Below are 109041 nucleotides of genomic sequence, written 5' to 3'. Positions count from 1 at the left end.
CTTCGCAGGATGGCTGGGCGAGGCCCATTCGGCGCGACTGCTGGCCTACGCGCTCGCCTCCGAACCCAGGTTCACGCCGACCCGTCTGGCCCATGAGGGCACCGGCCGACTCGAAACGCTGACCCGCCAATCCTCCGTCCTGACGGATCTGGGTGCCTTCGCCCGGCCGCTGCGCCGCAAGGCACTGGCGCTGCAGTCGGTGCTGGAGATGGAATTCGAGATGGCCCGCACGCCGCCCAACAGCACGCAGCTGGAAGTGGTTGCGCATGGCGACGGCGCCTTCTACCGGCCGCACACCGACACGTTCACCGGCGATCAGTACACGCCGGGCGGGCGTCGGCGGCTCACCATGGTCTACTACTTCCACCGAGAGCCGCGCCGGTTCACGGGCGGGCGTCTCCGGCTCTTCGATCTCGGCGGCGGCCAGACGGTCGATGTCGAGCCGACCCACGACAGCCTGCTCGTCTTCCCCTCGACGGCGCGTCACGAGGTCGAGCGCGTGTGCTGCCCCGAGGGCGCCTTTGGCGATGGCCGCTTCGCCGTGAACATCTGGCTGTGCGGCTGACCGCTACTCCGCCGCCTGCAGCACCGCCGCCTTCTCGGGGCCTTTCGGCTCGATCGCGCGGCCATTGCGCCGGGCGGCGTCCTCGGCTTCCCAGCGGATCGCGATCTCGGCCAGCCGGTCCATGACCTCGTCCAGTTCGCCGCCGCGCTTGGTCAGGGAATAAGTGACCTTGGGCGGGATGGTCGCTTCGTAGTCGCGCTTCACCAGTGCCGCGCCTTCCAGTGTGCGCAGCCGCTCCGTCAGCATCTTGGCCGAAATGCCCGAGACGCGGCGCTTCAGCTCGCCGAAGCGCTGCGGCCCATGGGTACGCAGATTGTAGAGGATGTAGGTCGTCCACGGTCCCATCAGCATGCGCAGGATGAAGTCCATCGGGCAGCTGACGCTTTCCTTGGCCTGGGCGGCGGTGGCGGGGGTCGACGTGCTCATGGAAAAACCTTCAGGTTACGATTCGGTACCTACTGGAGAATATATAGCGGCCATCCCAGATGTTTCCAGTCACTTTATGAAAGCAACTGATCTGAAGAAACGCCTCTGTAGTTTCTTTAGTGAAATCAAAGGATTGGAAGTCATCATGACCAACGTCGCCATCGTCTATCACTCTGGATATGGACACACGCAGGCGCTTGCCGAGGCGGTGGCCACGGGCGCCCGGGCGGTTCGGGGCACCAGCGTCAGCCTGATCCCGGTTGGCGAGGCGGAGGCCCGGGGGGCCGAGCTCGATGCGGCCGACGCCATCGTCTTCGGCAGCCCGACCTACATGGGCGGCGTGTCGGCGGACTTCGCGAAGTTCAAGGACTGGACGTCGAGCCGCTGGATGGAAGGCAAGTGGCGCAACAAGCTCGCCGCCGGCTTCACCGTCTCGGCCTCGTGGAACGGCGACAAGCACAACACGCTGTACCAGCTTCTCACGCTCGCGGTGCAGCACGGCATGGTCTGGGTCGGCCTCGGCCTGCCGCCCGGCAACAACAATTCGAAGGGCTCGAGTGCTGACCTCAACCGGGTCGGCGCCTCGATCGGGGCGATGGCGCAGGCCAACGCCGACCAGGGCGTCGAAGGCATCGGCGCCAGCGACTTCAAGACCTTTGAGGCGCTGGGTCGTCGCGTCGCGCAAGCCACCCAACGGTGGCGGGAAGAGTCGCTGGCCGAGGCGGCCTGAAGGTTCTCGCCGCCTCCTTGCCTTTCACGCGGGCGAGGAGACGGGAGCCTCTCACTCCATCCGGACGCCGGCGGACTTGACGATCGATCCCCACGACTTGAGCTCCTGGCGGAACAGCGCAGCCAGTTCCTGCGGCGTGCTCGTCTCGACGGTCGCGCCCTGCGCGGTGAAGTCGGACAGCACGTCGGGCATGGCCATGACGGTGCACATGGCGGCGTTCAGCCGGTCGACGATCGCGGCCGGCGTCTGTGGCGGCGCCAGCAGGAAGATGCTGGCGGCCGCATTGAATCCCGGCAGGGTCTCGCTGATGGCGGGAACGTCTGGCGCGACTGGTGACCGCTTCGCCGACGTCACGGCGAGAAGGCGGAGCTTGCCGCTCCGTGCCAAGGCGAGCGCGGGCGGCAGGCTGACGAAGCAGATCGGGACCTGGCCACTGATCAGGTCCGCGAGTGCCGGCGTTCCACCCTTGTAGGGAACGTGGACGATCTGTACGCCGGCCGCCTTCTGGAACATCTCCGCGCTCAGATGCGCGATGTTGCCGACGCCGGGCGTGGCATAGCTGTATTTGCCTGGGCTGGCCTTCAGGACATCGATGAGCTCGCGCACGGTGTTGGCGGGAAAGGCTGGGTTGACCACGAGGGAGTAGGGCAGATTGCCCAGCGCGCCGATCGGCGTCAGCGTGAGTGGATCGTAACCGACCTTGTCGTAGATCGTGGTGCCCACGAGGATTCCCGATTCCGCGAAGAACAGCGTGTATCCGTCGGGCGGCGCGCTGGCGAGAGAGGCGGCAGCGATGGTGGAACCGGCGCCCGGCCGGTTCTCGACGACCACCGGCTGGCCGAGCAGCGGGCTGAGCTTGTTGGCGAAGATCCGGGCCAGGATATCGGCGCCGCCGCCCGGCGGATAGCCGACGAGCAGCTTCAGCGCTCGCGACGGATAGGCGCCCGTCTGGGCAAATCCGCGAGGTGCGGCAATCCCCAGCCCGAGGGCGGAGAGCGCGAGTCGGCGGCCCAGCTTCATGTCTTTGATGCTCATGTGATGTGACCTCGTGGCGACGCGCCCTCTCAGGCGGCGTCCGGCGGGAAGTAGCGGAACTGCAGGCTGCGATCCTTCTCGAGCTGCTGGATGAGGTCGATCTCCCAGGTGAGGTAGGCCGTCATCGACTTGCGCAGATCGTTATAGTCGTAGGGGCTGTACCAGACGTCGTCGGTCTCGGAAGTCATGTTCTCGAGGCCGCTGGCCAGCGGCAGGCCCGCCGTCGCCCAGGCGGCCGTGCCGCCGTCGAGGATCGAAACCGGCAGGCCTGTCGCCGCTATCGCATCCGCGGCCGCGAGGGCGGCGAAGGAGCCATCGTCGGACGTGAGCACGATCCGCCCCGCCTGAGGCATACCGGCCGCGACCTGCGCCAGCCCATCCTGCAGCCGCGAGCGCACCGCGAACCACGCACCGGGAATGTGGCGCGACCGGAAGCGAAGACTGTTCGCCAGATCGACCACCACCGCTTCGCCGGTCGCGAGCAGCCGATGGAGTTCGAGGACGGTGATTCGTTCCACGCCGTCAGCGTCGTTGGGCGGCAGGATTTCCACCGGCTCGGGCCCTTTTTCGAGCGCTGCGCCACAGGCACTCAGGCCGCCGGTCAGCACGAACACCTCCGTCCAGCCGAGCTGGTTCAGCCACGACGCCGTCATGCGCGCGCGCACGCCGTTGTCGTCGCACAGGACGATGCGGGCGCCCCGCGTGCCGACATAGTGGTCGGTCGACTGGATGAGCTGGCCGCCGGGCGCGCTGCGGGAACCGGGAATATGCCCCGCCTCGTATTCCTCGGGACTGCGAACGTCGAAGAAGTACAGCGAGCGAGCCGCATCGGCGCGCAGGTTGCGCAGACCGGCGGCGTCGATCTCCCGCACGCCGAAGCGCTTCGACACGCGCATCGCGGCTTCGATGGCGGAGGCGAGGCCCTTGGGCGTAGGCGGCGGCGCGACCGTCCGGCTGCCGCGCGCCATGGTCTCGCCGCTCAGGTGCCAACCGGCTGTGCCGTTGCGCACGCAAACGACAGGATTCCCGATGCCGGCATTGATCAGCGATTGGGCACCGATGATGCCACGCGTCCGGCCGGCGCAGTTCACCACAATAGTGGTCTCCTGCCGTTCGACGAGGTCGAACACCCGATACACCAGCTCGGCGCCCGGGCAATCGATACCGCCGGGCAGGCTGTAGTTGTGAAACTCGGAGTAGGGCCGGCTGTCGAGGATCACCATGTCCTTGCCCTGGTCGATCCAGCGGCGCAGTTCCTCGGCATCGATGGCCGGCGTGTCGTAACGATGCTCGACGAATTCGCCGAACGCCTTGCTCGGCACGTAGATGCCGGCGAACACTTCGAGACCTGCCTTTCGCCAGCCTTCCAGCCCGTCCTTCAGGATCGAGATGTCGATGTAGCCCCAACCGGCGAGGCGCTGCGCCGCGCGCTCGGCCAGTCCGTCGTCGCTCTGGTCCATCAGGACGATGCGGGTCGTCCGACGCGGCACGAGGGCCGCGATGCGCATTTCCAGATGGCTGAACGGCATCGACACGATCGTCAGCGGATGGCCGGTGTTGAACAGACCCTCCTCGCGCACGTCGAGGAACGCGAGTTCGCTGCCTTCGCCCAGCAGGGCGTGGACGCGCATGGCATCGATCCGCGGCCAGGGTCGCGCGGTCTCGGGAGTGGCTTTGACGCTGTTCATCGGATCTTCGGCAAAGGTTGAGGAAAGACGGCGCAAATCCTGCTCGCCGCTGCCGAATAAGGAAAATATAAATATCGTATGTATTGATTAAGGATCGGTATGAATATCACCGTTCGGCAATTGCGCGCTTTCGCGCTCGGCGCAGAGCTGAACTCCTTCTCGGAGGCCGCCGGCCGGATGGGCATGACGCAGCCCGGCTACTCGCTCCTGATCCGTCAGCTGGAGGAGGAGATCGGCATGGCGCTGTTCCGGCGTACCACGCGCCGGGTCGAACTTACCGAGGCGGGCCGCGAGATCCTGCAGAGCGCCCATCACACGCTGCAGCAGCTCGACGAAACCTGCCGCCGCGCCGCGGACTTTCGCGACGCGCGCCAGGGCACCCTCAATCTCGCCTTCGTCCCCTCCGTGGGCTGCAGCGTCCTGCCGCCGATCCTGTCGCGATTCACGGCAGCCCATCCGGGCATCAAGCTGGTGTTCCAGGAAGCGCAGGCCACCGCCTTTGCCGAGCGTGTGCGCAGCGGCCAGGCGGAAATCGGCCTCGGGCTGCTGCTGCAGGCGGACAGCCTGTTCTCCTTCGAGCCGCTGATGCGCGATTGCCTCGTCGCGCTGCTGCAGACGCAGCATCCGCTGGCCGCACGCCCCACCGTGACCTGGAAGGCTCTGGCACGCTTTAACTCGATCCTGGTGACCAACCAGTCGAGCGTGCGGGTCCATGCCGATCGCGCGGCCGCCGCGGCCGGCGTCGAAATCGAGCCGACCTATGTTCTCGATTCGCTCACGACGGCCGTCGGCATGGTGCGCGCCGGGCTTGGATACGCGGTGTTGCCGAGCCTGGCGCTGCGCAGCATGGCGTTGGGTGGGATGGTGGCCCGCATGGTGGAGCAACCTCGCGCGTGGCGCGACATCGGCCTGCTCACACGATCGCGGTTCAAGCTGTCGCCGGCAGCCGCCGCGTTCGCCGCCATCGCGCGCGAGGTCGCGACGGACTATTCGGAAGGAGGGCCGCCCGATCGCTGACCGCTTTCCCCAGATGGAAACGGGGGACCATTGCCTTCCGGCAAGGTCCCCCGTTCGGTAAGAGCCGGACCGGCGGCTCCCGCGAGAGCCGCCGGCGCGTTTCCGGTGCTACTTCTTGGTGATGTTCCACATCACCGGCACGGGGCCGGGCAGCCAGCCGCTGATGCGATCCTTGCGATAGGCGCCGAACGCCTTGTATTGGCCGAGCACGATGTACGTGGCCTGGTCCATCACCCGATCGGAGACGGCCATGGCGATCTCCTTCCGCTTGGCCGGGTCGACCTCCTTGGCGTAGGACGCGCGAAGCTTCTCCATCTCCGGGTCGCATGGCCAGCCGAACCAGGCCTTCTCGCAGCCGCCGCTGGTGAAGGAATTGCCGGCTGGGCTCTCGGTACCGACCGTGACGGTCGTCGTGTAGAAGATGTTCCAGCCGCCCTGCGCCGGCGGATCCTTCTTGGCGCGGCGGGTCACGACCGTCTGCCAGTCCATCGACTGCAGATCGACCTTGAAGCCGACGGCCTCCAGCGCCTGCTTGCCGACCGGCGGCAGCTGATTCGAGGAGAGCAGGTCGGTCGCATGCATCATGACGATCGGCGTGCCGTCATAGCCGCTCTCCTTGAGGAGCTGGCGCGCCTTCTCTAGATCGGGCTTGATCAGCAGGTTGCCGTAGCTCTTCTCATAGGGAGAGCCGCAGACCAGCGGCGCGTTGCAGACCCGGTAGATCTCGGGGTCGCCGACCTGGGCGCGCAGGAAATCCTCCTGGGCAATCGCATACATCGCCGCCTGCCGGGCCTTCAGATTGTTGAACGGCGGGTGGAGATGATTGAAGCGCATGATGATCTGGCTGCCCTGGGCATTCCAGCCGTAGAGCTCGATGTTCTTTTCGGCCTTCAGCAGCGGGAAAAGATCGGGCACCGGGATTTCGATCAGGTCGATCTCGCCCTGGACCAGGGCATTGACCGCCGTACTCGGGTCGGAGATCGCCAGCCATTCGAGGCGATCGATCTTCACCACCTTGCCGCCGGCCAGCATCGAGGGCGGCTCGGCGCGCGGCTTGTACTTGGTATTCTTGACGTAGACCACCTTCTCGCCGGGCTTCCACTCATCCTTCTTGAAGATGAACGGGCCGGAGCCGGTGTAGTCGTCGATCTGCTTGAACGGGTCGGTCTCGGCGACGCGCTTGGGCATCATGAACGGCACGGTCGAGGACGGCTTGCCCAGCGCGTCGAGGACGAGGCCGAACGGCTCCTTGAAGACGATCTGGAAGGTCTTGGCATCGATGGCCTTCATCGTGCCGACCGCCGCCATCATCTGCTGCCCCAGCGAGTCGCGGGCGCCCCAGCGCTTGATCGAGGCGACGCAGTCCTCGGCGGTGACGGGCTGGCCGTCATGCCAGGCCAGGCCGTCACGCAGCGTGAAGGTCCAGGTCAGCTTGTCGGCCGAGGCCTCGTACTTGTCGACCATCTGCGGCTGGATGCGCGCCTCGGCATCCTGGGCAAACAGAGTATCGTAGATCATGTAGCCGTGGTTGCGCGTGATGAAGGCGGTCGTCCAGATCGGGTCCAGGACCTTAAGATCGGAATGGGCGACCATCTTCAGGGTCTGCGCCGAGGCCGGGACCCCGACGGCCGTTACCGCTGTCGACAAGGCCAGACAGGCTGTGACCTGTCGCAATCTCCGCATAATGTGCATTGTTTGTCTTTTCCCTTCTTCAACACCCAACTTCACACAAACTGCCACGAGCCCCACGAGGAATAAAGCAATGTCCGCGCTGGCGGCGGCTCGATCGGCTGCTGTCCTGCACAAGAGAGAAGAGGACCTTCGCCGGTCTGGCGAAGGTCCTCCTTCCCGTGAGGGGCGACGCTATGCGGTCATTTCTTGCTGATGTTCCAGAGTACCGGGACGGGGCCGGAGAGCCAGCCGCTGATCCGGTCCTTGCGGTAGGCGCCGAAAGCCTTGTACTGGCCGACCGGCGCGTAGAAGCCCTGGTCCATCAGGCGGTCGGAGATGGCGATGCCCAACTCCTTGCGCTTGGCCGGATCGCTTTCCTTGATGAAGGCCGCGCGCAGGACCTCGATTTCGGGGTCACATGGCCAGCCGAACCAGGCCTTCTCGCAAGTGCCGGCGGCGTAGGCGTTGACCCCGGGATTGTCGAGGTCGAGCGTGATGTTGGTCGTGAAGAAGATGTTCCACCCGCCCTGCGCCGGCGCTTCCTTGCGGGCGCGGCGGGCCACCACGGTCTGCCAGTCCATTGCCAGGAGGTCGATCTTGAAGCCCGCCTTCTCGAGCTGCTGCTTGGCAACGGCCTGCACCTGGTTCGAGGATTGCAGGTCGGTCTGCTGCAGCATCGCGACGGGGGTGCCGTCATAGCCGCTCTCCTTGAGGAGCCGACGTGCCTTCTCGAGGTCGGGCTTGATCAGCAGGTCGCCATATTCCTTGCCGTAGGTCGTGCCGCAGACGAACGGCGCGTTGCAGACCTTGTAGATTTCGGGATCGCCGACCTGGGCGCGCAGCATGTCTTCCTGCGCGAGAGCCCACATCGCCGCCTGACGCGCTTTCACGTTGTTGAAGGGCGGGTGCAGCGTGTTGAAACGCATCAGGATCTGACTGCCCAGCGCGTTCCAACCGAACAGCGCGATGTTCTTGTCGGCCTTCAGCATCGGGAAGAGGTCGGGCACCGGCGATTCGATCAGGTCGATCTCGCCGGCCAGCAGGGCATTCACCGCCGTGCTCGGATCGGGGATCGCAAGCCATTCAACCCTGTCGACCTTGGCGACCTTGCCGCCTGCCAGCATCGAAGGCGGTTCGTTGCGCGGCTTGTATTTCGTATTTTTTACGTAGACGATCTTCTCGCCGGGCTTCCACTCCTCCTTCTTGAAGATGAAGGGGCCGGAGCCGGTGTAGTCGTCGATCTGCTTGTTGGGATCGGTCTCGGCGACCCGCTTGGGCATCATGAAGGGCACGTTCGACGAAGGCTTGCCGAGGGCGTCGAGCACGAGGCCGAACGGCTCCTTCAGCTCGATGGCAAATGTCTTGGCGTCGACCGCCTTGATGTCCTTGGTGGCCTTCAGCAGCAACTGGCCAAAGCCGTCGCGCGCGCCCCAGCGCTTGATCGAGGCGATGCAGTCCTCGGACGTGACGGGCGTGCCGTCGCTCCATTCGAGGCCGTCCCGCAGGGTAATGGTCCAGGTGAGCTTGTCGTCGGAGACGGTGTACTTCTCCGCCATCTGCGGCTGGATCTTGAGGTCGGCGTCCTTGGCGAACAGGACGTCGTAGATCATGTAACCGTGGTTGCGGGTGATCAGCGCTGTGGTCCAGATCGGATCGAGGATCTTGATGTCCGCATGCGACACCATTCTGAGCGTTGTCTGAGCCGCCGCCGGCACCGACGTTGTGGCCATCACGGCCGCCACTCCGAGGGAGGCCGCCAGCGCCACTCGTCTCCGCAAACTCAACATTCAATAACCTTTCCCATGATAGACTTCAGACAATTGCATAAAGGCTGCCACGCGGCCTGAGAGGAAAAAGACATGTCGATGCCTTCGATCTTTGTGTCGCATGGAGCGCCGACGCTCATCCTGACAGATGCGCCCGCCCGGACGTTCCTGGCGGGCCTTGGCCAGCAAATTCCGCGCCCGACAGCCATCGTCGCCGTCTCTGCCCACTGGGATACCGATGTGCCGGCCGTATCGCTCGTCCGCAGGCCTGACACGATCCACGATTTCTACGGCTTCCCCGAAGCCCTCTACAAGCTGCGCTATGACGCGCCCGGCGCGCCGGCGCTCGCCGAGAAAGTCGCGAAGCTCACAGGCGCCGCGCACGATCATCACCGGGGCCTCGACCATGGCGCCTGGGTGCCGGCGATGCTGGCCTGGCCCGAGGCCGACATCCCCATCTTCCAGCTCTCGGTGCAGCCGGCGCTCGGCCCCGCGCACCACATCGCGCTCGGGCGGAAGCTCGCGTCGCTGCGCGAGGAAGGTGTGCTGGTCATGGGTAGCGGCAGTGCGATCCACAATCTGCGCGCCCTGGTGCGCAACGAGGACGCCTCGGAGCCCGAGCCCTGGGCGCAGGCCTTCGACGACTGGATGGCCGACACGCTGGAGAAGGGCGACGAGCTCGCCCTTGCCGACTATCGCGCCAGCGCCCCCTTTGCGCGGGAGGCCCACCCGACGGACGAGCACCTGCTACCGCTGCACGTCGCCTATGGCGCTGCGGGCGAGGGCGCTCGGGGCCGGGCACTCCATCGCAGCTTCACCTTGGGGAACCTATCGATGGCCGCCTACACGTTCGATTAGGCTCTCAGCCGAAGGAGAATCACCCACCTCGCCATTCAAATGGGGAAGACGACGTCTTACGCCGTCGGAGGGGCATGAGCTTCCGGTGATCGCTCTCCCTGCAGCGCTCCCGGACATCGCAAGGCGATGCCCTGACGCTTGTAGGCCGAGCTTCGCCGGGCTTCACATCATGAGGTCGTAGTCGCGCGCCGCATGCGCGGTATCCAGGGCCGCAGCCCATTCCGCGACGGCGCTGGCGTCCTTCGCGGCGATGTTGGCCAGGGAGAGTTCCGCGAGCGAGACGTCGGTCAGCTTGTACGTCTGATTGTTGCCCTCGACGGTGACGACGGTCGAGCCGTTCGCTTCGGCGATGGAGAAATGGTCCCCGGCCATCCAGCTGAAGTCGAGCGTGTCGAGAGCGGTGTCGAAATTGATCGCCTTGTTGGTGCCCCAGGCCCAGGTGATCGCGAACGTATCGGCCTTTCCATTGCCCACATGGCCCTGGTCCGGCTCGCGATCGTCATTGACGATGGTGCCGATGGCGGTCGCGTCGGCGATGGAGGCGCCGCTGGCATTGGAGAGCGTGATCGCGAAGGTCTCGTTCCCCTCGAACACGGTGTCGCCACTGATATCCACATGGACCAGCTTCGAGGTCTCGCCGGCGGCGAAGGTGACGGTGCCGCTGGAGGCCACGTAGTCCGAGCCGGCCGTCGCCGTGCCATTAGAGGTCGAGTAGGCCACCGTCACGGGCCCTGAGGGGGCCTTGTCGAGTGCCACGGTGAACATGAAGTGGGCGTGCTCGCCATTGCCCTCGGCGACCGCGAGGTCGGCGATGGACAGGGCCGGCAAGACCGGGACGCCGTCGTCGTCAATGATGGTGCCGATGGCGGTGCCGTCGGCGATCGTGGCGCCGGACGAGTTGGAGAGGCTGACCGTGAAGGTCTCGTTGCCCTCGGCCAGCACGTCGCCCTTGATGTCCACATGGACCATCTTGGAGGTCTCGCCGGCGGCGAAGGTGACGGCGCCGTTGGTGGCTACATAGTCCGAGCCGGCGGTCGCCGTGCCGTTGGCGGTCGAGTAGGCCACCGTCACCGGCCCGTCTGCGGCCTTGTCGAGCGTCACCATGAACATGAAATGGGCATGGTCGCCATTGCCCTCCGCCACCGAGAGGTCGCCGATGGAGAGCGCGGGAAGTGCGTCGCCCTCATTCCCGGCCACGCCGTCGGTCGCCCCGGACGCGCCTGCCACCGTGCCTCCGCCGGCAATGGGCAGGTTGAAGTCGACGAGCTGGGCGTTCGATGCCTGCCCCATGCCGATCTTGCCGGACAGGTCGTCCTCGCGCACCTGGGTGAAGGTGAACTCGAAATTGACCGGGAAGAGGTCTGCCCGGGTCACGCCGAGCAGGATGAGCTTCTGGCCCGTGCTGAGATCCGCGATGACCACGCCTTCGCTGCTGTCGGTCATCGAGAGGTTCTCGCGGCTGCCATAGAATTTGAAGCTCACCGCGTCGGTGGCGGGATCGAAGGCGACCCGGTCCACCTGGCCGACTTCATGGGAGCGCATATAGACGGTGTCGGCAGCGAGCACCGGTCCGTTCTCCCAGGCCAGCGCTCCGCTCAGCGCCTCGCGCAGATGATTGTTGTCGATGAACTCGAAATTCTCCACCGACAGGTCGGCGAGGCGGACGCCCTGTACGATCACCGTCTCGCCGCTCCAGGGACTCGTGAAGCCGAAGCCCTGGGGCGTGTCGATGATGATGAAGGAATGGATGTTGGCGTTGCCGAGATCGATCCTGTCCACCGCGGGATCGAAGCCGATGATATCGGGGCCACTCACGGAGTTGACCAGCCAGACCTTGCCGGTTCCGTTGCCCGGATCCTGCTGCGTATCGTCGTCGGTGATCTGCCCGATCGCCACGGCGTCGGCGATGGTTGCGCCGGTGGCGCTGGAGAGGGTGAGCGAGAAGGTTTCGTTCGCCTCCACCGCGGTGTCACCGTTGACGACCACATGCACCATCTTCGAGGTCTCGCCGGCCGCGAAGGTCAGCGTTCCGGTGAGCGCGGCATAGTCGGATCCCGCGGACGCGGTGCCGTTGGCGGTGGCGTAGTTGACCGTCACGGGCCCGGTGGCAGCCTTGTCGAGCGTGACGATGAACATCAGCTCGGCGGTGCCTGAATCGCCCTCGCGCAGGGAGACATCGCCCACAGAGAGCGCGGGCAATGTCGGCGCCGTATCGTCATTGGTGAGGGTGCCGGTTGCCGAGCCGTCGGCGATGGTCGCGCCGGCGGCATTGGCGAGGCGGATGACGAAGGCCTCGTTGCCCTCCGCTGCGGTATCGCCCTTGACCGTCACCTGGATGGTCTTCGACGTTTCCCCCGCCGCAAAGGTGAGGGTGCCGTTCGCGGCAACATAGTCGCTACCGGACGTGGCGGTGCCGTCCGCCGTCGAATAGGCGACCGTGACCGCGCCGGCTGCCGCCGCGGACAGGATCACGGTGAAGGTCATGAGCCTGGTGCCGGAGTTGCCCTCCTGCACCGACACGTCGGCGATGGACAGGCTGGGCACCGCCGGCTCCGCCGTGTCGAAGGCCGAGTCCCATTTCTGGATCGCGCTCGCGTCCTTCGCGCGGATATTGTCCATGCTCAGCTCGGCGAGCGTGACGCCGTCGAGCCTGTAGGTCTGGTTGTTCCCGATGATGGTGATGACGACCGAGCCGCCCACCTCGGCGATGGAAAAATTGTCCTTCTGGAGCCAGCCGAAATCGAGCACGTCGAGGTCGGGGTCGAAGGCGAGGATGGTATTGGTGCCCCACATCCAGCTGATGGTGGTCACGGTGGCCGCGCCATCGCCTCCAGTCTGTCCGCTGCCACCCGTCTGTCCGCCGGTGGAGCCGCCGTCCGCCTGGGTGCCGTCCCAGGCTGCATAGTCGGAAACTGTGCCGTCATTGTTGAAATCGTCGTGCCAGAGCTCCTCGGCGAAGGCGAGTGTCTTGGCCGACTCGTGGGCGGCGATGAGGGTCGAATAGCTCGGCGTGTCGTAGGCGCCGAACTGCTGGATGTATTTGAGGATGGAGGTGCCGTATTCGTCGGCCGAGGCGCTGCCATTGTTGAGAAGGTCCAGCGTGCCCCAGGCCCCGCGCAGATGGGCGGCGGCGAGAATGCCGGTGAGGGTGAGCGTCACGGTAACGCTCTGCCCGTTGGTGTCCACGTACGTGCGCTGGGTGCCGATCAGCGCGTCGAGGCTGGTGCCCTTCGCCTCGAGCCCGCTCTGGATGACGTTGAGGTTGTAGCCGAACGCATCGAGGATGATGGCTTCCTGGATGTCGGTCTTGAGCGTGGCGAAGCTGTCGACGCCGTTCTTGCCGGTGAAACGGCCGGTCCAGAGGTTGCCGGTGTTATCCAGATAGTAACCGAGGTCGATGAGCAGCGGCTCGCCGAACTGATAGCCGACGAAGCCCAGCGAATTCACGGAGGTGTACTGCATGTCGCGCCAGGAGAGATCGCCAGCCTGATAGGCGTTCCAGTTGGCATCGCCCACCCAGCTTCGAATCTGGGCCTCGGTGATCTGTCCCGAGAGATAGCGATCATGGTCGACACCCGATTCGAACGCCCGCAGCGCGTCCAGAAACCCCGTGAACGTCCCGTTCGACATGACTCGCCCCCTCCGGCTTCAACTCGGGACCGACCGCGCGCTGCCGCCGGTACCCATAGGCCGTACGCGAAAACCATAACCGTTCGATGTCGCTTCTGTCGAAGGGCCGCACAGTCGATGCGCGCGCCAACGCAAAACGGGAGCGCTTTCGCGCTCCCGTTTGGGTCGGAAACCAGGAACGTTTGGCTGACTATGCGGCCTCGGCCAAAGCCACGCCCTTTTCCTTGAAGACCTGCTCCAGTTCGCCGGTCTCGAACATCTCACGGACGATGTCGCAGCCGCCGATGAATTCGCCCTTCACGTAGAGCTGGGGGATGGTCGGCCACTGGCTGAAATCCTTGATGCCTTCCCGCAGTTCCGGGTCGACGAGGATGTTGATGCCGTGGAACTTCACGCCGAGCTGGCTCAGCACGTCGACCACCGCGGCCGAGAAGCCGCACTGGGGGAACACGGGCGTTCCCTTCATGAACAGCAGAACGTCGTTCTTGCCGATTTCGTCGCGGATACGCTCGAACACCTGGGGTTCGCTCATGATCGATCTCCGTGGAGCGCCACCGGGGGCGCGGGGGTGTCTGAATATAGGGCGCTCAGGGCCTTTGCGCCATGGTGGTCAGCTTGAGGGCGTGGAGAACGCCCCCCATGCGGCCGCCCAGCGCCCCATAGACCATCTGGTGCTGCTGGATCTTGGATTTGCCGGCAAAAGCGGCCGAAATGACCGTGGCGGCGTAGTGATCACCGTCCCCGGCGAGGTCCTGGATTTCGACCTCGGCACCCGGGATGCCTTCCTCGATGAGGCGAACGATGTCGTCAGCTTGCATAGGCATGAGAAATCCTCAGGCGGTGCTGTTCATGTAACCGGGGAGCCAGTTCTCGTGGGCATCGCGCAGATCCTGCAGCGGCAGGGTGAGCAGCCCGTCGACCGTAATGTCCGGGCCTCCGGAATAGCCCAGCAGCACGGCGGGGACGCCGGCCTGGCGGGCGGCCGCGACGAGCGCGGGGCCATCGTCGGTCGCGATCAGGTAGCGGGCCTGGTCCTCGCCATAGAGATAGGCGTGGGGTGCGACGTCGCTCGCCGGCAGCTTGATGCAGGCGCCGGTGTCGCCCGACAGGCACATTTCGGCGAGCGCCACGAGCAGGCCGCCATCGGAGAGGTCGTGGCAGGCATGGACGCGGCGGCCGACGATCTCGCCACGCACGAAGTCACCGTTGCGCCGCTCGACGGCGAGGTCGACCGGCGGCGGGGCGCCTTCCTCGCGGCCGTGCATCTCGCGCAGGTAGATCGACTGTCCCAGCCAGCCCCTGGTGTCGCCGATCAGCACCAGCGCGAGGCCGGACTGGACGAGGCGTGAACCGGCAGAGGTCGCGATGTCGTCGATCACACCCACCGCGCCGATGGTCGGGGTCGGCAGGATCGGCCGCCCCTCGGTCTCGTTGTAGAGCGAGACGTTGCCCGACACGACGGGGAAGTCGAGCGCGGTGCAGGCTTCCGCCATGCCCATGATGGCGCCGGCGAACTGGCCCATGATCTCGGGCTTCTGCGGATTGCCGAAGTTCATGTTGTCGGTGACGGCGAGCGGCCGGGCACCGACCGCGGTGATGTTGCGCCACGCCTCGGCCACGGCCTGGCGGCCGCCGGTCTCGGGATGGGCCTGCACGTAGCGCGGGGTGCAGTCCGACGTCATGGCGAGGCCCTTGTGGCTCGCCGGCTTGGGCGCGCCCGGCACGCGCACCAGGGCCGCATCGCCGCCCTGCGGGCGGATCGCGGTGTTGCCCATGATCAGATGGTCGTACTGGTGCCAGATCCACGCCTTGCTCGCGAGGTCGGGGCAGCTCATCAGGGTGAGCAGCGAGGCTTTCCAGTCGGTCGGGGCGGGCACCTTCGACGCGTCCAGCTCGGGCGGCAGCGGCGTCAGCGTCCACGGCCGCTCGTACATCGGCGCTTCGGTGACAAGCGGCGGGATCGGGATGTTGCCCACCACGTCGCCATGCCAGGTCAGCACCATGCGCTCGGTGTCGGTCAGGTGGCCGATCACGGCGAAGTCGAGTTCCCACTTCTCGAAGATCGCGCGCGCCTGGTCCTCGCGGCCAGGCTTCAGCACGATCAGCATGCGCTCCTGGCTTTCCGACAGCATGAGCTCGTAGGGATTCATGCCGGTCTCGCGCATCGGCACCTTGTCGAGTTCCATGACGAGGCCCAGCCCGCCCTTGGCCGCCATCTCGAACGAGGAAGAGGTGAGCCCGGCCGCGCCCATGTCCTGGATGGCGATGATGGCGTCGGTCGCCATCAGCTCGAGGCAGGCTTCCAGCAGCAGCTTCTCGACGAACGGATCGCCGACCTGCACCGTCGGGCGCTTGCTCTCGCTGTCCTCGTTGAACTCGGTCGAGGACATGGTGGCGCCGTGGATGCCGTCGCGGCCGGTCTTGGAGCCGACATAGACCATCGGATTGCCGATGCCGGCGGCCGCCGCATAGAAGATCTTGTCGGTCCTGGCGACGCCCACGGTCATGGCGTTGACCAGGATGTTGCCGTTGTACGCGGCATGAAAGTTGGTCTCGCCACCCACGGTGGGAATACCCATGCAGTTGCCGTAGCCCGCGATGCCGGCCACCACGCCCGAGACGAGGTGACGTGTCTTGGCGTGCTTCGGGTCGCCGAAGCGCAGCGCGTTGAGGTTGGCCACCGGCCGCGCACCCATCGTGAAGACGTCGCGCAGGATGCCGCCGACTCCGGTCGCCGCGCCCTGGTAGGGCTCGATGTAGGAGGGGTGGTTGTGGCTCTCCATCTTGAAGATGGCGGCCTGGCCGTCTCCGATGTCGATGACGCCGGCATTCTCGCCCGGCCCCTGGATGACCCACGGCGCCTTGGTCGGCAGCTTCTTCAGCCAGACTTTCGAGGACTTGTAGGAGCAGTGCTCGCTCCACATGGCCGAGAAGATGCCGAGCTCGACCATCGTGGGATCGCGGCCCATGATCTTCAGCAGGCGCTCATACTCGTCCGGCGCCAGCCCGTGCTCGGCCACGATCTGCGGGGTGATCGTGGGTTCGTTCGGCAGCTTGACGGGTGGGTTCTTTTCCTTGGCTACGGTCACGACGCGTCTTTCATGAAAGGGCTTCGACCATGCCCTCGAACAGGGCCTTGCCGTCGGTGCCGCCGAACATCGGCTCCACCGCATTCTCGGGATGGGGCATCAGGCCCAGCACCGTCTTGGTGTCGTTGAAGACGCCGGCGATGTTGCTGCTGGAGCCGTTGGGGTTGCCTCGCCCGTCGACGATCGAGCCGTCGGGGCCGCAGTAGCGGAAGGCGATCTGGCCGCGATCCTCGAGCCGCTTCATCGTGTCGGCGTCGGCGAAATAATTGCCCTCGGCATGGGCCACCGGGACCTTGATCACCTGGCCGGCCTGGTAGCGGTTGGTGAACAGGCTCTGGCTGGTCTCGACCCGGAGGTGGACGTCGGCGCAGACGAATTTGAGGTGCGAGTTGCGCATCAGGGTGCCCGGCAGCAGGCCGGCCTCGGTAACGATCTGGAAGCCGTTGCAGATGCCCAGTACCGGCACGCCCAGCGCGGCGCGCTTCTTGACCTCGGCCATCACCGGCGACTGCGCGGCCATCGCGCCGCAGCGCAGATAGTCGCCGTAGGCGAAGCCACCTGGCACCACGATCAGGTCGACCTTCTCGAAGTTGCCGTCGCCGTGCCACACCATCTGCGGCCGGCGGCCGGTGACCAGCTCGATCGCCTGCGCCACATCGCCTTCGCGATTGGAGCCGGGAAAGACCAACACAGCTGCTTTCATCTCCGTCCGTCCCTACCTGCAAGGCCCTCACCCTGAGGAGCGCGCGCAGCGCGCGTCTCGAAGGGTCGGCAACAAAGGCGGTGCTTGTTCCCATCCTTCGAGACGCAGTCCTGCGGACCGCTCCTCAGGATGAGGTCGTTCGGCTTCATCAGCCCACCAGTTCGATCGAGTAGTTCTCGATCACCGTGTTGGCGAGCAGCTTCCTGCACATTTCCTCGACTCGGGCCTTGGCCTTCGCCTTGTCGGTCTCGGCGAGCTCGAGTTCGATGAACTTGCCCTGGCGCACGTCGCCGACCTCGGGGAAACCCAGCCGGTTCAGGGAATGTCCGATGGCCTTGCCCTGGGGATCGAGCACGCCGTTCTTGAGGGTCACGTGGACTCTGGCTTTCATGTCGCCTCTTTACTGCAGCGTGGTGGGGCCGCGCACGTCGCCCGGTCCCTGGTCGATGAGGATGCCGAGGCGCCGCGCCACTTCCTGGTAGGCTTCCTCGACCTTGCCGAGGTCGCGGCGGAACCGGTCCTTGTCCATTTTCTCGTTGGTCCTGAGATCCCACAGCCGGCACGAATCGGGGCTGATCTCGTCGGCCAGCACGATCCGGACCATGTCGTCCTCGTAGAGTCGGCCGAACTCGATCTTGAAGTCGATCAGCTTGATGCCGCAGCCGAGGAACAGGCCGAACAGGAAATCGTTCACGCGCAGCGTCAGCGCCACGATGTCGTCGAGGTCCTGCGGCGTCGCCCACCCGAAGGCGGTGATGTGCTCCTCGGTGACCATCGGGTCGCCCAGCGTGTCGTTCTTGTAGAAGAACTCCATGATGGAGCGGGGGAGCTGGGTGCCTTCCTCGACGCCGAAGCGCTTGGCGAAGGAGCCGGCGGCGACGTTGCGGACCACGACCTCGAGCGGGATGATCTCGACCTGCCGGATGAGCTGCTCGCGCATGTTCAGCCGGCGGATGAAATGGGTCGGCACGCCGATTTCCCCGAGCTTGGTCATCAGGAACTCGGAAATGCGGTTGTTGATCACCCCCTTGCCGGTGATGACCCCCTTCTTCTGGTTGTTGAACGCGGTGGCGTCGTCCTTGAAGTACTGGACGATCGTCCCGGGTTCGGGCCCCTCGAACAAGGTCTTGGCCTTGCCCTCGTAGATGCGGCGACGGCGGGACATGTCTTACTCCTGCGCGGGCGATGCGGATCGCCCGCCTTTCGGGCGGAATATGGCGGAAACGCCATGCGCCGGTACTGGGGAAAAATCCATTGAAAAAGGTGACGGGGTCGTCATATTAAACTCTAAATGGGAGGCCTCACATGGCCCAGCAAATCACCTACGACAAGGCCTATGACACGGTCGGACGTGAGGATTTTCCGGCAATGCTGGAAGTTCCCCGGTATGGCCGCCGGACCGACGCCTTCGACGGCATCATTTCGGCGACCCACGACCATTTCTGGGACCCGTTCGACAAGAGCTACATCGACTTCGACCAGCCCTTCGACATGGCGAAGACCCCCATCATGCCGCTCGACACGGTGGTCGAGCTGAAAAGTGCCGTGGCGGACCGGCTGGACGAGGGCCAGAAGATCGGCCTGGGCAACGACGTCATGCACTGGTCGATCTCCAACCTGCTGCACGGCGAGCAGGGAGCGCTGTCGCTGTCGGCCAGCCTCTGCCACATCCTGCTCGACCCCGGCGCCCAGGAATACGCCGCCAACCAGGCCCGCGAGGAGGCCCGGCATGTTGCAGGGTTCACGCGCTATATCGGCCGCCGCTGGGGAGCCCCCCTGCCGGTGGGCAAGACCATCGCCACCGTCCTCACCGATCTGGTGACGACGGAGGAGGTCTACAAGAAGATCGTCGGCATGCAGATGCTGATCGAAGGCATCGCCATGGGCTCTTTTGCGACCCTGAACGCCAAGACCAACGACCCGGTGCTGCGCCGGCTGGTCCAGCTGGTGATGAGCGACGAGGCCTTCCACCACCGCTTCGGTCGCATCTGGGCGTCCCGCACCATCCGTCATCTCAGCGAGGACGAACACAGGAAGGTCGAGGACTGGGCGGCGCAGATCTTCCAGACGCTGCTGTTCAATTTGATCAACGCCGAGCAGAAGCAGGTCATCTACGCCAAGTACGGGCTCGACTGGCAGTGGGTGCGCGACGCGATGAAGGAGGTCTTCACCGACGAGGACCGCCGCGCCAACCTGAAGGAAGGCACCAACATCTTCCGTGTCCTGATCAAGACGCTGCTGCACGCCGGCATCATCACCCCGCGCACCGCGCCGCTCTACGGCGTCTGGGTCGACATGAAGGAACTCGAAGCCGAGGGTGACGGCATCCCCGGCGACATCGTCGCCGAGGAAATGATGGTGACGCTCCGCGAGATCAACGCCAAGCGCAAGCGCATCGTCTCGAAGGACGTGGCTGCCGCGGGCTAGACCGCCTCCTCGGACGTGCGCGGCAACTCTGGGTCAGGGCTTGAACACGTAGCCCGGCGTGATGGCCACGTCCGCAGGAATGGGCTGCAGGTCGGAGAACAGCTCCGGGTAGGTCTTCATCACGCTGAGGATGAACTTCGGTTCGATGTGCTTGTTCACATCGAACACCGTCTTGATCACGCCCAGCCGTTGCAGTGTGTCCTGTGCCTTCCACAGCGCACGATAGTTGTGGGCCGAAATGCGCCGGTCCACCTGCTGGATGTTGTACTGCATGGCAGTCTCCGACACGTCCAGCTTCAGCCCGGGAATCCAGCGCGTACCGATGGCGGCTGCTTGCTTGGGATTCTTGCGCATCCACTGATCGGCCTCCGACACCGCCGCCAGGAACTTCTCGATCGTCGGCCCATTTTTCTCCACCCAGGGCCGCAACGCGATGTTGAAACCGAGATAGGAGATGACATCTCCGCCGCGGACCACTTCGATCGCACCGGGTACGTCCTTCATGGCGATCACCGGGACCGGGTCCCAGCACACAAACGCATCCACGCCTTTGGCCAGCAGCGCCACGCTCATTTCCGGCGGCGGCGTATTGACGAGAGTGACGTCGGATGTCGTGAGGCCAGCCTTCTCGAGCAAGCCAAGGATATAGAGATGATTGATGGTGCCGAAAGAAGTGCCGATCTTCTTACCCTTGAGGCTCTTGAGGTCACCCTTGACGATGCCTGAGTCCTTGCCGGCGATCAGCGCGAGCGTCGCATCGGAGCCGAGTTTGGTGGCATTGCCGCTGAAATTGCCGAAGAATACCAGATCCATGCCACGCAGGATGGCGCCGATGGCCGGCACGCCGGCCTGCACCATGTCGGTCTCGCCCGCCTGCAGAGCATTGAGCGCATCGACGCCGGTGGCGTAGGGACGCGCGATGGTCACGTCGAGCCCGTATTTCTCGAAGAAGCCGCGTTCGAGTGCGATCGGCAGCGCCAGCATGTCGACGGCGGCAACCATGCCGACCTTGAGTTTTACCGGATCCTTGGTCTGCGCCATTGCCGCCAACGGCAACAACAACAGGGCAACGCACAGTGTGATGATCCTTGGCATTTTCCTCACCCTCCTGGTTGAAGCGGCTCGACGCGCGTAACCCAGTAAGGGCGGGCGACGGTCGCGAGGTCCGCTCGTTTCACTCCTCGCACTTCAACGGCGTTGTCTTGTGTTCCAGAGACCCTGCCGTAGGTCTGGAACAGCTGAACGTGGAAACGCTCGGGTGGAAACGGCAGGGTAATCAGGATGTTGACCTTCTCGGGGCCATTGGGAAAATCCGCGATCTTGTACGGCGCGGCGATCGTCAACCAGATCTGCCAGGCCAGGTAGCAGACGGCCACGGCCAGCAGGATATGTGTCTTTCGCGATCGGAGGGCGTCGTTCAGCATGCATCAGGCCGAGCGTACGAGTTGAAGAACGCGCGCGGACAGTTCCTTGAATCGCGCGTCGTCATTCAACGCGTCCCAGGAGCGTGGCCGGGGCAAGTCCACGGCAATCTCCTCAAGCACGCGTCCTTTGGACAGCGCCACGACCCGATCGGCGAGAAACACGGCTTCGCCTACGTCGTGAGTGATGAAAATCACGGTAGGACGCTTCTCCTGCCAGATGCGGGTGAGTTCCTCCTGCAGCGTCATGCGTGTCTGCGCGTCGATGCTCGCGAACGGCTCGTCCATCAGCAGCACGTCCGGCTCATTCGCCAGCGCGCGAACCACGCCGACACGCTGCTGCATGCCGCCCGACAGTTCGGCGGGATAGCGCTTGGCTGCCTCGGTCAGTTTGGCGAGGGCCAGATATTCATGCGCGATCTTCTCGCGTTGCGCCTTGCCGACGCCGCGCATCTTCGGACCGAATGCGACGTTTTCGAGCACGGTCCTCCAGGGAAAAAGCGCGAACGACTGGAACACCACGCCACGGTCGGCTCCTGGCCCCTTCACTGGCCGGCCGTCGAGCAGGATCTCGCCGCCTGTGTATGGAAGGAAGCCCGCGATCATGTTCAGGATGGTGGTCTTGCCGCAGCCCGACGGCCCGACGATCGAGACGAACTCGCCCTGCTGCACGTCCAGCGACACATCGTGGACGGCCGTGACGTTGCTGCCGGCATACGGGTCGAAGTAGGTCTTCGACAGATTGCGGATGGTCAGATTCTTCATCGTGTCACCAATCCCCACCGCTGTCCGGTGGCCCGTTCGATCGGCGCCAGAATCCAGCCGTCGACGATGTACCAGAGGATACCGAGGATGATCATGCCGAGCAGGATCTCGACGACCGAGCCGGCGCGGCGCGCGTCGAACATGAGAAATCCGATCCCGCTGGTGCCGACGATGATCTCGGTTGCGATCAGGGCGCGCCATCCGTAGCCGAGCCCATTGCGCAGACCAGTCATGATGCTGGGGAGCGCACCGGGCAGCACCACTTCCCAAAGAATGCGGGTACGCGAGGCACCAAGGCTTTGCGCGGCGCGATACATGGTGATCGGGATCGAACGAACGCCCAGCACCGTGTTCAGGATGACCGGGAAAATCACCGTGTAGACGATGACGACGGTCATGGTGGTAAGGCCGTAGCCGAACCAGATCACCAGGATCGGCAGCCAGGCGATATCGCCAATAGCCTGGAAGAACAGCAGGGGCGGCCAAAGTGCAGTATGCGCCCGGGAGCTGAGACCTACCAACATCCCGAGCGGGATGCCGATCGCGATGCCCCAGAACGCACCGACGGCGAGCCGTACCATGCTGTCCTGCAGATACTCCGGCAGGATGCCGGTATGAACCAGCGACCCGAACGAACGCACGACGTCTACCGGTCCCGGCAGGAACACGCGTGGAAATATCTGCAACTCGGTGACGATCCACCAGACGGCGATCAAGAGAACGAACGGCGCGATCGCACCGATAGACGGCCAGCGCGCCATCAGGCGTACGCAACGGCTCCATATCCCGAGAAGAAAGGACCTCATGCGCGCTGCACCATGCCCCAGCGCTCGATGGTCGCGCGCTCGATCGGTGCCAGCAGCAGCCGATCGAGCAGCAGCCAGAGAACGCCGATCACGATCATGCCGAGCACGATCACTTCGGTCTTGTAGAAATCGCGCGCCACGAAAAGCATGTAACCGAGGCCGACGTTGGTCGCGATCATCTCGGCGGCGATCAGCCCGCGCCAGGCAAAGCCCAACCCGGTGCGTATGCCGGTGACGATGTGGGGGAGGGCGCCCGGCAGGAGCACCTCGGTCAACATCGCCCATCGCCCCGCACCGAGTGATGCGGCCGCGTTGCGCACGTGCAAGGGGATCGTCGAGACGCCGAGCAGCGTGTTGTATGTCACGATGAAGAACACGGCATTGAAGATGACGAAGGTGATGGCGCCGAAGCCGTAGCCGAACCACAGCGTCGCAATGGGGATCCAGGCAATGCCAGCCAGCACCGAGAAAAACCGGAGCGGGGGCGTCAGGAAGCTGGAAAAAACCGGGCTGACGCCCATGGCGATGCCCAGAGGAATGGCGACCACCAGGGCGAGCACTGTGCCGACGGCGACGCGTAGCAGGCTCGCACCGATGTGCTGGATGAGCGTGCCGTCCTGAATCCCCTCGATCCCGGCTCGGACCACGGCGCCAGGCTGAGGAAGCAACCGGGGGCTGACGTCGAAGTACGGGACGAGGATCGCCCAGAGAACGAGCAGTACGGCGAAGGGAGCGCAAAACCAGAGCGCCGAGGTGATGCTGCGCTGCATCACGTTTGACTCGGAGTGCGGCGGCCGCCCGTGCGACCGGCTCGGCGCCGCGCGCCGACTTTGGGTTTGGACAAATGGGCCTGGGTGTAACCAAGGACCTGCTCCATCGCGTTGCGGGCCTTTGTGACGTCCCGTTCTTCAATGGCCCGCGCGATGGCGGCATGGTTGGGAAGATTGCCATCAAACCAGCCATCGACGCTGTCGACGGCGACCACGAACACCGCGCTCAGAATCGTGTCGATCGCGCCGCGAAAGCCCTGCAATACCGGATTGTGCGTGGCATCGAGAATGGCCAGGTGAAACGCCTTGTCTGCGGCCGTTGCGGTGGCCTGACTGTCCGAGGCTTCCATCGCGGCGAGGGCCACGTTGATCCGCAGCAGGTCCGCCTTGGTGGCGCGGGTGGCCGCGAGCGCGGCGGCGGCTGGCTCAATGATCGAGCGGACTTCCTGAACGGCCAGCAGCAGATCGCGGTCGGGATTTTCCTGTCCCACGAGCCAGTTCAACACGTCGCGATCGAGCAGGCTCCATTCGCGCCGCGGCAACACACGGGTTCCGTGGCGCGGCCGGACGCTGACGAGCCCTTTTCCCGACAATGTCTTGATGGCCTCGCGAACCACGCCTCGGCCGACGCCGAGGCGGCTTTCGAGATCGTATTCGGGGGGTAGCATTGCGCCAGCCGGAATGATCCCTTGAGCGATCTCGCGGCCGAGCGTCGTCAGCACGGTGTTGATCCGGCCCGGCTTCGAACGCTTTTCAACGGACTTGACGCGCTTGGTAGACAAGATCGGTTCGCTCCCGGCCGCCGGCTCTTTGGCCGGTTGGCAAGCTCAAACCATACACTGATCTGAAGGGGGTGCAATCATCGGATGTTAAATATCGGATGAACGGAACTCGGCCGTGTAGTGATGGAAACCATGAGCAGGCGACGTCTGACGCTGCGGTGCAACACCGCGTCGCAACAATGGACCTCGGCCGGCAGCTTGAGTTCGCTGCCGCAATCAAATTCAGCCGACAGCGAGGCAAGTATTGTCGTGCGCGATCGATAGTCTCTCAAATGCCGGGAGGGCGAGTTTCTTCAGGATTTGCGCGCGAGCACGAAGCAGGAGAGGCCGGCGAGGCGGTTCAGCGGAAACATGGGAAGTTCGGCGGCGCAGATTGCGGTGAGGAGGGCGTTCGTGAGGGCGCCCTGTTTCTTCAGGCTGCTGCGCGGCTCCGTCGTGTTGCGGTCGGCGAGGCGCACGGCGGCAGCCAGCGGGAAGACCAGGCCGAAATAGTAGCTGCCGCGCACGATCTCGAGGCCGGCGTCGCGCAGCACGGTCTCGATCCCCGGCAGGCGGTAGCGCCTCTTGTGCTCGAGGAACACATCGTGGCCGCTCCACAGGAACTCGAAGGCGGGCACCGTCACGAGGAAATGCGCGCCGCTCGGCACCTTGTCGGCGTAGTGGCGGGCCAGCCCGCGATCGTCGTCGACATGCTCGAGCACGTCCATCATCAGCACGAGGTCGCAGTCGGTCGGGCCGGTGTCGCGGCGGTAGCGCACGGGCTTTCCGGCGACGCTGTCGTCGCGGTCCGCCAGGTAGCCGATGTCGACGCAGAGCGCGCTCCCGGCCGCCGTCCGTTCGAGCAGATGGCGCGAGAAGAAGCCCGAGCCGGCGCCGACGTCGAGCAGGCGCTTCGGCGCCAGTGAGCCCACGGCGCGGCGCAGCGCGGCGGCCTTCGAGCGGTAGTACCAGTGGCTGCCGATGCCGGCGCCCAGAATGTCTTCTTCCTTGAGATCCATCGACGGTCAGGGCTTCGGCGGCTCGGCCGTGCCGTCCTCGTAGACACCCTCGACGATGTAGATCGGCCGGCCCTTCACCTCGACGAACAGGCGGCCGAGATACTCGCCGATGATCCCGAGCGAGAGGAGCTGGATGGCGCCCATCAGCAGGACCGCGATCAGCAGCGAGGCATAGCCCGGCGTGTCGACGCCGAAGATGAGCACGCGGGTGACGATGAACAGGGCGTAGAGCACCGCCACGATGGCGATCGCGAGGCCGACATAGAACCAGGCGCGCAGCGGGGCGGTGGAGAAGCTCACCACGCCGTCGATGGCGAAGTTCCAGAGGCGCCAGAAATTGAATTTGCTGGTGCCGGCCGCGCGCTCGGGGCGCTCGTAGGGCACGCCGACAGCGTTGAAACCCACCCAGGCGAACAGCCCCTTCATGAAGCGGTTGCGTTCGGGCAGCTGGCGCAGCACATCGACCGCGCGCCGGTCGACCAGCCGGAAATCTCCGACATTGGGCGGGATGCGCACCGGCGACATGGAATTGAACACCCGATAGAACCAGCCGGCCGAGACACGCTTGGCCCGCGTGTCGGTGTGCCGGGCCGTGCGGATGCCGTAGACGATGTCGTAGCCCTCGCGCCAGTGCGCGATGAAGGTGGCGATCAGTTCCGGTGGATCCTGGAGGTCGATGTCCATCGGGATGAGCACGTCGCCGCGGGCATGGTCGATGCCGGCGGTGAGGGCGGCCTCCTTCCCGAAGTTGCGCGACAGGTTGACGATTCGGATGCGCCGGTCGGCCCGGCTGCGGTGAAACAGCCGGGCGAAGGTATTGTCGCGCGAACCGTCGTTCACGAATACGATCTCGAACCGGACTCCGTCCCTCTCCAGCAGGGGTAGCGTGGCGGCAAGGAAGACGGCGATCGAATCCTCCTCGTTGAACACGGGCACGACCAGCGACACCAGCGGATCGGCAGGGCGCCGCTTGCGCTGGACGGCGAGCTGGTGCGCCAGCGCCGCATCCTTGTCGAGGCTGCTGTCGGAGGCGAAGGGAAGGGAATCGGGCACGACGGGCGGATCTGCGACAGGATCAGGTGACGGTCTCGACCGTGCCGTTCAGGTCCATGATCCCCAGTTCGACGATGAGCTGCGGCTGGCGCTTGTTGGCCTGGTCGCGGAAGGCGCGCAGCCCCTGGCTCAGCATTTCCGTCTCGAAGGCGCGGTCGGTCTTGATCCGGTTGCCGTAGGCGAGGGCGGCGGCGCCGCAGTCGCGATGGGCCATGCCGATCAGCCGCTTCACGTTATGAAGCTGGACCGAGATGTCGAGATTGGCTTCCCAGGCGGCGCGCCATTCCTGGAAGATCGGAGCCACCGCGGCGATGGGCCCGCCGGCAATGTTGAACTGGCTGTACTGGTTCTCCCAGCTGCGCGAGGACATGTACTTCCAGGCATACGTGGTGAAGCGCGGGTCGATGCACTGCATCAGCATCGCCTCGTAGGTATCGCCGGCGGCAAGCGCCGGGCCGGCGACCGTGATAGCGGCTGCGCCGAGACCAAGGCCGAGCAGGCTACGGCGCGAAAGGGCGGCGAGACAGCCGCAGCCGGAGTGATGCGTGTGGGTCATTGGAAGGTCGCCTTGCCCTGTTGCGCGAGACCGCCGTCGGGATCGGCGATCCATGTCGTGATCGAGCCGTCCTGCTCGCGGCGGCCGTGTACGCCGAGCGCTGCCCCGCCGAACACCGGCGACAGGGCGCGGAACTCGAAACTGCGAACCACCTTATCCGGGTTGGAGCGCCGCGCCAGTTCGATCTGCAGCATGCCCATCAGCGGCCCGTGCACGATCAGCCCGGGATAGCCCTCGACGCCGGTCACATAGGGCTGGTCGTAGTGGATGCGGTGGCCGTTGAAGGTGAGGGCGGAGAAGCGGAACAGCAGCACCGGGTCGGCCAGGATGCCGCGCGTCCAGGTAGCGTCGGCCGGCGCCGGCCGCGGCGGCTTCGGCGCTTCGCCCGGCTTCGCCGCCTCGCGATAGACGATGTCGTGCTCCTCGACGAAGGACACACCGTGCGGACCTGAAATCGTGTGCTTCACGGTCACGAACACCATCGAGCCCGTGGAGCCCGACTTCGGCTCGACCGACTTGATCTCGGACAGGCGATGGATCGTGTCGCCGACGCGGATCGGCTCGCCGTCGAAGGAGAATCGGCTGCCGGCCCACATGCGTCGCGGCAGCGGTACCGGCGGCAGGAAGTCGCCGCGCTCGGCATGGCCGTCTGGGCCGATCTTCGATTGCGGCGCGACCTCGAGAAAGTAGAGCCAGTGCCAGAGGGGCGGCAGGGGATCGCCGTTCTTCGGGTCGGGATCGCCCTTCTCATCGAAGGTCGCGGACAGGGCGCGCACCGGGAAGGGGGCGGCAAGATCCTCCATGGACTGCGTCCGGCCGATCCAGTCCTTCAGTTTTTCCAGCGACATCTCGGGTTTCCTCTCTGCAGGCGTGACACTGCCACTGCGAACGCAGGGTGGAAAGACGGTGTCGCGGTCGCTATATACCGCCCCGACGAGACAAGCCCAACCGGAGCGGCCGATGACCACGTTCGACGATCGCGAGAAAGCCTTCGAAGCCAAGTACGAGCACGACGAGCAGCTGAAATTCAAGGTCAACTCGCGCCGCAACAAGCTGCTGGGCTTGTGGGCCGCCAGCCTGATGGGCAAGACCGGCGCCGATGCCGAGGCCTATGCCAAGGACGTGGTGATGGCCGACTTCGAGAAGCCGGGCGATTCCGACGTGGTCCACAAGCTGATGACCGACCTCGCCGCCGCCGGCAAGCCGACGGACGAGCATGCGATCCGCAAGGAATCGCATCGTCTGGCCGACGAGGCCAAGCAGCAGATCATGTCGGAAGTCCGCTAAGGGACTTCTCTGCTCTCTCGTCTCCCCAACCTGGGGGAGGCGCCAGGCAGGGGGCGGCCCAGGGGCCAGCCCCCTTCCTCCCGACTCCGCGCTTCGAGCGCGGCCGGGGTTAGCCGAACACCCGCTTGAAGATCGTGTCGACGTGTTTGGTGTGATAGCCCATGTCGAACAGCGCGGTGAGTTCGTCGTCCGACATGAACTCGCCGATCTCCTTGTCGGCGCGGCACAGGGCCAGCAGCGAGGCGTTGCCGCGCCAGGCGTCCATCGCGTTGCGCTGGACGGCGGCGTAGGAGGCCTCGCGGCTCATGCCCTTCTGCGTCAGCGCCAGCAGGATGCGCTGGGAGAAGACGAGGCCGCCCAGCGAATCGAGATTGGCCTTCATGCGGTCGGCATAGACCACCAGCTGCTCGATCACGCCGGCCATGCGGTTCAGCGCGAAGTCGAGCGTGCCGGTCGCGTCGGGCGCGATGTAGCGCTCGGTCGAGGAGTGCGAGATGTCGCGCTCGTGCCACAGGGTTACGTTCTCCAGCGCCGGCACGACGGCCGACCGCACGACGCGGGCGAGGCCGGTGATGTTTTCGGTCAGCACCGGATTGCGCTTGTGCGGCATCGAGGACGAGCCCTTCTGGCCCGCCGAGAAGAACTCCTCGGCCTCTCGCACCTCGGTGCGCTGCAGGTGGCGGATTTCGGTGGCGAGGTTCTCGAGCGAGGAGGCGACGACGCCCAGGGCCGCGAAGAAGGCGGCATGGCGGTCGCGCGGGATGACCTGCGTCGACATCGGCTCGGCGGCGAGGCCCAGCTTGCGGGCGACATGCGCCTCGATGCCGGGATCGACGTTGGCGAAGGTGCCGACCGGTCCGGAAATGGCGCAGGTCGCAATCTCGGCGCGCGCCGCCACCAGCCGCCCGCGGTTGCGCAGGAAGGCCGCGTAGTGGCCGGCGAGCTTCACCCCGAAGGTCGTGGGCTCGGCATGGATGCCGTGGCTGCGGCCGATGGTGAGGGTGTCCTTGTGCTCCAGGGCGCGCTTCTTCAGCGCGGCGAGCAGCCGGTCGACGTCGGCCAGCAGCAGGTCGGCCGCCTGAGTGAGTTGCACGGCAAAGCTGGTGTCGAGCACGTCGGACGAGGTCATGCCCTGGTGCACGAAGCGCGATTCGGGGCCGATGAACTCGCCGAGCCAGGTCAGGAAGGCGATCACATCATGCTTGGTCACGCGCTCGATGGCGTCGATCTTCTCGACATTGCCGGCCGGGTCGGTCCTGAGCGCTTCCATCGCCTTGGCGCCGCCGTCCCAGATGGCCTTGGCGGAGGCCTTTGGAATGATGCCGGCGTCGGCCATGGCATCGCAGGCATGCGCCTCGATCTCGAACCAGATGCGGAAGCGATTCTCGGGGGCCCAGATGGCCGCCATTTGCGGCCGTGAATAGCGCGGGATCATGGCGGGGCTTTTAGCGCCGAAGGGCCTCCGGCGCCATGTTAGAAGTGCGGCCCATGGAACCGCTCGAGAACTGTCCCCGCGAGACCCTGGCCGCCGTGCGCGGCGTGCTCACCGACATCGACGACACCGTCTCCAGCGAAGGAACGCTGACCGCCGAGGCCTATGGCGCGCTGCAGGCCCTGAAGAAAGCGGGCCTGCTGGTCGTGCCGGTCACCGGCCGGCCGGCCGGCTGGTGCGACCATATCGCCCGGTTCTGGCCGGTCGATGCCGTGGTCGGCGAGAACGGCGCCTTCTGGATGTGGCACGACCGCAGCCAGAAACGCCTGCGCACCCGCTTCATCCAGTCCGAGGCCGAGCGCGCGGAAGGAAGGCGGCGGCTGGAACGGCTACGGGCCGAGATGCTGCAGGGGGTGCCGGGCGCCGGGATCGCCTCCGACCAGCCCTATCGCCTGGCCGACCTGGCGGTCGATTTCTGCGAGGACGTGCCGCCGCTTCCGGCTGCCGAGGTCCGGCGCATCGTCGCCATCTTCGAGCGCCACGGCGCCCATGCCAAGGTGAGCTCGATCCACGTCAACGGCTGGTTCGGTGACTACGACAAGCTCACGACCAGTCTCACCATGATGCGGGAACTGTTCGGCATCGACCTGGCAGTCGACAAGGCGGCTTACGTGTTCTCCGGCGACTCGCCCAACGACGCGCCGATGTTCGGCTATTTCCCCAACGCGGTGGGCGTGGCCAACGTCGTGGACTTCGCCGACCTGCTGGAGCACCGGCCGCGCTGGGTCACGTCGGGCCGCTCGGGCGCGGGCTTCGTCGAACTGGCGAAGGCGCTGCTGGCGGCGCGTGCCTGATCTCAGCGCGGCGGCGCCGGAGCGGGCGCCGGCGGCGGCGGCGGGCCGATCAGCAGCGAGCCGTAATGGGTCACGCTGTCGCCCTGGCTCCACACGCCCACGGGCCCGGCCTGGACCAGCGTCCGGTCATTGATCCCGAACAGCGGCTTGCCATCGAGCGCCACCTCGATGCGATCGTTGACGGCGATGACGCGTAGGGAGTGCCATTGGCCGAGTGTCACCGGGGCCTCCTTCATGCCGAGCTGGCTGCGCTTGCCCTTGTCCATGCGATAGAGGCGGACCGTGTTGTCGCGCGCGTTGGCGCGCACGACGTAATAGTCGTTGGCGCTCTGGGCGCGGAACATGAACCCCGCCACCTGATCGCGTGAGCCCGAGATAGGCTTGAACCGCAGGGTGGCGTCGAAGTCGCGGCCCGACGCCTGCTCCGCGATGCAGAGTGGGAAACGCTGGTCGGTGGCGTCGGGCTCGCTCTCGACCAGGGCCCAGCCGTCCGGCCCGTCGGGATCGGCGACGGCGCGCCAGTCGGCAGGCCGGCCGATACCGGTCTTGCCCTGGGTGCAGCCGACGCGGCCGTCCGAAGTCGTGAGCGGCACGACGAGCTGGGCCGAGGCGGGCAGGGCGGTGAACAGGAGAGGGACGAGCAAAAGGAGGAAACGCATCGGCGGAGAGTAGCAAAAAATGCGAGCTGCTTGACCGACGAAGCGGGAGGGACGAGTTTATCGAGCGCCGTATTTCAGACGAAATCTTCAAGGGGGAAATTCATGCGTCTTTGCACCATCCTGAGCGGCGGCAAGCCCGTCGTCGGCGTCAAACTGGGCGACGGCAAGATTGTCGATCTCAGCAAGCAGATGCCGCGCGGGCCGAAGTCAGTCGTCGAGATCCTGTCGGGCGGCAAGAAGCTCCAGCAGGCGGTGCTCAAGGCCTGCGCCAAGCCCAAAGCCGGCGCCACGGTGTCGGAGAAGTCGGCCAAGTACCTGACGCCGATCCCGGCGCCCGGCAAGATCCTCTGCATCGGCCTCAACTACCGCAAGCATGCCGAGGAGACCGGCAGCCCGATCCCGCAGTACCCGGTGGTGTTCACGCGCTTCAACAACACGCTTGTGCCGCACAACGGCAAGATGCTGTCGACGACCCACTCCAAGGAATTCGACTGGGAAGCCGAGCTCACCATCGTGATCGGCAAGAAGTGCCGCAACGTGCCGAAGGAAAAGGCGCTCTCGGTGATCGCGGGCTATGCCTGCTTCAACGACGGCTCGATCCGCGACTGGCAGCGCAAGTCGGGCGGTCAGTTCACCCTGGGCAAGAACTTCGACGCCACCGGCGGCTTCGGCCCCGACATCGTGACCCCGGACGAACTGCCCAAGGGCGCCGCGCCGCTGCGCATCATGACCCGCGTCAACGGCGTCACCATGCAGGACAGCAGCACCGACGACCTGATCTTCGACGTGCCGACGCTGGTGCACGAGCTCAGCAAGTGCATGACCCTCGATCCGGGCGACATCATCATCACCGGCACGCCCTCGGGCGTGGCGATGGCCCGCAAGCCGCAGCCCTGGCTGAAGCCGGGTGACGTCTGCGAGGTCGAGATCGAGGGCATCGGTACCCTGCGCAATACGATCGCCCAGGGCGCGTAAGCGCACGGGCCCAGGTTCGGCAACGACGAACGGCGGTTCCGCAAGGGGCCGCCGTTTTTCTTTGCATCAGCGCCGAGGCAGCTTCTCGAGGCCGCCCAGCATCAGGTGCGTCGCGAATTCGGCGGCAGCGGCGGGATCGACCGGGTCGCGGGCGACCATGACCATGGAAATCTCGAAGGCGATGCCGGACATCGAGGCGCCGAGATAGGACACATCGACGTTGGGCAGGATGCCCTGGGCGATGGCGGTGCGGATGTCGTCGTTGAGCGCCTTGGCGAGCGCCCGGACGTCGGGCTTGTCGAGCAGGGTGCGCACCGAGGTGAAGGACGACCGCGCCAGCGCCAGCAGTTCGGGATCCTCGGCGAGGAAGTTGAAGTAGGCGGTATAATGCTCGCGCACGAAGGCCTCGGCGGTGGTGGCCCGGCCGCGGCCCTCGCGGTGGCGCTGCAGCAGCACGCTGGTCAGTTCGCCGACCACCGCCTCGAAGATTTCGTCCTTGTCCTTGAAGTAATTGTAGAACGTGCCCGAGGCGAGGTCGGTGCGCCGCACGATGTCGCGCACGCTGGCCGCACCGTAGCCCATCTCCGCGAACACGGCCCGGGCGGCCTTGAGCAGCGCTATGCGGTTCTCCGCCTTGTTCTGTTCGCGTCGTCCCGCCCGCTCGCTGCGATGGGTGAGGGGGGCTGTTCCGTCGTTCATCTCCGGCGCTCCGTCATCGGCCGAGTTGTGCCAGCTCGTGGCGCAGGCCGGCGACCATGTCGTCCATCGCCCGCGCCGCCGCGTGCAAGGCGCCGCGCATGCCGACGAATCCGTGGATCAGGGTCTCGAATTCGCGGTGGACGACCTTGACACCTGCGGTCTGCAGCTTGTCTGCATAGGCTTGCCCATCGTCGCGCAGGGGATCGAAGCCTGCGGTGAAGATCAGCGCCGGGGCCAACCCGCTCACGTCAGTGGCCTGAAGCGGCGACGCGCGCGGATCATCGATGTCCGCGTCGCCATGGAGATAGTGGGTTCGGAACCACGTCATGTCGGCTTCCGTCAGCAGGAAGCCCTCACCGCAACTCCGGTGCGAGGCGCTGCTGCCCGCCATGTCGGTGGCGGGGTAGATCAGCCATTGCAGGCAGGGCGGGTGCGCCTCGCCTCGCATCGTCTGTGCCACCACAGCGGCCAGGGTTCCACCCGCTGAATCGCCCGCTACGACGATGCGGTCGGGGTCGAGGCCGAGCGTGACCGCCTGGTCGGCCAGCCAGCGGTAGGCGCCCAGGGCATCGTCGACGGCGGCGGGGAATTTGTGTTCGGGCGCCAGCCGGTAATCGACGGCGACGACGGCGCAGCCCGAGCGGGCGCAGAAATAGCGGCAGGCGAGATCGTAGCCTTCGAGGCTGCCGATTACCCAGCCACCGCCGTGAAAATAAAGGATCGTGGGCAGCAGACGGGCCACGGTGCCCGCCGGCCGGTAGATGCGGACGCGCATCGGACCGGCGGGGCCCGGGAGGGCGCGATCGACGATCTCGCTGACCGGGGCGGGCCTGCCGCCCAACAACTGCATGAAGGCGTCGTACTCCTCGCGGGCCTCGACCACGCTCATCGTATGGAGGGGCGGCTGTTTGCCAAGGGCGAGGAGCTTCAGGAACCACTGGGCGCGGCCGTCCAGGGTCCGCCCGTCGACCGCCACCGGTGGCCCGGCCAGGATGTTCACCCAAGAAATCGGCATGCGGAGCGCCAGGTTGGCGATCTTGCCCTGAATCTCCCGCGCGACGTCCTTCATCGACATGGAGTGTACGTAGCATCGCACCGGCCCGTTGTGGAGCCCGGCGGCTCTGGCTAGGTTGCCGGCCGATGACTCCCGCGGTGCCCGACTTCTTCGCAGACGCGCTCCGCCGCGAGATCATCCGCAGCGAGCAGCAGCGCATGCGCGCCCTCGCCATCATCCTGGCAGGCCTGCTTGGCCTTGCATTGGTGGTCGCGAACGTCTTCTCGGACTACTCCTCCCGCATCTTCGAGCGCGATGTGCCCGGTTGGCTGCCGCTGGTCGGCATCGCACCCTTCCTGATCTATGAGTTGGGCTCCCTCACCTTCCTGCGTTACCGGGCGGCGCGCGACCGTGATTTCCCGCAGGTGGCCCGCTTCACGAATGCCCTCATCGAGACGTCGCTGCCGGCCGTCATCATCATCACGCTCAGTCACTACATGGACCCGGTGCTGGTGTTCAGCTACTGGCCGCCGCTGCTCTACTTCGTCTTCATCCTTCTCTCGACCTTGCGGCTCGATTTCTGGCTGTCGGTCTGGACCGGGACGGTCGCCAGCCTTCAGCAGATGGTGCTGGTCATGTGGCTGGTTCCCCTCCAGCCATGGGGCGAGATCCCGGAGGCCGCGCCGCTGTTCCATTTCAGCCGTAGCCTCATCTTCTTCGCCTGCGGCCTGGTGGCCGCCTACGTGGCGACGAGCCTGCGCACCCAGTTCGAGAAGTCGGTGCGCGCCGTGGTGGCCCGCGACCGGGTCACTAACCTGTTCGGCCAGCATGTCTCGCCCGCGGTGGTCGACCGCCTGCTGGCGACGCGCTCCGATCCTCCGAGCGAGATTCGCACCGTCTGCGTGCTGTTCCTCGACATTCGCGGCTTCACCGCCATGACGCGCCGGCGCAGCGCCGAGGAGACGGTGGCGCTGCTCAACTCGTTCTTCGCCGAGATGATCGAGGTGATCGACCGCAACAACGGCATCATCAACAAGTTCCTGGGCGATGGGTTCATGGCCCTGTTCGGGGCGCCGCTCGAGGACCCCTCGGCGGCACGGAACGCGCTGGCGGCGGCGCGCGGCATGATCGAAACGGTCGAGCGGTGGAACGGTACGCATCCGGGCTGGGCGCTCAGGATCGGCATCGGCGTTCATCTCGGTCCGGCGGTGACGGGCACGGTGGGCTCGCCGCAGCGCAAGGAATACACGGTGATCGGCGATACGGTGAACCTCGCCGCCCGCCTCGAGCAGCTCACCAAGGAGGTGGGTGCGCAATTGCTGATCTCGCAGTCGGTGCGCGACGCAACCCCGTGCGAGGGCGCCGTCGATCTCGGTCCTGTCGCGATCCGGGGTTACGATGAGGGGGTACGCGTATGGCGGATGGCCTGACCTGGTACTTCGCATACGGTTCCAACATGGATGCCGCACGCCTGTTCGATCAGCGGCTCGCGCCGCGCGGCGTGCCGCGTGGCGAGCGGATCGCCGGCCGGCTCGACGGCTGGCGGCTTGCCTTCGACAAGCCCGAGCGCGACATGGGCGGCGGTGCGGCCGCCAACATCGTGCTGGCCGAGGGCGCCGTCGTGCACGGCACGCTGAACGCCCTGCCGCCGGAGGGCTTCGCGGTACTCGACATCTACGAAGGCGTCGCGGGCGGCCACTACGAACGCCGCACGATCCGCGTGGTGCGCGGCGATACCGGTGAGGAGGTCGAGGCGATCGTCTATGTCGCGCTGATGCAGGGTGAGGGCCTGAAGCCGCAGCGCGCCTATCTCAGGTGCCTGCTCGCGGGGCGCGATCTGCTCCCCGCGGACTACTGGGAGCAACTGGCCGCCACGCCGACGTTCGATTGACCCTTCGGTCCCGTCGCTGCGCGGGTCAGGCCGGGACCTTCTGCTTCTCGGCGGTGATCTTGTTGCTCATCGGGTCGTAGCCCTGGAGTTCGGCCACATCTTCCTCGTGCCAGAAGTTGAGTTCGATCATCACGCCGTCGGGGTCGTGCACGAAGACCTGCTGCAGCGGGCGCGCCGGCACCTTCTTCACCTCGAAGGGAAGGCCATCCTGCTTGATCTGGTCGAGGGTGCCGCGGATGTCGGCGCAGTTGATGGCGATGTGGTCGATCGCGCCGCTGCCCTGGTCGGTGCGGCCGCTTTCGGAGATGAGATGCAGGATCGCCTTGTCACCCGCGTACATCCAGGCGCCGGGGAAAGGGAAGGGCGGACGGTCGCCGTTGGTCAGGCCGACATAGCGTTCGTAGAAGCGGACGGTCGCCTCGAGGTCGGCGCAGTAGACATTGTAATGGTCGAGCGAGAGAGCAGGCATGCATGCCTCCTTGGGTTCTGGAAGCTCCGGTCGGACCGGGGGAGCTTAGGCCGAATGGGCGAAGGGGGAAACCGCTTCCGGTTGGCCGCGGACGGCATTGAACACGGTGGTCGGCACGGCGATCCGCTGGTCGACGGAGAGGGTTAGTAGCTCCTCCAGGTGCCTGTCGGGCTCGTGCGTCAGGCCCGCCAGCCGGTCGATCAAGGCGAGATCGATCCCGGCATCGTCCCGGGTCATGCCGCCCCAGACGTCCCACGGCAGCATCTCGCGATTGTCGAGGGCCGCCACATCGCGAATGACGTTGCTGGCAATGAACCAGAGGCCCGCCATGTCGAGGACCCCGAAGGTCTGCGGATCGGCCTTGCCGTCACGGCACAGCCGCCAGCCATCGCCCGCCACCAGGAACCGGTCGCGCGGGACATCCAGCGTGTCGAAGTCGATGCCGAACAGGGCGCGCTGCCGGTCGTCGATCTGGGCATCGACCAGGATCCAGCGCCGCTGCGCCGCGTCGAAATACTCCGTCACCCAGTGATCGACGAACCTGTCCTGCACGAAGTAGGCGCCGAAGCCGCAGCGCGCCCGGGCCGGAATCCCCTTGCTCCGGAGCATCGCGACGAGCAGCAGCACGTAGTGGCGGCAGCAGCCCGCGAACCGCGCGCCGGGCGGGCGGGGCTCAGACAGCGGCCGCGCATCATGGACCGCGATTCGTTCCAGAATCTCCCCGGCACCGCGCACATGGGGCTCGTCGTACTGACGTTCCGAACGGGTGACGCCGTAGACGTCGAGCAAGTGTTCGTGCACGAGCAGGCCCTGCAGGACCCGGGCGAGGCCGGCGATATCGTGCGGCAGCGCCGCGAACTGCAGCGCCCAGATGCCGGCGTCGCTCAGGGCGACGGGCGAGCGAAAGTGGCCCAGGGTCACGCGAACAGCTCCTCGAGCTTGTCGAGTGCCCGGCCCCAGCCGCCGCGATGGCCGTCGCGCGCCTTCTCGTCGAAGAACTGCTCGTGGGTGAGGGTGAGGAGGGTGCCATCCTTGTCGGGCTTAAGGCCGATCGTGACCTGCGATTCGCGTTCCGGCGTGCTCTGCCAGGCCCAGGAGAAGACGAGCCTGGTCGGCGGTACGATCTCGCGATAGATGCCGCTCACGCTGTGATGCTCGTCGTCCGGTGTCCAGAACTGGACGCGGAAGCGGCCGCCGACCCGAAGGTCGGTCTCGGCAATGGGGGAGCGGTGGTGGCCCATGACGCCCCACCAGCGGATCATTTTTTCGGGCTGCGTCCAGGCTTCGTAGACTTTCTCGGGCGGGGCGTTGAGGCGGCGCTTGAGGGCGAGGCTGGGCTTGCTGGCCATTTGTCGTCTTCCTCCAGAAAGGCGGCGAGGCGGTCGAGCTGTTGCGACCAGTAACGCTGGTAATGCGCGAGCCAGTTCATCGCCTGCTCCATCGGCTCCGCCTTGAGCTGGCAGGTGACGGTGCGGCCGGACTTGGAACGCACGATCAGACCGGCGTCGGAGAGCACGTCGAGATGCTTCATGATGGCCGGCAGCGAGACCGGAAAGGGCCGGGCCAGCTCGCTGACCGTTACGGCTTCCTCTGCGTCGAGCCGGGCGAGCAGCGCCCTTCGCGTGGGGTCGGCGAGGGCTGAGAAGGTTCGGTCCAGGCCAGCGATTTTATTGTTAACCATAGAGTTAACAATTAGGCGCCGATCTTCTTCGAGTCAAGCGGCGGCGGACGTTACCCGAGCTTCTTGATCAGCGCCTGAGCGGCTGCCGGATTGCGGACCTTGGCGCCGGAGATGAAGTAGACGAAGGCGTCGCCCTTCTTCGCCCACGCCTCGGCGCGCTTGGCCCACTTGTCGATCTCGGCCGGCTTGTAGCCGGTCTTCACCTTTTCCTCGGACTGCATGAGGCGGGCATAGGTGAAGTCGGCGGTCGCTTCGTCGATCTCGGGGAAATCCTTGTCGTGGGCATAGACGATCGCCGCCTTGTATTTGCGTGCGAGATCGTAGAAGCGCTCGTCCTTGAAACTGGCGTGCCGCACTTCCAGCGCGTGTCGCAGCGGCAGCTTACCGACCTCGCGCGGCAGCAGCTTCAGGAAGGCCTCGAAGTCCTCTGGATCGAACTTCTTGGTGCCCATGAACTGCCAGTTGATCGGCCCCAAGCGGTCCTTGAGTTCGACCAGCCCCTGGCTGACGAAGCGCTGCACCGATTCGCCAGCATCCGCCAGCACCTTGCGGTTGGTGCAGTAGCGCGAGGCCTTCACCGCGAAGACGAACCCATCCGGCGTCTCGTCATGCCACTTCGCCCAACTCGCCGGCTTGAAGCTCGAATAGTAGGTGCCGTTGATCTCGATCGAGGTGAGCTGACGGCTGGCATATTCCAGCTCGCGCTTCTGCGTGAGGTCGTCGGGATAGAACACGCCGCGCCACGGCTCGAAGGTCCAACCGCCGATGCCGACAAGGATTTTTCCGATCATGGCCAAGAGTATAGCGCAAAAAATGATCGGCAATTCCGGTTTGCGGCTCCTGCTTGTGAACCGAAACTGGCCAAGCTGCATAGTGGGGGCTCGGCCGTGGGAAGCCGTGCGCATCAGAATTGGGGTGGGTGTTGGTGGACTCAGACGGTGCAGGCACCTCAGGCCTGTCAATTCTTGTTGTTGAAAACGACCCGGTAGCTCGGGACGTCCTCCTGGAACATCTGAGAAGATGCGGATTCAGAATCCTGGAATCGCAACATGGCGGCGCGTCCATACGGGCTGCTTATGATCAGGCTTTCGATTACATCGTAACCGATATCGATTGGTCGGATGTGAGCGACGGCTCGGCCCTCGCGCGCTGGGTTACGGCAAACCAACCCAGGACGCGGGTGATCCTGACCTCAAAGACGCTCACTCACTGGTTCCCGGTCGGCAGCGTGATGGGTGCGCTGCCTCTCATCCGGAAGCCGTTCAAGCCGGAAGACCTGGACCGCCTCCTGGCGCCGGTGGTGGTCGCTTCGATCCCCGGAACCTAGCCTGCCGGTGGACGGGCGTTAGGTCCGAAGGCCCAGGCTCCTGAAGCTCGGGTGCCCCTTGCGGCCGATCACCGGGTGGTCGTGGATCTTAATCCCCAGCGCCTTTGACGCTGCCTTGGTCTCGCGCGTCATCTCGATGGCTGCGACAATGATCTCTACCTTTCATCTCCCGATTTTGCCTCGGACAGGATCCAATCCTTGAACTGCTTCACAGCCGCGCGTCGGAAGGTCTTCGGGGTACCCACGAGGTAGTAGGCAAATTTTGTCGGCCAACTTATGTCCAGGGGCACGATCAACCGGCCGGCTTCGATCTCGGAATTGGCGTACACCGTCGAGACGAGCGCCAGACCTTGGCCCGCGACGGCCGCGCGCACCAGCAGATGGTCATCGGCGTAAGCCGGGCCGGTATCGGTGACGGTGGTCTTGGTTCGAAGAGCCTCGCACAGCAAGCTCCAGTCCCGGCGTTGGATGTCGTGCAGGAGCGGATATCGAAGGCAATCGCGAAGCGTCGCGATCGGAGGGCCTTTCGCCAGTAATTTGGGGCTGGCGACGACGACCAGTTCCGGTGCCATGAGCCAGTGGCTGGCGAGACCATCCCACCGGCCAAGGCCGTGGCGAATGACGAGATCGACGGGATCGGTGGCGAGATCGATGATGCGCGTGTCCGTCTCGATGGAGATCGCGACGTCGGTATGGACAGCCGTGAAGGACCCGAGTCGCGGCACAAGCCACGAAGCCGCGAAGGACGGTGCCGTATTGATCGTGATCCGTTTGCTGTCGTCGCCCCCCCGAAACGGCCGCGTAGCCCGCCGAGACTTTGTCCAAAGGTCCTGCGACGGCGCGAAAGAGCTTGGCGCCAGACCGGGTCAGTTCGAGGCCCGATCTCGAACGATCGAGAAGCCGCCGCTGCAGCCGGACTTCCAACGCCTTGATGCGCTGGCTGATGGCGCCAGGGCTGAGGCCAAGCCTCTCGGCGGCGCGATCCATACGTTTGGCCCGAACCACGACGACGAAGGTGTGAAGCAAATGCAGGGGGACGACCATGGCTCTTACTTTAGTTGATCTAAAGCGTCGACGACCACTGCTGGCTGTCTTTCCCGGGGCGTGAGCTGCAGGTTGGCGGCGTCCACCGGAGGCTGCGCGATGGCAGTGTTGAATGGAGCCCGGCGAAATGAAGCCGGGGTGCTCGCCTGGTGCGTGGTCGGCCTGTGCTTTCTGGCACTTGGGCTCGCCTTCTCCGCACGCGCAGCGCTCGGACTGGTCATGCCGCTGTGGTCGGCCGAACTCGGTTGGACGCGTAGCTTCATATCGGGAACGGGCGCCATGGCACTCATGACCATGGCAATCGTCGCGCCGTTCGCCGGTCGCCTCGTCGACCGTCATGGGCCGAGCGCGGTGCTGGCGATCGGCTTGTGCGCCCTTGTGGCCGGGTGCAGCCTGATTGCGATCACCAGTTCGCCCCTCCTGTTCGTGGTCGGCTTCAGTGGCCTGTCAGCCGTGGGTTTCGGTATCGTCGCGACGCACGTCGTGTCGACTGGCGTGGTGCGCCTGTTCGACGCCAATCGCGGCCTCGCCCTCGGTATCGCGACATCCGGCGCCACTGCCGGCCAGTTCGTCATCGTGCCGTTGATCGCCTGGGTGATGACGGCCATGAGCTGGCGCTGGAGTTACGCTGCGCTTGCGCTCGCGTCCTTGCTGCTCGTCCCGCTGCTGCTGGGGGCCATGAGGCGCGGGAAGGAGGCGACGGTGCGTGGAGGCGCGCCCCAGACAGCGAGGACTCTCGCCGGCGACCTCGGCTACCTGGTGAGCCGCCCGGTCTTCCATGCCCTGTTCTGGAGCTTCCTGCTGTGCGGCTATACGACCACAGGCATCATCGAAACGCATCTCATCCCGTTCGCCGCCTTCTGCGGGTTCCCGCCATTGCCGAGCGCCGCGGCCTATGGCGCGCTTTCCGCTGTCAATCTTGCCGGCATGATAGCCGCCGGCTGGCTTGCCGACCGCGTCAACAGGCCTCTCCTGTTGGGTGCCATATATCTCGTCCGCAGCACGGCCTTCATCATGCTCATGAACGTCGGCGCCAGCTACGATATGCTGCTGGCATTCGCGGTGATGTTCGGTGCTGTCGACTACGCCACGGTGCCCGTGACCGCGAGCCTGGTTGCGAGCCGTCTCGGGATCGGACGGATGGGATTGGCTATGGGATTGATCGCAACCGGACACGCCGTGGGCGGTGCGCTCGGCGCGTTCGTCGGCGGCTTTATTTTCGACAGCACGGCAAGCTACGCCATCGTCTGGTGGAGCGGTGTGTGGCTTGCGATCGCTGCCGGCCTGATCGTACTGCCACTCAGCGACCGCCGCGAAGCGGCTCCTGACTAGCCAGCGCCTACAACAGCCCCAGGCTCCTGAAGCTCGCGTGGCCTTTGCGCCCGATCACCAAATGGTCGTGGATCGAGATGCCCAGCGCCTCGGCTGCCGCCTTAATCTCGCGGGTCATCTCGATGTCGTCACGGCTGGGCTTGGGGTCGCCCGACGGATGGTTGTGCACCAGAATGAGAGCGGCGGCATTCAGCGCCAGCGCGCGCTTCACCACCTCGCGCGGATAGACCGGCGTGTGGTCAATGGTGCCGCGCTGCTGGACCTCGTCGGCGATCAGCACGTTCTTGCGGTCGAGGAAGAGGATACGGAACTGCTCGGTCTTCTCGTGCGCGAGGGCCGTGTGGCAATAGTCGATGAGCTGCTGCCAGTTGGTCAGGACCGGCATGTCCTTGACCTTGCGCTCCGCCAGCCGCCGCCCGACCTCGCGCATTGCCTTGAAATGGACCAGCGTGCGCTGGTCGATCTCGAACTCGCGCAGCTGCGCCGGCTCGGCGGCGAACACGTCGCCCAGGGTGCCGAACCGTTCAAGCAGGGCCTTGGCCAGCGGCTTGGTGTCGATCCGCTCGATCGAATAGAACAGCAGCAGTTCCAGCAGCTCGTAGTCGGCCAGCGGCTCGACGCCGGCCTTCAGCACGCGCTCGCGCACCCGGCCGCGATGGCCGTGATAGTGCGGCTTGGGCGGGGCGGGCTCGCCGCTATTGTGGCCGGTCGTGGCTGCGGGCGCTGCCTCCAGGGCCGCAGCAAGCCGGGTCGTGGGATCCTCGCCGGCGAAGTCCCAGCACTGGTCGAGCCGGTTCCAGGTCCCGCCGGCCTCGCGCAGCAGGATACGGTGGGGCAGGGTATTGCCGCTCACCCGCCACAGGCCGTCGGTCGATTGCAGGCGGAGACCCTGGGCCAGCAGCGTCAACAAAGCCCCATCGTCGGGAGCCGTTGCCGGAGGCGGCGGCTCGATGGGCTTGAGGTGAGGGCGACTCTTTGCCATGCCGCGCAACCTTGCCGGGTGAGCAAGGCAAAATCGCGGCGAGCAGGCCTTGTGATACGATGCCGGCATGTCCGACCCAGAATACCCGGCGACGGTGTTCGCCGAGATCGACGCGGCCTGCGCCGCGTTTGCCCGTCAGGAAGAGATTCCGGGCCTCGCCATGGGCATCGTGCGGGACGGCGGCCTCGTCCATGCGACGACCGTCGGCCTGGCCGACCGGGAGGCCGGCCGGCGCGTGGCGCCGGAGACCGCCTTTCGCATCGCCTCGATGACCAAGAACATGACGGCGCTGGCCATCCTGTCGTTGCGCGACCGCGGATGGCTGCACCTCGATGCGCCGTTGGCGCACTACATTCCGCAGTTCGCGGCGGTGAAGCCGGCCACCCGCGACAGCGCGCCGGTCACGGTGCGGCATCTGCTCACGCACACCGCGGGCTTCGTGACCGACGATCCTTGGGGTGACCGGGTCCTCGGGATGTCGCCGGCCGAACTCGACAGGGTGATCGCCACCGGCCATCTGTTCGCCCGCCCTCCCGGTCTTGCCTTCGAGTACAGCAACCTGGGCTACGCGCTGCTGGGCCGCGTGCTGACCAACGTGAGCGGCGAGCCTTACCAGGCCTATATGCGCCGGACCTTCCTCGAGCCGCTCGGCATGGCGCACACGACATTCGATGCCCCCGCCGCCGCGGAGCGCGGCGACTATGCCTTCGGCTACCGGCGGGACGGCGAGACCTGGTCGCGCGAGCGCATCGAACCGGACGGCGAGGTCGGTGCCATGGGCGGCCTGGCGACCACCGTGCCCGACTATGCGCGCTACGTGTCGTTCCTCCTGAATGCCTGGCCGGCACGCGACGCGCCCGAGGTCGGGCCGATCTGCCGGTCGAGCGTGCGCGAGATGGTGCTGTGGCACGCGCCGCCCTTCGCGGCCGATGCGCCGCCCGGCGCCCGTGCGGGCCAACCCAGTGCCTATGGCTACGGGCTTACCCATTCAACCGACGCGCTGCTCGGCATGCGGATCCATCATGCCGGCGGCCTGCCGGGTTACGGCTCGCATGTGCTGATGCTGCCGGGGCGCGGCTGGGGCGTCTTCGCCTTTGGCAACCGCACCTATGCGCCGATGTCGCGCCTCACGCTGGAGGTCGCGGAGAGGCTGCATGCCGCCGCGCCACCGCCGGCTCTCGCGGATCCATCGTCCGCGCTGGTGCGCGCGGTGAACGCGGTCATGGCGGCCTATGCCTCGGGCCGCATCGAGGGCGGCGACCGGCCGTTCGCGGTGAACTTCCTGCTCGACACGCCGGCAGCCCTGCGCGACGCAGAGCTTGCGTCGTTGAAGCTGCGGCTGGGCGAGGGGCGTCTCGAGCGCATCGAGCCGATCCACGCGTTGGCCGGCCGCTTCGTGCTGGCCTGCGCGAAGGGGCGGCTGAACGGCGTGGTCACGCTGTCGCCCGAAGCGGACAGCGGCATCCAGAAGCTGGTCCTGTCGGCCGTCACCGCCTGACGATGGACCGCGCCTGATTACGCCGTCGTGGCCTGGAGGGGCTTGGTCTCGGCCAGGTCGTACGGCGGCTTGGCGAGTTCCTTCGGCGACAGGGTGAAGAACTCGACGCCGGTCTCGGTGATGCCGACCGAGTGCTCGAATTGGGCGGAGAGCTGCTTGTCGCGGGTCACCGCGGTCCAGCCGTCGCTCAGCACCTTCACCTGCCAGGTCCCGGCATTCACCATCGGCTCGACGGTGAAGAACATGCCGGGCTTCAGCACCGGGCCGGTACCCTTCTTGCCGTAATGCAGGATGTTCGGTGCGTCGTGGAAGATGCGGCCGAGACCGTGGCCGGAGAAGTCGCGCACCACCGAGAAGCGCTGCGCCTCGACATAGGACTGGATGGCGAAGCCAATATCGCCGACATGGCCGCCGGGCTTGGCCGCCGCGATGCCGCGCATCATCGCCTCGTAGGTGACGTCGCACAGGCGCTTGGCCTTCACGCCGACATCGCCCGCGTAATACATGCGGCTGGTGTCGCCGTACCAGCCGTCGAGGATGACGGTGACGTCGATGTTGACGATGTCGCCGTTCTGCAGCCGCTTCTCGCCCGGGATGCCATGGCAGACGACATGGTTGATCGAGGTGCAGATCGACTTCGGGAACCCGCGATAGTTCAGCGGGGCGGGGATCGCCTTGTGGTCGAGGATGAATTCGTGGCAGAGCCGGTCGAGTTCTTCCGTCGTCACACCCGGCTGTACATGGGGGGTGATGAAATCGAGCGTTTCGGCGGCCAGCCGGCCGGCCCGGCGCATGCCGGTGAAGCCTTCGGGTCCGTGCAGCTTGATGGTGCGCTCGTCGCGGCGCCAATAGTCGGCGCTGTCGTCGACGATTTCGCGTGAATTGGTCATGGGCCCTATTTGGCATGCGATACGGGCGGTAACAAGGCCGGCACGACCGCTTGGCCGGCTGCTTTGCCTCCGCTACGGTCCTGAAACCAAACGAAAATTACGCAGGCATTGCATGTCAGACCCGGCAAAAATCGTCACCGCCTGCATCCTCGTGATCGGCAACGAGATTCTGAGCGGCCGCACCCGCGATTCCAACATCCAGTATCTCGCCACCGAGCTCGGCAAGCTCGGCGTCCGGGTCATGGAGGCCCGGGTCGTTCCCGACATCGAGGCGACCGTGGTCGCGACCCTGAACGAGGTGCGGGCCAAGTTCGATTACGTCTTCACCACCGGTGGCATCGGCCCGACCCACGACGACATCACCGCGGACTGCATCGCCAAGGCGTTCGGGGTCGGTATCTCCGAGCATCCCGAGGCGGTGGCTCGCATGACCCGGCATTACGGCGATCCGGCCCTGTTCACGCCGGCGCGGCGGCGCATGGCGCGGGTCCCGCACGGCGGCGTGCTGGTGGACAATCCCGTGTCCGTGGCGCCCGGCTTCCAGATGGAGAACGTCTTCACCTTCGCCGGCATCCCCAAGGTTGCCGAGGCGATGTTCCAGTCGATGAAGCACCGGCTGGTCGGCGGCACACCCGTCCTTTCACGTACCGTGCGGACCAACCTCGCCGAAGGCATCATCGCCGAACCGCTGGGCGCGCTGCAGAAGCGCTACGAGGATCTCGACATCGGCTCGTACCCGGCCTTCCGCAACGGCAAGCCCAGCGTCTCGCTCGTCCTGCGCGGCACGGATGATGCAAGGTTGGTCCTTGCGGTGGCCGAGCTGATGGCGACCATCCGCGCCATGAACGGCGAGGCCGAGGAGTTTCTGACCTGACGCAACCGACCGGACGAGCAAGGTATTCGCTTTCGTCCCAATCACGGCCCGGCGGATGAAAGCCATTGGCCGACACTTCACCTCATGGTCTGCGCTGATCGCGCTGACCATTCCCGTGACGGCGCTCATGCTGTGGCTGCACGCGCCGGCCGCCCTGATGCTGGGACCGTTGCTCGCCGGTGTCGCCTTCGCGTCCTGGGGCGGCAAGGTGACCTATCCCGTGCCGGTCTTCGCGGTGGCGCAGGGCATCGTCGGCGCCATGATCGCCAGAATGGTGCCGCTCACGATCGTCGGCGACATCCTGGGACACTGGGCGCTGTTCACCGTCGGCGTCGTCTCGGTCGTCGCCGCCAGCACCTGGGTGGGCTGGCAGATGACGCGCTGGCAGATGCTGCCCGGCACGACGGCGCTGTGGGGCGTGAGCCCGGGTGCCGCTTCGGTGATGACCTACATGGCGGAGGCCTATGGCGCGGACATGCGCATGGTGGCCTTCATGCAGTATCTGAGGGTCGTCATGGTCGCCGCCGTCGCGGCCGCGGTGGCGCGCTACTTCGGCGGCGCCTCGCAGCACGCGCCGGACGCGATCGTGTGGTTCCCCGAGGTCGCCTGGTTGCCTCTGCTCGAGACCCTGGCGCTGGCCGGCGTGGGCTCCTGGCTGGCGCGGCGACTCAGTATCCCGGCCGGCGCCTTCCTGGTGCCCCTGGTCGGCGGCATCGTGCTCACGCATCTCGGCTGGCTGCGCATCGAACTGCCGACCTGGCTGCTCGCCGGCTGTTACGCGCTGGTCGGCTGGAACGTCGGCCTGCGCTTCACGCGCGCGTTGCTGGTCCACGTGCTGCGCCGGCTTCCCGGTATCCTGCTGTGCATCTTCGTCATGCTGGCGATGTGCGGCGGGGTCGCGGCCTTCATGGTGTTCGCGGCCGGCATCGATCCGCTCACGGCCTATCTCGCCACCAGCCCCGGCGGCGCCGACTCGATCGCCATCATCGCGGCCTCGACCGACGTCGACGTGTCGTTCGTCATGGCCATGCAGACGGTCCGCCTGCTCGTCGTGCTGTTCGCCGCGCCCTACCTCACCAAGATCATCGCCGACCGGATCGGCGGCGTCGGCAAGGGCTGACGCTTCAGTTCTGCCGGGTCCGTCCGACCTCGACGACCCGGCCATCCGGCATCAGGACCACGAGGCTCATCGATTCGATTCCGGGGTCGACCGGCAGCATCGGCCGCCGGGCTTCGCGCAGCGCGTTCCAGGAGGTTCGGTCGAATGGCTCGGCGACGGTCGTCGTGAAGTCGCCCTGGGTGATCTCGCGTTCAGTCAGGCCCTCCGGCCATTCCGGCAGTTTCCCGGTCGTGTCCTCCGTCATCGTCTCGATGCTTGTCAGCGCCTTCTTCATGTCCGCCCGCGTCCTGAGATCGGCATGGTAGATATCGACGATGATGCCCGGTGTCGCGGCGCTGTAGAGCGGCCGTCCGTCCGGCGCCCGGATCACGAGCGCGGTCGCGGCATTGGTGCAGTCGGTGCCATCGGAGAAGACATCGATGAGATAGCCGCGTCCCGCAGCCGTCCAGGGCAGCGTGTCCGCCACGCTGCAGTCGCCCTTTGTTGGTCCCGCCGCGATCAGGGCCGCCCGATTCGTCGGTTTCTGCGGTACCGCCTGCATCCGCAACCACGCGCCGAGTGCGGCGGGCAGAGCCTTCGTCATCGCCGCCCCATCGCCCGCCTTGGCAAGCGCGGGAACTTCCGCGACGGGAACGATCTCCAGGGCAAGAGGGGCATTGCCCGGCAAGGCCTTGTCGGGCGCCTCGTCGAACTTCGGCTCACCTCCGGGACGACGCGCGACGAACAACACGACTGCATTGGCGCAGCTCGCGCCGCGCACGACGGCGTCGCCGGAGTAGCCAGGTCCGGCTGTCTCCCAGGGAAGGCTCAGGCGCGCGTCGCATTCGGCCGCCCGCGCGATGCCCGCAAAGAACAGGGACGACACGAGGACAAGAATGAATCGGTAGATCATCTTCGGATCGACACGATGCGTCACGTATTCACCGCCCGGTGCACCGCCTTCGCGCGGGTTGCCAACAGCTTGTCGATGCGGCGGCCGTCCATGTCGAGGACCTCGAAGCGCCAGCCGCCCACCATGACGGAATCGCCCTCCTTGGGCAGGCGGCGCATTGCGGCCAGCACCATGCCGGCGACGGTGTGGAAGTCGGCGGTGCGTTTGGCGGTGATGCCCAGCAGCTCGGCGAGTTCGTCGGCCGGCATGCTGCCTGCCACCAGCCACGAACCGTCGTCGCGCTCCTTGGCCTCGGGCTCGGCCGGGCCCTCGTCGGTCTGGAAGGCTCCAACGATGGCTTCCAGGATGTCGGCGGTCGTGACGATGCCCAGCAGCTCGCCGTATTCGTCCTGCACCAGGACCATGTGGGCGGGCGAGTTCTTCAGCGTGTCGAGCACGTCAAACCCATCCATGGTGTCGGGGACGATGGGCGCGGGCCTGACGAGGGTGCGCGGATCGGCGGTGCCGTCGCGGATGAAGGCATCGAGCAGGTCGTTCTTGCGGACGACGCCGGCGGCGTGGTTCGCGGCCGGATCCCAGGCGAGCAGCCGGGAGTGGACGCTCGACTGGACGGTCTGCAGCAGCGCCTGCGGTTCGAGTGACAGGTCGACGATGTCGAGATCGTGCCGCGGCGTCATGATGGCGCGCGCCGAGCGGTCGCCGAGCCGCATCAGCGCGCTGATCATGCCACGTTCGCGCGGCTCGATGACGCCCGAGGATTCGCCGTCGGCGATCAGTGCCTTGATCTCCTCGGCCGTCACCGCGGAATCGCCGCCCTGCCGCCCGCCCAGCAGACGCAGGATCGCCTTGCCCGAGACGTCGAGCAGCCACACGAGCGGCGCGGAGATGCGCGCCAGCATCGCCATGCCGGGGGCCACGGTCGACGCGACGGCTTCGGCGTTGCGCAGCGCGATCTGCTTCGGCACGAGTTCGCCCACGATCAGCGACAGATAGGTGATGAGGGCGACCACGCCGCCATAGGCCAACGGCTCGGCGAAGCGCAGCGGCATGCCGCTGTCGACCAGCACCGTCGTGAGGCGCGCGCCCAAGGTGGCGCCGGAAAAGGCGCCGGCCAGGATGCCGACCAGGGTGATGCCGATCTGTACCGTCGAGAGGAAGCGGCCCGGATCGTCGGCCAGGCGGAGTGCTGCGCCAGCGCCGCGCGACCCGCCCTCGGCCATGGCCTTCAGCCGGCCCCGGCGCGCCGAGACGACCGCCAGTTCCGACATTGCGAGGACACCGTTGATGAGGATGAGGACGAGGGCGATCAGCAGCTCGAGATAGACCATCGCTTCAGTCTAACTGCGTTTCCGGTCGGAACGAAGTCGGGACCGGGCGCGGCTTTTGCAAGCGAGCGTGCGGGAAATCGCCCCAAAACCCCTCATTCGAAAATCGTGTACGTTCGCTCCATGACCGCTTTGCATGACATGACCGCCGGCGAGCTGCTCGCCGCCTACAAATCCAAGTCGCTGTCGCCCGTCGAGGCGACCGACGCCGTGATCGCCCGTATCGAGGCCTGGGAGCCCAAGCTGAAGGCGCTCTACGCGCCCGATTTCGAAGGCGCGCGCAAGGCCGCGAAGGCCTCCGAGGCGCGATGGCAGAAGGGGGCGCCGCAGGGCGCGCTCGATGGCGTCCCCATGACCATCAAGGAGAACATCGCCACCAAGGGCGTGCCGATGCCGCTCGGCACGGCGGCGACCGAACTGGTGCCCGCGACCAACGATGCGCCGGCCGCGGCGCGGGTGCGCGAGGCCGGGGCGATCATCCTCTCCAAGACCACCATGCCCGACTACGGCATGCTGTCCTCGGGGCGCAGTTCCTTCCATCCGCTGACGCGCAACCCGTGGAACCTCGCCTGGAACCCCGGCGGCTCCAGCGCCGGCGCCGGGGCTGCCGCCGCGGCCGGCTACGGCCCGCTGCATCTCGGCACCGACATCGGCGGTTCGGTCCGTCTGCCGGCGAGCTGGAACGGCATCTTCACCCTGAAGCCCAGCCTCGGCCGTGTGCCGGTCGATCCGCCGTTCTTCGGGCGCGCGATCGGGCCGATGACGCGCAGCGTGGCCGACGCCTGCCTGCTGATGGCCGAACTTTCCAAGCCCGACTGGCGCGACCACATGAGCCTGCCGCCGGCCGAGATCGATTTTAGCGCCCGGCCGCTCGAACCGAAGGGCCTCAGGATCGGCCTGCACATGGATGCGGGCTGCGGCATGCCGGTCGAGCCGGAAACGAAGGCGGCGATCGAGGCGGCCGCGAAGCTGTTTGCGGCGGCCGGTGCGCATGTCGAACCCGTCGCGCCGTTCATGACCCCCGCCATGCTCGACCTCCAGGACATCTTCTGGCGGGTGCGGAGCTGGGTCGATTTCTCGGCGTTGAGCCACGCACGCCAGGCGAAGGTGCTTCCCTTCATCGCCGACTGGTGCCGCGCCGGCGCCGATGTTTCGGGGCCCATGGTGATCCGCGGCGTGAACAACTACATGGCCACCCGCGCCGCCACCGTGAAGGCGACGCAGCCGTTCGACTACGTGCTGTCGCCGACCTCGCCGGTGCCCACCTTCCCGGCCGAATGGGAGATGCCTTCCAACGACGTGAACCGGGCGATGGACCATATCGGCTTCACCATGCCGTACAACATGAGCGAACAGCCGGCCGCCTCGATCAACTGCGCCTACACGAAGGAAGGCAAGCCGATCGGCCTGCAGATCTCCGGCCGGCGCTTCGACGATTCCGGCGTGATGCGCCTGTCGCGATGGTTCGAAAGCGCGCGCGGCGAGCAGAAGAAGTGGCCCGAGCCGCCGAAATAGGGCGCTCGCATTGATGGAGTACGACGTCATCGTGGTCGGCTCCGGCGCTGCTGGATTGTCGGCGGCGCTGGCGGCTGCGCACGATGGCGCACGCGTGCTCGTGCTCGAGAAGTCCCGTTGGCTCGGCGGCACGACGGCAATGTCGGGCGCGGGCACCTGGGTGCCGGGTAACCATCACATGAAGGCGGCGGGCATCGAGGACTCGCCCGAAGAGACGCTACGCTACATCAAAGGCGCGGCGCCGCCCGGCTGGGAGGAGAGCGAGCAGGAGCTGTGGCAGGTGTTGGCCGAGCAATCGGCGCCGATGCTGCGCTTCCTGGAAGACGAGACGCCGCTCCGCTTCGAGCTGGTCAACCATCCCGATCCCTATGCCGATTTGCCGGGGGGCAGGCCGTTCGGGCGCATGGTCTCGACCACGCCCCTCAGCAAGTTCCTGCTGGGCCGCTGGTGGAACCGGGTGCGGGCTTCGGTGAAGACGCAGCTCTTCACCTATCGCGAGCTGGTCGACGGCGTCCTCAAGAACCCGGTGCGCGGTGCGCTCGGCATGGCGCCGACCCTGCTCTGGCGCCTGCTGACGGCGCGGGTCGGTGCGGGCAATGCGCTGGTGATCGGACTGGTCCGGGGCTGTCTCGACAAGGGGTGCCGCATCGAACTCGACGCACCGGTCCACCGGCTGGTGATGGACGGCGATGCGGTGGCAGGCGTCGAGGCCACGGTCGGCGGCGAACGGCGCACGATCCGGGCCGCGCGTGGTGTCGTGCTGGCGACCGGCGGCTTCGACTGGAACCGCGACCTCATGGCCAGGTACTTCCCCGGCATCGACCTCACCGGCGCGCCCGACACCAACACCGGCGACGGCCAGGTGATGGCGGCCGAGGTCGGCGCCGAACTCGCGCACATGGACCAGGCCCTGATCTCGCCCGCGACCTTCACGGCCTACGAAGGCCGCCGCCATGCCCAGCCGCTGCTCGAGACCTACGCCCCGCACGTCATCCTGGTGAACCGCGACGCACAGCGCTTCGTCAGCGAAGGCAGTCCGGCGCTCGGTGTCGCGATCGACGAGCGCGGGCCCGACGGACGTCACCTGAACCTGCCGGCCTGGAGGATCTTCGACGCGCGTTACGCCAAGGCGATGACGCTCTCCATGCATTTCGGGTCGAAGGAGAAGGGGTTCATCCGCAAGGCCAACACGATCGAGGCGCTGGCTGCGGAAATCGGCCTCGATCCGGCGGCACTGCGCGCCACGGTCGACCGCTTCAACGGCTGGTCGAGAGAAGGCGTCGATCGAGATTTCCATCGCGGCGAGACGGTGTGGGAGCGCTTCTATACCAAGAACCGCGCGCTCGGCACGGTCGAGCGGGCGCCGTTCTACGCCACGCCTTTCCTCTATGTGAGCCTCGGCACCAAGGGGGGCCCGCGCACCGACCGGTACTGCCGCGTGCTGCGGCCCGATGGCAGCGTGATCGGCGGGCTCTATTGCGCGGGGATCGCGATGGCGAGCCCGATCGGCACCAAGTCGGTTGGCGCCGGCACGACGATCGGTCCGTGCCTCACGTTCGGCTACGTCGCCGGCCGCGCGATCGCCAAGCGCAATGTCTGATCGTCCGCCCCCTGGTCCGTTGGGCATCCTGATGCTCGATACGCGGTTTCCGCGGATCTTGGGGGATGTCGGGAATGCGGGGTCGTACGACTTCCCGGTGATCTTGCGGCGCATGGATGGGATCGGACCGGCCGATGCGGTGGTGGCGCATCCCGACCGGCCGCGGGTGCTGGCGGCGCTCAGGGCGAATGCCGAGGCGCTGGCGGCGGATGGGGCGGTCGGGCTTGGGACGAGCTGCGGCTTTCTCGCGCTCTATCAAGAGGACCTCGCCGCGGTGTCGCCGGTGCCGGTGGCGACCTCGGCACTGCTTCACATCGCAAAGCGGCCGCACCGCAGGATCGGCGTCATCACCGCCTCCGCGAAGAACCTGACGCCGGCGCATTTCGAAGCGGTCGGCGCACCCGGCGATACGCCGGTGGTCGGCATGCCCGAGGGCGGCTCCTTTGCCGGCACCTTCCTGGGCAACGGGCTGACGCTCGATCGCGAGGCGGTCGAGCGGGAGGTGGTGGTGGCGGGGCGCGATCTCCTGGAGCGTTATCCCGACGTGGATACAGTGGTGCTCGAATGCACCAACCTGCCGCCCTACAGGCAGGCGCTGGAGCACGCGCTCGGCCGGCCGGTGCTCGACGTGCTCGATCTGCTGAAGGACTTTTATCGCGAGGTCAGCGCGCGGCGTTGACCATCATGTCGGGCAGGAAGCTCACGAGGCCCGGAAAGAAGTAGAGCAGCAGCAGGCACAGCACCATCGACAGGAAGAAGGGCAGCGAGACCTTGCCGATCCAGAAGATCGACTTGCCGGTCATGCCCTGAAGCACGAACAGGTTGAAGCCGACCGGCGGCGTGATCTGCGCCATCTCGACCACGATGGTGATGAAGATGCCGAACCAGATCTTGTCGATGCCGGCCTGCTCGATCATCGGCAGCACGATGGCGGCGGTCAGGACGATCATCGAGATGCCATCGAGGAAGCAGCCCAGGATGATGTAGAGGACGGCCAGCACCAGGATCAGCATGCCGGGCGTCAGGCCCATCGCGGCGATGGTCTCGGCGAGGTGGCGTGGCAGGCCGGTGAAGCCCATGGCGAGCTTCAGGAACGAGGCACCGGCCAGGATCAGCAGGATCATCGAGGTGAGGCGCGTCGCGCCCATCACGCTGTCCCAGAAATTCCGGAGAGTCAGGCGCCGTTGCCAGAAGGCGATGGCGAAGGAGCCCAGCACGCCGAATGCGGCCGATTCGGTCGCGGTGGCGACGCCGGCATAGATCGAGCCCAGCACGAGCAGGATCAGCAGGACGACCGGGATGAGCGAACTCGATTCGCGCAGCTTTTCCGTGAGCGGCATCGCCGGATCGGCCGGCGGGATCTTCGACGGGTTGAGCAGCGACCAGCCGGCGACATAGGACATCATCAGGCCGGCCAGCAGGACGCCCGGGATGATGCCGGCCGCGAAGAGCTTCGCGATCGAGACTTCGGCCTGCACGCCGTACACGATCATGATCAGCGACGGCGGGATCAGCAGGCCAAGCGTGCCGGCGCCGGAGAGGCTGCCGATGGCGATGGCATCGGGATAGCCGCGGCGGCGCAGCTCCGGCACGGTCATCTTGCCGATGGTGGCGCAGGTCGCGGCCGACGAGCCCGAAACGGCGGCGAAGATGGTGCAGCCAATGATGTTGGTATGGACCAGCCGGCCGGGCAGGCGCTGCATCCAGGGCGCGAGTCCGCGGAACATCTCCTCCGAGATGGCCGTTCGGAACAGGACCTCGCCCATCCAGATGAAGAGCGGCAGCGCCGTCAGCGTCCACGACGACAGGTCGGAGAAGACCACGGTCGCCATCGCATCGCCGGCGGGCTTGGCCGGCGCGAACAGCCACATGACGGCGATCGACACGCCGATCATGCTCATGCCGATCCAGATGCCGGTGCCAAACAGGAAGAACAGGGCGCAGATCGCGAGCAGCGCGATCTGGGCGTCGATGCTGCCCATCAGCGCTCCAGGTGGGCGGCTTCCTCGCCCGAAGGTTCTTCCATGAGGGGACCGCCCGTCGCGACCACGACGAGTTGTTCGACGACGGCGATGCACAGGACCACGGCACCCACCGCCATGCCGACCTGCGGCATCCACAGCGGCGTGGCGACCAGGCCGGTCGAGAGGTCGTTGATCTCGTAGCTTTGCCAGCACAGCCTGCCTGAGAACCAGGCAAGGTAGCCGGTCAGCAGGCTGCCGAGCGCCAGGCACCAGATCTCGGCCAGGCGCCGGGGCGTTCCCTGCAGGCGCTGGACGAACAGGGTGACCCGGATGTGTTCGCCGCGGCCGAAGGTCGAGGCAAGCGCCAGGAACGCCGAAGCGAGCATGGCGTAGCCTGCGAACTCGTCGGCCGAGCGCGCCACGTAGGGTGCCGGATTGGGCAGGCCGAAGGTCTGCTCGATCCAGAGGCCGACGCCCGGGCCGACCGAGTAGAGGACGAAGACCAGGAGCAGCACCATGAAGATGCCGCCCAGGACTCCCGTCACCTCGTAGAGTGTCTTGAGCGCGGACCGCACGAGACCAGGCGGCCTAGTTCTTGTTGTAGGCGTCGACCACGGCCTTGCCGTCCGGCCCGGCCTTTTCAAGCCATTCGGCCGTCAGCTTCTTGCCCAGCTCCTTGTATTCGCCGGCGAGCTTGGGCGAGGGCGGCTGCACCTTCATGCCGTTCTTGGCGAGGGTCTCCAGGAAGCCGGCGGAGAGCCTCTCGGCCTCGGCCCAACCCAGCGCTTCAGCCTTCGCGGCTTCGGCCAACACGACCTTCTGGGTCGCGGGATCGAGCTTGTCGAAGGCGGCCTTGTTCATCAGCACGGCGTTCTTGGGCAGCCAGGCCTGGGTGTCGTAGAAATGCGTGAGCTGCTCCCACACCTTGGAATCGACGCCTGTGGCGCCAGACGAAATAAACGAATCGACCTTGCCGGTCGCCAGCGCCTGGCTGAGTTCGGCGGCCTGGATGGTGATGGGTTGTGCGCCGGTCAGCTCGGCGATGCGCGAGGTACCGCGATTATAGGCGCGGAACTTCATGCCCTTCATGTCGGAGAGCTGGTTCACTTCCTTCTTGGCGTAGAGGCCCTGCGGCGGCCACGGCACCGCGAACAGGACCATCATGCCCTGGGCGGCGGCCTTCTTCTCCAGCACCGGCTTCTGTGCCGCCCACAGCTTCTTGGCTTCCGGGAAAGAGCTCGCCAGGAAGGGTACGACATCGACGCCGTAGACCGGATCTTCGTTCTCGAAGTTGGAGACCAGGATCTCGCCGATCGGGGCCTGGCCCGTCTGCACGGCGCGCTTGATCTCGGGGGCCTTGAACAGCGAGGCGCCGGGATGGACGACGATCTCGAGCTTGCCGCCCGAGCTCGCCTTCACGGAATCGGCGAATTTCTGGAGATTGACCGAGTGGTAATTCGTTGCCGGGTAGGCGGCTGGCAGATCCCACTTGGTCTGCGCGAAGGCGGGCGTGGCGAGCAGGGTCGCGGCGGTGGCGAGTAGAAGTCTGCGCTTCATGGTTAAGTCTCCCGAAAAGGTCCCCCGCGCAGATCGTTACAACGGCCTCAACGGGGCAGCAAGCGGCGGTAGAGCGGCTGCAGCAGGGCCGGGATGATGTAGATCGGGAACTGAACGGCGGCGATGAACAGGAAGATGTCGGGATCGGCCGTCGCCGGCAGGACCGCCATGAGGAGTGCATTGTGACGTCCGCCCGAGCAGTAGCCGACGGTGAGGGCGCTTCTGCGGTCCAGGAACGGCCAGGTCGCGGCCACCATCACCAGATTGCACAGGAGCATTCCGGCAAAGGAGCCGGTGATGAAGCCTGCGAGCTTCACTGGCTCGGTGATCGCGCGGGCGACGACGCCATCCATCAGCGGGATGGCGAACACCATCAGTACGACCACCGAGACGCCGTCGAGGGTTGGGCCGGCCGCGACGAGGCGAGGTCCCAGCCAGCGCCGGATGACGAGCGCCCCGACCAGCGCCAGGGCCACAATCGTCGCCAGCCGCATGCTGAGATCGAACAGGCCGATCTTGAGGTCGAAGCCCAGCAGCCACAGCGCCAGCGGCGGCAGGGTGAAGGGCACCAGGAAATTCGTGAAGAGCGAGAGCAGCAGGGCCAACGAGGCATCGAGGCGCAGGAAGGTGGCCGTCGTAGCCGCTGATATGATTCCAGGTGCCATCGCGCTGAGACAGAGTGCGGTGACGAGGCTCGGCCACAAGCCCAGCCCCTGCCAGACCGGCCAGACGACGAGGGGTACCGCAACGAGGTTGAGGATAGCCAGGAGGAGCGCGGCACCGGGACGACGCAGCAGCGCGGAGAGGCGGCCCCAGTCCATCCGCGCCAGGGCCAGCATCAGCAGGATCACGACCAGCGGCAGCAGCAGCGGCCGGGCTGCGGCGGCCAGGTCCTGGAACAGCAGGCCCAGCAGCAGGGAAAAGGGCAGGAGGGTGGTGGCACGACCTCCCATGCGCTGCAGGACCGTCAGGAGCGGGTTCATTGAAGCCAGCGTAGCACGTGCTAGCCTGCCGCCGATGAACACTCTGCCCGGCGTCTGGCTCGACGATCTCACCCGACAGGAAGTCGCTCCCCGGTTCGACGGCAAGGCCGTCGCGCTCATTCCCGTCGTATCGGCCGGACCCCCGGCACCTCATCTGCCGCTCAAGACGGCCGGGCTGATCGCCCGTGCCCTCGGTCAGAAGCTGGTGGAGCGGCTGGCCGTCGTGGTGGCGCCCGTCATCGATGCGGACTCCTTCTCGCGGCAGGACACGCTGCGGCGGGTTGTGGGCGATCGATTCGACGGGCTGAGGGCGCTCGGCGCTGGGCGCATCGCGGTGCTGGAATTATCGGCGTCACCTCTCGGGACGCTGGAGGTTCCCGGGGAAGGGCTGGGGCTGCGGGGCGGCGACCGCTTCGCCGACGACGAGTACATCACCTCGTGCCTTATGGCCCTCGATCCGCGCAGCGTGCACATGTCGCTGTTGCCGGCCGGTTCGCGGTCCCAGGCCTTTGCCGGTGAGCGCGGGATGGCGGCGGAGGTGGACGCCCTGGTCGATGCACTCGTTGCGAAGTGGCCGGACCTCGCTTGAGGGGCGGCGCGGTGAACCGCAATCGGCTATGGTCGCCGGTCACGTGCCCTCAGGAGTATTCATGAAGCTGTTCGGACTGCCGGCCCTCGCCGCCGTCTCGCTCGTCTCGTCGCTGGTTGCCGGTGCCGCCGGGGCGCAGACGGCTATCCAGGCCGGCGAATGGGAGACGACCGAAAAGACCGCGATGGAAGGTATGCAGCCGATGGCGCCGTCGTCGAAGAAGGTGTGCCTTGCCGCCGACGAGGCGCAGCTGGAGCGCCTGCTCTTCCCGACGCCGGACGAGATCAAGCAGCACGGTTGCACGTACGAGGCCGGCGCCAAGAAGGCCGGCACGCTCGTCGCGACGCTGACCTGCCCGCCGAACGATCAGACCCCGGGTGTGACCGCGAAGGCCGAGATCACCTACACCAAGACGAGCTATCAGGGGCTCGGCCAGCTGGAGGCGGCCGACAAATCCGGCACGACCGTGAAAGGCAAGAGCGAGTTGAGCGGCAAGCGTCTCGGTGACTGCCCGAAGTAGCGGCGGGATTCAGGTGCGGTCACGTCCGAACAGACGCGACAGGCGCAGCTCGAGGGTGCTGCGTACGAACGGCTTCATCAGCAGTTCCGTCGCCGGGCCCAGCGGAGTGACGTTGGGCTGCGCGTAGCCCGTCATGAGCACGATCCGCACGTCGGGACGCGCCTTGCGCATGTAGTCGGCGACCTGCCAGCCATCGGTCCCGCCCGGCAGGCCGATATCGGTCATCAGCAGGTCGACCGGATGGCCGGCATCGACATGGCTGCGCGCCACCATGGCGTCTGCCGCCATCGCGACCTCGAAGCCGAGCTGACGCAGCGATTCGGCGACGTGCTCGCGCACGCCCTGCTGGTCCTCGACGACCAGCGCGTGGCGGCCTTTGCCATCGAACAGACCTTCGTCCGGGACGGACTCGCGCACGACAGCGGTGCCTTCCGGCAGACGCGGGAAGGAAAGGCGTACGGTGGTGCCCTTGCCTTCGGCCGAAACCAGGTCGAGCGATCCCTCCGACTGCGCCATGAAGCCCGCCACCTGGGCGAGGCCGAGACCGGTGCCCTCGCCGTGGCGCTTGGTTGTGAAGAAGGGTTCCATGGCGCGCCGCTGCGTCTCCTCCGACATCCCGATGCCGGTGTCGGACACGGTGAGCAGCACGCGATCGCCGCGCGACAGCGTGCGTATGACCAGCTTGCCGCCGCCCGGCATGGCGTCGCGCGCATTCACCGCGAGGTTCAGGAGCGCGTTCTCGAGTTGGTTGGAATCGATGGTCACCAGCGGCAGCTCCTCCTCGAGGTCGATCTCGAGTCGGATGCGCTCGCCGATGGTACGGTGGAGCATGTCGATCAGGCCGCCAACCAGCACGTTCAGGTTGGCCGGCTTGGGGTCGCTGGGTTGACGGCGGGCGAAGGCGAGCAGGCGGTGAGTGAGCGCCGCGGCCTGGGTCGCGGCCTGCATGACCAGGTCGGCCCGGCGATGCTGGGCGTTCTCGGAGGCGGGGAGCGCCTTCTTCAGGGCCTCGGTCGAGCCCAGCACGACCGTCAGCATGTTGTTGAAGTCGTGGGCGATGCCGCCGGTGAGCTGACCGACGGCTTCCATCTTCTGAACCTGGCGCAGGGCGGCTTCGGCCTGTTGGCGCTCCTCGATCTCGGCGCGCAGCCGGCGGTTTGCTTCCGTGAGCGCGCCGGTACGCACCGTGACCTCTCGTTCGAGCCAGGCATTGGCGCGCTCCATGGCGTCCTGCTGCGTCTTCTCGACGGTGAGATCGCGAAGCACCAGGATGAAGCCCTGGCCCGGTCCGCCGCGCGCCCGCAGGGGCGCCATTACGCAGCTTGCCCAGATGGGGCGTCCATCCTTACGGAGGTGCCACCGGTTGGAGGTCACGGTCGCTTCCGATGCCGCGCGCTGGCGCTCCGCGTGTGGCACGTCACCGGCCACGTCCTCGGGCGTGTAGATGCAGTCCGCCGACTGGCCGAGCACCTCGACCTCGGCCCAGCCGAGCACCCGGTGGGCACCCTCGCTCCAGCTCTGGACCACACCGTTCTGGTCGACCGTGATGATTGCGTGGTCGACCACGCTCTGCACGATCATGCGGTAGAGTTCGTTGCTCTGTTCCGCCGCCTGTTCTGCGCGCTTCAGACGCAGCAGCGCCCGGATCGTGGCGAGAAGTTCCGCCGGCTCGACCGGCTGGCTGAGATAGGCGTCGGCGCCGCTGTCGAGGCCGACCGCCCGGTCCTGAGGTGCGACGAAGGACGCCGAGATCTGAAGAACCAGGAGCTGGACGTCCTGCTTCTTGATGAGCCGACACACCTCGAAGCCGTTGATGTCGGGAAGCTTGACGTCGAGCAGCACGAGGTCGGGTTTTTCCCGCCGTGCCACCTCCAGCGCCTCGATGCCGGTGCGTGCCTCGATGACCTCGTAGCCGCCCTGCCGAAGCAACCGGGTCTTGATGTACCGGCCGGACTCGTTGTCGTCGACGTTCAGGATCAGCGACTTCAAGAATCACCGCCCTTCTTCATCGCCTGGACCACATGGCCAGCAAGGATGGCGCGCGACAGGTTGGACTTGGAGAGGATCCCCACGGCACCCCGCAGCCGCTCGTGGTGCTCGGGCCCGAGCAAAGACGAGGTGAGGATGAGCACGGGAATGTGCGCGGTGGCGGGATCGCCCTTCAGCGACCGGAAGACCTCGAACCCGGTGAGGCCGGGCAGATGGAGGTCGAGCAGGATGAAGTCCGGCATCTCCGCCTGCGCCAGCCGCAGCCCCTCGGTTCCGTCCCCCGCTTCGATCAAGGCCCATGGACCCTCGCCGCGCAACATGTGGGTCAACACGTAGCGCGTGCTCTCCTCATCGTCGACGATCAGGATCTTGCCCATGCCCTCGGCTGCGACGGCGCTCTCGAGCGATGCGCCCGGCAGGACGGCGGGTATGTCGAGGGTGAATGTCGAGCCGTTCCCGGTCTCGCTCTCCACGGTGATCACGCCCCCCATGAGGCCGGCGAGCTTGCGCGACAGCGGCAGGCCGAGACCGGAGCCCTTGGTGCGAGTCTGAAGCGGGTTCCGGATTTGGACGAATTCGTCGAAGATCCGCTCGCGCTCCTGGTCGGGAATGCCGATACCGCTGTCGCGCACCGCGAACTCGACGCGCCCCTGGATCGGCGTCGATACGGTCACGCTCACTTCGCCGCGCTCTGTGTACTTGAGGGCGTTGGAGACGAGATTGCGCAGAATCTGCTGGAGCTTGCCTTCGTCGGTATAGAGGAGGAGGCCGCCGGTGAGGTCGCGGAAGACCAGGTCGACATCCGCGCCGGTCTGCAGCGGCTTCATCATGCCGCGCAGGGCAGAGAGCAGCTCGGCCACCTCGATCTTCACCGGATGCAGGTCGATGCGCCCTGCCTCGACCTTGGCAAGGTCGAGCAGGTCATTGACGAGGCGGGTCAGCGTGTCGGCCGACTGGCGGACATAGGAGAGCTGGCGCTGCTGCTCTTCGTTCAGCGGCCCGTCGGTCTGGTCCGCCAGCATGCGGGTCAGCGCGGTGATGGAGTTGAGCGGCGTGCGCAGTTCGTGGCTGACGGCCGAAAGAAACTGGCTTTTGACCTCGCTGGCGCGCTTCAGGTCGTCGGCACGCTGCTCGAGTTCGGCATAGAGCGCCAGGACACCGCGGTTCGTGCTGTCGAGTTCGGTGTTGAGTTCGGCGAGTTCCGCCCGTGCTGTTTCGAGGTCCGCCATGGTGGTGAGCAGGTCGCGGTTCTGTGCCAGCACCTCCTCGACCAAGACCTCGGGGCCGGAGCGTGCGAGGTCCGACGCCACCCGGCCGACCGACATGTCGTTGGCGGCTGCTCCCCGCGGCAGGTACTTGCCGAAGCGCACGAGGGTGCCGGACGGACCGCTGTCGATCTCGAACTCGTCCATCAGGCGTCGCGTGCCGACCAGGCCGATGCCCATGCCGGTCGGCGAGACGTAGGTGCCCCCCAGGATGCTTTCCAGCTCGGCGATCCCGCGCCCCTGGTCGCGGAACGTCATGGTGAGCATCTGCGTGGGAGGATCGCCCTTGAGCGCGAAGGACAGGCCGCCGCCGCCGCCGTAGCTCACGGTGTTGCGCGCCACCTCGGAGACCGCGGTGGCGATCGAGGTCTGTGCCTGCCGGTCGAACCCGACGAGACGCGCGATATGCCGCGCGCGCTGGCGGGCGCGCACGATATCCTGCTCTGTGTCGAGGCGCATGCTGTAGAGCGCGGCCTCGCTCATGGCGCCCGCCTCAGCACCAGCACCGTGGCGTCGTCGCGCCCGCGCGTGCCATCACGGTAGAGAACGGCCGCAATCAGTGCCGGATGGCGCGCCGCCAGCCCGGGATAGCGGTCGAGCGACCAGTTCGTCCCGATGCCATCGGAGTGCAGCACCACCACCAGTCCCGGGCCATCGCACGGATACACGAACTCCCTGATCTGCCCCGCGGTATGGCCCGCGATGCCGTTCATCGAGACGAAACGCCGGACCTGTCCGCCCGCCGCGGTGAGACCTGCAATGTTGCCGATGCCACAGAAAGTGATGGAGGCGGCGGCCAGATCGACGTTGGCGATTCCGATTGCGGCGCCGCGCGTTGCCCGCAGGCCCGCATGGATCTTCTGCGCCGCCGTGATGGTCGAACCGACCAGGCTCTTCTGAAACAGGTCGCACGCGGCGATGGCGGCCTGTTGGGCCGCTACGCCATGGCCGAGCCCGTCAACCACCAGCAGCGAGACCACGCTGCCTGCACGCACTACCGCCACGCCATCTCCGCACACGAGCTCGTCGGGCTTCGGCACGGAGACGGAGCCGACCAGGGCCAGCGTCTCGGACGGCGCCCGCCGACCTGGCCACAGTCGAACGAAGATCGCAGTGCCACGGCCCGGGGCCGGTCCGGTTTGCGAGTGTATGTCGAACTCGTCCGCCTGCCGGCGGATGGCGCCGAGACCCGCCCCGGCCGAGCCGTAGGTCGATACTCCATCGGTCAGGCTGTGCGCCACGTCCGCCATGCCGGGACCGCTGTCGATCGACGTGATCTCGAGCCCCTTGCAATCTCCCGCCGCGACTTCGCGCACCAGGAGATGACCGCCGCCGCCGTGCCGCGCCACGTTCGTGGCCAACTCGAGTGCAACGAGCGCTGCGCGGCCGATATCCGGCTCACTGAAGCCGCAGGACCGCGCCACGCTTTCCACCTCGCGGCGGGCAGAATTGGCGTGGCTGGTATCGGGCACGGGCAGCAGGCGGTTCATCGCTTCCATCGGGCGATGGCCACCGTCGTGCCGGCTCCCACCGTGCTTTCGATGTCGAAATCGTCGACTAGGCGACGCGCGCCGCCCAACCCGTGCCCCAATCCGTTTCCCGAGGTGAAGCCATCGGTCAGGGCCTCCTGGATGTCCGGGATGCCGGGGCCTCGATCGCGGAACACCACGCGCACGCCGCGGCGTTCCGCGATGATGGTCTCGATGTCGGCATGACCGCCTTTGCCGTAGTCGAGCGTGTTGCGGGCAAGTTCGCTCGCCGCAGTGATGAGCTTTGTCTGGTCGACCAGGGACAGGCCGACCTCGGTCGCGCGAACGCGAACCTTCTGACGAACCCGCACGACGTCGTCGCTGGAGGTGATCGGCAGGGTGTCAGTCGTCGTCGGCATCGTCCGCCGCTTCGCCCGCGGCCGACACGCCGCCAATGAGGGCAAGTCCGCGCTCGGCATTGAGCGCGGTCTTCACCCCGGGCAGGCCGAGGCCGAGCTCGACCAGTGTGATCGCGACTTCCGGACGCATGCCGACGACCACCGTGTCCGCATCGAGCAGGCGGGAAACGTTGGCAATGTTCGCCAGCATCCTCCCGATGAAGCTGTCGACGATCTCGAGCGCCGAGATGTCGATCAGAACGCCGCGGGCGCGATGCTGGACGATCTTCTCGGTGAGATCGTCCTGGAGACGCGTCGCGAGCTGGTCGTGCATATCGACCTGGATCGTCACGAGGAGTGCCGACCCGATTTTCAGGATGGGAATGCTGTCCATGACGCCGGGCTCAGCCGCGCGTCTCGGCCGGCTGCTCCTGGGAGGCGCCGGATGATGGCGCCTTCACCTTGGTGACGACGCGCCCCGTCCGCCTCAACGCCAGCGCCAGCGCATCGGCGAGGGTTGCCTTCGAGACGACATTCAGGTCGACGCCGAGCTGGACGATCGTCTGTGCGATCTGCGGGCGGATGCCGCTGATGATGCAGTCCGCGCCCATCAGCCGGGCTGCCGAGACCGTCTTGAGCAGGTGCTGGGCGGTCAGCGTGTCGACCATGGGCACCCCGGTGATGTCGAGGATGGCGATCTCGGCACCGGTCTGGACGATGGTCTCCAGGAGGTTCTGCATGACCACCTGGGTGCGACCGCTGTCCAGAGTGCCGATCAGCGGAAGGGCCACGATGCCTTCCCAGAGTTTCACGACCGGCGTGGAAAGCTCTTCGATCTCCTTGCCCTGGCGGGCGATCAACTCCTCGCGCGTCTTCTGGTAGGTTTCGATGGTGAACATGCCGAGCCGGTCGATCAATTCGCTGACGATCGAGAGCAGGTCGAATGCGTCCTCGGGCCTCGTCGTCTTGCGCACCTGCTCGAACAGAGACCGCTTCAGGGACAGGATGAAGGTGGCCGTTTCGGTCGGGGAGAAACCCTGCAGGGCGCGGCTCCGCGAGAAGGCTTGCAGCACGTCGCGGACATCGGCGAACTCGCCGCCGCGCATGTCGCTCGAATTGCCGTGCGCGACGGCCTTGGCGAGCGCATCCAGCACGGCGCGGCCCTGGCTTTCGGCTTCCTGCCGCGTCATCCGGATTTCCCCTAGATTCAGGGTCGAAACCCAGTTGGCGAGGATGTCGCTTTCACCCTCTGCAAACAGGCTCACCAGGTTCTTCTTGTCGGAAACGGCCAAAATCCCCCCCCACGACTAAAGGCATGACTCCGGCACAGAGCACTGGCCATGTCCGGCAAACGCAGACGCAGGCTTCGGGTTCCGGCCGTGGCGGCAATTAATCGGCAGGGAACCGTCAGGTCGGTACGATGACGCACGCAACTTTCAGTTGGCGGGCGTTCCACGGAATGCGGGCATCACGTGCTCGCCGAAGCGCCGCATGCCAGGTTCTGCGCGTGACTCATGGCACCGAAGCCCGTCTGGCAAAGGAGATGCTGGACGCCGACATCGCGGAGTTCGGAAACCTGGTCGCGTACCCGCGCGGCAGAGCCGTAGAGGCAGCCGGTGCGCAGCAGGAACGGCACCGCTTCCGAGTCCGGCACCTTGGGGTCGGTCCAGGCATTGAGGGTCGCGGGCTCGGGCTCGAAGTCGGCCGGATTGTGCGCCTCGCGCACATGCATCATGTGGGCCCGCGTCTCGATCAGCAGGGCGGACAACGTGTCCTCTGCCTCGGCGTCGGAGTCCCCGACATAGACGTTGCGCCACAAAGCACTCTGGGCGAGCAGCCGCGTCTTCGTGCCGGCATCGTGGCCGCCTTCGTCGATTCCGGCGGCGTAGGTTGCCCAGCGCTCCTTGATACGTTCGACCGGAAGGCGGGCGGTCAGGATCGGCATGCCGAGCCTGCCGCATTCCCGGAACGAGCCCGGGGAGATCACGCTGCGCCACAAGGGCGGACCGGGCTGCTGCACGGGCTTGGGCCGGATCGCCGGCACGTGCAGCTTGTGGAAGCGGCCGTCATAGTCGAGCGGCGATTCCGTCCAGGCGCGCTGGAGGATGTCGACCGTCTCCTCCATTCGCTCGCGGCTGTCGGTGCTGCGCAGGCCGTGGCCGACGAATTCATATTCGTTGTAGGCGGTGCCCTTGCCGATGCCGACGTCGATGCGGCCCTTGCTGAGATTGTCGAGCAGTGCCAGCTGCACTGCCAGGCGCACCGGATGATGGAAGGGTGTCTGCACCACCGCGAAGCCCAGCCGGACCTTGCTGGTCTTCATGGCGAGCGCCGCCGCGAACATCAGCGAGTCGCAATACACGCTCTCGCCGGTGAAATAATGTTCGGTCAGCCAGACGTCGGAAAAACCCAATCGTTCGGCTTCGCAGGCCTGGGCCACGATGTCGTCGATGCGCGCACCATCCTCCTCGGGCGAGGGGGACATCGCGAGGGTAAGCCAGCCGAACTGCATTGCGCTCTCCATGTGACGCCCTCGGTCTATACCATGCCCTGGATGCCGGTCCGTCTGGCTTCGCCCGGTGGGACGTACTAACAACCATGACGTGGCGACCGTCCTGAAGAATGCTCTCTTGATCCTCGTGTCCGTCGTGCTCTGTACGGCGCTCGCCGAGGGAATGGCGCGCTGGCTCGATGCCCAGGAGCCGAGCGCCGCAGTGAGCTATCTCGATGGAATCCCCTTGGCCGAGGGGGTGCAGCGGGCCTGGTTTGGCGACGACCCACCGCCCTTGCCGAACCGGCGGGCGGTTTCGGCCGAAGATACCGAGTTGGTGCGGCGGGTCGAGGCGAGCGGGGTGACCGACGGCACCCGACGCGCCGACATGTTCAAGGTCTGGAACAGCGTCTTCGTCGGGCCTGATCCCTGCGCGCATCCGTATCTCAAGGACGCGCCGGGTCAGATTTACGTCTACGATCCACCCGATGGCAGCCCGTGGCCGCGCTTCCGTTTCCTGCCTGACAAGACGACGCCGATCGGGCTGGTGACCAACGCCTACGGGTTTCGCGGCAGTCCCGTGCCCCTCGCGCGCCAGCCGAAGACGATTCGCATCGCCTTCCTCGGCGCGTCGACGACGGTGTCCTCTCACCACTTTCCCTATTCCTATCCCGAGCATATCGGCTACTGGCTCAATCGATGGGCTGCCGCGAAGAAGCTCGACCTTCGCTTCGAGGTCCTGAACGCGGGGCGCGAAAGCATCGGATCCCCCGACATCGCGGCCATCATGCGCAACGAAGTGGCGCCGCTCGCGCCCGATCTGGTCGTCTACTACGAGGGGGCCAACCAGTTCTATCTGGGAACCCTGGTCCCCGATCTTCCTCCGCGCCCCGCGAGGCTGCCGGTTGCGACTCCGCCGGCGCCCGGCCTGTTCGCCCGCATCCTCGAGGATCTGAGCTACAGCTCCACCTTGGCCAGTCGCCTGAAGAACCTGCTCGCTCAATATGGTTCGCCAGAGGCCGCGGCATCGCCGGCCGGCAAGGGCGGCGCGCCGGGAGCCGACGGTCGCGAGTGGCCCAAACCCGACTACACGCTGGTCTGGCCGGCGGGCGTCGACGAGAAGGATCCGGACCTCGCGCGCAAGGACCTTCCGGTCAGCCTGTCGGAGATCCTGGCCGATCTGGGCCGCATCGATACGACGACCGAAGCGGTGGGGGGCGAACTGGCGCTGGCCTCCTTCAAGTGGCTCGTCGCGGACGGGATGGTGCTCGATCCGGCGCGCCACCGCTTCATCCTGGAGTATCTCAATTACGGCTATGCGCCTTTTCGCTACCGGGACCTCGAGCGGCTGGCGGTGTTCCAGAACCGCGTGCTGAAAAAGTTTGCGAAGGAACACCGGATCGATTTCCTCGACGTCGCCCGGATGATGCCGTCCGACCCGGACCTGTTCATCGATGCGATCCACGGCACGCCCGAAGGGATCCGGTTACGCGCCTGGATCATGCTCCAGCTCCTCGTGCCTGTGGTCGACCGGCACCTCGCCGATGGCACCTGGCCGAAGAAGAGCTTCCCGGACGTGCCGCCTCCGGGGCCCTTCAAGCCGCGCGTGGTCACCTTCGATTGCCACGGGAAGGCGAACTGACCGTATTTGGGCGGGAGATTGCAGTCCCAAAGAGATAATCCTAGGCTGACGCGTCACTTGGGGGAATCGAATGAAATTGGGATTGATGGCGGTCGCCCTGATCGCCGTGGCCTCTGCGGGCGCCAGCCCCGCGGCAGCGCAGCAGACCACTCACGGCTGCGCCTGCCTTCACAACCAGACGCAGGCGCAGATCAGCTATCGCTACAAGTGGGGCGAGGGCGAATGGAAGACCATGCAGCTCAAGCCCGGATACAAGAACTGGATTTGCTGGCAGTACCAGAATGGGCAGAAGAGTTCGCCGAACCTGCTGTTCCAGCTCGACGTCGACATGTCCAAGGGCAGCGCCTGGACGACCTACACGATCGGGCGCGTGCAGACCGTGGGCGCCAGCTGTGACGCGGTTGGAGCGGGTGGCCACTACAATGTCAGCTACCGGCCCAATACCAACAATACGTTCATCCAGGTGACGAAGCGCAACTGAGTTCTGCGCCGCGACCCGCTCGCGTTGACAGGCCGAGGGGACGCCCGCACGCTTCCGGCAAAACACCGGAGGAAACGAATGGCGCGCTACGATCGCGTAATCCGCGGCGGGATGATCGTCGACGGCAGTCGTCTGCCGCGCTTTCGGGGCGATATCGGCATCAAGGATGGCCGCATCGCCGAGATCGGCCGCATCGCCGCCAGCGACGCCGATGACGTCATCGACGCCGGCGGCCTGATCGTGGCGCCGGGCTTCGTCGACTTGCACACGCACTACGACGCGCAGCTCTTCTGGGATCCCTACTGCACGCTCTCCTCGTGGCACGGCATCACCTCGGTGGTGATCGGCAATTGCGGCTTCGGGTTCGCGCCGGTCCGTCCGGCCGAGCGCGAGCGGGCCATGATGTCGATGACGCGGGTCGAAGCGATTCCCATGGCCTCGATGAAGGAGGGCATGCCGTGGGACTGGGTGACCTTCCCGGAATTCCTCGACAGCGTCGATGCCGCGCCGAAGGCGGTGAACGTCCTGCCCTATGTACCGGTGTCTCCGCTTCTCATCTGGGTGATGGGCTTCGAGGCCGCCAAGGCCGGCAAGATGCCAACGCCGGAGCAGCATGCCGAAATGAAGCGCCTGCTCAACGAGGCGATGGATGCCGGCGCCTGCGGCTGGTCGGCGCAGCGCATGAAGCCCACCGGCCCGGCGGCCGTGCAGCGCGACTATGACGGCACGCCGATGCCGACCGACGTGATGCACGACGAGACCTGCCGCGAGTTCGCCCGCGTGCTGGCCGAGCGTAACGAAGGGTTCATGCAGATGCTGCTGATCTCGGGCGACAATGCGGCCGACCGCGCCTTCTACGAGGAACTGTCGACGCTGAGCGGCCGGCCGATGATCATGAACGTGATCCAGGCCTTCGATCACCGGCCCGAGATCCATCGCCGCGGACTGGCCTGGCTGAAGAGCTGCCGCGAGCGCGGCATCAGGGTCGTCGGGCAGGGGCTCACAACCGATGCAGGCTTCACCTTCACCTTCGAGGACTGGAACCTGTTCGACGATTCCCAGGACTGGTGCGACGCGACCACCGGCACGCGCGAGGAGCGGCTCGCCAAGCTCGCCGATCCGGCGCGCCGTGCGCGGTTGCGCGAAAACCTGCCGATCACGGCGACGGGGCCGCTGCCGCAGATCGCCATCGTCGGGCCGAAGACCGAGCGCAACAAGAAGTGGCTCGACCATACGCTGGCCCATGCCGGCGAGAAGATGGGCAAGCATCCGGTCGACGTCATGCTCGACATGGCGGTCGAGGAGAATCTCGAGACCGAATTCTTCGCGGCACCGCCCAACGGCAGCATCGAGTATCTGAAGGAGCTGGTCGACGATCCGTACATCCTGTTCGGCGTGTCGGACGGCGGTGCCCACACGAAGTTCCTGACGGCGGGCCGCTATCCGACCGAGACGATCTGCAAGGTGGTGCGCCAGCACGGCATGCTGAGCCTCGAGGACGTGCACTGGCGGCTGTCGGCGCTGCCGGCCGAGGTCGCAGGCTTTCGCGGTCGCGGCATGTTGAAGAAGGGCGCCCCGGCGGACATCGTGATCTACGACTATGACGGGCTGAAGGTCCTGCCCGACGAGATCGCGCACGACCTGCCGGGCGGCGAATGGCGGCGCGTGCAACGCGCTTCAGGCTACAAGTACATCCTGGTCAACGGCCAGGTGACGATGCGCGACGACCGCCCGACCAACACCCATTCGGGCCGGTTGCTGAGGCACGGCGCCTGAAGGAGGCGCCGAAGGTCGGCTACCCCACCACCGTCGTCTCGAAGTCGGCCGGCATGGTGATCTCGATCAGCTCGAGATCGTCGCTGTGGTCGATCTCCTTGTGTTTCACGCCGGGCGGTTGATAGACGGTCGAGCCTGCGACCAGCTTGTGCTGGCCGTAGCCTTCGTACTCGAAGATCGCCCAGCCCTTGAGCACGTAGACGAACTGGAAGTCGAGCGCGTGGCTGTGGCGCGGCGCGTCGGGATGCTGTCCCGGCACGGCGCGGATCACGTGCGCGCCGATCTTGCCGCCGGTGAGTTCCTTCAGGCCGAGCGGACGATACTCGAAGAAGGGCCGAAGCCCGTCCTTCTGGAAGGAGTCGGGACCGAGATGGTTCACGATGCCGGCGCCGGCCGCGGTCTCGGCCTTGAGCTTCTCCTCCTCGGCCTCCCCGGTCGTCGGAAACAGGTCGGTCATGGCGTCCTCTCTCTATGTTTATTGTTGGCCCGTCACGGAGACGGTGAGCCTATAGCTGGCGGCGTCGCGGCGGCTGTAGACCACCAGCAGATAGGGGCCGGTCTTCGGCAGGGCGCCGATCCAGGCGGCGGGTTCCTCTTTCGGCCCGGCATCGCGCATGGGCTTGCCGTTCAGAGCGAGCGTTCCGTCAGCGTTGGTGGTGACGCCGGTGCCCGGCTCCCAGACCTGGAATACGACGTTGTTGCCGGGCGAGGCGACCGCGACGTTCATGGTCTGGCCGGCCTGTCCCGGCACGTAGTAGAGGCCCCGCGCCTTGGCGTCGGCCAGGCTGCCGGTGACGTTCGTGGCGTTCGAGCCGGGCGTCACGGAGAGGGTCCGGATGGCGGGAAGCTGCTGGGCGAGGGCCGGCGCAGCGGCGAGGAGCGGCAGGGTGCCGAGAAGGAAGCGTCTGTTCATCCCGCCACCCTAGCAGACAGTTCGCCCCGTGCGGACTATCGTCCGGAGAAGCGGGGGAAAGGGGAACATGCCCAGGACACTGTTCATCGATTCGACACCCGACATCGACCGCGTATGGAAGCAGGTCCATGTCCCGGCGGACATCCCGATCACGGTCGGCATGGGCCCCGTCTCCGAGGAGGAGGTGCCGGGCAAGGTCGCGGGCTACGACACGGTCATCAACGACGCCACCTATTTCGGCGAGCCGACGCTGGAGCGCTGCACCGGGCTTAAGCACATCGTGTTTCTGGGCACGGGAGCCGCCAGCTTCGTCGACCTCGCAGCGGCGGAACGGCTCGGCATCAAGGTCTCGACCATCGGCGGCTATGGCGACACCACGGTCGCCGAGCATGCGATGGGTCTGGTCTTTGCCGCCGCACGACACATCGCGACGATGCACGGGATCGTCCGCGGCGGCGGCTGGCGGCCGATGCAGGGCATGGAACTCAGGGGCAAGACGCTGGGCGTGGTCGGGCTGGGCGGCATCGGCCGCGAGATGGCGCGCATCGCCCAGGGCATCGGCTTGAAGGTGATCGCCTATAACCGCTCGCCCGTCACGGGCGGCGCGGTGTCGACGGTCACGATCGACGAACTGCTGGCGCAGTCCGACATCGTGAGCCTGCATCTCGCCCTGAACGACTCTACGCGCGGCTTCCTCGATCGCGCCAAACTCGAGAAGACAAAGCAGGGCGTCATCGTGGTCAACACAGCGCGGGCGGGCGTTGTCGACGAGACGGCGCTGATCGAGCTGCTGCGCTCAGGCCGGATCGGTCACTACGCGACCGACGTCTTCGGCAAGGAGCCGACCCCACCTGAGGAGCCGCTGCTCAAGCTCGACAACGTCACGCTTACGGCACACGCCGGCTACAACACGCCGGAGGCGGCGATGACAATGTACCGCCGCGCCATCGATCTCGCGTCGGAGGGACCCACATGACTTTGTCGTCCCGAACGGAGCGCAGCGGCGTGGAATGACCACCCGCCGTCCTCCCCCGTATCTCTCTTCTTCGTACCGACGCTTGTTCCACGCCGTTTTCACGATCGATGAAAGGCGGGCCCCTTATACTTGGAATGCTGCAAAGGCATGAACGCTGGCATTCCGATGGCAAAGCGGGAAGCTGCATCCTTCGTATGAGATGGGCGCGACAGAAAGGCGTTGGTTTCACGAAAGCTGTTGTGCGTAGTGTGCCGGCCGGTGTGGATGAAGGGGCGCAACGCCATGACGAGAACGACGCGGCGATCCTTTCTCGGGCAGGCTAGTGCCGGCGGCCTCATGGTGGTGTCCGGCTCGGCCTGGGGGCAGGCGGCGGTCGACCTGCCGTTCACACCCTCCGGGCGCGCCGTTACGAAGGGCTTCCCTCAGAAGGGGCCGATGATCCTGCAGCGGACGCGGCCGCCTCTGCTCGAGACGCCATTCGAGGTTTTCGACCGCGGCGTGTTCACGCCCAACGACTCCTTCTACGTGCGGTGGCACTGGGCGGTGATCCCGACCGAAATCGATGTCGGGACGTTCCGGCTTTCGGTGCGCGGCCATGTCGACAAGGAGCTGTCCCTGACGTTGAAGGAGATCGTCGACGGGTTGCCACGGGTCGAGCTGGCCGCGGTCAACCAATGCTCGGGCAATTCGCGTGGCTTCACCGAACCCCGGGTTCCCGGCGCGCAATGGGCCAACGGCGCGATGGGCAACGCAAAGTGGATGGGCGTGCGATTGAAAGACGTACTCGACCGGGCCGGTGTGAAGGCCGGTGCGACGGCTGTGCGCTTTGCCGGGCTCGACGATCCGGTGGTGCCCGAGGCGCCGAAGTTCATGAAGTCGCTGGCGCTCGACCATGCAAGCGATGGCGAGGTCATGATCGCCTACGCCATGAACGGCGAGCAGCTCCCCTTGCTCAATGGCTTCCCGCTGCGCCTTGTCGTACCGGGCTGGTATTCGACCTACTGGGTGAAGATGCTGGACCGTATCGAAGTGCTGGCCGCGCCCGACGAAAATTTCTGGACCAGGAACGCCTATTTGATTCCCGACACGCCGGGCGGTGACATGAAGCCGGGCCAGACCGGCCTCGGCATGGTGCCGATCAACCGCATGGTGCCGCGCTCGTTCGTTACCAACCTGAAGGATGGCGCGTCCCTGAAGGCCGGCACGAAGACCCTGGTGCGCGGCATCGCCTTCGGCGGTGACACCGGCGTGAAGTCGGTCGAACTTTCGGTGGACGGCGGCACGAGCTGGCTGCCCACGGTGCTGGGGCGCGACGAGGGCAAGTACAGTTTCCGGCAATGGCAGGCCGAGGTCATGCCTTCTGCCGGCAACGTCGCGCTGATGGTCCGTTGCACCAACGACGGGGGGCTGGTGCAGCCCACGGCAAACAACTGGAATCCCAGCGGCTTCATGCACAACGGCATCGAGACCCTGCATCTGAAGGCGGCCTGAGCGATGGAGATCAACGGTGCTGCCCTGGGTTTTGCCGTCGCAGCCATTGCCGGGCTGACGTTGGCGTTCATCGGCCATCCCCCGGTTCAGCTGCCGGCGCCGGCGCCGACCGCCGTGGCGTCGTCCGGCGCGACGGCCTTTGTCCTGAAATCGGTGTCGGTCGATCTGCCGACCAGCACCGTGGTCTTTCCCGGCGGCGCGACCGCCGAGACGATCAACGCGAACTGCCTGTCGTGCCATTCGGCCGGTATGGTGCTGACCCAGCCCAACCTGCCGAAGGCCACCTGGGCTGGCATCGTCGACAAGATGATCCATGCCTACAAGGCGCCGGTCGACGATGGCGAGATGGCAGCGATCGTCGATTATCTCGCGACCACGAAGGGCTCAAAGTAGGCGGCAGCCGCGCTATTCGATCTTCACATCCATGCTGTAGTTGGCATTGCCGCGCGTGCTGCCGATTGCGATGACATAGGTCCCCTTGCGTGGCAGACGGCCCGTCCAGCGCGTCGCGTCCTCGCCGGGACCGCCGGCGCGCAGTGTCTTGCCGGTGAAGGTGAGCTGGCCGTCGCCGTCGCGGCCGATCGCGGTGTCGGGCTCGTAGATCTGGAAGACCGCATTGCCGCCGGGGGTCGTCATCGAGACGGTCATGAACTGGCCCGCATCTCCCACCAGCGAATAGAGATTCTGCTCGCCGCGCTAGATGTGCCCACCCACGGTGCCGCTCTTGGCGCCGGACGAGAAGTAGATCGGTCTCGGCGCAGGGACCGGGTCTGCGGCCCACGCGCCGGCCGGCTCGGCGATCAGGGTGAGGAGAAGCAAGAGAACGGACAGGGCAATTTTGATCATGTCGCGTGAAGGGTCTCCCGCCCGACCGCAAGACGCAAGGGCGCAGCGTCTTCCTTTGGTCATCTGCCCGCTGTACACTTCCTCGCTTTCCCGCTCCCGGAGGACCGGAAAGCATATGGCGCACATCAGACTGAATACCCATCCCAGCCAGGGAGGCCAGCCGGCCCCTCCGGTAGTGTGGGGCGCGCGCGATCCGGCGGTCCGCGGACCGGTCGTCGGCACGGTCGGCCTCACCTCCCACCGCAACGTCATCGGCGTCCATTCAGGCAGCTACGGGATCTATCGGGCGCTGGCCATCGCGGCGCAGGAACTCAAGGCCGACCACCGCCCGGACCTGACCAACACTTCGCCGGCCGAGATCATTGGCCCGTTCGAAAGCTGGTTCGATCCGAAGAAGATCGTGTCGCTCGATCCCTGGGGCCATCTCGTCTCCGAGGTCTTCGCCGACAAGCTGGCGGCGGGCTGGGACATAAGGCCGACCATCGCCATCACCAAGGCGCATGTGAACATGCCCGAGATCATGGAAGCGATGGCCGCCGGCCGGCTGAAGCCCGACAAAGACATCTTGAGCGGTGCGGGCGACGTGAAGGTGACCAAGGCCGCGATCGAACCGGTCTGGTGGCTGCCCGGCATCGCCGAGCGTTTTGGCGTCAAGGAAGTCGACCTGCGCCGCACGCTCTTCGAGCAGACCGGCGGCATGTACACCGAGCTGGTGACCCGACCCGACCTAGAACTGTTCCTGCCGCCGATCGGGGGCGCCACGATCTATTTCTTCGGCGACGTGTCGAAGCTCGGCCGTCCCGAGACCAAGATCGCCTGCCGCCTCCACGACGAGTGCAACGGCTCCGACGTGTTCGGGTCCGACATCTGCACCTGCCGGCCCTACCTGGCGCACGGCATCGAGATCTGCATCGACATGGCCCAGAAGGGCGGCGTCGGCGTCGTCATCTACAATCGCAAGGAAGGACGGGCGCTGGGCGAGGTGACGAAGTTCCTCGTCTACAACGCGCGCAAGCGCCAGCCCGGCGGCGATTCGGCGGCGCAGTACTTCAACCGCACCGAATGCGTGGCGGGCGTACAGGACATGCGCTTCCAGGAGCTGATGCCCGACATCTTCCACTGGCTGGGCATCAGCCGCATCGACCGCTTCGCGTCGATGAGCAACATGAAGTCCGACGCGCTGCGCGAGCAGGGCATCGAGATCGTCGAGCAGGTGCCGATCCCCGAGCACCTGATCCCCGCCGACGCGCTGGTCGAGATGGATGCCAAGAAGGCGGCGGGCTATTTCAGCCCGACCAAGCCCGGGTCCAACGAGCTGGCGCGGCCCAAGGGACGTGCCCTCGATGAATGATTCGCTGGCGTACCTGCGCACGCCCGTCGCGATCCGCGAACGGGCGGCGAAGGTTCTCAAATATGTAGAGGACGGGCAGTCGCAGTGGTTCCAGCTCGATCCGAGCGGTCTGGAGGCGGCCGTACAGGCGACGCTCTCGGTTACCCGCGAGCGCTTCCCCAATCCGGCGGCGATCCCGTTCCATTCGCGCTGGCGGCACTTCGAATCGGGCGGCCGTGACCGCTGGAGCGCGATGGCCGAGCAGCTGAAGCATCTGCCGCCCGAGGAGATCGCGCGGCGGCGCATGGACCTTGCGGTCGTGTCGGTGCTGCTCGACGCTGGCGCGGGCGCGGCCTGGAGTTTTCGCGAGCCGGGCACGGACGAAACCTATGCGCGCTCCGAGGGGCTGGGCGTCGCCAGCTTCCATATGTTCGCCAACGGCGCCTTCAGCCGTGATGCCAAGGGCGATCCGCTGCGGGTCGATGCCGAGCGTCTGGCAAAGCTGACGCCGATGGACATCGCCATGGGCTTCCAGGTGAAGGCGCACAATCCGCTGCTGGGCCTCGAGGGCCGCGCCGAACTGCTGCGCAAGCTGGGCAATGTCGGGCTGGAGCGGCCGGGGGCGTTGTTCGACATCGTGGCGACTGGTAGCGAGGTGAAGGCCGAATCCATCCTGGCCGCTGTACTGGACAAGCTCTCGCCGATCTGGCCGTCCCCGCGCGGCGACGTCTGGGAACATCCGGTCGTCGGGCTGGTGCCGTTCCACAAGCTCTCGCAATGGATGAGCTACTCGCTGGTGGAGCCGATCGAGGGGGCAGGCCTGCGGGTCGTGGCGCTCGATGCCCTGACGGGGCTGCCGGAGTATCGCAACGGCGGACTGCTGGTCGATTCCGGCGCGCTCCGGCCCAAGCAGCGCGTGTTGCTGGAGAAGGCCTTTGCACCGGGCGACGAGGCCATCGTGGAATGGCGGGCGCTCACCGTGGTGCTGCTCGACCGGATCGCCGAGCATGTCCGCCTGCATTTGGGAATGGATGCGGCGCGCCTGCCGCTGGTCAAGGTGCTGGAAGCCGGCACCTGGTTTGCAGGCCGTCGGCTCGCGGCGGAGCGCCGACCGGGTGGTGGTCCACCCATCGCCGTCGAGAGCGACGGCACGGTATTCTAGAGTTATTGGGGGAGAAGAAGACGATGTCATTGCCGCACTCGATCCATGTCGTGACGCACCCGCTGGTCCAGCACAAGCTCACCAAGCTGCGTGACAAGGCGACGTCGAGCACGAACTTCCGCCGGCTGTTGCGCGAGATCGGCTTGCTCCTCGGCTACGACGCCACGCGCGACCTGCCGATGGTGCAGACGCGAATCGAGACGCCGATCGAGGCGATGGAGGCGCCGATGCTCGACGGCAAGAAGCTGGTGGTCGTGCCGATCCTGCGCGCGGGCCTGGGCCTCGCCGAGGGCGTCACCGACCTCGTGCCGCTGGCGAGGGTCGGCCATGTCGGTCTTTACCGTGACCCGCGCACGCTGCAGGCGGTCGAATACTATCTGAAGATCCCGCAGGACATTTCCGACCGCGACGTCATCGTCTGCGATCCGATGCTGGCGACCGCCCATTCGGCCATCGCCGCCGTCGACCGGCTGAAGGAGTCGGGCGCCAAGCGAATCAAGTTCATCTGCGTGCTGGGCTCCGAGCAGGGCGCGCGGACCTTTGCCGAAGTCCATCCCGACGTCCCGGTTTTCGCGGCAGCGATCGATGCCAAACTCAACGATCACGGGTATATTGTTCCTGGGCTCGGCGATGCGGGAGACCGTCTCTTCGGGACCAAATAACAACAACGGGAGAGACGCCGATGTCGCCGGACCTGAAGTACCTCCTTTTCTCCGTGATCCTGACGTTCGGGCAGATGCTGGTGGCGGCGATGGGCGCCAACCAGGCGGTGGGGCTGCCCACCTTGGCCGGCAATCGCGAGGGCCTGCCCGAGATCAAGGGCTGGGCCGGGCGCGCCAAGCGCTCCCACCTCAACATGGTCGAGAACATGGTGCTGTTCTCGGCGCTGGTCTTGATTGCGGCGGTCGCGGGTAAGGCCAACGCCATGACCGCGATGGGCGCCGCGATCTTCTTCTGGGGCAGGGTAGCCTACGCCGTGATCTACGTCGCCGGCATCGCCTGGCTGCGCACGCTCGCCTGGTTCGTGTCGGTCATCGGCATGGTGCTCATCGCCATCGAGTTGCTGAAGGCAATGTAGAAAGTGCATTCGTCTCGACCGGCGCGCTGAAGGTGCGCCGGTCGAGACGACGGGTTAATTCTTCCCGTGCCCGTGCGGCATGGCGCCCATGGCTTCGACGTTGAGCTGGACGTCGATGCTGCCGGCCTTCTCGAAGACGAGGGTCAGAGGCACCTTGGCGTCCTTGGCGAGCGGCGCCTTCAGCTCCATGAACATGATGTGATAGCTGCCAGGCTTCAGCATCACGGTGGCGCCGGGCGGGATCTCGAGGCCCTTCGCCAGTTCGCGCATGCGCATCACGTTGCCGTCCATCGTCATCTCGTGAATCTCGACCTTGTCCGAGGCGTTGCTGCGCGCGGAAACCAGCCGGTCCGCGACGGTCCCCTTGTTGGTGATCGTCATGAACCCGCCGCCCGTGCGCGCCGACGGTGGCGTGGCGCGGCTCCAGGGCGTGGTGATCTCGATGGTCCCGATCTTGTAGTCCTGGCCCATCGCGGGCAGGGCGAGCAGGGAGACGGCGGCGGAAAGGAAAAGGCGGCGGACGAGCATCGAGAGAACTCCTCAGGCGATGAGAGAAGGAAGAGGACAGAGGGGTCAGCGCTTCTTCTGCGCGTCGAGCCAGGCGCGGACCTCGGCGAGGTCGGCGACGCCTGTGAGAACGGTCTCCTTGCCGTCACGATCGATCAGCATCGTGCGCGGCAGCTCGCCTGGCCAGGCGGGATCGATTTCATAGCGCAGCCGCTCGTTGAAGCGGTCCGCGAAGGCCCAGTTCTCGGCCTTTGCGAGATCGGCCCGCGCCAGCATGTCGGAGACGCGCGCCGGATCCTGCGGCACGGGATCGGCCGCAACCATCACGAGGCGCATGTCCGGTCGCTCGGCCTGCAGCTTGCCCCATTCGGGCATCTCGACCAGGCAAGGGGCACAGGTGAGCCCCCAGAAATGCACGACGGTCGGCTGGCCGTCATGAGCGGCGCGCAGCTTGGACCAGCTGCCACGGCCGAAGGACTGAAGGTCGGCCGCCTGGGCGCCGGCCGAAGCGACCGCGAGCAGGAAAGCGAGGAGGACGGGGCGAACCTTCATGGTTGGTCCTCCAGCGGGATGAGGCGATAGCCGTCGGCCTTGGTGAGCCACGACAGGTAGGCGCGGCCGGCTGTGGCGACGAGCAGGGGATGGTCGGAAGCGTCCTCGGTATCGGCCACGGTGCGGGGATCGCTCCAGGTGCGGCCGCTATCGTGGCTGACCTGCCAGCGCACGGTCGACTTGGTCCCGTCGAACTCCTTCCACACGAGATGGAGGGCGGTGCCGTTGGCCAGCAGATACGGGCGCGCCGGCCGGCGCCTGGGTGTCGACAGCGCCCGCGGCGCGCCGAACGGCGTGTCGCCATTGTCGGCGCGGGCATAGAACAGGCCCTTGCGCGCCGAGCCGTCGGTGAACCAGGCGACGTGATAGGAGCCGTCCGGCAGGATGGCGATGCTCGGCCCGTGATGCGGGCAGGCCTCGATCTTCCAGTCGTCGGCGCTGACGCGGCGCACCGGCCCGGGAGTCTTCTCGTCCTTGAAGGTGACGACGCCATGGTCGCGGACCGAGCCGGGGAAGATGTTGCGGAACACCACGGCGGGCTTGCCGGGACCGGCGAAGGCGACGCCGAGGCGGCAGCATTCGCAGGTATTGTCGAGGGCGATGGAGGTCGGTCCGAAGCCCGCCGAGCCATCCTCCCAGGCATAGGCGAGCGCAGCGCCGGGATAGGGCTTTCCGGCGGCGCGCGCCTTGGCGACGTTGCGCTTGTCGAGCCAGACGGCGAAGACGCGGCCGGTGGCGGGATCGACGGCCGCCGTCTCGAAGCGCTGGCTGGTCGTGTCCGCCGTGATCGGCTGCGGCTTGCTGAAGCTCGCGCCGTTGTCGCGCGAGCGCGAGAAGAAGGCGCGGCCATTGAAGTTGCGGTCCTGGAAGATGGCGAAGGTGACCACCAGCCCCCCCTTTGGATCGACGACGATGCGGGCCCGCGCATCGGGCCCCCAGTCGAGGTTCATCGGCTCCGGCGTGACCGCGACCGGATCGGAGAAGGTCTTACCGAGGTCGGTCGAGCGCACGACGACGATCTTGTCGGCCATGGCGCGGACCAGCCACAGCGTACCGTCTGGTCCGAAGGCCGGCGTGGCGGTGAAGGCCTCTGGCGAGGCTCCCGGTTTGCCATGTTGGTGCTGGTGCTGCGCGGCGGCAGGACCGACGATCAGCATCAGCATTACCAGGGCGATGAGTGCGCGCATCAGAATTTCACCCTCAGGCCGGCGGTGGCAGTCAGCGGCATGCCGAGCTGCGGGATGGCGGATGCGCTGTAGCTCGAGCCCTCGAACGAGGTCCGCGTGTAGCCCTGTGCCAGATACTGGACGTTGGTCAGGTTCTGGATACTGCCATAGATGTCGACGTCCTTCACGGGGGTCCAGCGCAGGCCGAGGTCGATCAGGGTGGCGCCGTCGTTCAACTGCGTATGGTTGGTGTCGTTCCAGTATTGCGGGAAGGACTTAAGCGCCGCCGTCAGCACGAGGGTCTCGATCGGCCGCCACTCGACACCGGCCGTGAACATGTAGGCCGGCACCTGCCCAAGCTGCACGCCCGTCCGCACCAGCGTCGGATTGACCGAGCTGGTGAGATAGGCGTTCGTCTGGGTGAAGCCGCCGGTCAGCCTGAGCTGCTCGAAGGGTTGCCAGGTGGCGATCAGCTCGAGGCCCTGGAAGGTCGCGTTGCCGACATTCTGGTATTGGCGGACCGTCGTGAAGTTGGCGCCGAGGCCGGCCGCGCTGACATAGGGCGCGGCGCAGGCCGGGCTGGTGTTGCAGACCGTGATGTAGTCGATGAAGTTGTTCAGGTTGTTGTTGAAGTAGGTGCCTGACAGGGTGAAGCCCTTCCACTCGAAGTCGAAGCCCACCTCCTGGCCGAAGTTCGTCATCGGCTGGAGGTTGGGATTGATCGTCGAGTAGCTCGTGCCGCTGGCGAACACCCGGTACATCTGGTTCATGCCGGGCGCCGAGAAATTGCGATAGATCGCGGCGCGCAGGGTCAGTTCGTCGCTGGCATAGAACTTCATGCCGATGCGCGGGTCGAAGCTCGCCGCGCTGGCGTTCGGTACGACGTTCAGGCTGCTTGAGTTCGTCGTCAGCACGCTGGCATTCATCGCCTGCCAGAAGTCGCCGCGAACGCCCACCGTGACGTCGATCGGAATGCCGGTGAAGCGATATGTGCCCTGGCCGAAGATGCCCTGGAAGCGGTGCTCGCCGTTCACGATGAACGTCGTCGGGTTGGCGGACACGTTGGCATAGAGGTTGTTGTAATCCGTCACCATCGTGCGACGCGCATCTACCCCGACCTTGACGTCGCTCAGCGGGCCGAAATTGGCCTCGTAGAAGACAGAGCCGCCGACGTCGGAATTGGGTGCGGCTTCGATCTGGCTGACATACTGCTTGGTCGCGGTGATGTTGTTCAGGTTGTAGGCGCCGCTCCCGACGTTGATGGTGCCGAACGAGCCACCGCTCAGCCAGCCGCTGAAGTTCAGCGACTGGTTCTCGTCGAACTTGTAGCTGCCGCCGGCGAGCAGGCGATAGGTCGACCAGTTGTTGTGGGCATAGGTCCAGACCAGCCCGTCCTCGTAAGTCTGGTTCCAGTAACCCTTGGCGAAGAGCTTCAGCTTGTCGTTGGGGGTCAGGAAGACGCTGGCGGCGACGTTGTCGGCCTTGGACGCCGTCGCGACGAGGTTGGCGTTGCGGTACTGGGCCGGCGTGAGATTGTACCCCGAGCTCTGGGCATGATTGTAGCTCGCCCCGACCTTGACCTTGTCGTTGGCGACGTAGCTGCCGGCCGCTTCGGCGGTGGAGCTGTTGTAGCTGCCATAGCTCGTGTCGGCCGAGACACCCGTGTTCGTTGGCTCACGCGTGATGATGTTGATCACGCCGCCCATTGCCATGTTGCCCCACAGGCTGGTGGCGCCGCCGCCACGGATGACCTCGATGCGCTCCACCGAATTCTTCGGGATCGTGCTCCAGTTCATGGTCCGGAAGTAGGGATCGTTGACCGGCACGCCATCGACCATGATCAGCGTGTTGATCGTCGTGCTGGTACCGAAGCCGCGGATGTTCACCGGCTGGGCGGTCGGGTGGAGCTGGCCGGTCGGGATGGTCGGCAGCCAGACGCCCGGGATGCGGTTCACCAGTTGATCGACGCCGGTTTCGGGCGTCGCCTGGATCTGCTCCCGGGTCATCACGGTCGTGCTGACGTCGAGCTTCTGGAGGTCGGAGCCGCGACCCGCACTGACTGTGATCGGCGGCAGCGAAATTGGCTGCTGGCTTGCGGCAGGTGCCGGCTCTCCGGCTGGCGGCGCATCCTGCGCGCGGACAAACGTCGGCACGAGTCCGAGGGCTGCGAAGGCGGTGGCCGTGGCCACGCGAATGGACAACATGAAAATCTCCCCACGAATGACAGATGAACGCGACGCGCGGCGAGGCGCGGCGCGGGTTCAGACGTCAGACGGGGGAGGGTGGACCGCGGGGTCGGTTGGGCCCGTCGCGGATGCCGACGGGAGAGAGCGCTCCATCGTCTGCTGCAAGGACGATCGTTTCGGCAACAGGCTCGACGAGCAGGAAGGCGGTATCGGAAGGCTCGCCCAGGGCCGGCGCGTGCGCGAGGCCGAGGCAGCACTCGTGGAGCTTGCCGGCCGGCTGGCCGGGCACCTGTGCGCCATCCTGGTCGACCGACGGGAGACAGAAGACACCCCAGGTCTGCGCCGCGGCCTCTGGACCGCCATCGCGCATCAGGACGGCATGGGCGAGTGGCTGGAAGAAATTGAGCGTGATCGCAAACAGCGCCACGGCGAATGCCGCCGCACGCCAGCCCCGGTCGGGTCGTTTGCGAATCATGGCCGAATTACGCACGAAAGCGAGAGAGGTGGAAGAGGGCAGCTTGTCGCCTTATGGTCCGCAAAAAGCAGTCTCGGAGGGAGAAGCTACATGGGCCGGAACGACACGCCGCGGGTAATCGCGGCATTCCTGGACAGCGGGATCGGCTGGTTCCTGGCCAGACTTGTGCTGACTTTCGTCTTCTGGAGCGCCGGTCTGGCGCACCTGATCGGCTTCCAGCACAGTGCCGCCGAACTCAAGACGCTGGGCCTGGAGCCGGCCGGCTTCCTCAACGTCGTGCTGATCGTAACCTTGCTGGTCGGCTCGCTGCTGATCGTGCTCGATCGTTGGCTATGGCTGGGCTGCGGCATCCTCAGCGGCTTCCTCGTGGTCGCCATCGTGCTCGCCCATCCCTTCTGGACGATGGAGGAACCTGCCCGCACCCCGCACTTTCATGTCGCAATGGAGCATGTTTCGCTGATCGGCGGCTTCATGGTCTGCGCCATCGCGGCACGGCTGCGCGATTTGCGGCGGTAGCTATTCCAGCAGCGCCGCCAACCGCTTATCCCGCGTCTTGCGCGCGAAGGTGTGCAGCAGCCACATCGCGCCGCTCTGAAAACCGTGCAGGGTGCAGCGCCCGTCGCGCAGTTCTTCGAGGAAGGCGGGAAAGGGCACTTCGTGCGTGACGATAACCTCGCCGTCGTCGAGCCGGGGCTCGGAGACTTTGCGCGCGTCGAGGGCCACGAAACAGGACACGCGGTTGTTGAGTCGCGGCGCATTGGCGAAGAAGGTGCCGAGCGGGTACCACTCTTCGCTGGCGAAGCCGGTCTCTTCCAGCAGTTCGCGCTTGGCCTGGTCGACCGGCTCGCCCGGCCCGTCCTGGATACCACACGGCAGCTCGATCACGATCTCCTTCGCGCCATGCCGATATTCCTCGACCAGGACGATGTTGCCATCGTGGGTGATCGCGAGGGCGGTGACCCAGTCAGGTTGCTCGATGACATGGAAGGGTGCCAGCACGCGGCCGTTGGGCAGTTCGACCGTGTCGGAGCGCAGCGCCAGCCATCGGTCGCGATAGTTGTACCTCGAATCGAGCACCTTCCAGGGCGCGACGGTCTTGCGGTCTTCCGCCAAGTCAGACAGCCGTCCAGCCGCCGTCGACCACCAGCTCGGCGCCGGTGACGTAGGAAGACTCGTCCGATGCCAGGAACAGGATGGCATTGGCCACTTCGTCGACCTCTCCTGCGCGGCCGAGCGGCACGCCCTTCAAGGTCTTGGCGCGCTCCACCGGATCGGCGGTGCGGCCGGACGTGCGCATCGGCGGCATCAGCCCCGGATGCACCGAGTTCACGCGGATGCCTTCCCGGCCATGTTGCGCTGCAGCAGCCTTGGTCATCAGCCGGACGGCGCCCTTGGAGGCATTGTAGCCGACATGGATGTAGGACTGACCAACGATGCCTGAGATCGACGACAGGTTGATCACCGAGCCCGGGCCGCCGCTCTTGCGGATGGCGGCGATGCCGTACTTCATGCCGAGGAAGACGCCGGTCGAGTTGATGTCCATCAACTTGTGCCACAGCGCCGTATCGTAGAGGTCCTCGGCCGCCGAGCCCGAGATTCCGGCATTGTTCACCAGCACGTCGAGACCGCCATGGGTGGCGACCGTCTGGTCGACGGCGGCCTGCCATTCATCTTCCTTTGTGACGTCGAGGTGCGCATAGGTGGCCGTGCCGCCGGCCTTCCTGATCTCCGTGACGACCGCCTCGCCTTCCGTGTCGAGCACGTCCGCCACGACGACTGCCCTGGCGCCCTCTCGGGCAAAAAGGCGCGCGGTGGCTGCGCCCATGCCGCTTGCGGCGCCGGTCACCAATGCCACCTTGTCTTTCATCCTCATCGTGTGTCTCCTCAGGCGAGCTTGAGGCCGACAATGCCGGCCACGATGAGGGCGATCGAGACGATGCGGATCGTCGAGGCGGTATCGCCGAACGCCAGGATGCCCACGGTGAAAGCGCCCACGGCACCGATACCAGTCCAGATTGCGTAGGCGGTGCCCATCGGGATGGTGCGTTGTGCCCACATAAGGAGCGCTCCGCTCACTATGATGGCAACTGCGGCGAAGAGCAGCCATCCCGGCCGGATCCCCTGATCCGTCCAGCCGAGTTTGAGCCCCACGGGCCAGCCGATTTCGCAAAGTCCCGCCAGAAAAAGAGATATCCAAGCCATCCTGTGTCTCCCGCCAGAGAAGGCGCTGTCATTGACGGCAACCTCACAGCCTGTAACGATTGAGGATTGCACGCATCTTGCAGCATAGCGAGGGCGGCATTGGGATGGGCACTGATCTTGGGAGTGTTGACAATGAAGGAACGTGAACTGCGTGGCCTCATCGGCAAGGTGAAGGCCGGCAAGCTGTCGCGACGTGGTTTCGTGCAGGCGATGATGGCCGTGGGCATCGGCGCGCCGGCGGCGGGCCAGATTCTCCTGTCATCGGGCGTGGCGATGGCGCAGCCCGCCTCGACCTACAAGCCGACCAAGCGTGGCGGCGGCGGCCCGCTCAAGCTCCTGTGGTGGCAGGGCCCGACCCTGCTCAACCCGCATTTCGCGGTCGGCACCAAGGACCAGGACGGCTCGCGTCTGTTCTACGAGCCGCTGGCAGCTTGGGATCCCGAGGGCAACCTGAAGCCCAAGCTTGCGGCCGAGATCCCGACCAAGGAGAATGGCGGCCTCTCCGCCGACGGCCTGACAGTGACCTGGAAGCTGAAGCAGGGCGTCACCTGGCACGACGGCAAGCCGTTCACGGCCGACGATGTCGTATTCAACTGGGAATATGCCAAGGATCCGGCGACGGCCGCCTATACGATCGCGTCCTACCAGGACGTGATGGTCGAGAAGGCCGATCAGTACACGGTGAAGGTGAAGTTCAAGAAGCCGACTCCGTTCTGGGCCGACGCCTTCGTCGGAACACGCGGCATGCTGATCCCGAAGCATCTGTTCGTCGACTATATCGGCGCCAAGTCGCGCGACGCCCCGACGAACCTGAAGCCGGTCGGTACCGGCCCCTACATGTTCAAGGACTTCAAGCCGGGCGATCTGGTGACGGGCGTCATGAACCCGAACTACCACCAGGCCAACAAGCCGTATTTTGACACCGTCGAGATGAAGGGCGGCGGCGATGCCGTGTCGGCGGCGCGCGCGGTGCTGCAGACCGGCGAATTCGATTTCGCCTGGAACCTGCAGGTCGAGGACGAGATCCTCACGCGCCTGGAGAAGGGCGGCAAGGGCCGTGTCTCCATCACGCCGGGCGGCAACATCGAGTTCTTCCTCATGAACACGACGGATCCGTGGACCGAGGTCGACGGCGAGCGGGCGAGCCTGAAGACGAAGCATCCGACTCTCAGCGATCCCGAGGTCCGCAAGGCGCTCGTGCTCCTGGTCGACAACAAGTCGATCCAGAATTACATCTACGGCCGTACCGGCCCGGCGACGCGCAACTTCCTGTACGGCCCGCCGCGCTTCGATTCCAAGAACAATCCGATCGAGTTCAACATCGACAAGGCCAACGACATTCTCGAGAAGGCCGGCTGGAAGAAGGGCTCCGACGGCATCCGCGCCAAGGACGGCAAGAAGCTGAAGTTCGTCTACCAGACCTCGATCAACCAGCCGCGTCAGAAGACGCAGGCCATCATCAAGCAGGCGGCGCAGAAGGCCGGTATCGACATCGAGCTCAAGTCGGTGACAGCCTCGGTGTTCTTCTCGTCGGACGTGGCCAATCCGGACACGTACACGAAGTTCTACAGCGACCTCGAGATGTACACGACCACCATGGGCCAGCCCGATCCCGGGACGCACATGCTGCAGTTCGTCTCATGGGAGGCCGCCACCAAGGCCAACAAGTGGCAGGGCCGCAACATCACGCGCTGGCAGAGCCCGGAGGCCGACAAGCTCTACCGAGAGACCGAGGCCGAACTCGATCCGGTCAAGCGCGCCGCGTCGTTCATCAAATTGAACGACCTGGCCGTCCAGAACCAGATCGTGATGGGCATCGTTCAGCGCCCGACGGTCTCAGCCCAGGCCACGAAGCTCAACTGCCAGATCAGCGGCTGGGACAACAACACCTCGGACCTCAGCGACTGGTTCAAGGACGCCTGAGTGCGGTTCGCCCTCCCCGCCATGAGCGGGGAGGGCCTTCTTTTTGTAGGTCCATCGCGTGAGCAGGCAGTACGTAATCCGGAAGCTCCTGATCATGATCCCGAGTCTGCTCGGGATCAGCGTCGTGCTCTTCAGCCTCCTGGCCCTGGCGCCGGGAGATCCGTTCGACGAACTGGCGACCAACCCGGCCGTGCCGCCCGAGGTGCGCGCCGCGCTGCGCGCCAAGTTCGGCCTCGATGACCCGGTCTGGATGCGTTACTGGCACTGGCTCACCGCCCTGATGCAGGGCGACTGGGGCTTTTCCTTCGTCAGTCGAGTGGACGTGAGCACGCTGATCATGCAGCGCCTGCCGGTGACCTTGGTCGTCATCGGCGCCTCGCAGATCCTGGCCATCGCGGTCGCCATTCCGGTCGGGGTGCTGGCGGCGACGCGGCCCTATTCGCTGTTCGACCAGATCGCCAATACCTTCGCCTTCATCGGCTTCTCGCTGCCGACATTCTTCACGGGCCTGGTGCTGATCCTGGTCTTCTCGATCCAGCTCGACTGGCTGCCCTTCGTGTACCGCGCGGACATCAGCGCGACGGGCTGGGAATTCTACTGGGAACACATCAAGCAGTCGATCATGCCGGTGGCGGTGCTCGGCCTCTTCCAGGGGGCGGCGCTGGTGCGCTTCGTGCGCTCCTCGGTGCTCGATGTCATCCGCCTCGACTATGTCACCACGGCGCGGTCCAAGGGCATCGGCGAGCGCAAGGTCATTACCCGGCACGTGGTGCGCAACGCCCTGATCCCGGTGGTGACGCTGGTCGCGCTGCAGATGCCCATCGTCTTCAGCGGCGCGGTCGTCACCGAGCAGATCTTCCGCGTCCCCGGCATCGGCTCGCTGCTGATCACCTCGATGCTTTCGAACGACACGCCGGTTGTCATGGGCGTCACCTTCGTCTCGGCCTGTCTGGTCGTCATCTTCAACCTGATTGCAGATATCCTTTATGGCTGGCTCGACCCCCGCATCGCTTACCGCTGAGGCACCCGCCACGGCGGGGACCGTGTCCGCGGCCAAGCGGCAGAACTTCTCGCCCTGGCAGGAAGCCTGGCGGCGCTTCCGGCGCCACAAGATGGCGCTGTTCTCGGCCATCGCGCTCGCCGTGATCCTGTTCGCCGTGCTGCTCGGACCGTTCATCTGGCGCGTGCCGATCAACGAGATCGACTTCGCCGCCAAGCTGCAGGGACCGTCCTGGAGCCATCCGCTGGGTACAGACGATCTGGGGCAGGATCTGCTGGCCCGCCTGATCTACGGCGGCCGTATCTCGATTGCGGTCGGCGTGGCGGCGATGGTCGTCGCCATCTTCTTCGGGCTGCTGGTCGGTTCCGTTGCCGGCATGGCGAGCGGCCGGGTCGATGCGGCGCTGATGTGGGTCACCGACCTCTTCCTGTCGCTGCCGCAGTTGCCGCTCCTCCTGCTGGTGATCTACCTGTTCCGAGAGCCAGTTAAGGGCGTACTGGGGGTCGAGGGCGGCGCCTTCGTGCTGATCGTGGCCGTCATCGGCGGCACGCGCTGGATGTCGGCGGCGCGCCTGGTGCGCGCGCAGTTCCTCTCCTTGCGCGAAAAGGAGTTCGTCGAAGCGGCCCGGGCTCTGGGAGCCTCGCGGTTGCGCCAGGTGACGCAGCACATCCTGCCCAACGCACTCGGTCCGGTGATCGTGGTCGCGACCATCGACATTGCCGCCGCCATCATCGCCGAGTCGACTCTGTCGTTCCTCGGCCTCGGCTTCCCGTCCGATGTTCCGACCTGGGGCAGCGTGCTGCGCGACGCCAAGGACTATCTCGATATCGCGCCGCATTGGGCGCTGTTCCCCGGCTCGTTGATCTTCATCACCGTGCTGGCCATCAACTTCATCGGCGACGGACTGCGCGACGCGCTCGATCCGCGACGTGTCCTCTAGTCCGGGTGTAGCGTGGCCGAACCTCTGTTGGATATTCGCGGACTGAAGACCTGGTTCAAGACCGAGGACGGCATGGTGCGTGCCGTCGACGGAGTGGACCTGCACATCGACAGCGGCGAAACGCTGGGCGTGGTGGGCGAGTCGGGCTGCGGCAAGACAGTCACCGCGCGCTCTGTGTTGAAGCTGATCGACATGCCGCCGGGACGCTTCGAGGCCGGGCAGATCCTGTGGAAGGGCAGGGACCTGATCCCGCTCCAAGCCTCGGAGATGAACTCGATCCGCGCCAAGGAGATCGCGATCATCTTCCAGGAGCCGATGACCTCGCTCAATCCGGTCTACACAGTGGGAGACCAGATCGCCGAGGTGATCGCGCTGCACCAGAAACTGTCGCGCAAGCAGGCGCTGGTCGCCGCCGCGGAGATGCTGCGGCTGGTCAACATCCCAAACCCGCAGCGTCGCGTGCACGACTATCCGCACCAGTTCTCCGGCGGCATGCGCCAGCGCGTCATGATCGCCATGGCGCTCTCCTGCCAGCCCAAGCTGCTGATCGCCGACGAGCCGACGACCGCGCTCGACGTCACCATCCAGGCGCAGATCCTGGAGCTGATGCAGGAGATGAAGGATCGCTTCGGCATGGCGATCATGCTGATCACCCATGCGATGGGCGTGGTCGCCGAGACCTGCCAGAGGGTGACGGTCATGTATGCCGGCCTGGTGGTCGAGGAGGCGCCCGTCGAGGCGCTGTTCGGCAATCCCCGGCATCCCTATACGCAGGGGCTTATCCGCTCGATCCCGCGCGTCGATCGCAGCGCCGCCAAGAAGCAGCGGCTGGAAGCGATCGCGGGCACCGTGCCGAACATGCTCGAACCGCCGCCGGGCTGCCGCTTCGCCGCGCGCTGCAAGTTCGCGATGGATATCTGCAACCAGGGCATCCCCCCGCTCAAGGAAGTCGGGGCGGGCCATTTCGTGCGGTGCGTGCTGTGAGCGACACATCCATGACGGTTCCCGCTGCGGTACCGGCGCCCGATGCTGCCGAACCGCTCCTGTCGGTGCGCGACCTGCGCAAGCATTTCGCCATTCGGGGCGGCATCCTCTCGCGTGTGATCGACAAGGTGCATGCCGTCGATGGCGTCAGCTTCGACATTGCTCCCGGCGAGACGCTGGGCCTGGTCGGTGAATCGGGCTGCGGCAAGTCCACGACCGGCCGCTGCATCCTGCGCCTGATCGAGCCGAGTTCGGGCGAGGTCTGGTTCCAGGGCACAGACGTCACGAAGATGGGCCCGGAGAAACTGCAGTCGCTGCGGCGCGACATGCAGATCATTTTCCAGGATCCCTATGCGTCGCTGAACCCACGCCTCACGATCGGCGCGATCATCGGCGAGGCTCTGACGATCCATAAGCTCGCGCCCTCGCGGCAGGCGCACGAGGATCGGGTCGTGCAGCTCCTCGAGACGGTGGGGCTGCGGCCCGACCATATGCGGCGCTTCCCGCACGAATTCTCCGGCGGCCAGCGCCAGCGCATCGGCATCGCCCGCGCGCTCGCCGTCGAGCCCAAGCTGCTGATCTGCGACGAGCCGGTCTCGGCGCTCGACGTGTCGATCCAGGCGCAGGTCATCAACCTGCTGGAGGACCTGCAGGAGCAGTTCGGCCTCACTTATTTGTTCATCGCCCACGATCTCAGCGTGGTGGAGCACATCTCGACCCGCATCGCGGTGATGTATCTCGGCCGCGTCGTGGAGATTGCGCCGGCGGCGGAACTCTACGACACGCCCATCCATCCCTATTCGGAAGCGCTGCTGTCGGCCGTGCCGATCCCCGACCCGACGGTGAAGCGCAAGCGCATCATGCTGGAGGGCGACGTCCCCAACCCGATCCGCCCGCCGTCCGGCTGTCACTTCCACACCCGCTGCCCGATCGCGCGCCCGGACTGCAGCCAGCGCGCACCGGTGCTCGAGGAGAAGCGCCCGGGTCATTGGGCGGCGTGTCACTACCGGGACTAGCAGGGCGCGCCGCTCCAGGGGCGCGGCATGAATGCCCATCGCTCTCGCTGCTCCTAGACCCTTCAGGGGACGACGGCTAGAAATCTGGCCCCAACAGCCGAGGCTCCCATGTCTGAGGACAGCAAGAAGGCCGCGAGTGCGATTCTCACCGAGAATGAGGAAGCGCTCTTCCAGATCATGAAGATCGTCATTGGGACTGTTGCGGCCGGCGACGCGGTCAAAGGCAAACAGCTCGACGATCAGCTTACCTATCTGAAGAACGCCTTTTACGCGAACGGGAAGAAGAAGGCGGCGATCATGGCGGAGTCGATCCGGATCGCGGCTTTTGCCTCGAGCCGCGATGCCGCTCGGTTGGCCAGCTTGCGGGGAAGCCCGAAGGGGAACGCTTAGTTCTCCCGATGCCACTCCAGGATCGTAATTTCATCTATCCGCTATCTTTGTTTCCGTCCTCTTCCTCATCGGGCAGCAACCCCCTTTGGTGCCGCCGGCCCATGACGGCGATCTACTAATCGGATCAGCCTATCGGTCGGGGGTATCCACGCGAATATACGCGAGAAACTCGCGGCCAAGCCCGGTGGTTCGGGCCTTCTGGACTCCCCCATCGCTGAACTCTTCAGCAAGGCCAACGGATAGGAGGAAACTGCCCCACTGGGTGAACGTCCGGTCCTTATGGATGGCTCGAACAGCAGGTGCATCTGATAGGCGGCCTGGACGTGGACAACTGTCCGAAGCTTCTGTTCGCAATCCATCCCTTCATCACGGGATCGTTCATGATGGATTCAGCGACCTGTTTCTGAAGTGGGTTGGCAGGGGCCAGGACGGGAGGGGGGGGACCCCGCGGGTGGCGTCTTGGTAGGGTCGATGCTGCACAAGGCCGCCATACCTCCGAGGGTAGGTTCGATCCTTCCATCCCGGAAGCCTTTCACCTCCTTGCCCAATCGCCTCCGGCGTCCGGGGGGCTGCCGATCACCCATGTTCTTCGCCACGCTGATGGGCCCTACTACTTCGCGATCGCTTCCAATCAGTATATCGTGCAGTTCAGGTTTGCCGTTCGCGACACCAGCACCTCCGTCAGTACCTCGGCCGCAACGGCAGAGTTAACGGCGATGGTCGGAGATACGTTCGTCTTTCTCCATTTCAAACATGAATGTCTTTCTCCCTTCCTGGCAATGACTTTGGTGCCCCCGGCCGGACTCGAACCGGCACGATCCTGACGGATCAAGCGATTTTAAGTCGCTGGCGTCTACCAATTCCGCCACGGGGGCTCCCGGGAGCGACCATAGTGAGGGTCGATTCCGGTGTCATCTCGCTCAGGCGTCGTCGCTCACCGCGAAGCGGGCGGGTGACAGTGAGGCCTCCGTGACTCCCAAGTCTGCGACCTCGGCGGGCAGGGGCTTGCCCAGTGCCAATGCAGCGGCGAGCTGGCCGGCGGCGTAACCCGTCTGGATGCCGTAGCCGCCCTGGCCGGCCAGCCAGAAGAAGCCCTCGATCTTGGGGTCGTAGCCAGCGACCAGGTTCTTGTCGTGCACGAAGGACCGCAGGCCGGCCCACTTGTTCTTGATGCGGCGGATCTGCAGCGTGCTCGCGGTCTCGATGCGTTCGACGGCGGTGGCGACGTCGATCTCCTCGGGTTGAGCGTCGCAGGGCGGCGAGGGGGTCTCGTCGGCGAGTGAGCCCAGGAACTGACCGACCTCAGGCTTGAAGTAGAAGCTCTCGTCGAAGTCGATCAGCATCGGCAGCGGCGCGAGGTCGAGCCCCTGCGGCGCGTCGAAGGTAAAGGCAGTACGCCGCTTCGGCACCAGCCCGATCGGCACGCAGCCGGCGAGCCCGCCCAGCACGTCCGCCCAGGCCCCGGCGGCGTCGATGACGTTGGTCGCCCGCACGAGGTCGCCGTCGCGCAACGTCACGTTCCACAGCCCGTCGATGCGGGCGAGACCGAGGACCTCGGCATCGAGGCGCAGTACCGCGCCGGCGGCACGCGCGCCCTTCAGGAACCCGCCGTGGATCGCCGCCACGTCCATGTCGTCGGCCTCGGGCTCGAACACCGCACCGCCGCCGATGGCGTCGGGCTTAATGATCGGCAGGCGGCGCAGGACCTCGGCCGGCTCCAGCCAGCGAACCGAGGGCACGAGCTGCGCATAATCGGCCGCGGCAGCCCTGACGGCGGCTTCCTGGCCGGTGTGGCCCGCGACCAGCGCGCCGCGCGGCGTCAGGAGGGGATGGTCGGCGAAACCCGGGGGCGGATTGCGGTAGAAGCGGCCCGAGGCCACCGTGATAGCGCGGATCTGGGCGCTGCCGTAGGTCTCTGAATGCAGCGCGGCGGACCGGCCCGTCGTGTGATAGGCGGGCACGTTCTCGCGCTCGAGGAGGATCACCTTCGCATGGGGCGCGAGGTGATAGGCGACGGAGACCCCGGCAATGCCGGCGCCGACGATGGCGAAATCGAAATCCTGCATGAGCGGCACATTGCAAGGTCGATGCCGTGCCTGCAATAGTCGGCGCGCGAGGAAACGACGCATGAACATCGCCCATCTGCTGCTGGGCTCCGCGCAGGAGTTCCGCGACCTGCCCGCGCTGGCCCGCGGGGTGTCGACGCACCTGAATTATCGCGAGCTGTGGCGCAAGGTCTCGGTGATGAGCACGCATCTCCTCGCCCGCTTCGGTCTCGCGCGCGGCGACCGGGTGGCCTTCGCCATGGCCAACTGCGTCGAATCGATCGAGGTCATGTACGCGATCTGGCACGCCGGCCTCTGCGCCGTGCCGATGAACGCCAAGCTGCATGCCAGGGAATTCGCGTTCATCCTGGAGAATTCGGGCGCGAAGCTTTGCTTCGTGACGCCGGACCTCGCCAACACGATCGCCGAGGCCGCGAAAGAGGCGCTCGACCTGAAGGAGATCGTCGACGTCACGACGCGCTCCTATATCTTCATGGCGGTGGGCGATCCGAGCCCGATCGCCGATGCCGAACCCACGGATCTCGCCTGGCTGTTCTACACGTCGGGCACCACCGGGCGGCCCAAGGGCGCGATGCTCACGCACCGCAATCTGCTGGCGATGACGCTCAATTACTTTGCCGACGTCGACCGTCCGCCCCCGGCCGGTTCGATCGTGCATGCCGCCCCGATCAGCCACGGCTCCGGCCTGTGGAATTTCCCGATGCTGGCGCGCGGCTCGGTGCAGGTGTTTCCCGAAAGCGGCAAGTACGAGGTGCCGGAGACGGTCGAATTGATGAACCACTGGCCGCAGTGTTCGATCTTCCTCGCACCCACCATGGTGAAGCGGCTGATCGAGCATGGCAGCGTGTCGGAGCTGAAGCCCGATGCGCTGAGGCTCATTACCTACGGCGGCGCACCGATGTACGTCTCGGACCTCAAGCGTGCGCTCGACGTGCTCGGCAACAAGCTGGCGCAGCTCTACGGCCAGGGCGAGAGCCCGATGACCATCACCCATCTCGGCCGCGACTATCACTGGGAACGCACTCATCCGCGCTGGGAGCAGCGCCTGGCGTCGGCCGGCCGCGCCGACTCCTGCATGGAGGTTCGGATCGTCGACGAGGCGGGGCGTCCGCTTCCCGTGGGTGAGGTGGGCGAGATCATCTGCAAAGGCGATCCTGTGATGGCGGGCTACTGGAACAATCCCGAGGCGACGGCCCGATCGCTGCGTGACGGCTGGCTGTGGACCGGCGATGTCGGCGCCTTCGACGAGGAGGGGCTGCTGACGCTCAAGGACCGCTCAAAGGACATGATCATCTCGGGCGGCTCCAACATCTATCCGCGCGAGATCGAGGACGTGCTGAACCTGCATGCCGGCGTCGCCGAATGTTCCGTCGTCGGCCGCCCGCATCCCGAATGGGGCGAGGAGGTCGTGGCGTTCGTCGTCGCCCGTACCGGCGAGAGCCTTTCGCCCGCCGAGCTCGACAAGCTCTGTCTCGACAACATCGCCCGCTTCAAGCGCCCCAAGGACTACCGGTTCATCGAGGCGCTGCCCAAGAACAACTACGGCAAGATCCTGAAGACGGAGCTGCGGAAGCTACTCTAGCGATTTCCCTCATTCTGAGGAGCATCGCGCAGCGATGCGTCTCGAAGGATGGGCGACAGGCACGGTGCGCGATCCCATCCTTCGAGACGCACGCCTCCGGCGTGCTCCTCAGGGTGAGGTCGGTGTAGAGTTCAGGACACATCAAGGAGGACAATTACATGGGCAGTCTGATCGACTTCAATCGTCCCGACGGATCGACCTGCAAGGGCTACCTGGCCGAGGCCGGGAAGGGCCGGCCGGGGATCGTCGTGATCCAGGAATGGTGGGGACTCAACGACCAGATCTGCGGCGTCGCCGACCGGTTTGCGCGGCAGGGCTACAATGCGCTGGCGCCTGACCTCTACAAGGGCCGCGTCACCCAGAAGCCGGACGAGGCCAACCACATGATGAGCGGCCTCGACTTCGTCGGCGCCTCCGACCAGGACATTGCCGGCGCGGTCAAACACCTGGCCGGAATGGGTGGGAAAGTCGGCGTGATGGGCTTCTGCATGGGCGGCGCGCTCACCATTGCGGCCTGCGCCCGCCTCGAAGGCATCGCTTGCGGCGTGCCCTTCTATGGCATCCCGCCGGGCCAACTCGCCGATCCGGCGAAGATCACGGTGCCGCTGCAGGGCCACTTCGCCAACAAGGACGACTGGTGCACGCCGGCCGCCGTTGACGCGCTCGAGAAGACCATGAAGGGCGCGGGCCGGAGCCCCGAGATATTCCGCTACGATGCCGCGCACGCCTTCGCCAGCGAGCGCAGCGAGGCCTACGACGTGAAGTCGGCCAACGCGGCCTGGGAGAGGATGCTCGAATTCCTGAAGAAGCACCTCTGAGGCGGCTGCGGAGATGAGGCCGGCCTTCGGCCTCGCGATCGTCGGGTTGGGCGCGTCGCTGGCGCCGCTCGACATCGCCGTCAACGTGGCGCTGCCGGCGATCACGAGCCATTTCAAGGTCGCCTTGGGCGACGTCCAGTGGCTCGTGATCTGCTACGTGCTGGTCTACGGCTCGCTGATGCTGGTCTGCGGCAAGCTCGGAGATCTGTTCGGGCACCGGCTGATTTTCCGCATCGGCCTCGCGATTTCGGCGATCGGCTGCGCGGCCTGTGCGGCGGCGCCGGACTGGCCGTTGTTCCTGTGGGCGCGCGGGGTCCAAGGCGTTGGCACGGCCCTGGCGCTGTCCTGCACGCCTGCCCTCGCGACCTCGCTGTTTCCCGAGAGCGACCGCACCAAGGCGCTGGCGGGCTTCGCCAGCACCATGGCCATTGCGGCCGCCGTCGGCCCATTCCTCGGGGGCGCGCTGGTCGAATTCTGGGGCTGGCCCGCCGTCTATTGGGTGCGCGTGCCGCTGGCTCTCGCGACGCTCGCTCTGTCCGGCTTGCTGCCTTCTCCCAAGCCCGATTCCCGCCCGTTCGATGCGCCGGGCGCGGCGCTGCTGGCAGCCTGTATGAGCACGCTGCTCCTGGCGCTCACCTTCTCGCAGCGCAAGGAAATCCCAGGCCCGTGGGCGTTGGCAATGGCCATCGTCGCGCTGGTCCTGATCGTGGCCTATGTCCGCCGCGCCAACCGGGTGCCGGAACCGATCATCCGGCCGTCGCTCTTCGCCGATCCGCGCTTCGCGATGCCCAATGTTCTCAATGCGCTCGCCAACCTCGCGGGCTTCGCGATCCTGCTGCTGACGCCCTATTACCTGGTGAACGTGCTGAAGCTGACCCCGCTGGGCGTCGGCATCGTGCTGGCGATGGCCTATGGCGGCAGCCTGACCGGAGCGCCGCTCTCGGCCTTCCTCGTGAGCCGTATCGGCCAGCGGCCCACGGTTTTTGCGGGCGTTGCCTGCGTCGGCCTCGGCCTGCTGCCCCTGGGCTTCACCGGCATCGATACGCCGGTTCTCGCCGTGGCGGCGCTGCTGGTCCTCGAAGGCGTCGGGCAGGGCCTGCTGACGGTCGCCTACACCGACATCGTCACGGCCACCCTGCCGGCGCGCGACCGTGGCGTCGCGGGAAGCCTGTCGCTGCTCACACGCACCATCGGTATCGTCGCCGGCGCCTCGGTGCTGACGGCGCTGCAGGCCCACGGCGCGCAGGGCTTCATGAACATGGCGGGCTTCCTCGCCGGCTACCGCTTCGCCTTCGTGGCGGCAGGCGGCGGCCTTCTGGCCGTGCTGCTGCTGTCGCTCCTCTGGCCGGGCGTCTGGTCGTCGCAGCCCCGTCCCCGGCGCAGATCGTGATGGGGTGAAGGTCTCCGTTCCTCAGGGCAGCTTGATATCGCCCTTCTTGATGATCGCACCGAACATCGTGCTCTCGGTGCCGATGTGTTTCCTGAAATCCGAGGGATTGAGATAGGTGACGCGCATCCCGCCCGCGTGCACCTTGGCGACGATGTCGGGTGCGCGCAGGGCGTCGGCGATCGCCTTGTCGAGACGCGTGACCGCCTCGGGTGAGGTGCCCGCGGGGGCGAGGATGCCGAACCAGGAATCGCCTCCCTCCCTGCCATAGCCGGTCTCCTGCAGGGTCGGGACATCCGGGAAATCCGGATGCCGCACCTCGGCCAGCATCGCGAGGGCCCGCAGCCTGCCCGCCTTGATGTGAGGCAGCGTCGTCTGGTCGAATTGCGCCTGGATCTCGTCCGCGAGCAGCGCGTTGGTTGCGGGCGCACTGCCGCGATAGGGGACGTGGGTCATCCGGATGCCGGCTTCGAGGCAGAGCATCTCGCCGAACAGGTGGGTGATCGTGGCGAGGCCGGCCGACCCGTAGTTCAGCTTGCCCGGATTTGCCTTCGCATAGGCCACGAACTCCGCGACCGTGTTGGCCGGCACCGAGGGATGGACGGCGAAGGCGCCCCACGAGGTCGACATGCGCGAGACCGGCACGATGTCACGATCGGGATCGAAGGGGATCGGCTGCAGGTGCCGCGTGATGCAGACCATCGCCGTCGTCGTCGTGAGGAAGGTGTGATGGTCCACCGGCTGGTTCTTCACGAACTCGGCCCCGATCATGCCCGAGGCGCCGGCCTTGTTGTCGAACAGCACGCTCTGGCCGAGGAACTGCGCGGCACGCTCCATGACGATGCGGCTCGATACGTCCGACGGCCCGCCGGGCGGATAGGGGATGACGAGGCGGAGCGGCTTGGTAGGCCATTGCGGCTGGGCGATCGCGGGAGACGCGAGCGCGGTTGCAAAGGCCGAGGCGGTGAACGCACGACGACGCATGGACGCTCCTCCGGTTCATTCCTGTTTGACGGCAGCCTCCCACGCAGGCGCCGGTTCCGCCAGTCCCGCTCCCTTGGCGTCGTGTTAGGCTTGGCCCATGAAACGGTTCGGAGATCCCAGGGTGGCGGCGGCCTTCAAAGCCTATGGGCCCAACGTGCGCGACCGGTTGATGGTGCTGCGCGAGACCATCTTCGAGGTGGCCGCCGCGACCGATGGCGTCGGCGTGCTGACAGAGACACTGAAATGGGGCCAGCCCAGCTATCTCACCGAACAGACCGGCAGTGGCACCACCGTACGCATCGACCGGCTGAAGGGCGACAGCGGCGGTTATGCTCTCTATTTCCATTGTCAGAGCGGGCTGGTCGGCCAGTTCCGCGACCTCTATCCCGAGACCTTCAGCTACGAGGGTGAGCGTGCGATCCACTTCGGTGCGAAGGAGCGCGTTCCGGTCAGAGAATTGCGGCATTGCATTGCGCTGGCCCTGACCCATCATTTGCGGAAGAAGAGAAAGAAGTGACGTAAGGGGGCGAAGCGGCATGACCGGCAAGCTGAAGGACAGGGTGGCGATCGTCGTCGGGGCGGGCTCGAGCGGGCCGGGTTGGGGCAACGGCAAGTGCACCGCGATCACCTTTGCGCGTGAAGGCGCCAAGGTGTTCTGCGTCGATGTCAAGCGTGCCGCCGCCGAGGAGACGGTGGGTCTGATCGAGAAGGAGGTCGGTCCCGGCTTTGCGATCGCCCACGAGGCCAATGCGTCGAGCAACGCCGACGTCAAGGTCATGGTCGATGCCTGCATGGCGAAGTGGGGCCAGGTCGACATTCTCGACAACAATGTCGGCATCGGCTCGCAAGGCGGGCCGGTCGAACTCAGCGAGGACGAGTGGCATCGCGTGTTCGACGTCAACGTGAAGAGCTTCTTCCTCACCGCCAAACACGTGCTGCCGATCATGGAGAAGCAGGGCAAGGGCGCGATCGTGAACGTGAGCTCGATCGCCTCGATCCGCAGCCCCAAGGGGATTTCCTATCTCGCCTACAATGCCAGCAAGGGCGCGGTGAACTCGCTCACCATGGCGATCGCGTCGCAATATGCGGAGAAGGGTATCCGCTGCAACGCGATCCTGCCCGGCCTGATGCATACGCCGATGATCGACTTCCTGGCCGAGCAGTATGCCAGGAGCGAGAAGGACCATAACCAGGCTTACGAGAAGATGATCGCCATCCGCGACCACGCCTCGCCGACGGGCAAGATGGGCACCGGCTGGGACACGGCCAACGCGGCGCTGTTCCTCGCATCTGACCAGTCGGCCTATGTGAACGGCCACCTGCTGGTGGTCGACGGCGGGATCACGGTGCGGGCGTAGAGCGTTGGGATTTGGCGGGGCGCGAAGGCGAATATTCGAAATAAACGAAATAATCGAAACCAACGAAATGACTCGGGCGATCCGCCGGACAGGTACCTGGGTACCGCGAGGACAGGCGTGGCCTCTGGCACAGCACAGGGTGAGGCCGTCCGGGCTCCCGCCGAGGAGGCCGGTCAGCGGCGCGCGCGTCTCAGGATCGTGCGGAAGACGATCGGTCCGGTGATGATGATCAGGAACAGCCGGAACAAATGGTGGGTCGCCACCATCGCGATCTCGATGCCGAGAGCGAGGCCGATCAGGCTCATTTCAGCGAAGCCGCCGGGGGCGTAGCTCAGGACCGTGGCATCGAGGTTGAGACCCGTCAGCGCGTGGGTGATCTCGGCGAATCCCACCGCGCAGGCGATGAGGATGAAGGCGGCACCGATCGAGGCCGCCATCTCCTTGTGCAGTCTGTCGAAGTTGGCGCCGACGAAGCGACACCCGATGCCGGTGCCGACCACGACCTGGGCGGCCGCGACCAGGAAGCCCGGTGGCTGGGAACTCGTGAGGCCGCCGAGATGGGCGATGGCGCTCACGATCATCGGTCCCATCATGAAGCTGGCGGGCAGACGCAGCAGGCGGCCGGCGACCGCGCCGATGACGCCGCAGGCGATCAGGACGGCATAGTCCTTCCAGTCGTTGCCGGTGGGGCCGTGGACCATGGTGAGAACGCTGGTCTGCGCGCCGTTCACCAGCCGGTACCAGATCGGAATGGTCAGCACGACCGTCAGGATACGCAGCGCATGGGCGAGCGCGATCGAGCGCTCGTCGCCGCCCATGGCGCCGCCCATGATGGTCATGTCGTTCAACCCGCCCGGCATGGCGGCGAAGTAGCAGGTAACCTTGTCCCAGTCGGTGACGCGGCGCAGCCAGGCATAGCAGAGGGTGGCGCCGGTCATGGTCATGCCGGTGAGCACGCACAGGCTGACGGCCCATTCGCCCAGCCGCTGCAGCAGTTCGGGGGTGAAGCCCGAGCCCAGCAGGACGCCCAGGATGATGATCATGCCCTGCCGCAGCCGCACCCGCATGCCGACCCGCAGGCCGAGGAAGGCGGCTACGGTCGAGAACACGCAGGCGCCCAGCATCCAGGCGAGTGGCATGCGCAGCCAGTTGAAGACGAAGCCGCCCACCGTGCCGATGACGAGCGCCAGCGCGAGAGGCTGCCACCCGTCGTGGCCGATGATCCTCTTCTTCTCGGGCTTGAAGCGTATGTCCTTCTCACTCAAGGAGCGAACTGCTCCTTCAGGATGCGTTCCTCGAGATCGTGCTCTGGGTCGAACAGCAGGGTGAGTTTCGTGTCGCTGGCCTCGGTCACGGCGACATGGGCGACGTTGGCGATTTCCACCGAGTCGGCCGCCGCCGCGACGGGACGCTTCTTCGGATCGAGAATGGTGAATTCGACCTTGGAGGTGCGCGGCAGCAACGCGCCGCGCCAACGCCGCGGCCGGAAGGCGTTGATCGGCGTCAGCGCCAGCAGACCGGCGCCCAGCGGCAGGATCGGTCCGTGGGCCGAGAGGTTGTAGGCGGTGGAGCCGGCGGGCGTCGCCACCAGCACGCCGTCGCAATGCAGCTCGGGCAGGCGCTTCTGGCCGTCGACCGCGACCTCGATGCGCGCGGTCTGGCGGCTCGAGCGCAGCAGCGACACCTCGTTGATGGCGAGGACTTCCGAGACCTTGCCGCGTGTATTGGTGGCCAGCATGCGCAGCGGCGTCAGCGTCACCTGGCGGGCCTTCTTCAGGCGCTTCAGCAGGTTGGTTTCCCTGTAGGTATTGAGCAGGAAGCCGACCGTGCCGAGGTTCATGCCGTAGATCGGCTTGAGCCGCCGCATATTGCGGTGGAGCGCCTGCAGCATCAGCCCGTCGCCGCCCAGCGCGACGATGATGTCGGCTTCGGCGGTGCTGGCCGCACCATAGATCTGCTCGAGGCGGCCCTTGGCCTCACGGGCCGCCAGCGTGCTGGCACAGACGAAAGCGAGGCGGGGAGCGGGCGGGGACTGGACGGCCATACGGGATACAGCAATGCCTCGGGTGCAGGAATCGTACTATAGCCGCCCGCCGCGCCGGTGCGATAAAATCCCGGTCACAAAAGAAACTGCGAGGAGGAAACCGATGGAACTGGTCCCGCTGGCCGATGGCTTCGGCGTCGAAGTGAAGGGCGTCTCACTGCTCGACGTCGCAATCGATGCCCAGGCCTACAAGGAAGTCCGAGACGCTTTCGAGAAGCATTCACTCCTTGTGTTCCGCGACCAGCAGATCGCCGACGATATCCAGGTCGCCTACAGCCGCGCCTTCGGACCACTGGAGCTGACCAAGGCGGCTTCCGTAGGCGAGAACAGCTTCTATTCGCGCCTGACCAATGTCGGCCAGCAGGGTGAGATCGTGCCGCCGGATCATCGACAGGTGCTGGTCGCCAAGGCCAATGCGCTCTGGCACACGGATTCATCCTTCAAGAAGACGCCGGCGCTCGCCTCCGTGCTGACCGCGCGCGTGCTGCCCGGCGAGGGCGGCGAAACCGAATACACCTCGACGCGGCTCGCCTGGGAGCGGCTGCCGGCGGACATGCAGGAGCGGCTGAAGAACTCGGTAGCAACGCACTCCTACGCCAACAGCCGCGACCAGATTCATCCCGACCTCGCCAATGCCGAGGAGCGCAAGGCGCTGCCGCCGGTGCGCTGGCGGCTGAACTGGCGCAACCCGGCTAACGACCGTCGCGCACTCTACCTCGCGAGCCATGCCTATGCGATCGACGGGATGGACGACCGCCACGCACGCCAGCTGCTCTCGCAGCTCCTCGACGAGGCGACTCGGCCGGAATTCGTCTACAGCCATAAATGGCGCCAGGGCGATGCGGTGATGTGGGACAACCGCGCCATGCTTCATCGCGGCCGGCCGTGGGACTACACGCGCGAACGCTCGATGGTGCGCACGACCATTTCGGCGACGGAGGCCGACGGTCTCGGCGAAGTAACGCCGCCGCTCGTTCACTAGGAAAGGGAAGGGACTGGCGGCCCGGCGCAAAGGACGCGCCGCCAGGTTCCGGGCGCCGCTACTCCGCGGCGGCGAGGCGCTGCTGGTTCTGCTGGGCGGCGACCTTGGCACGGGCGAGGTCCTCGCCGCGGCGCTTGTTGACGGCCGCGCCGCCGCCCGCCGTTTCGGCGAACAGCGACAGCTTGTCCATGTCGTCGTCCATCACCGGCTGCAGCGCGAGATCCGTGTATTCGAGCCGATTCGGGTCGTTTCTGACCTTCCGGCCGATGCGACGACCCTCGAGGGTAAGGCGAATATAAATCTTCAGCTTGTGCCAGAAATTACGCGCCACCTTGAGGTGGAACACGCCAATCGGTTCGATCGGCATGCCGTGGCGGCGGTCGAGACGATACTTCATGCGCACGGCGCCGCCTTCCAGCGGATGCACGCCCTCGGCCTCGAACATGATCTTGAACATGGTCATGAAGTGCGCCGGCTCGGCCGGGTCGCGGCCGGGGATGGCGCCGTGACGGCGTGCCACCGTCTCGATGTGCTCGGGCGTGTAGTAGGATGCCCAGGCTTCGCGATAGACCTGCTCGAACTCCGCGTCGCTCATCTTCGGATGGTGCACGCAGCGATGATGGACGTCGTACTTGTTGAGGTCGGGATCCATCCAGACGCCCTGCTTCCACAGGGTCTGGTGATCCTCCGAGCCGGGGAGCGGCGTCAGCATGAACAGCTCGAGGATGTCGAGCGGCAGCTCCTTCTTGATGATCTCCATGTCGCGCAGGATCGATTCGCGCGTGTCGCCAGGGAAACCCAGAATGTAGCCGGCCCAAGTCGAGGCGCCGCTGGTGTGCCACGCCTGCAGCATCTTGCGGTATTCGGTGATCTTGTTCTGGCGCTTCTTGGCCGCCAGCAGATTGTCCGGGTTGACGTTCTCGAGGCCGATGAAGACGCGGTAGACGCCAGCCCAGCGCGCCTTGTTGATGAAGTTCGGGATGCGATGGCACTGCGTGTCGACCTGGATGATCAGCGACAACTGGATACCTTCATTCTCCTTCAGCTCGATGAGCCGGTCGAAGAAGTCTTCCCAGTGCTTGTTGCGGGCCATGTTGTCATCGGTGATGAAGAACCCGGTGATGCCCTGCTTGTAGTTCTCGCGGATGATCGCTTCGAGATCGTCGGCGGTACGGAAACGGCTCTTGCGGCCCTGCACGTTGATGATGGTGCAGAACGAGCACTGGAACGGACAGCCGCGGCCCAGGTCGAAGCTCGACATGCCGCCTTCGTTGCGCGACAGCGCCGACGGCGGCAGGCTGGGGGTCGGGGCGCCCTCGAGGCCCGGCAGGTCGTCCATGTAGTTATAGAGCGGCTTCATGGTGCCGTTCATGGCGTCGCGCAGCACGAGGTCGAAACGGCCTTCCTCGGCCTCGCCGGCGAACATGGAGACACCCATGTCCATGGCTTCCTGGATTTCCGGCGGGACCACCGGCAGCATGGACAGGCAGCCCGAGACGTGGAAGCCGCCGATCGCCACGGGGAAGCGGCCCTTCAGGAACTTGCGGGCGAGATCGACGGCATGCGGAAACTGGTTGGTCTGGACGCCCACCAGGCACACCAGTCCTTTGCCGCCGCTGCGCTCGATCTTGGCCATGAGTCGGTCGGGGCGGACGCGCGTATTGGTCTCGTCGATCGGGTGGATGACGATATCGACATCGGAACCCAGCACTTCGCGCCGACGGCAATCCTCGCCCAGCCCATAGAGAGCAGCCAGGGTGTTCGACGGGATGTGTGACCGAAGCCAGGTGATCGGGTAGCCATCGTCATCGTAATGAGTAGGCTTGATCAGAATAAGATGAAACTTCGTACGCTTCACGGCACCGCTCATAGCGGACTTCTCCAGGACATTACCCGCACGCGGCTCCAGCCAATTACCGCTTGACGGCATTCGTTATCACAATGCTCTGAGCCGGCCCCCAACGCAACGGGGCGCGACTTATATTCTCAGCTTGGGTGCGTAATAGGGCCACTAGAATTAGGGTTTTCTAGGGCGAGCCCAGCCATTAGTGCGCATGCGCCATACCGAGCCGATTATTGCAGTCGAAGCCGTCAAAGCGCAGCCTCCAGCGGAACCCGAAGCGCCTCCGACGAAGGCGCAGGGCGAGGGAACGAACAGGAATTGAGCCTCATCGCACGTGCGCCCGCCCTGGCGCCTTTCCAGATCCGGAGCTTCCGGTTCCAGTGGCCGGCCGACCTTCTCGCCTCCTGGGCGTTCGAGATGGAAACCGTGATTTTGGGCTGGTTCGTACTCGTGTCGACCGGCTCGGTCCTGGCGCTGGCGGTTTTTGGCTCCCTCCAGTTCCTCGGCACGCTGATCTCTCCCCTGTTCGGCATGGCGGGAGACCGGATCGGCAACCGCAACGTCCTTCTCCTGATGCGGACGGCCTATCTCATCCTCGCCGGCTGCCTTGCGGTCCTCTTCTTGATCGGTCTTGCGGCGCCGGTGCCGGTATTCGTCCTGGCAACGATCATGGGGCTGGTACGCCCGTCAGACATCACGATGCGCAACCTGCTGGTCGGCGAGACCATGCCGGCCGACTATCTGATGCGCGCGATGGGCGTGTCGCGGACGACCGCAGACTCCGCGCGCATCGTGGGCGCCCTGTCGGGAGCCGCCCTGGTCGCGGCCCTCGGCTCGGGGCTGGCCTACGTCGCGGTCTGCGGCGTCTACGCGGTGTGCCTCGCCCTGACCCTGGGTGTTGGCCTACGTCGCGTGCGCATACTGGGGGAAGGCGAGGTGACGCCGTCGGCGCTTGGGGCGTTGAGGCAGGGCTTCGCCTATGTCTGGTCGACGCCGGTCGTGCGCGCCGTGATGCTGCTGGCGTTCCTCGTGAACTTCGCGGCCTACCCGTTGACCGGCTCGTTGCTCGCCTATGTCGCCAAAGACATCTACCGGATGGACCAGACCGGCTTGGGGTGGTTGATCGCCTGCTTCGCTGGCGGGGCGCTCACCGGCTCGATTCTCGTCTCTTTGTACGGCGCTCATATCCGGCCGGCGCGCACGATGATCGTCTGCGCACTGGTTTGGCTCTTGCTCAACCTTGTCTTTTCGTGGCTCACGACGCCCTTGCCGGGTGAGATCGTCCTGTTCGGCTCGGGCCTCTTCCAGAGCTTCTGCATGATCCCGATGTCGGTGATCCTTCTCCGGGTCACCAATCCCGCGCTGCGGGGCTGCGTGATGGGCGTGCGGATGCTTGCTGTCTACGGAATGCCGCTCGGTCTGCTCCTGTCGGGTCCCCTGGTCGAGTGGGGCGGATTCACTGCTACCGGTACGCTCTACAGCGTGGTTGGCGTCGTGTTCACGCTGGCAATCGCGTGGTGGTGGCGCGCCGATCTCTGGAACCGCTCAGCCCCCGTGAACGTTCGATAGCGGCAACCTGCAGACGAGCGATGCGTTCCAGCGTGAATGCAGCTTCCCCTCGCCGCGACCATCGCTCTGGCGATGGCAACCCTTTGCACCGCCATCGCTCCTGCGTCGGCACAGTCTTTCTCCGGCTCAAGCCGGCCGCCGCCGCCTTCGGCCACCGAGGACGAGCAGCGCAGCATCTACACGTTTCAGGTCGAGAACGACGTGTTCAATCGGTTCGGCCGGTCTGACCGCGACTATACGAGCGGGGTCAGGATAGGTTGGCTGTCGCCGGCCATTACCGAGATGCCGCACGGTCTCGTGGCGATGACCACCGTCCCGACTTTCCTGGGGGAGGCACCGGCGGATTCGGTCATTCGCCGGGTCGCCGTCTCTGTCGGCCAGAATATCTACACGCCCGAAGACACCTACGCGTCCTATCCGATCTACGATGACCGGCCTTATGCGGCCTGGCTCTATGCGAGCTTCGCGTTGCAGTACACCTACAAGCGTCATGATCACGCTACGGGTCGGGACGAGCCGACCCGTCTCGACACGCTACAGCTCGATCTTGGCGTCATAGGCCCAGCCGCGGGCGGTGAGTTCGTGCAGAACAACTTTCATAATCTCATCGGCGTCGAGCCGGCCTATGGCTGGGGCAACCAGCTTCACAACGAGCCGACGGTCGGTCTCACCTTCGAGCGGAGATGGCGGACAGGCCGCGCCGTGCTGATCGACAATCCCAAGCTGGAGGTCGATTTCATCCCACGCGCGGCGGTGGCGCTCGGAAACGTCGCGACCTACGGCAGCGTGGGCGGCACGGCGCGCATCGGCAAGAATCTTCGAGACGATTTCGGACCCACGCGTTCGCGTCCCGCCTTGCCCGGGTCGGACGCCTTCATCGGGGATGGCAGCTTCGGCTGGTATCTGTTTGCTGGTGTCGACGGACAGGCGGTCGCCCGCAATATCTTCCTGGACGGCAACACGGACGGTTTCAGCCAGCGCGTGTCGCATCGGCCGTTCGTCGGCGAGGTTCAGGCGGGGCTGGCGGTTCTGTGGCGGGGAATGCGAATTTCATACACCCAGATCCTGCGCACGCCGGAGTTCTTCGAGCGGGATCGCATCACACAGTTTGGCTCGATCAATCTGACCTTCAGATACTGAAGCGGCGTCCGGTCCAAATAAAAGGGGCGCCCGAAGGCGCCCCCTGAACCGTGGACGGACCGCTATATGCGTCCCATCAACAGCAACACGATGACAATGATGAGCACCAGTCCGATGCCGCCGCTTGGGTAATATCCCCAGCCGCTGCTGTGCGGCCAGGTCGGCAGCGCCCCGATCAGGATGAGAATCAGGACGATCAGTAGAATGGTGCCCAACATTGATTGCTCCTTAGCCTAGGTTTGTCTCGGCGAACGACCAGTTCGCGAGCTTGTCGAGCCAGGCCTGGACGTGGTCCGGTCGGCGGTTCTGGAAATCGAGGTAGTAGGCGTGCTCCCACACGTCGGCGACGAGGAGCGGGGTGCCGCCATGGGCGATCGGGGTGTCGGCGTTGGCCGTCGTCTCGATCTTGAGCTTGCCGTCAGCGCCCTTCACGAGCCAGGCCCAGCCGCTGCCGAACTGGCCCACGGCCGCCGCCTTGAAGGCAGCCTTGAAGGCGTCGAGACCGCCGAAGCTGTCGTCGAGCGCGCTCTTGATCTTGCCGGTCGGCTCGCCGCCCTTGGGCGCCATGCTGTTCCAGTAGAAGGTGTGGTTCCAGATCTGGCCGGCGTTGTTGAAGATCGCCTTGCCCTTCTCGTCCTTGGCCGACTTCTTGATGATGTCCTCGAGCGACAGACCTTCGTACGGCGTGCTCGGGACGAGCTCGTTCAGCTTGTCGACATAGGCCTTGTGATGCTTGCCGTAGTGGAAGGAGATGGTGTTGGCCGAAATCACCGGCGCAAGCGCGTCATCGGCATAGGGGAGTTTCGGAAGAGTGAAATTGGACATAACGCTATCCTTAGCTGGCTGGCCCGGATCGTCCCGGGCGGGCGGCGTCCGACATGAACGCACCTCACCTTATGACGTTGCGCGTTGCGATGGCGCTACGTTTTTTCCTGTAAAATCGCAAAGCCCTGATTCGTCGTGTGGTTTCGTAAACAGAGCCTGCGGCACACTCGGAAGCGCTCGAATCGGGCAAGTCGTTCTCACTCGCCGAATGCCGAAGGCCGTCGCGCAGATTTTTTAGCGAACGTTTCTTAGTCGCTCACTCTGTGGTTGCGTGCCCCGAATCGGTGAGTATTTGTGAGAACCGACTCATTCAAAGAGGAGGTTCGCCATGAAGGGCAACCCGCAGATCATCGCCGAACTCAATAAGCTCCTGAAAAACGAGCTGACGGCCATCAACCAGTATTTCCTCCACGCCCGCATGATGAAGCATTGGGGCTTCGATCGTCTCGGCAAGAAGATCTACGAAGAGTCGATCGGCGAGATGAAGCACGCCGACAAGCTCATCGAGCGCATCCTCATGCTCGACGGTTTGCCCAACCTTCAGGATATGGGCCGGCTCGCGATTGGCGAGAACGTCCCGGAAGCGCTCGAGGCCGACCTCAAGCTCGAAAGCGGCGCACGCACCGCGCTGGTCGAGGCGGTGACGGCTTGCGAGGCGGCGAAGGACTATGTCAGCCGCGAGATCGCGGTCAGCATCCTCGAGGACGCCGAGGAGCACATCGATTTTCTCGAGACCGAGATCGGCCTGATCGAGAAGGTCGGCGTGCAGAACTACCTGCAGAGCCAGATGGGCGAAGGGAAGGGGCCGAGCTGAGGCTCGGCATCCGAATCAGTCAGTCGGCCGCGAGGAGCGTCGGCTCCACGGCTCGCTCACGGGCGATCGCGTGCGCGATGCGATCGCGCATGTCGCAGGCACAGGTTCCGCACTGGGGGCTCTTGCCACAGGCTCGGAACACGTCGGCCGGGCGACGGGCTCCCGCCCGGACGGCGGCGTCGACCTCGCGCTCTCGAATGGCTTTGCAGATGCAGATATACATGCCCTGACGGCCGTTTCTTCCCGCTGTTGCGACTTACTCGCATGAGCAGGATAGAGGCGGAGTCGGCCGCCGGTCAAGCCCCCCCCCGAATCCGCTCCGGGGAAGGGGGGATACCTTGCGACCCGGCCTACCGGGGCGCGACCATGAACGGCCCGATGGCCGTGATGGCGCAGTCGGTGCCTCCGGCATCGCGGCAGCCCTGGAGGGCCATGGATGTCGCGTCCTGCTCGCTGGGCCGGCCACTCGCGATGCCGATTCGCCCATTTGCCGCCAGCGCTACGGCGCGCCAGTCGTTGGCGATCAGATACTGTTCGAGCGCCCTGGTCTGGGCGTCGTCGAGGGAGGTGCCGATATCCTGCGGCGCGAAGATGTCGGTCACCTTCATCGTCTGGGGCGTGCGCACCAGGACTTCCTTGTTCACCGCGTAGACGACGCAGGGCCGTCCCGTGAGATGGCCGCAAATTTGCAGGTTACGGCGAATCACGTCCGTGTCGGTCTCGCTCGGCGTCCACCAGTCGAAGCGGTTGTGACCCAGCACCAGCGCCCGGGTATGCCGGCTGGTCATGTAGTACTTCGCCAGTCGTTCCCGGGCAGAGTCGCGAAGCAGGGGAGCGGTCGCCGGGTCGAAGACGATCGGTGGCACCGGCTTGGCAGACGGCACATAGGGGGCCGGCGGCATGGGCGGTGCCCGGAACGACCAGACCACGTCGTTCTCTACCGCGTAGAGCATGCAGCGGTCGTAGTCGCGGACGATCGGTACTTCCCGTTCGACCTTCCTGTTGCAGTCGTCCAGCGCCTCGCGGCGCGCGGCGGCCTCATCGACCCGGTCGGTCGCGGTCGCAAAGATGCCCCGCACGTTCAAGGCGAAGGCCTTGGCGCCGGATGCGTCCGCATAATTCTGTACGGCACGCCAGCGGAAGTCGGGGGCGAAGGGAACGTCCTTGGCCACGAAACGACGTGGCGCTGGCGAGGCCGGCGGCGCGGCGGGCGGAGCGGCCGCGGGCTGCGGTGCGGCCGGGGTGGCGGCTCCTTGCGCCGCAGGTCGATCC

At 65.9% G+C, this 109041-nt stretch carries 114 protein-coding genes, 1 tRNA gene and 2 pseudogenes (1 of these 117 only partly in view); 46 read left to right on the top strand and 71 right to left on the bottom strand.

Annotated features, from left to right (window positions below):
* Positions 1-565 carry the 3' portion of a 2OG-Fe(II) oxygenase gene (locus ACT6UX_RS16970; protein ID WP_444776324.1) on the top strand. The gene continues 47 nt to the left of window position 1, outside the view, so the window shows 565 of its 612 coding nt (coding positions 48-612); its start codon lies off the left edge, out of view; the stop codon is at positions 563-565.
* A gap of 3 nt (positions 566-568) precedes the next feature.
* Here the strand turns inward: ACT6UX_RS16970 and ACT6UX_RS16965 are convergent, their stop codons facing one another.
* Entirely contained in the window at positions 569-991 is a 423-nt protein-coding gene (locus tag ACT6UX_RS16965) for a winged helix-turn-helix transcriptional regulator (RefSeq protein ID WP_444776323.1), read from the bottom strand.
* 145 nt (positions 992-1136) lie between these two features.
* Here ACT6UX_RS16965 and ACT6UX_RS16960 point away from each other — a divergent pair, with 145 nt between their 5' ends.
* Positions 1137-1721: a flavodoxin family protein gene (locus ACT6UX_RS16960; RefSeq protein WP_444776322.1), complete on the top strand. Its 585-nt coding sequence runs from the start codon at positions 1137-1139 to the stop codon at positions 1719-1721.
* 51 nt (positions 1722-1772) lie between these two features.
* Here the strand turns inward: ACT6UX_RS16960 and ACT6UX_RS16955 are convergent, their stop codons facing one another.
* Together ACT6UX_RS16955 and ACT6UX_RS16950 are read right to left on the bottom strand one after the other, a co-directional pair.
* Positions 1773-2756, bottom strand: a complete 984-nt coding sequence (locus tag ACT6UX_RS16955; RefSeq protein WP_444776321.1) for a Bug family tripartite tricarboxylate transporter substrate binding protein — start codon at positions 2754-2756, stop codon at positions 1773-1775.
* A gap of 29 nt (positions 2757-2785) precedes the next feature.
* A complete protein-coding gene (locus ACT6UX_RS16950; protein ID WP_444776320.1) occupies positions 2786-4444 on the bottom strand; it encodes a rhodanese-like domain-containing protein in 1659 nt (552 codons plus the stop codon).
* A 99-nt stretch (positions 4445-4543) separates the two neighbouring features.
* Here ACT6UX_RS16950 and ACT6UX_RS16945 point away from each other — a divergent pair, with 99 nt between their 5' ends.
* Positions 4544-5461 (top strand): LysR family transcriptional regulator, encoded by a 918-nt coding sequence (locus ACT6UX_RS16945; RefSeq protein WP_444776319.1) that lies wholly within the window; start codon positions 4544-4546, stop codon positions 5459-5461.
* A 108-nt stretch (positions 5462-5569) separates the two neighbouring features.
* On the opposite strand, the gene ACT6UX_RS16940 is transcribed toward ACT6UX_RS16945, so the two are convergent.
* Together ACT6UX_RS16940 and ACT6UX_RS16935 are read right to left on the bottom strand one after the other, a co-directional pair.
* Complete coding sequence (locus ACT6UX_RS16940; RefSeq protein ID WP_444776318.1) at positions 5570-7108, bottom strand: ABC transporter substrate-binding protein; 1539 nt, start codon at positions 7106-7108, stop codon at positions 5570-5572.
* A 224-nt stretch (positions 7109-7332) separates the two neighbouring features.
* Positions 7333-8862 (bottom strand): ABC transporter substrate-binding protein, encoded by a 1530-nt coding sequence (locus ACT6UX_RS16935; protein WP_444776317.1) that lies wholly within the window; start codon positions 8860-8862, stop codon positions 7333-7335.
* A 129-nt stretch (positions 8863-8991) separates the two neighbouring features.
* On the opposite strand from ACT6UX_RS16935, the gene ACT6UX_RS16930 reads away from it, so the two are divergent.
* Complete coding sequence (locus ACT6UX_RS16930) at positions 8992-9756, top strand: DODA-type extradiol aromatic ring-opening family dioxygenase (protein ID WP_444776316.1); 765 nt, start codon at positions 8992-8994, stop codon at positions 9754-9756.
* A 162-nt stretch (positions 9757-9918) separates the two neighbouring features.
* On the opposite strand, the gene ACT6UX_RS16925 is transcribed toward ACT6UX_RS16930, so the two are convergent.
* The 7 genes from ACT6UX_RS16925 to purC form a co-directional block, all read right to left on the bottom strand.
* Positions 9919-13386, bottom strand: a complete 3468-nt coding sequence (locus ACT6UX_RS16925; protein WP_444776315.1) for a Calx-beta domain-containing protein — start codon at positions 13384-13386, stop codon at positions 9919-9921.
* A gap of 190 nt (positions 13387-13576) precedes the next feature.
* A complete protein-coding gene (grxD, locus tag ACT6UX_RS16920) occupies positions 13577-13918 on the bottom strand; it encodes a Grx4 family monothiol glutaredoxin (RefSeq protein ID WP_422012099.1) in 342 nt (113 codons plus the stop codon).
* Positions 13919-13973: 55 nt separating this feature from the next.
* Positions 13974-14210, bottom strand: coding sequence for a BolA family protein (locus ACT6UX_RS16915; protein WP_444776314.1), 237 nt, complete (start codon positions 14208-14210; stop codon positions 13974-13976).
* Between the two features lie 9 nt (positions 14211-14219).
* On the bottom strand, positions 14220-16439 hold the full coding sequence (purL, locus tag ACT6UX_RS16910) for a phosphoribosylformylglycinamidine synthase subunit PurL (protein WP_444776364.1): 2220 nt from the start codon (positions 16437-16439) through the stop codon (positions 14220-14222).
* 46 nt (positions 16440-16485) lie between these two features.
* Entirely contained in the window at positions 16486-17178 is a 693-nt protein-coding gene (purQ, locus tag ACT6UX_RS16905; RefSeq protein WP_444776313.1) for a phosphoribosylformylglycinamidine synthase subunit PurQ, read from the bottom strand.
* Positions 17179-17326: 148 nt separating this feature from the next.
* Entirely contained in the window at positions 17327-17569 is a 243-nt protein-coding gene (gene purS, locus ACT6UX_RS16900; protein WP_444776312.1) for a phosphoribosylformylglycinamidine synthase subunit PurS, read from the bottom strand.
* A gap of 9 nt (positions 17570-17578) precedes the next feature.
* Positions 17579-18343, bottom strand: a complete 765-nt coding sequence (gene purC, locus ACT6UX_RS16895) for a phosphoribosylaminoimidazolesuccinocarboxamide synthase (RefSeq protein WP_296332650.1) — start codon at positions 18341-18343, stop codon at positions 17579-17581.
* A gap of 140 nt (positions 18344-18483) precedes the next feature.
* Here purC and ACT6UX_RS16890 point away from each other — a divergent pair, with 140 nt between their 5' ends.
* Entirely contained in the window at positions 18484-19605 is a 1122-nt protein-coding gene (locus ACT6UX_RS16890; RefSeq protein WP_444776311.1) for a ferritin-like domain-containing protein, read from the top strand.
* A 33-nt stretch (positions 19606-19638) separates the two neighbouring features.
* Here the strand turns inward: ACT6UX_RS16890 and ACT6UX_RS16885 are convergent, their stop codons facing one another.
* From ACT6UX_RS16885 to ACT6UX_RS16840, 10 genes are all read right to left on the bottom strand, one after another.
* A complete protein-coding gene (locus ACT6UX_RS16885) occupies positions 19639-20700 on the bottom strand; it encodes an ABC transporter substrate-binding protein (RefSeq protein ID WP_444776310.1) in 1062 nt (353 codons plus the stop codon).
* 5 nt (positions 20701-20705) lie between these two features.
* Positions 20706-21029 (bottom strand): hypothetical protein, encoded by a 324-nt coding sequence (locus ACT6UX_RS16880; RefSeq protein ID WP_444776309.1) that lies wholly within the window; start codon positions 21027-21029, stop codon positions 20706-20708.
* Between the two features lie 3 nt (positions 21030-21032).
* Complete coding sequence (locus ACT6UX_RS16875; protein WP_444776308.1) at positions 21033-21791, bottom strand: ABC transporter ATP-binding protein; 759 nt, start codon at positions 21789-21791, stop codon at positions 21033-21035.
* Entirely contained in the window at positions 21788-22552 is a 765-nt protein-coding gene (locus tag ACT6UX_RS16870) for an ABC transporter permease (protein WP_444776307.1), read from the bottom strand. Before ACT6UX_RS16870 ends, ACT6UX_RS16875 begins: the two co-directional genes overlap by 4 nt.
* 41 nt (positions 22553-22593) lie before the next feature.
* Complete coding sequence (locus ACT6UX_RS16865) at positions 22594-23367, bottom strand: ABC transporter permease (protein ID WP_444776363.1); 774 nt, start codon at positions 23365-23367, stop codon at positions 22594-22596.
* Positions 23367-24152, bottom strand: a complete 786-nt coding sequence (locus ACT6UX_RS16860) for a FadR/GntR family transcriptional regulator (protein WP_444776362.1) — start codon at positions 24150-24152, stop codon at positions 23367-23369. The genes ACT6UX_RS16865 and ACT6UX_RS16860 overlap by 1 nt, the downstream gene beginning before the upstream one ends.
* A 290-nt stretch (positions 24153-24442) precedes the next feature.
* Complete coding sequence (locus ACT6UX_RS16855; protein WP_444776306.1) at positions 24443-25147, bottom strand: class I SAM-dependent methyltransferase; 705 nt, start codon at positions 25145-25147, stop codon at positions 24443-24445.
* Positions 25148-25153: 6 nt separating this feature from the next.
* Positions 25154-26200 (bottom strand): glycosyltransferase family 2 protein, encoded by a 1047-nt coding sequence (locus ACT6UX_RS16850; protein ID WP_444776305.1) that lies wholly within the window; start codon positions 26198-26200, stop codon positions 25154-25156.
* Between the two features lie 22 nt (positions 26201-26222).
* Complete coding sequence (locus ACT6UX_RS16845) at positions 26223-26756, bottom strand: carbonic anhydrase (protein ID WP_444776304.1); 534 nt, start codon at positions 26754-26756, stop codon at positions 26223-26225.
* Positions 26753-27604, bottom strand: a complete 852-nt coding sequence (locus tag ACT6UX_RS16840) for an FAS1-like dehydratase domain-containing protein (protein ID WP_444776303.1) — start codon at positions 27602-27604, stop codon at positions 26753-26755. Before ACT6UX_RS16840 ends, ACT6UX_RS16845 begins: the two co-directional genes overlap by 4 nt.
* Positions 27605-27716: 112 nt before the next feature.
* On the opposite strand from ACT6UX_RS16840, the gene ACT6UX_RS16835 reads away from it, so the two are divergent.
* The gene (locus ACT6UX_RS16835; RefSeq protein ID WP_444776302.1) at positions 27717-28043 is read left to right on the top strand and encodes a DUF1476 domain-containing protein; all 327 of its coding nucleotides are present in this window, start codon (positions 27717-27719) and stop codon (positions 28041-28043) included.
* Between the two features lie 109 nt (positions 28044-28152).
* On the opposite strand, the gene purB is transcribed toward ACT6UX_RS16835, so the two are convergent.
* On the bottom strand, positions 28153-29478 hold the full coding sequence (gene purB, locus ACT6UX_RS16830) for an adenylosuccinate lyase (protein ID WP_444776301.1): 1326 nt from the start codon (positions 29476-29478) through the stop codon (positions 28153-28155).
* A gap of 53 nt (positions 29479-29531) precedes the next feature.
* Between purB and ACT6UX_RS16825 the strand changes: the two genes are divergently transcribed.
* Entirely contained in the window at positions 29532-30329 is a 798-nt protein-coding gene (locus ACT6UX_RS16825) for an HAD family hydrolase (protein WP_444776300.1), read from the top strand.
* 2 nt (positions 30330-30331) lie between these two features.
* Here ACT6UX_RS16825 and ACT6UX_RS16820 read toward each other — a convergent pair whose 3' ends face one another.
* Positions 30332-30988 carry a family 16 glycoside hydrolase gene (locus ACT6UX_RS16820; RefSeq protein ID WP_444776299.1) on the bottom strand — a complete coding sequence of 219 codons (657 nt, stop codon included), beginning with the start codon at positions 30986-30988 and terminating at the stop codon, positions 30332-30334.
* A 102-nt stretch (positions 30989-31090) separates the two neighbouring features.
* On the opposite strand from ACT6UX_RS16820, the gene ACT6UX_RS16815 reads away from it, so the two are divergent.
* Entirely contained in the window at positions 31091-31963 is an 873-nt protein-coding gene (locus ACT6UX_RS16815; protein WP_444776298.1) for a fumarylacetoacetate hydrolase family protein, read from the top strand.
* Between the two features lie 66 nt (positions 31964-32029).
* Here ACT6UX_RS16815 and ACT6UX_RS16810 read toward each other — a convergent pair whose 3' ends face one another.
* Together ACT6UX_RS16810 and ACT6UX_RS16805 are read right to left on the bottom strand one after the other, a co-directional pair.
* Positions 32030-32662 (bottom strand): TetR/AcrR family transcriptional regulator, encoded by a 633-nt coding sequence (locus ACT6UX_RS16810; protein ID WP_444776297.1) that lies wholly within the window; start codon positions 32660-32662, stop codon positions 32030-32032.
* A gap of 13 nt (positions 32663-32675) precedes the next feature.
* Positions 32676-33737: an alpha/beta hydrolase gene (locus tag ACT6UX_RS16805; RefSeq protein ID WP_444776296.1), complete on the bottom strand. Its 1062-nt coding sequence runs from the start codon at positions 33735-33737 to the stop codon at positions 32676-32678.
* A gap of 65 nt (positions 33738-33802) precedes the next feature.
* Here ACT6UX_RS16805 and ACT6UX_RS16800 point away from each other — a divergent pair, with 65 nt between their 5' ends.
* Both ACT6UX_RS16800 and ACT6UX_RS16795 read left to right on the top strand, forming a co-directional pair.
* Positions 33803-35086 (top strand): adenylate/guanylate cyclase domain-containing protein, encoded by a 1284-nt coding sequence (locus tag ACT6UX_RS16800; RefSeq protein WP_444776295.1) that lies wholly within the window; start codon positions 33803-33805, stop codon positions 35084-35086.
* Entirely contained in the window at positions 35071-35547 is a 477-nt protein-coding gene (locus ACT6UX_RS16795) for a gamma-glutamylcyclotransferase family protein (protein WP_444776294.1), read from the top strand. Before ACT6UX_RS16800 ends, ACT6UX_RS16795 begins: the two co-directional genes overlap by 16 nt.
* Positions 35548-35572: 25 nt before the next feature.
* Here ACT6UX_RS16795 and ACT6UX_RS16790 read toward each other — a convergent pair whose 3' ends face one another.
* From ACT6UX_RS16790 to ACT6UX_RS16770, 5 genes are read right to left on the bottom strand one after another with little or no spacing between them, the layout of a single operon-like run.
* Positions 35573-36016 carry a VOC family protein gene (locus tag ACT6UX_RS16790; RefSeq protein ID WP_444776293.1) on the bottom strand — a complete coding sequence of 148 codons (444 nt, stop codon included), beginning with the start codon at positions 36014-36016 and terminating at the stop codon, positions 35573-35575.
* 45 nt (positions 36017-36061) lie between these two features.
* Positions 36062-36937 carry a transglutaminase-like domain-containing protein gene (locus ACT6UX_RS16785; RefSeq protein ID WP_444776292.1) on the bottom strand — a complete coding sequence of 292 codons (876 nt, stop codon included), beginning with the start codon at positions 36935-36937 and terminating at the stop codon, positions 36062-36064.
* On the bottom strand, positions 36934-37365 hold the full coding sequence (locus ACT6UX_RS16780) for an SRPBCC family protein (protein WP_444776291.1): 432 nt from the start codon (positions 37363-37365) through the stop codon (positions 36934-36936). The genes ACT6UX_RS16785 and ACT6UX_RS16780 overlap by 4 nt, the downstream gene beginning before the upstream one ends.
* Positions 37275-37697 carry an ArsR/SmtB family transcription factor gene (locus tag ACT6UX_RS16775; protein WP_444776290.1) on the bottom strand — a complete coding sequence of 141 codons (423 nt, stop codon included), beginning with the start codon at positions 37695-37697 and terminating at the stop codon, positions 37275-37277. The genes ACT6UX_RS16780 and ACT6UX_RS16775 overlap by 91 nt, the downstream gene beginning before the upstream one ends.
* A gap of 50 nt (positions 37698-37747) precedes the next feature.
* Positions 37748-38488 (bottom strand): DUF72 domain-containing protein, encoded by a 741-nt coding sequence (locus tag ACT6UX_RS16770; protein WP_444776289.1) that lies wholly within the window; start codon positions 38486-38488, stop codon positions 37748-37750.
* Positions 38489-38622: 134 nt separating this feature from the next.
* On the opposite strand from ACT6UX_RS16770, the gene ACT6UX_RS16765 reads away from it, so the two are divergent.
* Positions 38623-39024 carry a response regulator gene (locus ACT6UX_RS16765; protein ID WP_444776288.1) on the top strand — a complete coding sequence of 134 codons (402 nt, stop codon included), beginning with the start codon at positions 38623-38625 and terminating at the stop codon, positions 39022-39024.
* A gap of 18 nt (positions 39025-39042) precedes the next feature.
* Here the strand turns inward: ACT6UX_RS16765 and ACT6UX_RS16760 are convergent, their stop codons facing one another.
* The 3 genes and pseudogenes from ACT6UX_RS16760 to ACT6UX_RS16750 all read right to left on the bottom strand — a co-directional run.
* Positions 39043-39156 (bottom strand): JAB domain-containing protein, encoded by a 114-nt coding sequence (locus tag ACT6UX_RS16760; protein ID WP_444776287.1) that lies wholly within the window; start codon positions 39154-39156, stop codon positions 39043-39045.
* A 23-nt stretch (positions 39157-39179) separates the two neighbouring features.
* Positions 39180-39749 (bottom strand): LysR substrate-binding domain-containing protein, encoded by a 570-nt coding sequence (locus tag ACT6UX_RS16755; protein WP_444776286.1) that lies wholly within the window; start codon positions 39747-39749, stop codon positions 39180-39182.
* A 190-nt stretch (positions 39750-39939) separates the two neighbouring features.
* Positions 39940-40011: pseudogene (locus tag ACT6UX_RS16750) on the bottom strand (LysR family transcriptional regulator); the annotation flags it as partial.
* A gap of 156 nt (positions 40012-40167) precedes the next feature.
* On the opposite strand from ACT6UX_RS16750, the gene ACT6UX_RS16745 reads away from it, so the two are divergent.
* On the top strand, positions 40168-41400 hold the full coding sequence (locus tag ACT6UX_RS16745; RefSeq protein WP_444776285.1) for an MFS transporter: 1233 nt from the start codon (positions 40168-40170) through the stop codon (positions 41398-41400).
* 7 nt (positions 41401-41407) lie between these two features.
* On the opposite strand, the gene radC is transcribed toward ACT6UX_RS16745, so the two are convergent.
* Positions 41408-42382 carry a RadC family protein gene (radC, locus tag ACT6UX_RS16740; protein ID WP_444776284.1) on the bottom strand — a complete coding sequence of 325 codons (975 nt, stop codon included), beginning with the start codon at positions 42380-42382 and terminating at the stop codon, positions 41408-41410.
* Between the two features lie 67 nt (positions 42383-42449).
* Between radC and ACT6UX_RS16735 the strand changes: the two genes are divergently transcribed.
* A complete protein-coding gene (locus ACT6UX_RS16735; protein ID WP_444776283.1) occupies positions 42450-43880 on the top strand; it encodes a serine hydrolase domain-containing protein in 1431 nt (476 codons plus the stop codon).
* A 17-nt stretch (positions 43881-43897) separates the two neighbouring features.
* On the opposite strand, the gene map is transcribed toward ACT6UX_RS16735, so the two are convergent.
* Positions 43898-44770 (bottom strand): type I methionyl aminopeptidase, encoded by an 873-nt coding sequence (gene map, locus ACT6UX_RS16730; RefSeq protein ID WP_444776282.1) that lies wholly within the window; start codon positions 44768-44770, stop codon positions 43898-43900.
* Between the two features lie 112 nt (positions 44771-44882).
* Between map and ACT6UX_RS16725 the strand changes: the two genes are divergently transcribed.
* Both ACT6UX_RS16725 and ACT6UX_RS16720 read left to right on the top strand, forming a co-directional pair.
* Positions 44883-45644: a competence/damage-inducible protein A gene (locus tag ACT6UX_RS16725; RefSeq protein WP_444776281.1), complete on the top strand. Its 762-nt coding sequence runs from the start codon at positions 44883-44885 to the stop codon at positions 45642-45644.
* A 55-nt stretch (positions 45645-45699) separates the two neighbouring features.
* Positions 45700-46764 carry an AbrB family transcriptional regulator gene (locus ACT6UX_RS16720; RefSeq protein WP_444776280.1) on the top strand — a complete coding sequence of 355 codons (1065 nt, stop codon included), beginning with the start codon at positions 45700-45702 and terminating at the stop codon, positions 46762-46764.
* A 4-nt stretch (positions 46765-46768) separates the two neighbouring features.
* Here the strand turns inward: ACT6UX_RS16720 and ACT6UX_RS16715 are convergent, their stop codons facing one another.
* Together ACT6UX_RS16715 and ACT6UX_RS16710 are read right to left on the bottom strand one after the other, a co-directional pair.
* Positions 46769-47680 carry a hypothetical protein gene (locus tag ACT6UX_RS16715; protein WP_444776279.1) on the bottom strand — a complete coding sequence of 304 codons (912 nt, stop codon included), beginning with the start codon at positions 47678-47680 and terminating at the stop codon, positions 46769-46771.
* Positions 47677-48984, bottom strand: coding sequence for a hemolysin family protein (locus tag ACT6UX_RS16710; protein ID WP_444776278.1), 1308 nt, complete (start codon positions 48982-48984; stop codon positions 47677-47679). The genes ACT6UX_RS16715 and ACT6UX_RS16710 overlap by 4 nt, the downstream gene beginning before the upstream one ends.
* A gap of 120 nt (positions 48985-49104) precedes the next feature.
* Here ACT6UX_RS16710 and ACT6UX_RS16705 point away from each other — a divergent pair, with 120 nt between their 5' ends.
* From ACT6UX_RS16705 to ACT6UX_RS16695, 3 genes are all read left to right on the top strand, one after another.
* Complete coding sequence (locus ACT6UX_RS16705; protein ID WP_444776277.1) at positions 49105-50496, top strand: amidase; 1392 nt, start codon at positions 49105-49107, stop codon at positions 50494-50496.
* 13 nt (positions 50497-50509) lie between these two features.
* On the top strand, positions 50510-52096 hold the full coding sequence (locus ACT6UX_RS16700; RefSeq protein WP_444776276.1) for an FAD-dependent oxidoreductase: 1587 nt from the start codon (positions 50510-50512) through the stop codon (positions 52094-52096).
* A 112-nt stretch (positions 52097-52208) separates the two neighbouring features.
* Positions 52209-52775: an aspartate/glutamate racemase family protein gene (locus ACT6UX_RS16695; RefSeq protein ID WP_444776275.1), complete on the top strand. Its 567-nt coding sequence runs from the start codon at positions 52209-52211 to the stop codon at positions 52773-52775.
* Here the strand turns inward: ACT6UX_RS16695 and ACT6UX_RS16690 are convergent.
* Genes ACT6UX_RS16690 through ACT6UX_RS16675 form a run of 4 tightly spaced genes read right to left on the bottom strand, consistent with a single transcriptional unit; the run spans position 52759 to position 56600 of the window.
* The gene (locus ACT6UX_RS16690; RefSeq protein WP_444776274.1) at positions 52759-54078 is read right to left on the bottom strand and encodes a TRAP transporter large permease; all 1320 of its coding nucleotides are present in this window, start codon (positions 54076-54078) and stop codon (positions 52759-52761) included. The genes ACT6UX_RS16695 and ACT6UX_RS16690 overlap by 17 nt on opposite strands.
* A complete protein-coding gene (locus tag ACT6UX_RS16685) occupies positions 54078-54635 on the bottom strand; it encodes a TRAP transporter small permease (RefSeq protein ID WP_444776273.1) in 558 nt (185 codons plus the stop codon). The genes ACT6UX_RS16690 and ACT6UX_RS16685 overlap by 1 nt, the downstream gene beginning before the upstream one ends.
* Positions 54636-54648: 13 nt before the next feature.
* Positions 54649-55617, bottom strand: coding sequence for a TRAP transporter substrate-binding protein (locus ACT6UX_RS16680; protein ID WP_444776272.1), 969 nt, complete (start codon positions 55615-55617; stop codon positions 54649-54651).
* A gap of 47 nt (positions 55618-55664) precedes the next feature.
* Positions 55665-56600, bottom strand: coding sequence for a hypothetical protein (locus ACT6UX_RS16675; protein ID WP_444776271.1), 936 nt, complete (start codon positions 56598-56600; stop codon positions 55665-55667).
* Positions 56601-56634: 34 nt separating this feature from the next.
* Between ACT6UX_RS16675 and ACT6UX_RS16670 the strand changes: the two genes are divergently transcribed.
* Together ACT6UX_RS16670 and ACT6UX_RS16665 are read left to right on the top strand one after the other, a co-directional pair.
* Positions 56635-57189: a hypothetical protein gene (locus tag ACT6UX_RS16670; RefSeq protein WP_444776270.1), complete on the top strand. Its 555-nt coding sequence runs from the start codon at positions 56635-56637 to the stop codon at positions 57187-57189.
* Positions 57190-57250: 61 nt separating this feature from the next.
* Complete coding sequence (locus ACT6UX_RS16665) at positions 57251-57709, top strand: DUF3617 domain-containing protein (RefSeq protein WP_444776269.1); 459 nt, start codon at positions 57251-57253, stop codon at positions 57707-57709.
* A gap of 9 nt (positions 57710-57718) precedes the next feature.
* Here ACT6UX_RS16665 and ACT6UX_RS16660 read toward each other — a convergent pair whose 3' ends face one another.
* The 7 genes from ACT6UX_RS16660 to ACT6UX_RS16630 all read right to left on the bottom strand — a co-directional run bounded on the left by ACT6UX_RS16660 (position 57719) and on the right by ACT6UX_RS16630 (position 65342).
* Positions 57719-59698: a response regulator gene (locus ACT6UX_RS16660; protein WP_444776268.1), complete on the bottom strand. Its 1980-nt coding sequence runs from the start codon at positions 59696-59698 to the stop codon at positions 57719-57721.
* Positions 59695-61446, bottom strand: a complete 1752-nt coding sequence (locus tag ACT6UX_RS16655) for an ATP-binding protein (protein WP_444776267.1) — start codon at positions 61444-61446, stop codon at positions 59695-59697. Before ACT6UX_RS16655 ends, ACT6UX_RS16660 begins: the two co-directional genes overlap by 4 nt.
* Positions 61443-62453 carry an ATP-binding SpoIIE family protein phosphatase gene (locus ACT6UX_RS16650; protein ID WP_444776266.1) on the bottom strand — a complete coding sequence of 337 codons (1011 nt, stop codon included), beginning with the start codon at positions 62451-62453 and terminating at the stop codon, positions 61443-61445. Before ACT6UX_RS16650 ends, ACT6UX_RS16655 begins: the two co-directional genes overlap by 4 nt.
* Complete coding sequence (locus ACT6UX_RS16645) at positions 62450-62851, bottom strand: ATP-binding protein (RefSeq protein ID WP_444776265.1); 402 nt, start codon at positions 62849-62851, stop codon at positions 62450-62452. Before ACT6UX_RS16645 ends, ACT6UX_RS16650 begins: the two co-directional genes overlap by 4 nt.
* Positions 62835-63224, bottom strand: a complete 390-nt coding sequence (locus ACT6UX_RS16640) for an STAS domain-containing protein (protein WP_298311008.1) — start codon at positions 63222-63224, stop codon at positions 62835-62837. Before ACT6UX_RS16640 ends, ACT6UX_RS16645 begins: the two co-directional genes overlap by 17 nt.
* 10 nt (positions 63225-63234) lie before the next feature.
* Positions 63235-64095 (bottom strand): STAS domain-containing protein, encoded by an 861-nt coding sequence (locus ACT6UX_RS16635; RefSeq protein ID WP_444776264.1) that lies wholly within the window; start codon positions 64093-64095, stop codon positions 63235-63237.
* A 203-nt stretch (positions 64096-64298) separates the two neighbouring features.
* Positions 64299-65342, bottom strand: a complete 1044-nt coding sequence (locus ACT6UX_RS16630) for an LLM class flavin-dependent oxidoreductase (protein ID WP_444776263.1) — start codon at positions 65340-65342, stop codon at positions 64299-64301.
* Positions 65343-65460: 118 nt separating this feature from the next.
* Here ACT6UX_RS16630 and ACT6UX_RS16625 point away from each other — a divergent pair, with 118 nt between their 5' ends.
* The 3 genes from ACT6UX_RS16625 (at position 65461) to ACT6UX_RS16615 (ending at position 69220) form a co-directional block, all read left to right on the top strand.
* Positions 65461-66963 (top strand): hypothetical protein, encoded by a 1503-nt coding sequence (locus ACT6UX_RS16625; protein ID WP_444776262.1) that lies wholly within the window; start codon positions 65461-65463, stop codon positions 66961-66963.
* A 70-nt stretch (positions 66964-67033) separates the two neighbouring features.
* Positions 67034-67444, top strand: coding sequence for a hypothetical protein (locus ACT6UX_RS16620; protein ID WP_444776261.1), 411 nt, complete (start codon positions 67034-67036; stop codon positions 67442-67444).
* 78 nt (positions 67445-67522) lie between these two features.
* Positions 67523-69220, top strand: a complete 1698-nt coding sequence (locus ACT6UX_RS16615; RefSeq protein WP_444776260.1) for an N-acyl-D-amino-acid deacylase family protein — start codon at positions 67523-67525, stop codon at positions 69218-69220.
* Between the two features lie 19 nt (positions 69221-69239).
* On the opposite strand, the gene ACT6UX_RS16610 is transcribed toward ACT6UX_RS16615, so the two are convergent.
* Positions 69240-69677, bottom strand: coding sequence for a cupin domain-containing protein (locus ACT6UX_RS16610; protein WP_444776259.1), 438 nt, complete (start codon positions 69675-69677; stop codon positions 69240-69242).
* Positions 69678-69695: 18 nt separating this feature from the next.
* Entirely contained in the window at positions 69696-70133 is a 438-nt protein-coding gene (locus ACT6UX_RS16605; protein ID WP_444776258.1) for a hypothetical protein, read from the bottom strand.
* 67 nt (positions 70134-70200) lie between these two features.
* Here ACT6UX_RS16605 and ACT6UX_RS16600 point away from each other — a divergent pair, with 67 nt between their 5' ends.
* From ACT6UX_RS16600 to ACT6UX_RS16590, 3 genes are all read left to right on the top strand, one after another.
* Entirely contained in the window at positions 70201-71109 is a 909-nt protein-coding gene (locus ACT6UX_RS16600) for a 2-hydroxyacid dehydrogenase (protein ID WP_444776257.1), read from the top strand.
* Between the two features lie 282 nt (positions 71110-71391).
* Entirely contained in the window at positions 71392-72600 is a 1209-nt protein-coding gene (locus tag ACT6UX_RS16595; protein WP_444776256.1) for a molybdopterin-dependent oxidoreductase, read from the top strand.
* A gap of 3 nt (positions 72601-72603) precedes the next feature.
* Positions 72604-72993 (top strand): c-type cytochrome, encoded by a 390-nt coding sequence (locus ACT6UX_RS16590; RefSeq protein ID WP_444776255.1) that lies wholly within the window; start codon positions 72604-72606, stop codon positions 72991-72993.
* Between the two features lie 12 nt (positions 72994-73005).
* On the opposite strand, the gene ACT6UX_RS16585 is transcribed toward ACT6UX_RS16590, so the two are convergent.
* Together ACT6UX_RS16585 and ACT6UX_RS16580 are read right to left on the bottom strand one after the other, a co-directional pair.
* Complete coding sequence (locus tag ACT6UX_RS16585) at positions 73006-73248, bottom strand: hypothetical protein (RefSeq protein WP_444776254.1); 243 nt, start codon at positions 73246-73248, stop codon at positions 73006-73008.
* A 48-nt stretch (positions 73249-73296) separates the two neighbouring features.
* Complete coding sequence (locus tag ACT6UX_RS16580) at positions 73297-73446, bottom strand: hypothetical protein (RefSeq protein WP_444776253.1); 150 nt, start codon at positions 73444-73446, stop codon at positions 73297-73299.
* A 115-nt stretch (positions 73447-73561) separates the two neighbouring features.
* Between ACT6UX_RS16580 and ACT6UX_RS16575 the strand changes: the two genes are divergently transcribed.
* The 4 genes from ACT6UX_RS16575 to ACT6UX_RS16560 are packed head-to-tail and all read left to right on the top strand — an operon-like array spanning position 73562 to position 77016.
* On the top strand, positions 73562-74797 hold the full coding sequence (locus tag ACT6UX_RS16575) for a GTP cyclohydrolase II (protein ID WP_444776252.1): 1236 nt from the start codon (positions 73562-73564) through the stop codon (positions 74795-74797).
* Complete coding sequence (locus ACT6UX_RS16570; protein WP_444776251.1) at positions 74790-75938, top strand: URC4/urg3 family protein; 1149 nt, start codon at positions 74790-74792, stop codon at positions 75936-75938. Before ACT6UX_RS16575 ends, ACT6UX_RS16570 begins: the two co-directional genes overlap by 8 nt.
* 23 nt (positions 75939-75961) lie before the next feature.
* On the top strand, positions 75962-76600 hold the full coding sequence (gene upp, locus ACT6UX_RS16565) for a uracil phosphoribosyltransferase (protein ID WP_444776250.1): 639 nt from the start codon (positions 75962-75964) through the stop codon (positions 76598-76600).
* Positions 76601-76620: 20 nt separating this feature from the next.
* Positions 76621-77016 carry an MAPEG family protein gene (locus ACT6UX_RS16560; RefSeq protein WP_444776249.1) on the top strand — a complete coding sequence of 132 codons (396 nt, stop codon included), beginning with the start codon at positions 76621-76623 and terminating at the stop codon, positions 77014-77016.
* Between the two features lie 54 nt (positions 77017-77070).
* On the opposite strand, the gene ACT6UX_RS16555 is transcribed toward ACT6UX_RS16560, so the two are convergent.
* The 5 genes from ACT6UX_RS16555 to ACT6UX_RS16535 form a co-directional block, all read right to left on the bottom strand.
* On the bottom strand, positions 77071-77544 hold the full coding sequence (locus ACT6UX_RS16555; protein WP_444776248.1) for a copper chaperone PCu(A)C: 474 nt from the start codon (positions 77542-77544) through the stop codon (positions 77071-77073).
* Positions 77545-77589: 45 nt separating this feature from the next.
* Positions 77590-78075 (bottom strand): TlpA family protein disulfide reductase, encoded by a 486-nt coding sequence (locus ACT6UX_RS16550; protein ID WP_444776247.1) that lies wholly within the window; start codon positions 78073-78075, stop codon positions 77590-77592.
* Positions 78072-79262 carry an exo-alpha-sialidase gene (locus tag ACT6UX_RS16545; protein ID WP_444776246.1) on the bottom strand — a complete coding sequence of 397 codons (1191 nt, stop codon included), beginning with the start codon at positions 79260-79262 and terminating at the stop codon, positions 78072-78074. Before ACT6UX_RS16545 ends, ACT6UX_RS16550 begins: the two co-directional genes overlap by 4 nt.
* On the bottom strand, positions 79262-81445 hold the full coding sequence (locus ACT6UX_RS16540; protein ID WP_444776245.1) for a TonB-dependent receptor: 2184 nt from the start codon (positions 81443-81445) through the stop codon (positions 79262-79264). Before ACT6UX_RS16540 ends, ACT6UX_RS16545 begins: the two co-directional genes overlap by 1 nt.
* A 64-nt stretch (positions 81446-81509) precedes the next feature.
* Positions 81510-81902: a DUF2946 family protein gene (locus ACT6UX_RS16535; protein WP_444776244.1), complete on the bottom strand. Its 393-nt coding sequence runs from the start codon at positions 81900-81902 to the stop codon at positions 81510-81512.
* 90 nt (positions 81903-81992) lie between these two features.
* Between ACT6UX_RS16535 and ACT6UX_RS16530 the strand changes: the two genes are divergently transcribed.
* Positions 81993-82418, top strand: coding sequence for a DoxX family protein (locus ACT6UX_RS16530; RefSeq protein ID WP_444776243.1), 426 nt, complete (start codon positions 81993-81995; stop codon positions 82416-82418).
* Here the strand turns inward: ACT6UX_RS16530 and ACT6UX_RS16525 are convergent, their stop codons facing one another.
* The 3 genes from ACT6UX_RS16525 to ACT6UX_RS16515 are packed head-to-tail and all read right to left on the bottom strand — an operon-like array spanning position 82419 to position 84104.
* Complete coding sequence (locus ACT6UX_RS16525; RefSeq protein ID WP_444776242.1) at positions 82419-83015, bottom strand: NUDIX hydrolase; 597 nt, start codon at positions 83013-83015, stop codon at positions 82419-82421. It lies immediately after the preceding gene.
* 1 nt (position 83016) lies between these two features.
* Positions 83017-83775, bottom strand: a complete 759-nt coding sequence (locus tag ACT6UX_RS16520) for an SDR family NAD(P)-dependent oxidoreductase (protein ID WP_444776241.1) — start codon at positions 83773-83775, stop codon at positions 83017-83019.
* A gap of 11 nt (positions 83776-83786) precedes the next feature.
* Entirely contained in the window at positions 83787-84104 is a 318-nt protein-coding gene (locus tag ACT6UX_RS16515) for a DMT family transporter (RefSeq protein WP_444776240.1), read from the bottom strand.
* 132 nt (positions 84105-84236) lie between these two features.
* On the opposite strand from ACT6UX_RS16515, the gene ACT6UX_RS16510 reads away from it, so the two are divergent.
* The 6 genes from ACT6UX_RS16510 to ACT6UX_RS16485 all read left to right on the top strand — a co-directional run bounded on the left by ACT6UX_RS16510 (position 84237) and on the right by ACT6UX_RS16485 (position 90357).
* A complete protein-coding gene (locus ACT6UX_RS16510; RefSeq protein WP_444776239.1) occupies positions 84237-86027 on the top strand; it encodes a peptide ABC transporter substrate-binding protein in 1791 nt (596 codons plus the stop codon).
* A gap of 58 nt (positions 86028-86085) precedes the next feature.
* Complete coding sequence (locus ACT6UX_RS16505; protein WP_444776238.1) at positions 86086-87048, top strand: ABC transporter permease; 963 nt, start codon at positions 86086-86088, stop codon at positions 87046-87048.
* Positions 87014-87967 (top strand): ABC transporter permease, encoded by a 954-nt coding sequence (locus ACT6UX_RS16500; protein WP_444776237.1) that lies wholly within the window; start codon positions 87014-87016, stop codon positions 87965-87967. The genes ACT6UX_RS16505 and ACT6UX_RS16500 overlap by 35 nt, the downstream gene beginning before the upstream one ends.
* Positions 87968-88039: 72 nt before the next feature.
* Positions 88040-88951, top strand: coding sequence for an ABC transporter ATP-binding protein (locus tag ACT6UX_RS16495; RefSeq protein ID WP_444776361.1), 912 nt, complete (start codon positions 88040-88042; stop codon positions 88949-88951).
* Between the two features lie 11 nt (positions 88952-88962).
* Complete coding sequence (locus ACT6UX_RS16490) at positions 88963-89967, top strand: ABC transporter ATP-binding protein (protein ID WP_444776236.1); 1005 nt, start codon at positions 88963-88965, stop codon at positions 89965-89967.
* 108 nt (positions 89968-90075) lie between these two features.
* A complete protein-coding gene (locus ACT6UX_RS16485) occupies positions 90076-90357 on the top strand; it encodes a hypothetical protein (protein WP_444776235.1) in 282 nt (93 codons plus the stop codon).
* Between the two features lie 786 nt (positions 90358-91143).
* Here the strand turns inward: ACT6UX_RS16485 and ACT6UX_RS16480 are convergent.
* A tRNA-Leu gene (locus ACT6UX_RS16480) sits at positions 91144-91232 on the bottom strand.
* Positions 91233-91277: 45 nt separating this feature from the next.
* On the bottom strand, positions 91278-92423 hold the full coding sequence (locus ACT6UX_RS16475) for an NAD(P)/FAD-dependent oxidoreductase (protein ID WP_444776234.1): 1146 nt from the start codon (positions 92421-92423) through the stop codon (positions 91278-91280).
* 61 nt (positions 92424-92484) lie between these two features.
* Here ACT6UX_RS16475 and ACT6UX_RS16470 point away from each other — a divergent pair, with 61 nt between their 5' ends.
* The 3 genes from ACT6UX_RS16470 (at position 92485) to ACT6UX_RS16460 (ending at position 96213) form a co-directional block, all read left to right on the top strand.
* Positions 92485-94005: an AMP-binding protein gene (locus tag ACT6UX_RS16470; RefSeq protein ID WP_444776233.1), complete on the top strand. Its 1521-nt coding sequence runs from the start codon at positions 92485-92487 to the stop codon at positions 94003-94005.
* Positions 94006-94163: 158 nt separating this feature from the next.
* Positions 94164-94823, top strand: a complete 660-nt coding sequence (locus tag ACT6UX_RS16465; protein WP_444776232.1) for a dienelactone hydrolase family protein — start codon at positions 94164-94166, stop codon at positions 94821-94823.
* 13 nt (positions 94824-94836) lie between these two features.
* On the top strand, positions 94837-96213 hold the full coding sequence (locus ACT6UX_RS16460; RefSeq protein WP_444776231.1) for an MFS transporter: 1377 nt from the start codon (positions 94837-94839) through the stop codon (positions 96211-96213).
* A 21-nt stretch (positions 96214-96234) separates the two neighbouring features.
* Here ACT6UX_RS16460 and ACT6UX_RS16455 read toward each other — a convergent pair whose 3' ends face one another.
* Positions 96235-97194, bottom strand: a complete 960-nt coding sequence (locus ACT6UX_RS16455) for a Bug family tripartite tricarboxylate transporter substrate binding protein (protein ID WP_444776230.1) — start codon at positions 97192-97194, stop codon at positions 96235-96237.
* A gap of 97 nt (positions 97195-97291) precedes the next feature.
* Here ACT6UX_RS16455 and ACT6UX_RS16450 point away from each other — a divergent pair, with 97 nt between their 5' ends.
* Together ACT6UX_RS16450 and ACT6UX_RS16445 are read left to right on the top strand one after the other, a co-directional pair.
* Entirely contained in the window at positions 97292-97711 is a 420-nt protein-coding gene (locus ACT6UX_RS16450) for a DUF1801 domain-containing protein (RefSeq protein WP_444776229.1), read from the top strand.
* Between the two features lie 19 nt (positions 97712-97730).
* Positions 97731-98552: an SDR family NAD(P)-dependent oxidoreductase gene (locus ACT6UX_RS16445; protein ID WP_444776228.1), complete on the top strand. Its 822-nt coding sequence runs from the start codon at positions 97731-97733 to the stop codon at positions 98550-98552.
* Positions 98553-98725: 173 nt separating this feature from the next.
* Here ACT6UX_RS16445 and ACT6UX_RS16440 read toward each other — a convergent pair whose 3' ends face one another.
* Entirely contained in the window at positions 98726-99817 is a 1092-nt protein-coding gene (locus tag ACT6UX_RS16440; RefSeq protein WP_444776227.1) for an AbrB family transcriptional regulator, read from the bottom strand.
* Positions 99814-100596, bottom strand: coding sequence for an NAD kinase (locus ACT6UX_RS16435; protein WP_444776226.1), 783 nt, complete (start codon positions 100594-100596; stop codon positions 99814-99816). Before ACT6UX_RS16435 ends, ACT6UX_RS16440 begins: the two co-directional genes overlap by 4 nt.
* 103 nt (positions 100597-100699) lie before the next feature.
* On the opposite strand from ACT6UX_RS16435, the gene ACT6UX_RS16430 reads away from it, so the two are divergent.
* The gene (locus tag ACT6UX_RS16430; protein ID WP_444776225.1) at positions 100700-101578 is read left to right on the top strand and encodes a TauD/TfdA dioxygenase family protein; all 879 of its coding nucleotides are present in this window, start codon (positions 100700-100702) and stop codon (positions 101576-101578) included.
* A 58-nt stretch (positions 101579-101636) separates the two neighbouring features.
* Here the strand turns inward: ACT6UX_RS16430 and ACT6UX_RS16425 are convergent, their stop codons facing one another.
* Complete coding sequence (locus ACT6UX_RS16425) at positions 101637-103448, bottom strand: B12-binding domain-containing radical SAM protein (protein ID WP_444776224.1); 1812 nt, start codon at positions 103446-103448, stop codon at positions 101637-101639.
* 291 nt (positions 103449-103739) lie between these two features.
* Between ACT6UX_RS16425 and ACT6UX_RS16420 the strand changes: the two genes are divergently transcribed.
* Both ACT6UX_RS16420 and ACT6UX_RS16415 read left to right on the top strand, forming a co-directional pair.
* Positions 103740-104990: an MFS transporter gene (locus ACT6UX_RS16420; protein ID WP_444776223.1), complete on the top strand. Its 1251-nt coding sequence runs from the start codon at positions 103740-103742 to the stop codon at positions 104988-104990.
* Between the two features lie 36 nt (positions 104991-105026).
* Positions 105027-106130, top strand: a complete 1104-nt coding sequence (locus ACT6UX_RS16415) for a lipid A deacylase LpxR family protein (RefSeq protein ID WP_444776222.1) — start codon at positions 105027-105029, stop codon at positions 106128-106130.
* A 62-nt stretch (positions 106131-106192) separates the two neighbouring features.
* Here ACT6UX_RS16415 and ACT6UX_RS16410 read toward each other — a convergent pair whose 3' ends face one another.
* Together ACT6UX_RS16410 and ACT6UX_RS16405 are read right to left on the bottom strand one after the other, a co-directional pair.
* On the bottom strand, positions 106193-106348 hold the full coding sequence (locus ACT6UX_RS16410; protein ID WP_298307994.1) for a DUF3309 family protein: 156 nt from the start codon (positions 106346-106348) through the stop codon (positions 106193-106195).
* Positions 106349-106358: 10 nt separating this feature from the next.
* The gene (locus ACT6UX_RS16405) at positions 106359-106955 is read right to left on the bottom strand and encodes a superoxide dismutase (protein WP_444776221.1); all 597 of its coding nucleotides are present in this window, start codon (positions 106953-106955) and stop codon (positions 106359-106361) included.
* Between the two features lie 328 nt (positions 106956-107283).
* On the opposite strand from ACT6UX_RS16405, the gene bfr reads away from it, so the two are divergent.
* On the top strand, positions 107284-107769 hold the full coding sequence (gene bfr, locus ACT6UX_RS16400) for a bacterioferritin (RefSeq protein ID WP_444776220.1): 486 nt from the start codon (positions 107284-107286) through the stop codon (positions 107767-107769).
* Positions 107770-107788: 19 nt separating this feature from the next.
* Here bfr and ACT6UX_RS16395 read toward each other — a convergent pair whose 3' ends face one another.
* Complete coding sequence (locus ACT6UX_RS16395; RefSeq protein ID WP_444776219.1) at positions 107789-107992, bottom strand: (2Fe-2S)-binding protein; 204 nt, start codon at positions 107990-107992, stop codon at positions 107789-107791.
* 127 nt (positions 107993-108119) lie between these two features.
* A pseudogene (locus ACT6UX_RS16390) lies at positions 108120-109041 on the bottom strand (hypothetical protein); the annotation flags it as partial.

It is taken from the genome of Reyranella sp. (assembly GCF_052439685.1).
Taxonomy (GTDB): domain Bacteria; phylum Pseudomonadota; class Alphaproteobacteria; order Reyranellales; family Reyranellaceae; genus Reyranella.
This window is presented reverse-complemented; position numbering and strand designations above follow the sequence as displayed.

Excerpts from the sequence above, each read along its gene's own strand:
- ACT6UX_RS16965 (WP_444776323.1), bottom strand. The coding sequence starts at position 991 with ATGAGCACGTCGACCCCCGCCACCGCCGCCCAGGCCAAGGAAAGCGTC.
- ACT6UX_RS16960 (WP_444776322.1), top strand. The coding sequence starts at position 1,137 with ATGACCAACGTCGCCATCGTCTATCACTCTGGATATGGACACACGCAG.
- ACT6UX_RS16955 (WP_444776321.1), bottom strand. The coding sequence starts at position 2,756 with ATGAGCATCAAAGACATGAAGCTGGGCCGCCGACTCGCGCTCTCCGCC.
- ACT6UX_RS16950 (WP_444776320.1), bottom strand. The coding sequence starts at position 4,444 with ATGAACAGCGTCAAAGCCACTCCCGAGACCGCGCGACCCTGGCCGCGG.
- ACT6UX_RS16945 (WP_444776319.1), top strand. The coding sequence starts at position 4,544 with ATGAATATCACCGTTCGGCAATTGCGCGCTTTCGCGCTCGGCGCAGAG.
- ACT6UX_RS16935 (WP_444776317.1), bottom strand. The coding sequence starts at position 8,862 with ATGGCCACAACGTCGGTGCCGGCGGCGGCTCAGACAACGCTCAGAATG.
- ACT6UX_RS16930 (WP_444776316.1), top strand. The coding sequence starts at position 8,992 with ATGTCGATGCCTTCGATCTTTGTGTCGCATGGAGCGCCGACGCTCATC.
- ACT6UX_RS16925 (WP_444776315.1), bottom strand. The coding sequence starts at position 13,386 with ATGTCGAACGGGACGTTCACGGGGTTTCTGGACGCGCTGCGGGCGTTC.
- grxD (WP_422012099.1), bottom strand. The coding sequence starts at position 13,918 with ATGAGCGAACCCCAGGTGTTCGAGCGTATCCGCGACGAAATCGGCAAG.
- ACT6UX_RS16915 (WP_444776314.1), bottom strand. The coding sequence starts at position 14,210 with ATGCCTATGCAAGCTGACGACATCGTTCGCCTCATCGAGGAAGGCATC.
- purQ (WP_444776313.1), bottom strand. The coding sequence starts at position 17,178 with ATGAAAGCAGCTGTGTTGGTCTTTCCCGGCTCCAATCGCGAAGGCGAT.
- purS (WP_444776312.1), bottom strand. The coding sequence starts at position 17,569 with ATGAAAGCCAGAGTCCACGTGACCCTCAAGAACGGCGTGCTCGATCCC.
- purC (WP_296332650.1), bottom strand. The coding sequence starts at position 18,343 with ATGTCCCGCCGTCGCCGCATCTACGAGGGCAAGGCCAAGACCTTGTTC.
- ACT6UX_RS16890 (WP_444776311.1), top strand. The coding sequence starts at position 18,484 with ATGGCCCAGCAAATCACCTACGACAAGGCCTATGACACGGTCGGACGT.
- ACT6UX_RS16885 (WP_444776310.1), bottom strand. The coding sequence starts at position 20,700 with ATGCCAAGGATCATCACACTGTGCGTTGCCCTGTTGTTGTTGCCGTTG.
- ACT6UX_RS16880 (WP_444776309.1), bottom strand. The coding sequence starts at position 21,029 with ATGCTGAACGACGCCCTCCGATCGCGAAAGACACATATCCTGCTGGCC.
- ACT6UX_RS16875 (WP_444776308.1), bottom strand. The coding sequence starts at position 21,791 with ATGAAGAATCTGACCATCCGCAATCTGTCGAAGACCTACTTCGACCCG.
- ACT6UX_RS16870 (WP_444776307.1), bottom strand. The coding sequence starts at position 22,552 with ATGGCGCGCTGGCCGTCTATCGGTGCGATCGCGCCGTTCGTTCTCTTG.
- ACT6UX_RS16865 (WP_444776363.1), bottom strand. The coding sequence starts at position 23,367 with ATGCAGCGCAGCATCACCTCGGCGCTCTGGTTTTGCGCTCCCTTCGCC.
- ACT6UX_RS16855 (WP_444776306.1), bottom strand. The coding sequence starts at position 25,147 with ATGGATCTCAAGGAAGAAGACATTCTGGGCGCCGGCATCGGCAGCCAC.
- ACT6UX_RS16845 (WP_444776304.1), bottom strand. The coding sequence starts at position 26,756 with ATGACCCACACGCATCACTCCGGCTGCGGCTGTCTCGCCGCCCTTTCG.
- ACT6UX_RS16840 (WP_444776303.1), bottom strand. The coding sequence starts at position 27,604 with ATGTCGCTGGAAAAACTGAAGGACTGGATCGGCCGGACGCAGTCCATG.
- ACT6UX_RS16835 (WP_444776302.1), top strand. The coding sequence starts at position 27,717 with ATGACCACGTTCGACGATCGCGAGAAAGCCTTCGAAGCCAAGTACGAG.
- purB (WP_444776301.1), bottom strand. The coding sequence starts at position 29,478 with ATGATCCCGCGCTATTCACGGCCGCAAATGGCGGCCATCTGGGCCCCC.
- ACT6UX_RS16825 (WP_444776300.1), top strand. The coding sequence starts at position 29,532 with ATGGAACCGCTCGAGAACTGTCCCCGCGAGACCCTGGCCGCCGTGCGC.
- ACT6UX_RS16820 (WP_444776299.1), bottom strand. The coding sequence starts at position 30,988 with ATGCGTTTCCTCCTTTTGCTCGTCCCTCTCCTGTTCACCGCCCTGCCC.
- ACT6UX_RS16815 (WP_444776298.1), top strand. The coding sequence starts at position 31,091 with ATGCGTCTTTGCACCATCCTGAGCGGCGGCAAGCCCGTCGTCGGCGTC.
- ACT6UX_RS16810 (WP_444776297.1), bottom strand. The coding sequence starts at position 32,662 with ATGAACGACGGAACAGCCCCCCTCACCCATCGCAGCGAGCGGGCGGGA.
- ACT6UX_RS16805 (WP_444776296.1), bottom strand. The coding sequence starts at position 33,737 with ATGTCGATGAAGGACGTCGCGCGGGAGATTCAGGGCAAGATCGCCAAC.
- ACT6UX_RS16800 (WP_444776295.1), top strand. The coding sequence starts at position 33,803 with ATGACTCCCGCGGTGCCCGACTTCTTCGCAGACGCGCTCCGCCGCGAG.
- ACT6UX_RS16795 (WP_444776294.1), top strand. The coding sequence starts at position 35,071 with ATGGCGGATGGCCTGACCTGGTACTTCGCATACGGTTCCAACATGGAT.
- ACT6UX_RS16790 (WP_444776293.1), bottom strand. The coding sequence starts at position 36,016 with ATGCCTGCTCTCTCGCTCGACCATTACAATGTCTACTGCGCCGACCTC.
- ACT6UX_RS16780 (WP_444776291.1), bottom strand. The coding sequence starts at position 37,365 with ATGGCCAGCAAGCCCAGCCTCGCCCTCAAGCGCCGCCTCAACGCCCCG.
- ACT6UX_RS16775 (WP_444776290.1), bottom strand. The coding sequence starts at position 37,697 with ATGGTTAACAATAAAATCGCTGGCCTGGACCGAACCTTCTCAGCCCTC.
- ACT6UX_RS16770 (WP_444776289.1), bottom strand. The coding sequence starts at position 38,488 with ATGATCGGAAAAATCCTTGTCGGCATCGGCGGTTGGACCTTCGAGCCG.
- ACT6UX_RS16760 (WP_444776287.1), bottom strand. The coding sequence starts at position 39,156 with ATGACGCGCGAGACCAAGGCAGCGTCAAAGGCGCTGGGGATTAAGATC.
- ACT6UX_RS16745 (WP_444776285.1), top strand. The coding sequence starts at position 40,168 with ATGGCAGTGTTGAATGGAGCCCGGCGAAATGAAGCCGGGGTGCTCGCC.
- radC (WP_444776284.1), bottom strand. The coding sequence starts at position 42,382 with ATGGCAAAGAGTCGCCCTCACCTCAAGCCCATCGAGCCGCCGCCTCCG.
- ACT6UX_RS16735 (WP_444776283.1), top strand. The coding sequence starts at position 42,450 with ATGTCCGACCCAGAATACCCGGCGACGGTGTTCGCCGAGATCGACGCG.
- map (WP_444776282.1), bottom strand. The coding sequence starts at position 44,770 with ATGACCAATTCACGCGAAATCGTCGACGACAGCGCCGACTATTGGCGC.
- ACT6UX_RS16725 (WP_444776281.1), top strand. The coding sequence starts at position 44,883 with ATGTCAGACCCGGCAAAAATCGTCACCGCCTGCATCCTCGTGATCGGC.
- ACT6UX_RS16720 (WP_444776280.1), top strand. The coding sequence starts at position 45,700 with ATGAAAGCCATTGGCCGACACTTCACCTCATGGTCTGCGCTGATCGCG.
- ACT6UX_RS16710 (WP_444776278.1), bottom strand. The coding sequence starts at position 48,984 with ATGGTCTATCTCGAGCTGCTGATCGCCCTCGTCCTCATCCTCATCAAC.
- ACT6UX_RS16705 (WP_444776277.1), top strand. The coding sequence starts at position 49,105 with ATGACCGCTTTGCATGACATGACCGCCGGCGAGCTGCTCGCCGCCTAC.
- ACT6UX_RS16700 (WP_444776276.1), top strand. The coding sequence starts at position 50,510 with ATGGAGTACGACGTCATCGTGGTCGGCTCCGGCGCTGCTGGATTGTCG.
- ACT6UX_RS16695 (WP_444776275.1), top strand. The coding sequence starts at position 52,209 with ATGGATGGGATCGGACCGGCCGATGCGGTGGTGGCGCATCCCGACCGG.
- ACT6UX_RS16690 (WP_444776274.1), bottom strand. The coding sequence starts at position 54,078 with ATGGGCAGCATCGACGCCCAGATCGCGCTGCTCGCGATCTGCGCCCTG.
- ACT6UX_RS16680 (WP_444776272.1), bottom strand. The coding sequence starts at position 55,617 with ATGAAGCGCAGACTTCTACTCGCCACCGCCGCGACCCTGCTCGCCACG.
- ACT6UX_RS16675 (WP_444776271.1), bottom strand. The coding sequence starts at position 56,600 with ATGAACCCGCTCCTGACGGTCCTGCAGCGCATGGGAGGTCGTGCCACC.
- ACT6UX_RS16670 (WP_444776270.1), top strand. The coding sequence starts at position 56,635 with ATGAACACTCTGCCCGGCGTCTGGCTCGACGATCTCACCCGACAGGAA.
- ACT6UX_RS16665 (WP_444776269.1), top strand. The coding sequence starts at position 57,251 with ATGAAGCTGTTCGGACTGCCGGCCCTCGCCGCCGTCTCGCTCGTCTCG.
- ACT6UX_RS16655 (WP_444776267.1), bottom strand. The coding sequence starts at position 61,446 with ATGAGCGAGGCCGCGCTCTACAGCATGCGCCTCGACACAGAGCAGGAT.
- ACT6UX_RS16650 (WP_444776266.1), bottom strand. The coding sequence starts at position 62,453 with ATGAACCGCCTGCTGCCCGTGCCCGATACCAGCCACGCCAATTCTGCC.
- ACT6UX_RS16645 (WP_444776265.1), bottom strand. The coding sequence starts at position 62,851 with ATGCCGACGACGACTGACACCCTGCCGATCACCTCCAGCGACGACGTC.
- ACT6UX_RS16640 (WP_298311008.1), bottom strand. The coding sequence starts at position 63,224 with ATGGACAGCATTCCCATCCTGAAAATCGGGTCGGCACTCCTCGTGACG.
- ACT6UX_RS16630 (WP_444776263.1), bottom strand. The coding sequence starts at position 65,342 with ATGCAGTTCGGCTGGCTTACCCTCGCGATGTCCCCCTCGCCCGAGGAG.
- ACT6UX_RS16620 (WP_444776261.1), top strand. The coding sequence starts at position 67,034 with ATGAAATTGGGATTGATGGCGGTCGCCCTGATCGCCGTGGCCTCTGCG.
- ACT6UX_RS16615 (WP_444776260.1), top strand. The coding sequence starts at position 67,523 with ATGGCGCGCTACGATCGCGTAATCCGCGGCGGGATGATCGTCGACGGC.
- ACT6UX_RS16610 (WP_444776259.1), bottom strand. The coding sequence starts at position 69,677 with ATGACCGACCTGTTTCCGACGACCGGGGAGGCCGAGGAGGAGAAGCTC.
- ACT6UX_RS16605 (WP_444776258.1), bottom strand. The coding sequence starts at position 70,133 with ATGAACAGACGCTTCCTTCTCGGCACCCTGCCGCTCCTCGCCGCTGCG.
- ACT6UX_RS16600 (WP_444776257.1), top strand. The coding sequence starts at position 70,201 with ATGCCCAGGACACTGTTCATCGATTCGACACCCGACATCGACCGCGTA.
- ACT6UX_RS16595 (WP_444776256.1), top strand. The coding sequence starts at position 71,392 with ATGACGAGAACGACGCGGCGATCCTTTCTCGGGCAGGCTAGTGCCGGC.
- ACT6UX_RS16590 (WP_444776255.1), top strand. The coding sequence starts at position 72,604 with ATGGAGATCAACGGTGCTGCCCTGGGTTTTGCCGTCGCAGCCATTGCC.
- ACT6UX_RS16585 (WP_444776254.1), bottom strand. The coding sequence starts at position 73,248 with ATGACCGTCTCGATGACGACCCCCGGCGGCAATGCGGTCTTCCAGATC.
- ACT6UX_RS16580 (WP_444776253.1), bottom strand. The coding sequence starts at position 73,446 with ATGATCAAAATTGCCCTGTCCGTTCTCTTGCTTCTCCTCACCCTGATC.
- ACT6UX_RS16575 (WP_444776252.1), top strand. The coding sequence starts at position 73,562 with ATGGCGCACATCAGACTGAATACCCATCCCAGCCAGGGAGGCCAGCCG.
- ACT6UX_RS16570 (WP_444776251.1), top strand. The coding sequence starts at position 74,790 with ATGAATGATTCGCTGGCGTACCTGCGCACGCCCGTCGCGATCCGCGAA.
- upp (WP_444776250.1), top strand. The coding sequence starts at position 75,962 with ATGTCATTGCCGCACTCGATCCATGTCGTGACGCACCCGCTGGTCCAG.
- ACT6UX_RS16560 (WP_444776249.1), top strand. The coding sequence starts at position 76,621 with ATGTCGCCGGACCTGAAGTACCTCCTTTTCTCCGTGATCCTGACGTTC.
- ACT6UX_RS16555 (WP_444776248.1), bottom strand. The coding sequence starts at position 77,544 with ATGCTCGTCCGCCGCCTTTTCCTTTCCGCCGCCGTCTCCCTGCTCGCC.
- ACT6UX_RS16550 (WP_444776247.1), bottom strand. The coding sequence starts at position 78,075 with ATGAAGGTTCGCCCCGTCCTCCTCGCTTTCCTGCTCGCGGTCGCTTCG.
- ACT6UX_RS16545 (WP_444776246.1), bottom strand. The coding sequence starts at position 79,262 with ATGCGCGCACTCATCGCCCTGGTAATGCTGATGCTGATCGTCGGTCCT.
- ACT6UX_RS16540 (WP_444776245.1), bottom strand. The coding sequence starts at position 81,445 with ATGTTGTCCATTCGCGTGGCCACGGCCACCGCCTTCGCAGCCCTCGGA.
- ACT6UX_RS16535 (WP_444776244.1), bottom strand. The coding sequence starts at position 81,902 with ATGATTCGCAAACGACCCGACCGGGGCTGGCGTGCGGCGGCATTCGCC.
- ACT6UX_RS16530 (WP_444776243.1), top strand. The coding sequence starts at position 81,993 with ATGGGCCGGAACGACACGCCGCGGGTAATCGCGGCATTCCTGGACAGC.
- ACT6UX_RS16520 (WP_444776241.1), bottom strand. The coding sequence starts at position 83,775 with ATGAGGATGAAAGACAAGGTGGCATTGGTGACCGGCGCCGCAAGCGGC.
- ACT6UX_RS16515 (WP_444776240.1), bottom strand. The coding sequence starts at position 84,104 with ATGGCTTGGATATCTCTTTTTCTGGCGGGACTTTGCGAAATCGGCTGG.
- ACT6UX_RS16510 (WP_444776239.1), top strand. The coding sequence starts at position 84,237 with ATGAAGGAACGTGAACTGCGTGGCCTCATCGGCAAGGTGAAGGCCGGC.
- ACT6UX_RS16500 (WP_444776237.1), top strand. The coding sequence starts at position 87,014 with ATGGCTGGCTCGACCCCCGCATCGCTTACCGCTGAGGCACCCGCCACG.
- ACT6UX_RS16495 (WP_444776361.1), top strand. The coding sequence starts at position 88,040 with ATGGTGCGTGCCGTCGACGGAGTGGACCTGCACATCGACAGCGGCGAA.
- ACT6UX_RS16490 (WP_444776236.1), top strand. The coding sequence starts at position 88,963 with ATGACGGTTCCCGCTGCGGTACCGGCGCCCGATGCTGCCGAACCGCTC.
- ACT6UX_RS16485 (WP_444776235.1), top strand. The coding sequence starts at position 90,076 with ATGTCTGAGGACAGCAAGAAGGCCGCGAGTGCGATTCTCACCGAGAAT.
- ACT6UX_RS16475 (WP_444776234.1), bottom strand. The coding sequence starts at position 92,423 with ATGCAGGATTTCGATTTCGCCATCGTCGGCGCCGGCATTGCCGGGGTC.
- ACT6UX_RS16470 (WP_444776233.1), top strand. The coding sequence starts at position 92,485 with ATGAACATCGCCCATCTGCTGCTGGGCTCCGCGCAGGAGTTCCGCGAC.
- ACT6UX_RS16465 (WP_444776232.1), top strand. The coding sequence starts at position 94,164 with ATGGGCAGTCTGATCGACTTCAATCGTCCCGACGGATCGACCTGCAAG.
- ACT6UX_RS16460 (WP_444776231.1), top strand. The coding sequence starts at position 94,837 with ATGAGGCCGGCCTTCGGCCTCGCGATCGTCGGGTTGGGCGCGTCGCTG.
- ACT6UX_RS16455 (WP_444776230.1), bottom strand. The coding sequence starts at position 97,194 with ATGCGTCGTCGTGCGTTCACCGCCTCGGCCTTTGCAACCGCGCTCGCG.
- ACT6UX_RS16450 (WP_444776229.1), top strand. The coding sequence starts at position 97,292 with ATGAAACGGTTCGGAGATCCCAGGGTGGCGGCGGCCTTCAAAGCCTAT.
- ACT6UX_RS16445 (WP_444776228.1), top strand. The coding sequence starts at position 97,731 with ATGACCGGCAAGCTGAAGGACAGGGTGGCGATCGTCGTCGGGGCGGGC.
- ACT6UX_RS16435 (WP_444776226.1), bottom strand. The coding sequence starts at position 100,596 with ATGGCCGTCCAGTCCCCGCCCGCTCCCCGCCTCGCTTTCGTCTGTGCC.
- ACT6UX_RS16430 (WP_444776225.1), top strand. The coding sequence starts at position 100,700 with ATGGAACTGGTCCCGCTGGCCGATGGCTTCGGCGTCGAAGTGAAGGGC.
- ACT6UX_RS16425 (WP_444776224.1), bottom strand. The coding sequence starts at position 103,448 with ATGAGCGGTGCCGTGAAGCGTACGAAGTTTCATCTTATTCTGATCAAG.
- ACT6UX_RS16415 (WP_444776222.1), top strand. The coding sequence starts at position 105,027 with ATGCAGCTTCCCCTCGCCGCGACCATCGCTCTGGCGATGGCAACCCTT.
- ACT6UX_RS16410 (WP_298307994.1), bottom strand. The coding sequence starts at position 106,348 with ATGTTGGGCACCATTCTACTGATCGTCCTGATTCTCATCCTGATCGGG.
- ACT6UX_RS16405 (WP_444776221.1), bottom strand. The coding sequence starts at position 106,955 with ATGTCCAATTTCACTCTTCCGAAACTCCCCTATGCCGATGACGCGCTT.
- bfr (WP_444776220.1), top strand. The coding sequence starts at position 107,284 with ATGAAGGGCAACCCGCAGATCATCGCCGAACTCAATAAGCTCCTGAAA.
- ACT6UX_RS16395 (WP_444776219.1), bottom strand. The coding sequence starts at position 107,992 with ATGTATATCTGCATCTGCAAAGCCATTCGAGAGCGCGAGGTCGACGCC.